The sequence below is a fragment of the Burkholderia territorii genome (assembly GCF_902833055.1).
Lineage (GTDB): Bacteria > Pseudomonadota > Gammaproteobacteria > Burkholderiales > Burkholderiaceae > Burkholderia > Burkholderia territorii.
Genome location: NZ_CADFEJ010000005.1, coordinates 113,282 through 227,390, shown reverse-complemented (window position 1 = coordinate 227,390; position 114,109 = coordinate 113,282). Strand labels below are relative to the sequence as shown.

102 protein-coding genes (2 of these 102 cut by a window edge) are annotated in these 114,109 nt (G+C 67.2%); 61 read left to right on the top strand and 41 right to left on the bottom strand.

The genetic code is table 11. The features are described from left to right. From HW466_RS13060 to HW466_RS13045, 4 genes are all read left to right on the top strand, one after another. A protein-coding gene (locus HW466_RS13060; protein ID WP_060135684.1) for a hypothetical protein crosses the window boundary here: on the top strand, positions 1-276 show its final stretch. Its footprint begins 288 nt before the window's first position; the window shows 276 of its 564 coding nt (coding positions 289-564); its start codon lies beyond the left edge, outside the window; the stop codon is at positions 274-276. 106 nt (positions 277-382) lie between these two features. Continuing rightward, the gene (locus tag HW466_RS13055) at positions 383-2,419 is read left to right on the top strand and encodes a two-partner secretion domain-containing protein (RefSeq protein WP_151003446.1); all 2,037 of its coding nucleotides are present in this window, start codon (positions 383-385) and stop codon (positions 2,417-2,419) included. A 208-nt stretch (positions 2,420-2,627) separates the two neighbouring features. Further along, positions 2,628-4,361, top strand: coding sequence for a ShlB/FhaC/HecB family hemolysin secretion/activation protein (locus HW466_RS13050; protein ID WP_151003454.1), 1,734 nt, complete (start codon positions 2,628-2,630; stop codon positions 4,359-4,361). 52 nt (positions 4,362-4,413) lie between these two features. Further along, complete coding sequence (locus tag HW466_RS13045) at positions 4,414-5,262, top strand: peptidylprolyl isomerase (RefSeq protein ID WP_059505313.1); 849 nt, start codon at positions 4,414-4,416, stop codon at positions 5,260-5,262. A gap of 126 nt (positions 5,263-5,388) precedes the next feature. On the opposite strand, the gene HW466_RS31890 is transcribed toward HW466_RS13045, so the two are convergent. Both HW466_RS31890 and deoC read right to left on the bottom strand, forming a co-directional pair. After that, a complete protein-coding gene (locus HW466_RS31890) occupies positions 5,389-5,760 on the bottom strand; it encodes a hypothetical protein (protein WP_239005997.1) in 372 nt (123 codons plus the stop codon). A gap of 18 nt (positions 5,761-5,778) precedes the next feature. Next, positions 5,779-6,459 carry a deoxyribose-phosphate aldolase gene (gene deoC / locus HW466_RS13035; RefSeq protein WP_151003444.1) on the bottom strand — a complete coding sequence of 227 codons (681 nt, stop codon included), beginning with the start codon at positions 6,457-6,459 and terminating at the stop codon, positions 5,779-5,781. Between the two features lie 146 nt (positions 6,460-6,605). On the opposite strand from deoC, the gene deoR reads away from it, so the two are divergent. Next, a complete protein-coding gene (gene deoR / locus HW466_RS13030; protein WP_059505309.1) occupies positions 6,606-7,376 on the top strand; it encodes a DNA-binding transcriptional repressor DeoR in 771 nt (256 codons plus the stop codon). Positions 7,377-7,417: 41 nt separating this feature from the next. Here the strand turns inward: deoR and fucP are convergent, their stop codons facing one another. Then, complete coding sequence (fucP, locus tag HW466_RS13025; RefSeq protein WP_151003442.1) at positions 7,418-8,791, bottom strand: L-fucose:H+ symporter permease; 1,374 nt, start codon at positions 8,789-8,791, stop codon at positions 7,418-7,420. A 43-nt stretch (positions 8,792-8,834) separates the two neighbouring features. After that, positions 8,835-9,761 carry a ribokinase gene (gene rbsK / locus HW466_RS13020; protein WP_059505305.1) on the bottom strand — a complete coding sequence of 309 codons (927 nt, stop codon included), beginning with the start codon at positions 9,759-9,761 and terminating at the stop codon, positions 8,835-8,837. Positions 9,762-10,065: 304 nt separating this feature from the next. Between rbsK and HW466_RS13015 the strand changes: the two genes are divergently transcribed. After that, positions 10,066-11,229, top strand: coding sequence for an aldose epimerase family protein (locus tag HW466_RS13015; protein WP_151003440.1), 1,164 nt, complete (start codon positions 10,066-10,068; stop codon positions 11,227-11,229). Between the two features lie 27 nt (positions 11,230-11,256). On the opposite strand, the gene HW466_RS13010 is transcribed toward HW466_RS13015, so the two are convergent. Then, on the bottom strand, positions 11,257-12,228 hold the full coding sequence (locus HW466_RS13010; RefSeq protein WP_059505258.1) for an AraC family transcriptional regulator: 972 nt from the start codon (positions 12,226-12,228) through the stop codon (positions 11,257-11,259). Between the two features lie 94 nt (positions 12,229-12,322). Between HW466_RS13010 and HW466_RS13005 the strand changes: the two genes are divergently transcribed. After that, positions 12,323-13,156, top strand: a complete 834-nt coding sequence (locus HW466_RS13005) for an oxidoreductase (protein ID WP_151003438.1) — start codon at positions 12,323-12,325, stop codon at positions 13,154-13,156. Between the two features lie 333 nt (positions 13,157-13,489). After that, the gene (locus HW466_RS13000) at positions 13,490-14,326 is read left to right on the top strand and encodes an alpha/beta fold hydrolase (RefSeq protein ID WP_059505254.1); all 837 of its coding nucleotides are present in this window, start codon (positions 13,490-13,492) and stop codon (positions 14,324-14,326) included. 156 nt (positions 14,327-14,482) lie between these two features. Here the strand turns inward: HW466_RS13000 and HW466_RS12995 are convergent, their stop codons facing one another. After that, on the bottom strand, positions 14,483-15,889 hold the full coding sequence (locus HW466_RS12995) for a 3-deoxy-D-arabino-heptulosonate 7-phosphate synthase (protein WP_174905573.1): 1,407 nt from the start codon (positions 15,887-15,889) through the stop codon (positions 14,483-14,485). A gap of 145 nt (positions 15,890-16,034) precedes the next feature. Beyond that, positions 16,035-16,796: a 2-keto-4-pentenoate hydratase gene (locus HW466_RS12990; protein ID WP_151006285.1), complete on the bottom strand. Its 762-nt coding sequence runs from the start codon at positions 16,794-16,796 to the stop codon at positions 16,035-16,037. Positions 16,797-17,061: 265 nt separating this feature from the next. On the opposite strand from HW466_RS12990, the gene HW466_RS12985 reads away from it, so the two are divergent. From HW466_RS12985 to HW466_RS12970, 4 genes are all read left to right on the top strand, one after another. Next, positions 17,062-17,541: a universal stress protein gene (locus tag HW466_RS12985; protein ID WP_151006286.1), complete on the top strand. Its 480-nt coding sequence runs from the start codon at positions 17,062-17,064 to the stop codon at positions 17,539-17,541. A gap of 15 nt (positions 17,542-17,556) precedes the next feature. After that, positions 17,557-17,748 carry a DUF2964 family protein gene (locus HW466_RS12980; RefSeq protein ID WP_059452270.1) on the top strand — a complete coding sequence of 64 codons (192 nt, stop codon included), beginning with the start codon at positions 17,557-17,559 and terminating at the stop codon, positions 17,746-17,748. A gap of 617 nt (positions 17,749-18,365) precedes the next feature. Beyond that, entirely contained in the window at positions 18,366-20,102 is a 1,737-nt protein-coding gene (locus tag HW466_RS12975; protein WP_174905572.1) for a site-specific integrase, read from the top strand. Between the two features lie 124 nt (positions 20,103-20,226). Further along, on the top strand, positions 20,227-21,138 hold the full coding sequence (locus HW466_RS12970; protein ID WP_151006474.1) for a hypothetical protein: 912 nt from the start codon (positions 20,227-20,229) through the stop codon (positions 21,136-21,138). A 39-nt stretch (positions 21,139-21,177) separates the two neighbouring features. Here the strand turns inward: HW466_RS12970 and HW466_RS12965 are convergent, their stop codons facing one another. Then, entirely contained in the window at positions 21,178-22,326 is a 1,149-nt protein-coding gene (locus tag HW466_RS12965) for a branched-chain amino acid ABC transporter substrate-binding protein (RefSeq protein WP_151006475.1), read from the bottom strand. Positions 22,327-22,362: 36 nt separating this feature from the next. Beyond that, the gene (locus HW466_RS12960) at positions 22,363-23,592 is read right to left on the bottom strand and encodes an NAD(P)/FAD-dependent oxidoreductase (protein ID WP_174905571.1); all 1,230 of its coding nucleotides are present in this window, start codon (positions 23,590-23,592) and stop codon (positions 22,363-22,365) included. 231 nt (positions 23,593-23,823) lie between these two features. On the opposite strand from HW466_RS12960, the gene HW466_RS12955 reads away from it, so the two are divergent. Together HW466_RS12955 and HW466_RS12950 are read left to right on the top strand one after the other, a co-directional pair. Continuing rightward, a complete protein-coding gene (locus tag HW466_RS12955; RefSeq protein ID WP_151004951.1) occupies positions 23,824-25,236 on the top strand; it encodes an aminotransferase-like domain-containing protein in 1,413 nt (470 codons plus the stop codon). Positions 25,237-25,688: 452 nt separating this feature from the next. Then, positions 25,689-27,113, top strand: coding sequence for an aminotransferase-like domain-containing protein (locus tag HW466_RS12950; protein WP_151004953.1), 1,425 nt, complete (start codon positions 25,689-25,691; stop codon positions 27,111-27,113). 105 nt (positions 27,114-27,218) lie between these two features. On the opposite strand, the gene acnB is transcribed toward HW466_RS12950, so the two are convergent. The 3 genes from acnB to HW466_RS12935 all read right to left on the bottom strand — a co-directional run bounded on the left by acnB (position 27,219) and on the right by HW466_RS12935 (position 31,205). After that, positions 27,219-29,804 carry a bifunctional aconitate hydratase 2/2-methylisocitrate dehydratase gene (gene acnB, locus HW466_RS12945; protein ID WP_059452280.1) on the bottom strand — a complete coding sequence of 862 codons (2,586 nt, stop codon included), beginning with the start codon at positions 29,802-29,804 and terminating at the stop codon, positions 27,219-27,221. Between the two features lie 435 nt (positions 29,805-30,239). After that, a complete protein-coding gene (locus tag HW466_RS32400; RefSeq protein WP_170296677.1) occupies positions 30,240-30,440 on the bottom strand; it encodes a WCX domain-containing protein in 201 nt (66 codons plus the stop codon). A 21-nt stretch (positions 30,441-30,461) separates the two neighbouring features. Beyond that, on the bottom strand, positions 30,462-31,205 hold the full coding sequence (locus HW466_RS12935; RefSeq protein ID WP_151004957.1) for a helix-turn-helix transcriptional regulator: 744 nt from the start codon (positions 31,203-31,205) through the stop codon (positions 30,462-30,464). A gap of 166 nt (positions 31,206-31,371) precedes the next feature. On the opposite strand from HW466_RS12935, the gene HW466_RS12930 reads away from it, so the two are divergent. Next, entirely contained in the window at positions 31,372-32,034 is a 663-nt protein-coding gene (locus tag HW466_RS12930) for a glutathione S-transferase family protein (RefSeq protein WP_151004959.1), read from the top strand. Positions 32,035-32,113: 79 nt separating this feature from the next. Here the strand turns inward: HW466_RS12930 and moaD are convergent, their stop codons facing one another. The 5 genes from moaD to fdhD form a co-directional block, all read right to left on the bottom strand. Continuing rightward, positions 32,114-32,371: a molybdopterin converting factor subunit 1 gene (moaD, locus tag HW466_RS12925; RefSeq protein ID WP_059452283.1), complete on the bottom strand. Its 258-nt coding sequence runs from the start codon at positions 32,369-32,371 to the stop codon at positions 32,114-32,116. Positions 32,372-32,432: 61 nt separating this feature from the next. Further along, entirely contained in the window at positions 32,433-32,996 is a 564-nt protein-coding gene (locus HW466_RS12920) for a molybdenum cofactor biosynthesis protein MoaE (protein WP_059542243.1), read from the bottom strand. 46 nt (positions 32,997-33,042) lie between these two features. Then, entirely contained in the window at positions 33,043-34,146 is a 1,104-nt protein-coding gene (gene moaA / locus HW466_RS12915; RefSeq protein ID WP_151004961.1) for a GTP 3',8-cyclase MoaA, read from the bottom strand. 202 nt (positions 34,147-34,348) lie between these two features. Further along, entirely contained in the window at positions 34,349-35,563 is a 1,215-nt protein-coding gene (locus tag HW466_RS12910; protein ID WP_174905570.1) for a molybdopterin molybdotransferase MoeA, read from the bottom strand. Beyond that, entirely contained in the window at positions 35,560-36,432 is an 873-nt protein-coding gene (fdhD, locus tag HW466_RS12905) for a formate dehydrogenase accessory sulfurtransferase FdhD (protein ID WP_059945393.1), read from the bottom strand. The genes HW466_RS12910 and fdhD overlap by 4 nt, the downstream gene beginning before the upstream one ends. A gap of 399 nt (positions 36,433-36,831) precedes the next feature. On the opposite strand from fdhD, the gene HW466_RS12900 reads away from it, so the two are divergent. The 4 genes from HW466_RS12900 (at position 36,832) to HW466_RS12885 (ending at position 40,845) form a co-directional block, all read left to right on the top strand. Then, positions 36,832-38,232: a cytochrome ubiquinol oxidase subunit I gene (locus HW466_RS12900; protein WP_151004098.1), complete on the top strand. Its 1,401-nt coding sequence runs from the start codon at positions 36,832-36,834 to the stop codon at positions 38,230-38,232. A 3-nt stretch (positions 38,233-38,235) separates the two neighbouring features. After that, entirely contained in the window at positions 38,236-39,243 is a 1,008-nt protein-coding gene (gene cydB, locus HW466_RS12895) for a cytochrome d ubiquinol oxidase subunit II (protein ID WP_151004100.1), read from the top strand. A 175-nt stretch (positions 39,244-39,418) separates the two neighbouring features. After that, positions 39,419-40,339: a bestrophin family protein gene (locus tag HW466_RS12890; RefSeq protein ID WP_151004102.1), complete on the top strand. Its 921-nt coding sequence runs from the start codon at positions 39,419-39,421 to the stop codon at positions 40,337-40,339. Positions 40,340-40,431: 92 nt separating this feature from the next. Continuing rightward, positions 40,432-40,845 carry a VOC family protein gene (locus HW466_RS12885; RefSeq protein WP_059795183.1) on the top strand — a complete coding sequence of 138 codons (414 nt, stop codon included), beginning with the start codon at positions 40,432-40,434 and terminating at the stop codon, positions 40,843-40,845. A gap of 9 nt (positions 40,846-40,854) precedes the next feature. Here the strand turns inward: HW466_RS12885 and HW466_RS32270 are convergent, their stop codons facing one another. Continuing rightward, positions 40,855-41,151, bottom strand: coding sequence for a hypothetical protein (locus HW466_RS32270; RefSeq protein ID WP_420908219.1), 297 nt, complete (start codon positions 41,149-41,151; stop codon positions 40,855-40,857). Here HW466_RS32270 and HW466_RS12875 point away from each other — a divergent pair. The 4 genes from HW466_RS12875 to HW466_RS12860 are packed head-to-tail and all read left to right on the top strand — an operon-like array spanning position 41,130 to position 51,270. Next, entirely contained in the window at positions 41,130-42,953 is a 1,824-nt protein-coding gene (locus HW466_RS12875) for an AAA family ATPase (protein ID WP_151004104.1), read from the top strand. The genes HW466_RS32270 and HW466_RS12875 overlap by 22 nt on opposite strands. 3 nt (positions 42,954-42,956) lie before the next feature. Continuing rightward, positions 42,957-43,601, top strand: a complete 645-nt coding sequence (locus HW466_RS12870) for a 4Fe-4S single cluster domain-containing protein (RefSeq protein WP_059542231.1) — start codon at positions 42,957-42,959, stop codon at positions 43,599-43,601. Positions 43,602-43,618: 17 nt separating this feature from the next. Beyond that, positions 43,619-49,927 (top strand): AAA domain-containing protein, encoded by a 6,309-nt coding sequence (locus HW466_RS12865; RefSeq protein ID WP_151004114.1) that lies wholly within the window; start codon positions 43,619-43,621, stop codon positions 49,925-49,927. After that, the gene (locus tag HW466_RS12860; protein WP_151004106.1) at positions 49,924-51,270 is read left to right on the top strand and encodes a hypothetical protein; all 1,347 of its coding nucleotides are present in this window, start codon (positions 49,924-49,926) and stop codon (positions 51,268-51,270) included. Before HW466_RS12865 ends, HW466_RS12860 begins: the two co-directional genes overlap by 4 nt. A gap of 67 nt (positions 51,271-51,337) precedes the next feature. On the opposite strand, the gene HW466_RS12855 is transcribed toward HW466_RS12860, so the two are convergent. The 3 genes from HW466_RS12855 to HW466_RS12845 form a co-directional block, all read right to left on the bottom strand. Then, entirely contained in the window at positions 51,338-52,141 is an 804-nt protein-coding gene (locus tag HW466_RS12855) for a lysozyme inhibitor LprI family protein (protein ID WP_230943640.1), read from the bottom strand. A gap of 281 nt (positions 52,142-52,422) precedes the next feature. Continuing rightward, positions 52,423-53,436 carry a tryptophan--tRNA ligase gene (gene trpS / locus HW466_RS12850; RefSeq protein WP_151004108.1) on the bottom strand — a complete coding sequence of 338 codons (1,014 nt, stop codon included), beginning with the start codon at positions 53,434-53,436 and terminating at the stop codon, positions 52,423-52,425. Positions 53,437-53,642: 206 nt separating this feature from the next. Next, positions 53,643-53,798, bottom strand: coding sequence for a hypothetical protein (locus tag HW466_RS12845; protein WP_170296649.1), 156 nt, complete (start codon positions 53,796-53,798; stop codon positions 53,643-53,645). Positions 53,799-53,860: 62 nt separating this feature from the next. Between HW466_RS12845 and HW466_RS12840 the strand changes: the two genes are divergently transcribed. The 5 genes from HW466_RS12840 to argE all read left to right on the top strand — a co-directional run bounded on the left by HW466_RS12840 (position 53,861) and on the right by argE (position 58,253). Further along, complete coding sequence (locus HW466_RS12840) at positions 53,861-54,346, top strand: hypothetical protein (protein ID WP_151004110.1); 486 nt, start codon at positions 53,861-53,863, stop codon at positions 54,344-54,346. Positions 54,347-54,488: 142 nt separating this feature from the next. Beyond that, positions 54,489-55,835: a flavin-containing monooxygenase gene (locus HW466_RS12835; protein ID WP_059979477.1), complete on the top strand. Its 1,347-nt coding sequence runs from the start codon at positions 54,489-54,491 to the stop codon at positions 55,833-55,835. A 138-nt stretch (positions 55,836-55,973) separates the two neighbouring features. Then, positions 55,974-56,423, top strand: a complete 450-nt coding sequence (locus HW466_RS12830; RefSeq protein WP_059505214.1) for a RidA family protein — start codon at positions 55,974-55,976, stop codon at positions 56,421-56,423. Further along, on the top strand, positions 56,420-57,097 hold the full coding sequence (locus HW466_RS12825; protein WP_059768931.1) for a DUF1028 domain-containing protein: 678 nt from the start codon (positions 56,420-56,422) through the stop codon (positions 57,095-57,097). Before HW466_RS12830 ends, HW466_RS12825 begins: the two co-directional genes overlap by 4 nt. Next, a complete protein-coding gene (gene argE, locus HW466_RS12820) occupies positions 57,090-58,253 on the top strand; it encodes an acetylornithine deacetylase (protein ID WP_151005192.1) in 1,164 nt (387 codons plus the stop codon). The genes HW466_RS12825 and argE overlap by 8 nt, the downstream gene beginning before the upstream one ends. A 66-nt stretch (positions 58,254-58,319) precedes the next feature. Here argE and HW466_RS12815 read toward each other — a convergent pair whose 3' ends face one another. Beyond that, positions 58,320-59,243, bottom strand: coding sequence for a LysR substrate-binding domain-containing protein (locus HW466_RS12815; protein WP_059505387.1), 924 nt, complete (start codon positions 59,241-59,243; stop codon positions 58,320-58,322). A 389-nt stretch (positions 59,244-59,632) separates the two neighbouring features. On the opposite strand from HW466_RS12815, the gene HW466_RS12810 reads away from it, so the two are divergent. Then, a complete protein-coding gene (locus HW466_RS12810; RefSeq protein WP_059542220.1) occupies positions 59,633-61,054 on the top strand; it encodes a purine-cytosine permease family protein in 1,422 nt (473 codons plus the stop codon). A 102-nt stretch (positions 61,055-61,156) separates the two neighbouring features. Here HW466_RS12810 and HW466_RS12805 read toward each other — a convergent pair whose 3' ends face one another. The 5 genes from HW466_RS12805 to HW466_RS12785 form a co-directional block, all read right to left on the bottom strand. Beyond that, positions 61,157-63,436, bottom strand: coding sequence for an FdhF/YdeP family oxidoreductase (locus HW466_RS12805; RefSeq protein WP_060021758.1), 2,280 nt, complete (start codon positions 63,434-63,436; stop codon positions 61,157-61,159). Positions 63,437-63,559: 123 nt separating this feature from the next. Then, positions 63,560-66,391, bottom strand: a complete 2,832-nt coding sequence (locus HW466_RS12800; RefSeq protein ID WP_151005186.1) for an ATP-dependent Clp protease ATP-binding subunit — start codon at positions 66,389-66,391, stop codon at positions 63,560-63,562. Between the two features lie 604 nt (positions 66,392-66,995). Continuing rightward, positions 66,996-67,265, bottom strand: a complete 270-nt coding sequence (locus HW466_RS12795) for a hypothetical protein (protein ID WP_059505202.1) — start codon at positions 67,263-67,265, stop codon at positions 66,996-66,998. A 97-nt stretch (positions 67,266-67,362) separates the two neighbouring features. Then, positions 67,363-68,178 (bottom strand): family 1 encapsulin nanocompartment shell protein, encoded by an 816-nt coding sequence (locus HW466_RS12790; RefSeq protein WP_059452300.1) that lies wholly within the window; start codon positions 68,176-68,178, stop codon positions 67,363-67,365. After that, positions 68,171-69,244 (bottom strand): Dyp-type peroxidase, encoded by a 1,074-nt coding sequence (locus HW466_RS12785; RefSeq protein ID WP_059809701.1) that lies wholly within the window; start codon positions 69,242-69,244, stop codon positions 68,171-68,173. The genes HW466_RS12790 and HW466_RS12785 overlap by 8 nt, the downstream gene beginning before the upstream one ends. A gap of 414 nt (positions 69,245-69,658) precedes the next feature. Between HW466_RS12785 and HW466_RS12780 the strand changes: the two genes are divergently transcribed. The 5 genes from HW466_RS12780 (at position 69,659) to HW466_RS12760 (ending at position 74,093) form a co-directional block, all read left to right on the top strand. Beyond that, a complete protein-coding gene (locus HW466_RS12780; RefSeq protein WP_151006408.1) occupies positions 69,659-70,030 on the top strand; it encodes a helix-turn-helix domain-containing protein in 372 nt (123 codons plus the stop codon). Further along, positions 70,027-70,479: a phosphate-starvation-inducible protein PsiE gene (locus HW466_RS12775; protein ID WP_151006406.1), complete on the top strand. Its 453-nt coding sequence runs from the start codon at positions 70,027-70,029 to the stop codon at positions 70,477-70,479. The genes HW466_RS12780 and HW466_RS12775 overlap by 4 nt, the downstream gene beginning before the upstream one ends. 370 nt (positions 70,480-70,849) lie before the next feature. Further along, entirely contained in the window at positions 70,850-72,385 is a 1,536-nt protein-coding gene (locus HW466_RS12770; protein ID WP_174905569.1) for an FAD-dependent oxidoreductase, read from the top strand. Positions 72,386-72,524: 139 nt separating this feature from the next. After that, entirely contained in the window at positions 72,525-73,730 is a 1,206-nt protein-coding gene (locus HW466_RS12765; RefSeq protein ID WP_059452304.1) for a zinc-dependent alcohol dehydrogenase, read from the top strand. A 30-nt stretch (positions 73,731-73,760) separates the two neighbouring features. Continuing rightward, a complete protein-coding gene (locus HW466_RS12760; RefSeq protein ID WP_059452305.1) occupies positions 73,761-74,093 on the top strand; it encodes a four-helix bundle copper-binding protein in 333 nt (110 codons plus the stop codon). A 4-nt stretch (positions 74,094-74,097) separates the two neighbouring features. Here HW466_RS12760 and HW466_RS12755 read toward each other — a convergent pair whose 3' ends face one another. Then, positions 74,098-75,687, bottom strand: coding sequence for a PAS domain-containing hybrid sensor histidine kinase/response regulator (locus tag HW466_RS12755; RefSeq protein ID WP_174905568.1), 1,590 nt, complete (start codon positions 75,685-75,687; stop codon positions 74,098-74,100). 304 nt (positions 75,688-75,991) lie between these two features. Here HW466_RS12755 and HW466_RS12750 point away from each other — a divergent pair, with 304 nt between their 5' ends. From HW466_RS12750 to HW466_RS12700, 11 genes are all read left to right on the top strand, one after another. Continuing rightward, a complete protein-coding gene (locus HW466_RS12750; RefSeq protein WP_059768914.1) occupies positions 75,992-76,357 on the top strand; it encodes a hypothetical protein in 366 nt (121 codons plus the stop codon). Between the two features lie 298 nt (positions 76,358-76,655). Further along, positions 76,656-77,525 (top strand): BON domain-containing protein, encoded by an 870-nt coding sequence (locus HW466_RS12745; RefSeq protein ID WP_151006600.1) that lies wholly within the window; start codon positions 76,656-76,658, stop codon positions 77,523-77,525. A 48-nt stretch (positions 77,526-77,573) separates the two neighbouring features. Next, a complete protein-coding gene (locus HW466_RS12740) occupies positions 77,574-80,408 on the top strand; it encodes an ABC transporter transmembrane domain-containing protein (RefSeq protein ID WP_174905567.1) in 2,835 nt (944 codons plus the stop codon). Then, positions 80,350-80,877, top strand: coding sequence for a hypothetical protein (locus HW466_RS12735; protein WP_059505188.1), 528 nt, complete (start codon positions 80,350-80,352; stop codon positions 80,875-80,877). The genes HW466_RS12740 and HW466_RS12735 overlap by 59 nt, the downstream gene beginning before the upstream one ends. A gap of 179 nt (positions 80,878-81,056) precedes the next feature. Further along, positions 81,057-81,806: an SDR family oxidoreductase gene (locus tag HW466_RS12730; RefSeq protein WP_059542314.1), complete on the top strand. Its 750-nt coding sequence runs from the start codon at positions 81,057-81,059 to the stop codon at positions 81,804-81,806. Beyond that, positions 81,797-82,408 carry a D-glycero-alpha-D-manno-heptose-1,7-bisphosphate 7-phosphatase gene (locus HW466_RS12725; protein WP_059452311.1) on the top strand — a complete coding sequence of 204 codons (612 nt, stop codon included), beginning with the start codon at positions 81,797-81,799 and terminating at the stop codon, positions 82,406-82,408. Before HW466_RS12730 ends, HW466_RS12725 begins: the two co-directional genes overlap by 10 nt. Continuing rightward, entirely contained in the window at positions 82,405-83,607 is a 1,203-nt protein-coding gene (locus HW466_RS12720) for a glycosyltransferase family 9 protein (RefSeq protein WP_059542316.1), read from the top strand. The genes HW466_RS12725 and HW466_RS12720 overlap by 4 nt, the downstream gene beginning before the upstream one ends. Positions 83,608-83,610: 3 nt before the next feature. Next, positions 83,611-85,356 (top strand): carbamoyltransferase family protein, encoded by a 1,746-nt coding sequence (locus HW466_RS12715; protein WP_060347033.1) that lies wholly within the window; start codon positions 83,611-83,613, stop codon positions 85,354-85,356. After that, positions 85,353-86,354, top strand: coding sequence for a glycosyltransferase family 2 protein (locus HW466_RS12710; RefSeq protein ID WP_060347032.1), 1,002 nt, complete (start codon positions 85,353-85,355; stop codon positions 86,352-86,354). The genes HW466_RS12715 and HW466_RS12710 overlap by 4 nt, the downstream gene beginning before the upstream one ends. After that, positions 86,351-87,427, top strand: a complete 1,077-nt coding sequence (locus HW466_RS12705; protein ID WP_059505184.1) for a glycosyltransferase family 9 protein — start codon at positions 86,351-86,353, stop codon at positions 87,425-87,427. Before HW466_RS12710 ends, HW466_RS12705 begins: the two co-directional genes overlap by 4 nt. Continuing rightward, positions 87,417-88,367 carry a glycosyltransferase gene (locus HW466_RS12700; protein WP_059848805.1) on the top strand — a complete coding sequence of 317 codons (951 nt, stop codon included), beginning with the start codon at positions 87,417-87,419 and terminating at the stop codon, positions 88,365-88,367. Before HW466_RS12705 ends, HW466_RS12700 begins: the two co-directional genes overlap by 11 nt. Before the next feature lie 26 nt (positions 88,368-88,393). Here HW466_RS12700 and HW466_RS12695 read toward each other — a convergent pair whose 3' ends face one another. Further along, positions 88,394-89,464 (bottom strand): sigma-54 interaction domain-containing protein, encoded by a 1,071-nt coding sequence (locus HW466_RS12695; protein ID WP_151006139.1) that lies wholly within the window; start codon positions 89,462-89,464, stop codon positions 88,394-88,396. A 346-nt stretch (positions 89,465-89,810) separates the two neighbouring features. On the opposite strand from HW466_RS12695, the gene HW466_RS12690 reads away from it, so the two are divergent. Beyond that, positions 89,811-91,178 (top strand): sigma-54-dependent transcriptional regulator, encoded by a 1,368-nt coding sequence (locus HW466_RS12690; protein ID WP_059505180.1) that lies wholly within the window; start codon positions 89,811-89,813, stop codon positions 91,176-91,178. Positions 91,179-91,195: 17 nt separating this feature from the next. Here HW466_RS12690 and HW466_RS12685 read toward each other — a convergent pair whose 3' ends face one another. Both HW466_RS12685 and HW466_RS12680 read right to left on the bottom strand, forming a co-directional pair. Beyond that, positions 91,196-92,119, bottom strand: coding sequence for a glycosyltransferase family 2 protein (locus HW466_RS12685; RefSeq protein ID WP_174905566.1), 924 nt, complete (start codon positions 92,117-92,119; stop codon positions 91,196-91,198). Beyond that, positions 92,098-92,805, bottom strand: coding sequence for a PIG-L deacetylase family protein (locus HW466_RS12680; RefSeq protein WP_174905565.1), 708 nt, complete (start codon positions 92,803-92,805; stop codon positions 92,098-92,100). The genes HW466_RS12685 and HW466_RS12680 overlap by 22 nt, the downstream gene beginning before the upstream one ends. Before the next feature lie 100 nt (positions 92,806-92,905). Between HW466_RS12680 and HW466_RS12675 the strand changes: the two genes are divergently transcribed. Continuing rightward, positions 92,906-95,212, top strand: coding sequence for a hybrid sensor histidine kinase/response regulator (locus HW466_RS12675; protein ID WP_174905564.1), 2,307 nt, complete (start codon positions 92,906-92,908; stop codon positions 95,210-95,212). Between the two features lie 75 nt (positions 95,213-95,287). On the opposite strand, the gene HW466_RS12670 is transcribed toward HW466_RS12675, so the two are convergent. Together HW466_RS12670 and HW466_RS12665 are read right to left on the bottom strand one after the other, a co-directional pair. Continuing rightward, positions 95,288-96,331 carry a UDP-glucuronic acid decarboxylase family protein gene (locus tag HW466_RS12670; protein ID WP_059452501.1) on the bottom strand — a complete coding sequence of 348 codons (1,044 nt, stop codon included), beginning with the start codon at positions 96,329-96,331 and terminating at the stop codon, positions 95,288-95,290. Then, positions 96,331-97,647, bottom strand: coding sequence for a glycosyltransferase family 4 protein (locus HW466_RS12665; protein ID WP_059505173.1), 1,317 nt, complete (start codon positions 97,645-97,647; stop codon positions 96,331-96,333). Before HW466_RS12665 ends, HW466_RS12670 begins: the two co-directional genes overlap by 1 nt. Before the next feature lie 242 nt (positions 97,648-97,889). Between HW466_RS12665 and HW466_RS12660 the strand changes: the two genes are divergently transcribed. From HW466_RS12660 to HW466_RS12630, 7 genes are all read left to right on the top strand, one after another. Further along, positions 97,890-98,294: a BON domain-containing protein gene (locus tag HW466_RS12660; RefSeq protein WP_059452322.1), complete on the top strand. Its 405-nt coding sequence runs from the start codon at positions 97,890-97,892 to the stop codon at positions 98,292-98,294. Between the two features lie 27 nt (positions 98,295-98,321). Beyond that, on the top strand, positions 98,322-99,350 hold the full coding sequence (locus HW466_RS12655) for an SDR family oxidoreductase (protein ID WP_059452323.1): 1,029 nt from the start codon (positions 98,322-98,324) through the stop codon (positions 99,348-99,350). Between the two features lie 55 nt (positions 99,351-99,405). After that, complete coding sequence (locus tag HW466_RS12650; RefSeq protein ID WP_059452324.1) at positions 99,406-99,705, top strand: DUF2795 domain-containing protein; 300 nt, start codon at positions 99,406-99,408, stop codon at positions 99,703-99,705. A gap of 62 nt (positions 99,706-99,767) precedes the next feature. After that, positions 99,768-100,334, top strand: a complete 567-nt coding sequence (locus HW466_RS12645; protein ID WP_174905563.1) for a hypothetical protein — start codon at positions 99,768-99,770, stop codon at positions 100,332-100,334. 108 nt (positions 100,335-100,442) lie between these two features. Next, a complete protein-coding gene (locus HW466_RS12640) occupies positions 100,443-101,300 on the top strand; it encodes an SDR family oxidoreductase (protein WP_151006281.1) in 858 nt (285 codons plus the stop codon). A gap of 28 nt (positions 101,301-101,328) precedes the next feature. Continuing rightward, entirely contained in the window at positions 101,329-101,940 is a 612-nt protein-coding gene (locus tag HW466_RS12635) for a DUF4142 domain-containing protein (RefSeq protein WP_151006282.1), read from the top strand. A 59-nt stretch (positions 101,941-101,999) separates the two neighbouring features. After that, on the top strand, positions 102,000-102,611 hold the full coding sequence (locus HW466_RS12630) for a DUF892 family protein (RefSeq protein ID WP_059505162.1): 612 nt from the start codon (positions 102,000-102,002) through the stop codon (positions 102,609-102,611). 189 nt (positions 102,612-102,800) lie between these two features. Here HW466_RS12630 and HW466_RS12625 read toward each other — a convergent pair whose 3' ends face one another. The 3 genes from HW466_RS12625 to HW466_RS12615 form a co-directional block, all read right to left on the bottom strand. Continuing rightward, entirely contained in the window at positions 102,801-103,250 is a 450-nt protein-coding gene (locus HW466_RS12625; RefSeq protein ID WP_151006284.1) for a GNAT family N-acetyltransferase, read from the bottom strand. Positions 103,251-103,402: 152 nt separating this feature from the next. Next, positions 103,403-104,719 carry an NRAMP family divalent metal transporter gene (locus HW466_RS12620; RefSeq protein WP_174905562.1) on the bottom strand — a complete coding sequence of 439 codons (1,317 nt, stop codon included), beginning with the start codon at positions 104,717-104,719 and terminating at the stop codon, positions 103,403-103,405. Next, positions 104,716-105,363 (bottom strand): UdgX family uracil-DNA binding protein, encoded by a 648-nt coding sequence (locus HW466_RS12615; protein ID WP_059505156.1) that lies wholly within the window; start codon positions 105,361-105,363, stop codon positions 104,716-104,718. Before HW466_RS12615 ends, HW466_RS12620 begins: the two co-directional genes overlap by 4 nt. A gap of 521 nt (positions 105,364-105,884) precedes the next feature. On the opposite strand from HW466_RS12615, the gene HW466_RS12610 reads away from it, so the two are divergent. Then, a complete protein-coding gene (locus HW466_RS12610; protein ID WP_059848812.1) occupies positions 105,885-106,811 on the top strand; it encodes a LysR family transcriptional regulator in 927 nt (308 codons plus the stop codon). Between the two features lie 43 nt (positions 106,812-106,854). Continuing rightward, the gene (dctA, locus tag HW466_RS12605; protein WP_151005821.1) at positions 106,855-108,171 is read left to right on the top strand and encodes a C4-dicarboxylate transporter DctA; all 1,317 of its coding nucleotides are present in this window, start codon (positions 106,855-106,857) and stop codon (positions 108,169-108,171) included. 24 nt (positions 108,172-108,195) lie between these two features. Here dctA and HW466_RS12600 read toward each other — a convergent pair whose 3' ends face one another. The 5 genes from HW466_RS12600 to HW466_RS12580 form a co-directional block, all read right to left on the bottom strand. Next, positions 108,196-108,978: a substrate-binding domain-containing protein gene (locus tag HW466_RS12600; protein ID WP_059452503.1), complete on the bottom strand. Its 783-nt coding sequence runs from the start codon at positions 108,976-108,978 to the stop codon at positions 108,196-108,198. Between the two features lie 51 nt (positions 108,979-109,029). Then, positions 109,030-110,325, bottom strand: a complete 1,296-nt coding sequence (gene tcuC / locus HW466_RS12595; RefSeq protein ID WP_151005819.1) for an MFS transporter — start codon at positions 110,323-110,325, stop codon at positions 109,030-109,032. A gap of 225 nt (positions 110,326-110,550) precedes the next feature. Then, the gene (locus HW466_RS12590; RefSeq protein ID WP_059768889.1) at positions 110,551-111,033 is read right to left on the bottom strand and encodes a PRC-barrel domain-containing protein; all 483 of its coding nucleotides are present in this window, start codon (positions 111,031-111,033) and stop codon (positions 110,551-110,553) included. A gap of 91 nt (positions 111,034-111,124) precedes the next feature. Next, positions 111,125-111,556, bottom strand: coding sequence for a CBS domain-containing protein (locus HW466_RS12585; RefSeq protein ID WP_151005817.1), 432 nt, complete (start codon positions 111,554-111,556; stop codon positions 111,125-111,127). Positions 111,557-111,675: 119 nt separating this feature from the next. Continuing rightward, positions 111,676-111,930, bottom strand: coding sequence for a hypothetical protein (locus HW466_RS12580; protein ID WP_059505152.1), 255 nt, complete (start codon positions 111,928-111,930; stop codon positions 111,676-111,678). A 153-nt stretch (positions 111,931-112,083) separates the two neighbouring features. Between HW466_RS12580 and HW466_RS12575 the strand changes: the two genes are divergently transcribed. From HW466_RS12575 to rpoN, 5 genes are all read left to right on the top strand, one after another. After that, positions 112,084-112,386 carry a hypothetical protein gene (locus tag HW466_RS12575; RefSeq protein ID WP_059452504.1) on the top strand — a complete coding sequence of 101 codons (303 nt, stop codon included), beginning with the start codon at positions 112,084-112,086 and terminating at the stop codon, positions 112,384-112,386. A 202-nt stretch (positions 112,387-112,588) separates the two neighbouring features. Next, positions 112,589-112,858, top strand: a complete 270-nt coding sequence (locus HW466_RS12570; RefSeq protein WP_060339201.1) for a hypothetical protein — start codon at positions 112,589-112,591, stop codon at positions 112,856-112,858. Continuing rightward, positions 112,855-113,166: a hypothetical protein gene (locus tag HW466_RS12565; RefSeq protein ID WP_059505150.1), complete on the top strand. Its 312-nt coding sequence runs from the start codon at positions 112,855-112,857 to the stop codon at positions 113,164-113,166. Before HW466_RS12570 ends, HW466_RS12565 begins: the two co-directional genes overlap by 4 nt. A 50-nt stretch (positions 113,167-113,216) precedes the next feature. Further along, positions 113,217-113,528 carry a hypothetical protein gene (locus tag HW466_RS12560; RefSeq protein ID WP_059452338.1) on the top strand — a complete coding sequence of 104 codons (312 nt, stop codon included), beginning with the start codon at positions 113,217-113,219 and terminating at the stop codon, positions 113,526-113,528. Between the two features lie 200 nt (positions 113,529-113,728). After that, positions 113,729-114,109, top strand: partial view of an RNA polymerase factor sigma-54 gene (rpoN, locus tag HW466_RS12555; RefSeq protein ID WP_151006831.1) — the beginning only. It continues 1,053 nt past the right edge of the window; only the first 381 of its 1,434 coding nucleotides appear in the window; it begins with the start codon at positions 113,729-113,731; its stop codon lies off the right edge, out of view.

Sequence of the window (114,109 nt, the reverse complement as noted above, 5' to 3'; positions counted from 1 at the left end):
TTCTATCGCGCCGGAAATTGTCCGGAGGGTGTCGAGTTCAATGCTGGTGGGATGTGGTCTAGCACGATAATGATAAATGGCCTGGTCCGAACGTGGTCAGACGATTCGGCTGCTCAACGGTTAATGCGACTGTTCGCCTCGGCAATGAAGAAGCAATTTCAGGAAAAAATCAATGGCTATTGGATTGGTGCCGAGGCGTATCAGTTTTTGAAAAATGGCGGTAGGTTGACCCAGAGCGCGGATGCGCCTTCCGAATTCGATTTAAAGCTCGAATAGTTTGTATTGACGGAATTCTTGGATCAAAGCCCGATCTCAATTCTGGTTCGCGACTGTCGCTAACGGCTCATGAAGGACGCTTTCTAATAACAATGTCGAGGGGAGAATGAAAAGAGGGATTGTCGAGAAAGCATTTGGTTTGGCATGGGCCAGCACGACGTGTTGCGCATTCGCGGCGGGCATAGTCCCGGACGGTGGGACCAGAACCTCGGTGTCAACCGGCGCAACGGGCCGTCAAACGGTCAATATTGCCCCTACCATCGGCGGCGTCTCGAACAACACCTACTCGTCCTTCAACGTCTCGAAAGCGGGCGCCGACCTGAACAACGTCGGCATCAACGCACGCACGATCGTCAACCAGGTCACGAGCACGAACCCGTCGCTGATTCAGGGCAACATCAACGTGCTGGGTCCGCGCGCGAACGTGATCCTGGCCAATCCGAACGGGGTCACGGTCGACGGTGGCAGCTTCACAAATACGGGTCACGTCGTTCTGTCGACGGGGCAGGTGGGCTTCACCGACCTCACGCTTGCGCCCGGTGTTGTACAGCGCAACGTCGTCCTGACGACCAATCGCGGTGCCATCACGATCGGTCCCGGCGGGTTATCGGGCACGCTGGTCAACCTCGACCTGATCGCCAAACAGCTGAGCATCAACGGACCGGTCACTAACGATTTCACGAGCTCGACGAGCGGCATCCGCGCGATCGCCGGCGATAGTACCGCGACGTACGACACGAGTTTCTCTCCATCGGACAACGGCCACGACTGGCTGATCGGCACGACATCGCCAGGCACCAAAAGCAACGCCGTCGCCGTCGACATCACGGCGGCCGGCGGGCTGACGGCCGGCCGCGTTCAGCTGATCGTTACCGACCAAGGCGCGGGCGTGCACAGCCTCGGCAAGATCTACGCGAACGCCGGCGACGTGGTAGTCACGGCAAACGGGGACATCGCAATTTCCGACGGTTCGCTAAAGGCAGAGCGCGACGTCGCACTGACGACACCCGGTACCGTGTCGCTGCAGGGCGCACAGGTAACGGCTGCGAACAACGTGAACGTTCAGGCCGGCAGCATCGCGCTGTCCGACGACGCTACCGGCCCAACGACCGTGAGCGCCGGCAACACGCTCAACCTGACGAGCAGCGGCGCGATTACCAACACCGGCAGCCTGATTCAGGCCGGCACGACGGCGAGCGACGGCACCACGACCGGCGGGGACGTGATCCTCACCGCAGCAGGCGACATCACGAACCGCTCCAGCGCGAACAACCTCGGCATCATGTTCGCGGCCAACGGCCAGACGAAGCTTACGGCGGGCGGCAACATCATCAACGACAACGCCCGCATTCTGTCGAACGGCGCCGTAAGCCTCACTGCCGCCGGTGACGTGCAGAACATCATCGACCATACCGGCGGCACGAACGGCGGCCAACCCACCGCGTATTCCGACCGCGGCGGCAGCTTCCTGTTCTTCACGCATACGACGAGCGGATTCAATGTTGACTACGGCATGGTCAGCAACCCGGATCAGCTCGCCTATGTCGCCGCCGTGCACGGCCCGGTGACGATCACGAGCCGCAACTTCACGAATGCCGGCGGGATCGTTCAATCGAACGACGGGGACGTCAATATCGCCGCGCAGAGCACCTTCATGAACGCCGCTGTCTTCACTGGCCAGGCGAGCTATACGCGCAGCTGCTGGATCTTCTGCCACGCCGACGCATCGAGCAACGTCACGCCGTACGGCGGCACAATCCAGGCAGGCGGCAACATCGGCATCAAGGCCGGCTCGGTCGCCCGTAACATCGGCGGCAATGTCTTCGCGACCGGCGACATCAAGGTCGACGCGCCGATCACATACGCGCAAGGCGTGACCGGCTACTCAGCGATCAACCAGCATCGCGGCTTCAAGGCGTTCTTCGGCAGTACGTGGGCGCAGATCATCGCGATGGATGTCGGCGGCAGCTTCACCGCGAACGGGAGCGTGACGCTCACAGGCGACGGCGTCATCGATGGCGGATCATTCAGTGCCGGCAAGGGCGTCACCGCGGCCGGTGGCATCACGACGGTACGCGCGCCGTCGCGCACGCCGGTCCAGATCGATCAGCATCTGGGCCTGACGACGTGGTGGTGGCGGTAGACGGGATGAACTACCAAACAAAAGATCGACTCGGGGTCGCTGTCATCGTGTTTCTCGCCGTCGTGGCCATCGTAGCCGCTGCTAAGAGCGAGACCGCTGGCATGACAGCATCAACGCTCGGGCACCTGCACGCACAACAACGATGAAATCACGCGCATTCCCCCGATTGAAGCTGCCGCTGCTTGTCGCGAGCCTCGCTGCATTCCACATGCCGGCGCACGCACAGACTCCGCCCCCCGCCGGTCGGCCGGTGCAGGATCCGGCGCAACTGATCATCGAGCAGCAACGCGAGCAAGCGCGCCAGCGTCAACTCGAACAGCCACCAGCTTCGATCACGGTCGCGCCGACACCGGAGGCGACCCTCGACATTCCGGTCGATACGCCGGTCGATGCCATCGTCGAAGCAGGGCCGACCTTTACGGTCAAGCAGATCGTCATGCAGGCACCCGACGGCAAGCCGTTCCAATCACCTCGCGGCATCTCGGCCGAGGAGCTCGACGCGATTGTCGAACCGTTCGTGAACCACGAGCTCGGCTCGCATCGCATCAACGTCTTGCTGAAGCGCATCACGGACGTGTTCGTCGCACACGGTCTCGTGACGACGCGTGCGCTGCTCGGCCCGCAGAACCTTGCCACCGGCACGCTGAAGATCACGATTCAACTCGGCACGATCGAAGCGTTCACGGTCAACGGCAAGCCGATCCACCGGCTCAAGGCGGGCGAAGCATCGGCGGGCGGCGGTTGGCTGACGGATGCCGGCTACGAAAATGCGTTTCCGGCGGCGACCGGCGAGCCGTTGCGCCTGTCGGATATCGATCAGGGCGTCGCGCAGATCAACCGTCTGCGCCGCAACCAGGCGACGGTCCAGATCCTGCCGGGCCAGAATCCTGGCGAATCGATCGTCGACATCGGTAACAAGTCGGGCGATCGGCTGTACTACACGTTGGGCGTCGACAACTACGGCAGTTCGGCGACCGGCGTGACACGTTATCGCGCGGGCATCGAGGCCGACAACCTGCTCGGCCTGCAGGAATCGCTGAGCGTGAACTTCCTCGACAGCCTCGATAGCAACGCGATCGTCGGCTCGTTCGCCGTGCCGTTCGGCCGTCATACATTCAGCTATACGATTTCCGATTCGGAATACCAGCAGGTGATCGGCACGACCGCACTCGAATACGGTCGCACGCTGTCGCACATCTTCGGCTGGAATTATCTTGTGGGCCGCAGCGTCAGCGATATCACCAGTGTGGACGCCACGGTGTCCTGGCGTCGTACCGATCGCGAGGTCAACGGCATCGATCTGGATCCGCAACGGGTTGCCGTATTGCGACTTGGCGGCAACTGGCTGCACAAGTTCGTAATGAACGACGCGCAGGGCAATTTCACGCTGAACGGCGGGGTGTCGCAGGGCCTGCCATGGTTCGGCGCGAACCATGATCCGCACGGCATCACGCGCGACGAAGCGCACAGCCAGTTCACAAAGGTGGATGCGACTGCTGCGTTCACGCTGCCGTTGCCGAAGATCGGGCACGCGCTGCTTGCGTATCGGGGCGTGCTCGGCGGGCAATATACGAACATGGCGCTGTTCGGATCCGAACAGCTATACCTCGGCGGGATGGATACCGTGCGCGGCTTTCGCTCGGGCGAGATTGCTGGTGATCGCGGCTTCTACTCGCGCAACGAACTGGCCTGGGTGAATGCGCCGGCGTGGAAGGACGGTCGAGTCGAGCCGTACGTGTTCGTCGATGCGGGTAAGGCCGGCCTTGTCTCGATACCGGGTTTCCCGACACTGGCCGGGGCGGGCGCAGGGCTGCGTGCACAATGGCAGTGGCACAAGCAGTACCTGTCAGGCGAGGTCCTGGTCGGGCGTGCGTTGACGCAGCCCGCTGCGCTTGGGCCGAAGGCAACGTTGGTATTGGCGACGGTCAACTGGAACTATTGACCGGCCCTGGACGATCCCAAGGGCTTGTGCGCTCATTTATTGGAAATGCGAAATGATGACGAAAACCAACCTGAGGTACACGCTGTCCACATTAACCCTCACTGCGGCATTGACGGGTTCGGCATTCGCGCAGACGTCGGCTGCATCACAGCCGACCGGCTCCGTTGCGACGGTCAACGGTACCGCGATCACACAAGCGGAAGTCGACGCAGTGCTGCGCGCGTCGCGGCAACCGGATACGCCGCAGGTGCGACAGGCGATCAAGAATCAGCTGATTGCGCGCGTGCTGATCCAGCAGGCAGCAGAGAAGGCAAACTACGGCAGCAAGCCGGAAGTGCAGGCAGCGATGCAGGTCGCCAAGGCGAATGCCGAGACGCAGCTGTATCTGAAGGACAACGTGAAGCCGGATCCGGTAACGGATGCGCAGGTCAAGTCTCGTTACGACGAGATCGTCGCGTCGCTCGGCAAGGACGAATACAAGCCGCGCCTGATCGTCGTCAGGGATGCGGCAACGGCCGCGACCGTACTGAGCGAACTGAAGGCGGGCAAATCGTTTGACGGACTCGCACGTCAATACAGCATCGCGCCGAGTCGGGACACGGGCGGAGAACTGCCGTGGGTGAGCTTCAAGGTGCCGGCGACGGAGGGCAAGACATCGGGTTTGCCGGTTGCGGTCGCGCAGGCGCTTGAAAAGCTGCCTGTCGGCGCCATCACACCCGAGTCGATTCCGATTGGCGGCGCACGCGCGATCGTCAAGCTGGATGCGAAGCGGCCGACGCAGGTGCCGACGTTCAACCAGGCGCAGGCGACGATCCGTCAGCAGCTCGGCGCGCTTGCGCTGGAAAAGGCAAGTGCGCAGTTTGTCGGTGGGCTGTTGAAGAACGCGACCATCCAGCAGTAGCGACCTCGGGGCACGGCAGCAGCATCGACTCGCATCAACAAGGATTTCGATGGTCTCGTCCGGAGCGAGCTTGGCGCTACCGGGCTCGCAAAGCATTGCCGAGCGGCCCCGGAATTTCCCGATCAGTCAGTGCTGACCAGAAGTACGAAAGTGCCGGAGCCGCAGGCAGAAAATCGACGAAATGGCGTGATGCGTGCGTATTGCAATGTCCCAAATGGTCAGCGCTGTTTGCGGCACGCCTATGCTTGGAGCACCGCCAGATCCCGCGGCAGCGTCCGCGTGACCATCGCAAGCAACTGCGGTGCTGCCGTCGGCCGCGGCGATCTGGATCATCATCAAATCCACGAACACGCCGCGTTGCGCCCGCGTGGTGCCTGGCGCAACATTGGCCAACGCATCGGCGAGCAGCCACGTTCGCGCGTACAGCGACACACCCGTGGTACCGGCACCGACGTTCCTGTCCGGGCTGCAGCCGCAGGACGAAGTGACGATCGACATCGAGCCGGCCGCGATCGCTCAGTACGCCGCGTCGCTGCCGCCCTGGTCGGTCACGATCGCCACTCCCGAGCTCGTGCCGAGCCGCGTCGCGCCGGCTTCGAGCATCGCGAGCGCGGTCGCACGGTCGCGCACGCCGCCCGATGCCTTCACGCCGAGCACGGGGCCGACCGTGCGGCGCATCAGCGCGACGTCCTGCAATTTCGCGCCACCGTGACCGAAGCCGGTCGACGTCTTCACGAACGCGACGCCGAGGTCGCGGCACATCTCGCACACGCGCACCTTCTCGTCGTCGGTCAGCAATCCCGTTTCGAGGATCACCTTGAGCGGGACCGCCGCGCACGCGCGGTGCACCGCGTCGATATCGGCCTTGACGTCGTCGGCGCGGCCGCTCTTCAATGCGCCGAGGTTGATCACCATGTCGATCTCGCGCGCACCCGCCGCGATCGCGGCCGACGCCTCGAACGCCTTCGCGGCGGACAATCCCGCGCCGAGCGGGAAGCCGACCACCGCACAGACGAGCACGCCGGTGCCGGCCAGCTCGAGCGCGGCAAGCGGCACGTTCGCCGAGTTCACGCAGACCGAGTAGAAGCGATGTTCGGCCGCCTGGCGGCAGAGTTCGCGGATCTGCGCGTCGCTGGCGTCGGGCGCGAGCAGCGTGTGATCGATGGTTTGGGCGAGCTGGGCGTTGGAAAGCGGCATGTGTCGGGACTCCACGAATCGTGTGCCGAAAAGGTACACGGAAAGTTGATGTTTTCACATCGGTTTGTTACAAATACGACATTCCGGCCGGGCCTGCGAGCCCGGCACGACGAGCGACGCACGGCACGGGCAGGCAGGATACGGGCATGGAAACGAAGAAGGGCGAACGGATCAAGACGCTGATGAACGTGCTGCAAGGGCAGAACGCGATTCATCTGAAGGAAGTCGCCGAACTGTTCGGCGTGTCGGAAATGACGATCCGCCGCGATCTCGCGGACAACCCGCACGGCCTCAGCCTGATCGGCGGCTACGTGACGCGCCATTTCGCCGCGCAGCGCAGCGACATCGGCGAATACCTGATCAGCGCCGAAAACAATCGGCAAACCGAGGAGAAGCGCCGCATCGGCAAGCTCGCCGCGCAGTTCGTGAAGACGGGCGACACGATCTTCGTCGATTGCGGCTCGACCACGCCGTTCATCATCGACTTCATTCCCGACGACCTCGAATTCACCGCCGTCTGCAATTCGCTGAACGTGTTCGCGAAGCTGCAGCAGAAACCGCATTGCAGCGTGATCCTGTGCGGCGGCGTGTATCACCGCAAGAACATGGTGTTCGAGTCGGTCGCGGAGACGGGCATCCTCGACACGGTGCGCGTGTCGAAGGCGTTCATCTCGGCGGCCGGCGTCAGCGACCGATGCGGCGTCACCTGCTTCAACTTCCACGAGGTCGACGCGAAGAAGAAGGTGATGGCGCGTGCGCAGAACCGCTTCCTGCTCGTCGATCACACGAAGTTCGACGAAGTGCGCGCCGCCTACTTCGCCGACCTGACCGACTTCAACTACGTGATCTCCGACGGGCAGTTGAGCCGCCGGTACGAGACGGCGATCCGCGAACACGGCATCGCACTCGTGACCTGATGCGCAATGGCGGCGCCGCTGGTCGATCTCGCGTCGCACCGTCAGGCGCCTGACGTGTTGCGCGTGTCGGCGTAGCGCGCGGATGCGCCGCCGTCGGCTGCCGTGGCGGGCATCGCCGCCGGCAGGTGGCGCAGGCAGTAGAACCCGTAGTGGACGATCACGACGAAGCACGCGAGCGGCACGACGAACGCGAGCTGCATGTTGCCGCCGGTGTGATCGGAGATCAGCCCCTGGATCAGCGGCACGACCGCGCCGCCGACGATGCTCATCACGAGGATCGAGCCGCCGTATTCGGTGTCCTTGCCGAGGCCGTCGATCGTCAGGCCGTAGATCGTCGGCCAGCACGGCCCCAGGAACACGCTCACGCACACTGCCGCGTAGACGGCGCTGATGTCGTGCACGCCGATCGTATACGCGAGCAGCGCGATGCACAGCACGCCGTACACGATCAGCACCTTGGCCGGGCCGACGCGCTTCATCACGAGCGTCGCGATCAGCTTGCCGACGAAGAACGCGAAGAAGGTCGCGAGCAGGTAGCGCGATGCACCGCGCTCGTTCAGGCCGCCGATCTGCATCGCGAGCCGGATCGTGAAGCTCCATACGCCGACCTGCGCGCCCACGTACAGGAACTGCGCGACGACGCCCGCGACGAAGCGCCGGTTGCCGGCGAGGCGCGCGAGCGTGCCGCGCGCGTCGACCCGGTGCGTAGCCGCGTTCGAGCCGTTGCCCTTGCAGGCCGGGTAGGGCGTCAGCGCGAATACGACGAATACGGCCACGAGCACGACGATCAGCCACTTGTACGGTTCGAGTGTCGCCTGGATCATCGCGAGCTGATGCAGGTGCGCGTCGGCCGCGGACATCGCCGCGAGCTGCGCGTGCGATGCGTCGCCTTCCTTGAAGATCAGGAAGCTGCCCATGTAGACGCCCGCCATCGCGCCGAACGGATAGAACGTCTGCGAGATGTTCAGGCGGCGCGTGCTGGTGTCGCGCGGGCCCATCAGCGTCGAATACGAGTTCGATGCCGTCTCGAGGAACGACAGACCCGCCGCGATCACGAACAGCGCGACGAGGAACATCCCGTACTTCGCCATCGACGCGGCCGGGAAGAACAGCAGGCAGCCGGTCGTGTAGAGCAGCAGGCCGATGAGGATAGTCGTCTTGTAGCTGAACTTCTTCACGACGGTCGCGGCGGGAATCGCGAGGAAGAAGTAGCCGAGATAGAACGCGGACTGCACGAATGCCGATTCGAAATCCGACAGGAAGAACGATTTCTTGAATTGCGCGATCAGCACGTCGTTCAGGTTGGCCGCGGTGCCCCACAGCGCGAACAGGCAGCACAGCAGCGTGAACGCGAAGAGGGGCGTGCGGTTCAGGTAGTAGCCGTCGGGCGTGTGTTCGATTCTGGCTCGGCTCATGGGTGTCTCCTTCCCGGATGGTCTCGTCGATGGACGGCGCCGTTCAGCGGGTGGCGTCGCGCAGGAAGCGTTCGAAGGTCGCGGCGTCGGCGTACGACTGCTGCGTGCCGAGGCCCGTGACCGAATGGGCGGCGTAGGCCGACGCGTAACGCATCGCGTCGATCGCATCGCCCGTTGCCGCGTAGCAGCGTGCGAAGCAGCCGATGTACGCGTCGCCGGCGCCCGTGGTGTCGCGCGCGTCGACCTGCACGCCGGCCACGTGCCGGGCGCCGTTGCGCGATACCAGCAGCGAGCCGTCGCTGCCGAGCGTGACGAGCACCTGCTTCAGCCCGCGTGCGACCAGCGATTCGGCAGCACGTGTCGCGCTGTCGCGCGAATCGACCGGCATGCCCGATACGATCGCGAGTTCGGTCTCGTTCGGCACGAAGAATTCGACGGAACGGATCCGCTCGAAATCGAGGCCGGCGACCGCGGGCGCGGGGTTCAGCAGCACCGGAATGCCGTGTCGTGCGCCGAAGTCGATTGCGTGATAGACGGTGTCGAGCTCGATCTCGAGCTGCAGCACGATCAGCGCGCATTCGACGAGCTTCGGCGCGGCCGCGTCGATGTCGGCGGGGCGCAGGTGTCGGTTCGCGCCCTTGACGATCAGGATGCTGTTGCTCGAATCGGGCTCGACGAAGATCGGCGCGACACCGCTCGGCACGCCGGCGACCTTGCGCACGTGCGTCGTGTCGATGCCTTCGCGCTCGAAGTTGCGGATCGTGTTGTCGGCGAACACGTCGTCGCCGACCTTCGTGACCATCACGACACGCGCGCCGAGGCGCGCGGCCGCGACGGCCTGGTTTGCGCCCTTGCCGCCGCAGCCGAGCGCGAAGCTCGGTGCCTCGAGCGTTTCGCCGCGGGCGGGCATGCGCGTGACGTAGGTCACGAGGTCGACCATGTTGCTGCCGATGACGGCGATTGTCTCCATCTGTGTCTCTTCCCTGGAATGGGCGGCCTGTTTGCGCGATGAGCGGTGGCCGTCACGAGTGAGAATAAAATCACAATAAATGTGAGAATGCAATCTTATGATGTGAGACGGCTCACTATGTGGGAGTGGTGGCCGAACATGCTGCGCGAATCACCGTCGGGCAGTGCTGGTATCGACGCTCCTCACGTGGACGCTGACCACCGCGATCGTCGTCGTGATCGTGATGACGCCGGCGTGTCGCTGCACGCCGCGCAGGCATGCAAATTGCGCGGCGCTACGCACGAAGACGCTCCGGAGGTTTCTCATGAACCGAATCTTGCCGCGGCGCCCGCTGCTCGCACTTGGTGTGTTCGCAACTTTCGCCCTTGGCGCGAGTGCCGCATCGGCGGCCCCTGACGTATCGATCGGCCGCGCGGACTACGGCACCACCGCGGCCGGACAAGCGGTAAGCCAGTACACGCTCGCCAATGCGCACGGCGTGACGCTGAAGATCATCACGTACGGCGGCATCGTGACCGCGCTCGACGTGCCGGACCGCGCGGGCAAGGTTGCCGACGTGGTTCTCGGCTTCGATTCGCTGCGCGACTACGAAGCGCACAACGGCAACATCCATTTCGGCGCGCTGATCGGCCGCTATGCAAACCGCATCGCGCGCGGCCGCTTCACGCTCGACGGCAAGACGTGGACGCTGCCCGTCAACGATCCGCCGAATACGCTGCACGGCGGCCCCGCCAGCTTCGACGCGAAGGTCTGGACGGTGACCGGCACGCACGGCGACGGGAGCGGTTCGAGCGTGACGCTGCGTTACGTCAGCCCCGACGGCGAGAACGGTTTCCCCGGCACGTTGACGGTGGACGTGACCTACACGCTGACACGCGACAACCTGGTTCGCATCGACTATCGCGCGACGACGGACAAGGACACCGTCGTCAACCTGACCAATCACAGCTATTTCAATCTGGCCGGACAGGACGGCGGCAGTGTCGAGCGGCAGCTGATCCAGATCGCCGCGTCGCGCTTCACGCCGACCGATGCGACGTCGATTCCGACCGGCGAGCTCGCGAGCGTGACGGGCACGCCGATGGACCTGCGCGAATTGACGCCGATCGGCGCACATTTGCGCGACGGGTATGCGCAGCTCGTGCTCGCGCACGGCTACGATCAGAACTGGGTGCTCGACCAGGGCGGGCAGCCGGCCCCCGCGTTTGCCGCGCGTGCATACGACCCGGCGTCGGGGCGCTTCATCGAGGTGTACACCACGCAGCCGGGGCTGCAGTTCTATACGTCGAACGGTTTGAACGGCAGCGTCGCGGGCAAGGGCGGTACGGTTTACCGGCAGACCGACGCGTTCGCGCTGGAAGCCGAGCATTTTCCCGATTCGCCGAATCATCCGTCGTTCCCGACGACGGTGCTCAAGCCGGGCCAGACGTTGCACGAAGTGACCGTGTGGAAGGTAGGCGCGCGGTGACGCGCCCGTGAAGCGGCCAGCGGCGTGTCAATGCGACGACACGTACACCGCATCGTCGAACGCCGCCGGAATCGCGAACTGCGCGCGCATGCGCCTGGCCTCCTGCGCGGGCGTCGCGCCGAACAGCCGCTTGAATTCCCGGCTGAACTGCGACGCGCTCGTATAGCCGACCGCATGGCCGGCCGCCTCCGCGGTCAGATCCTGGCGCACCATCAACAGGCGCGCCTGGTGCAGCCGCGTCGACTTCAGGTACTGCATCGGCGACACCTGCGTGACCGCCTTGAAGTGGCTATGGAAGCTCGGCACGCTCATGCCGGCCTCGGCGGCCAGTTGCGTCACGTCGAGCGCCTGCGCGTAATCGGCGTGGATCAGGCGCAACGCACGACCGATCCGGCCGAACTGCCCGCGCATCGCCAGCGCGTTTCTCATCGCGCTGCCTTGCGCGCCGGTGAGCACGCGGAAATACAGTTCGCGCAGCAGCCCGGGGCCGAGCACCGCCGCTTCGAGCGGCCGGTACATCGCCTCGACGAAGCGCAGCACGGTCGCGTGCATCGCGTCGTCCATTTGCGTCGACATCATGCTTCTCGGCGCCTGCACGGGTTCGGGGATCCCCTCGCGATCGATCTGCGCGGCCAGTTCGGCGGCCATCGGGAAATCGAGGTGCAGATACAGCGCGAGCAGCGGACGCTCCGCCGTTGCATCGGTTTCCATGCTGAACGGTACGGGCACCGATACGGCCAGGTAATGATCTTCGTCGTACAGGTAGCGTTCGCCCCCGAAATAGCCGCGCTTGCTGCCCTGGCACACGATCACGATGCCCGGGTCGTACAGCACGGGCGTGCGGGATAGCGCACGGTTCGAACGCAGGATGCGCACGCTGGGCAGTGCGGTCAGGTTGTAGCCCTCGTTCGGCGCCAACGCATGCAGCAACGCGATCAGCCGTTGGCGGCCGCGCGCGGCGGGCAACGGAGGGCAGGACGACGCGGGTGCGGTGCTCATAGTTTCAGGCAAGAAATTCAGCGTAATCGGACTTATTCGGAGTGGTTCGCAAGACTAGTATGCATGCTTCGATCGACATTCGGGAGAAGCTCACATGGCATCCGGCAACATCATGCTCATCACCGGCGTCAGCAGCGGCTTCGGCCGGGCGCTCGCGCAAGCGGCGCTGGCCGCCGGACATACGGTGGTCGGCACCGTGAGAAGCGAAGCGGCGAAACAGGCGTTCGACGCGCTGTCCCCGCATGCGGCCATCGGGCGCGTGCTCGACGTGACCGACTTCGCGCGCATCGACGGCGTGGTCGCGGAAATCGAGGCGAGCGTCGGGCCCGTCGACGTGCTGGTGAACAACGCGGGCTACGGGCACGAAGGCATCATGGAGGAGTCGCCGCTGTCGGAGATGCGTCGACAGTTCGACGTGAACGTATTCGGCGCCGTCGCGATGATGAAGGCCGTCGTGCCGTTCATGCGGAAGCGCCGGCGCGGCCGGATCCTCAACATCACGTCGATGGGCGGCCACATCACGATGCCGGGCATCGCCTATTACTGCGGCAGCAAGTTCGCGCTCGAAGGCATTTCCGAGACGCTCGGCAAGGAGCTCGCGCCGTTCGGCATCGCGGTGACGGCGGTGGCGCCAGGCTCGTTCCGCACCGACTGGGCCGGCCGTTCGATGACGCGCACACCGCGTTCGATCGCCGATTACGACGCGCTGTTCGACCCGATCCGCCAGGCGCGCGAGGAGAAGAGCGGCCGGCAGCCTGGCGATCCCGCGAAGGCTGCGCGCGCGATGCTCGCGATCATCGAGGCGGACCATCCGCCTGCCCATTTGCTGCTCGGCAGCGATGCGCTCCGGCTGGTGCGCGCCAAATGGTCGGCGCTGGAAGACGAAATCCGCACATGGGAGGAGCTGACCGTATCGACGGACGGATGACGCGCGATCGCTCGTGCGCGACGAGCGGTACGGCGGGTTGCGTTGCATGTCTGGCCTGGCGGCGCGGGCGCACCGCTTCGACGGTGTGCCCGTGCGGACCGGCGACGAACGCGGCAAGTGGTCGCGTGATGTTGCAGCACGTCGCGGTTGCTTGGGGGAACCACGCTCCACGCATGCAATTTGGCTTCATGACATAGTCGCGGTTTTCCGCTACAACACTGGAGTGCCGCGTCGACCGGCGCGGTGTGCCGCCGCGCCGCGGTTCGTCACCGACACCCGCCCGGGTGGACGGCCGGCACGCGACGTTCACCTACCCCAAAGGAGCCTGCAGCCATGCCGTACATCACCACGAAGGACAATGTCGACATCTTCTACAAGGACTGGGGCCCGAAGGATGCGCGCCCGATCATGTTCCACCATGGCTGGCCGCTGTCTTCCGACGACTGGGATGCCCAGATGCTGTTCTTCGTCCAGAAGGGCTATCGCGTGGTTGCGCACGATCGTCGCGGCCACGGCCGGTCCACGCAGGTTTCCGACGGCCACGACATGGATCACTACGCGGCGGACGCGTTCGCGGTGGTGGAAGCGCTCGACCTGCGCAACGCGGTTCACGTCGGCCACTCGACCGGCGGCGGCGAAGTCGCGCGCTACGTGGCTCGCCACGGCGAACCGGCAGGGCGCGTCGCGAAGGCGGTGCTGGTCAGCGCGGTGCCGCCGCTGATGCTGAAGACGGACGCGAACCCGGAAGGTCTGCCGCTCGAGGTGTTCGACGGCTTCCGCAAGGCGCTCGCCGACAACCGCGCGCAGTTCTTCCTGGACGTGCCGTCCGGCCCGTTCTATGGCTTCAACCGGCCGGGCGCGGTGGTGCATCAGGGCGTGATCCAGAACTGGTGGCGCCAGGGCATGATCGGCGGCGCGAAGGCGCACTACGACGGCATCAAGGCGTTCTCTGAAACGGACCAGACCGAAGACCTGCGGTCGATCTCGGTGCCGACGCTGGTGCTGCACGGCGAAGACGACCAGATCGTGCCGATCGCGGATTCGGCGCTGAAGTCGGTCAAGCTGCTGAAGAACGGCACGCTGAAGACGTATCCGGGCTATTCGCACGGGATGCTGACGGTCAATGCCGACGTGCTGAACGCCGATCTGCTGGCCTTCATCGAGTCGTAACGCCATCGGCGCATGCCCGCTTTCGCGGGCTGCGCCGTGCGGGCCGGTCACGCGGGGCGCCGCGTCGACTTGCGTGCGCGCGGCCCCGTCTTGCCGCCGCGTCGCGGCGTGCGTGCGATCGCGCGTGCAGCCGCAGCGCGCCGCACGCATCATGGATCACACGTCGTTTGCGGCGCTGTCGTCGACATCGCCTTCGATCGCGGCCATCAGATCGTCGACGCCCACCATCAACGCCCGAACCTGCCGCAGCGATTCGTACTGATGCAGCACGGCGCGCCATGACGGCTGCTCCAGCAGCGCTTGCCAGACTGCGCCGAGGCCGTGCGGATCGGCATCCGCATGCTGTGCCAGCGCGCTCGCATATTCGAGGCTCGCCGGCGCCGACAGCAACTGCATCCGGCTTGCCGCGCCCAGCAGGCGCGGCGCGGGATCCGCCGCTGCATCGCAGCAGTAGAGCACTTCGCGCTGCAGTGCCGCGTCGTCGGTCGTCAGCGCGTGCAGCGATGCCCCGTGCAGGCGTACCGCGCCTTCGCGCGTGTCGAACGTGTAGACGGTGTCCGGATCGGCTTGCGCGAGCAGGCTCAGGCCGCGCAGCAGGCGCGGCAGGTCGGTGGTCGCGGCATCCGCCGACGCTTTCGCTTCGACGAGAAACAGCACGTGCCAGGCGGCCGACGCATCGTCGCCGCGCGCGCGCTCGAGCAACACGGCATCCCATTCGGTTTTCGCGCGGTCGTGCCTGGCCGGTATCGACGCCGGCACGCGCATCGACGTGACCACGCGATACGTGCGGTGCGCGTCGTGCGCTTCGAGTTGCGCGGCCAGCGCATCGAGCGCCCGCGCGGCCAGCGCTTCGACGGCCGCGCCTCGCTGCTGCGACGTGGCGCCTTGCGCGACGGCGAGCGCGCTGCCTTCGAGCGGGCCCTGGCGGCTCCACAGCGCGCGGTATTGCCGGACGTCGGGATCCGGCGACAATGCGTCGAGACGCTGAAGCCGGGCGAGTGCGGCGCTGTCCTTCAGTTTGGCGATGTCTTGCTCGAACGCGGTGTCGGTCGCCATCTCCGGTTGCGCGAGCAAGTGCCGCAGCGCGGCATCGAGATCGACCCACGATGCGCCGGCCGCGGCCGCATGCAGCCGTGCGAGCGGCTCGCGTTGCCATGCCTGCGCATGTCGTTCGAGCCGGGCCGGGTGTGCGATCGTGTTGACGGCCGAACGCAGCGTGCGCCGATCCTGCTCGGCATGCGCGGCGAGCGACGCGTATTCGCGCACGGCCGCGACACCATGTCGAAGCACCGCCGCCTGGAACGCAGGGTCGCCGGATCGGGTGTCGATCGCGTCGCCGATCATCCGCGCGAGCGCGTCGATGAAACGGCGTTGCAATGCCGGAGCGGGCGTGAGGCCGTCGGCCTGCATCCGGCGCGCTTCCTCGATCACGATGGCGATGACGGTGGCCGGGCTCGCGGCGTCGGTCAGCGACGATGCGCGCACGAACGGCGGCAGCCGGTAGCGGCGATCGACGGTTCGCAGGACTTCGTCCAGCAGGGCAGGCAACGGTGTCGGCGGCATGGCGAATGGCGGGAGGGGCACGCGCTTCGTGCGCGACGGACGATGTGCAACGGTATCACGCAGTACCGGAAGCCGGGCCGGGCCGCGCCTGCGCCGTGATGCGCGCGCAGGCCTCGGCCGCCGTCAGCCGTCGGCCGTCAACTCGTCAGGCCGTCAGCATGACCGACAAACTGCCGAGTTCGCCGAAGCGCACCGTCAGCACATCGCCGAGCGGCACTTCGATTGCGCCCGCATACGAGCCGGTCGTCACGATCTGGCCGGCACGGGCGCCATCGCCGCGCGACGCGAGGAAATTGGCGAGCCACACGAGCGGCTTGAGCGGATCGCCGTCCGGATGACGGCCGTCGATCGTGCGATTCAGCGCGCCCTCGAACGACAGCGCGAGCGTCTCGAGCGGCACGTTCAAAGCGTCGGGTACGGCAGGGCCCACGCACAATCCCTGGTTGAACTGCCCGTCGGCGAGCAGTTCGAACTTCGACGCGCGCGCGGGCTCCGCATAGCGGCAGCCCAGCACCTCGAGCACGATGCGCACTTCGCGGATCGCGCCGCGCACGTCGTTCTCGTCGTAGGGTTGCGCGCGGGCGGGCAGGTCGCGATCGAGCACGAACGCGATCTCCGGCTCGATCCGCACGATCGGCCCGCCGACGACGCGGTACGGCGCGTCGGCTTCGCGGATGGTCGACGCGAAGATCGGCGCGACGATCACGCGGTCGGGCGGCGGCAGCGCGCACTTCCATCCGCCGATGGCTTCGCCGAGCAGGTCGGCGACGCGATGCTGGATCGCCAGCGCGGTATCGACGCTCTCGGGGCGCAGTGCGTCGGGCAGCAGCGGGCCGGGCACGCCGGCATGGCGGGCGGCGACGAGATGCTGGGCGGCGCCGTCCACGCGTTCGGTAGTCGTTGTCATGTCGGTTGAGCGAGTTGAAAGTGAGCCGGCAAAAAAGGGCCGGACGAGGGTCGCAACGTCGATGATAGCGCCTTCGGCGGCATGACCGCCCGGTCGCGCGGCGTGGCCGCCCGGTGGCGCGCCGATTCCGGCGCGTGGCGCTTTGCCGCACGTCGCGTTTTTGGCGGACCTTGATCGCCGTCAAGCTTCGACGCGGCCGTCCGTCGATGATTGGGGACATGGCCGCACGCGACCGCGCGCGGCAACTCACCCCAGCGAGGTTCGCATGTACAAGAAGATCATGGTGGCCGTCGACGGCAGCAGTTCGTCGAAACAGGCGCTTGCCGAGGCAGTGAAGGTGGCACTGGCGGGCGACGCGCACGTCAGCGTCGTGTACGTCGTCGACAAATCGGTGCTGTTCACGTACGCGGGCCGTTTCGATCCGCATGCGCTTATCGAGGAAATCCGCGACGACGGGCGCAAGGTGCTGCGTGAAGCCGAACAGGCGATCGCGCGGGCCGGCGCGAAGGGCGAGGCCGAACTTGTCGAAACCGAGAGCATCGGCGAGGACGTCGCGGAGCGCCTGCAGCGTTACGTGAAGGAGTGCGGGATCGACCTCGCGGTGGTCGGCACGCACGGGCGGCGCGGCATCCGGCGCGTGCTGCTCGGGAGCGTCGCCGAGCGCTTCGTGCGTGGCTCGAAGTGCCCGGTGCTGCTGATTCGCGGCGACGATGCCGGCGAGCCGGCGTCCGCCGCGGCGGCCTGACGCGGCGGGCGTGCGATGGTACGTCGTCAATACCGGATCGTCGTCGCGGCGATCGCCGTGTTCGTGTCGCTCGCGGGGATGATGGCCGTGGTGACCGGGCTGCTGTTCGACGAAACGATCGCGCTGCGCGGCGGCGCGGCCGCGTTGATCGTCGGCGTGGCCTGCTTCGTCGTGATGCTCAACCCGGGGCCGAAGGGCGAGGGATGACGCACGGCGCTAGCCCGGCTTCATGCAAGACCGGCACCGCCGCCGCACCGCCGGTCCGTCGTTCCGCATCGCTCCGTCCGTGAGGTCCGGCGCATTCGCGCCGTCCTGCCCGGCCGGCATCTCCCGTCTCATCGATTCCGCATCAGGCAGCGCACGCTTCGATTGAATGACCCGAGCGTGCGCGAGTACGCCGCTGCTCATCTCATCGCGGTGATCGAGTTCGGTCCTCTCGGCTTTCCTTCGCTGGCATGCCCGCGTCGTTCCGGACTGACACGGCAGCCGGTCGCGCGCATGAGACAGCGAGCCGTGCGCGATAGCATCGCACCGCGAAAACGCGTGAGGTCGCGACAATGCGACTCTCATGCGCAAACATGTGATCGAGTGTTGCCCTGCAAGCCATCAAATCAGTTTCGAAGTCTTTCTAGAAGGGAGCCACGCGGCGATTCCGGATGGCGATTACCGGTTGATTCAATGGCACTCGATCCAGGTGAATCCCGAGCTTCTTTCGGCTACGAGTGCCCGCGCCGAACGAACACATGACGTGAAGGCCGGGTGCCGCGCAACCTGCAGCACGCCGGGCGTTTTCGAGCGCCCGCGGTTCTGTCAAACTGGCACCCATGACATCGCGCCTTGCCTTACCGCCTTCCTCCGAATCCCCGCCCGCGCCCGCGGGCTTTCCCGACGCCGACGAACTGGCCGCGCTGCGCGCGTGGTACGCGGGCATGACCGTGCGTCAGGCGGTCGAACGCTATCTGCCCGATCGGCTCGGCGAAGGGCGGTCGGCGCGCGGCGTGATCGGCGCGATTCGTCGCCGTCTCGTGCGTGTCGCGCGGCAGGTCGGGCGGCCCGAGCTCGCGGAGCAACTGGGTCATGCCGATAGCGAGCGCATCCGGATGGCGAAGGCCGCGACCGATGCGATCGGCCTGCTGCGCCATGCGCGCGCGCCGGTGCCGCAGATCAGCGACGACGTCGGCTTGTGGCTGCCCGCCCGCGCAGTCGTCGCGCTGCGTGCGCACGGGATCGCGACGCTGGCCGACCTGACCGTGCGGATTCCTCGGCGGCGGCAATGGTGGCGCGCGATCGCGGGGCTCGGCGTGGCGAGGGCGCGGCGCATCGAGGCGTTCTTTTCCGCGCATCCCGACCTGACCGAGCGGGCGCGCGCATTGATCGCGGCGACGCCGCGCAGTGCCATCGTGCCGTGGGAGCAGCTGAAGCTGCCGCACGAAGTCGACGGCTCGAACGGCACGTTCCGCGCGCCGCGCGCAACCAGCACGCTCGACGCGGACAACGATTACGCGGCCGTGCACGCGTGGCTGTCGCTGCACGAATCGGCTGCCACGCGCCGCGCATACCGGAAGGAGGCCGAGCGGTTGATCCTGTGGGCGATCGTCGAGCGCGGGCGCGCGCTGTCGTCGCTCACCACGGAGGATGCGGTCGCGTATCGCGCGTTCCTGCGCAACCCGACGCCGCACGAACGCTGGATCGGCCCGGTGCGGCCGCGCGGCGCGCCGGACTGGCGGCCGTTTTCGGGCGGATTGTCCGCGCGGTCGGCCGCGTACACGCTGTCCGTTCTCGGCGCGCTGTTCCGCTGGCTGATCGAGCAGCGCTATCTGCTCGCGAATCCGTTCGCGGGCGTCAAGGTGCGCGACACGCGCGGCGCGAGCGCGCTGGATACGTCGCATGCTTTCACCGAAGGCGAGTGGCTGCTCGTGCGCACGGTCGCGGACGGCCTCGAGTTTCGCAAGGACACATCGTCCGGCGCGCGGCAGGGCGCGTGGACGCCGGCGGCCGCGCAACGGCTGCGCTTCATCCTCGATTTCGGGTATGCGACCGGGCTGCGCGCGAGCGAGCTGGTCGGCGCGACGCTCGGCGACATCGAAACAGACGCGCACGGCGATGCGTGGTTGAAGGTGATCGGCAAGGGCAGCAAGGCCGCGCGCGTCGCGCTGCCGCCGCTCGCGCGCACGGCGCTCGATCGGCATCTGGTCGCGCGCCGGCTGCCGGTGACGCCGGTGCGCTGGCGGCCGGATACGCCGCTGGTGCCGAGCCTTGCGGAAGACGGCGCGGCCGGGATCACGAGCGTGCGGCTGTGGAAGGTGATGCAGCGTTTCTTCGCGCAGGCGGCCGCGCTCGTCGACGCCGACAACCCGTCGCTCGCGCAGAAGCTGCGCCAGGCGAGCCCGCACTGGATGCGTCATACGCATGCGACGCACGCGCTCGCGCGCGGCGCGGAGCTCACGACGGTGCGTGACAACTTGCGGCACGCGTCGATCTCAACGACGTCGATTTATCTGCATGGCGACGACGTGAAGCGGGCGCGGCAGATGTCGAGCGCGTTCTCGGCTGACAAATGACAAATGACAAATGAATCCGCGCGTGCCCGATTGAACGGAACGACCGCGTATCGATGACGGTCAGAGCGAGTATTCCGTATGGCAACAGGCACGCGCCGATCGTGCCCCCGGCTGGAGTACAAGAATGGAGACATCCGAACATCCGCAAGCACCGCGATACGCACGCCGCGCGTGGCATGCGCTCGTCGCGGCCGTATGCGTCGGCTGGAGCGCGCTGTCGTTCGGCGCGGACGGCGCGGCGGCATTGCTGGACCGCTATCACAGCCTCGGCGAGCAACTGAAGAACAATCCGTTCCATCGCCCGCTGTACCTCGAATCCTCCGAGGCGTCTTCATCGCTGAAGGGCGACATCTACGCGGTCGTCGACTATCCGTTTTCGGTCGTGAACGGCAAGCTCAACGATCCCGCGCAGGGCCCCGCGAACTGGTGCGCGGTGCTGATCCTGCACCTGAACACGAAGTATTGTCACGCGTCGGCCGGCAGCGACGGTCCGGTGCTCGACGTGAACCTCGGCCGCAAGATCGAGCAGAAGCTGTCTGATACTTATCGCGTGCAGTTCCGCTACCGGGTCGCCGCCGCGACGCCCGACTATTTCCAGGTCGACCTGACCGCCGACAGCGGCCCGATGGGCACCAAGGACTACCGGATCGCGCTGGAAGCCGTGCCTGTCGGCGCGTCGCGCACGTTCCTGCATCTGACGTATTCGTACGGCTTCGGCGCCGTCGGCCGCATGGCGATGAAGACCTACCTCGCGACGGTCGGCAGCGACAAGGTCGGGTTCACGGCAGCCAGCGGCGCGTCGGCGGCGCAGCCGCAGTACGTCGGCGGCGTGCGCGGATTGCTGGAGCGCAACACGATGCGCTACTACCTCGCGATCGACGCGTATCTCGCGACGCTCGACAAGCCGCTCGACCAGCGCCTGGCGCGCTGGTTCGACGCGACCGAGCAATATCCGAAGCAGCTGCACGAAGTCGAGCGCGGCGCGTATCTGCAGATGAAAGCGCAGGAAGTGCAGCGGCAACAGGCGGCGCGGTGACGCCGGCTGTTGCCGGGTTGACGGGCGGCCGGGCGCCGATCAGTTCGACGCGCCGCCGACCGTGCGAATGCTGCGCCACTGCCCTTGTTCGACGCGAAACAGCGTGTAGGGCGGCTTGATCAGGTCGCCGCGTTCGTCGAACGAAATTTTCCCCGTCACGCCCGTGACCGAGACGCCCGGCAGGCTCGCGACGATCTTGCCGCGGTCGACCGAATCGGCCTTGTGCACCGCCGCGATCATCGCGAGCGCCGCGTCGTACGCGAACGGCGCATACAGCTCGACGTCCTGGTTGAAGCGCGCCTTGTAGCGCTGCGCGAACGCGATGGCGGACGGCAGCTTGTCGAGCGCCGGGCCCGGCTCGAGATCCTGCGTACCTTCACCCGCGTTGCCCGCGATCTTCAGGAACGCATTGCTTTTCAGCGCGCCGGCGCCGAACAGCTGCGCGCGGATGCCGAGCGAGCGCATCTGCTTGACGAGCATCGCGCCCTGTTCGTCGAGGCCGCCGAAGAACAGCAGGTCGATGTTGTTGCTCTTCATCGTCGTCAGGATGCCGCGGAAATCCACGGCCTTGTCGTTCGTGTATTCGCGGCCGACGATGCTGCCGTGTGCGTCCTTCACGCCTTTCTCGAATGCGTCGGCGAGCCCCTGGCCGAATGCGGTGCGATCGTCGATGATGCCGATCCGCTTCGCCTTGAGCTGCTCGACCGCGAAGCGGCCGGCGACCACGCCGCCGACGCCGTCGTGTCCCATCGTGCGGAACACGTTCCTGAAGCCCTGCATCGTCAGTTGCGGATTGGTCGAGCCGGGCGTGATCATCGCGACGTTTGCCTGCTTGTAGACGGCCGACGCGGGGATGCTGCAGCCCGAATTGTAGTGGCCGATCACGCCGACCACGCCGTCGTCGACGAGCTTCTGCCCGACCTGGATCGCGATGCGCGGATCGGCCTGGTCGTCCTGCACGTCGAGTACGAAACGCACCGGCTTGCCGCCGATGACCGGATGTTTCGCGTTCTCCTCGTCGAGCGCGAGCTGGGCGCCGTATTGAAGATCCTTGCCGACGCGCGCGACCGGCCCTGTGAGCGGGCCGGCGAAGCCGATCTTGACGGTTTCCGGGTCCGCGCCGTATGCGGAAGCGGCCGTGCCGAGCGAACAGACGGCCAGCCATGCCAGCCAGTTGCGACGATTCATGATGCCTCCTTGCAGTGGTGGAAATCGTGGCGCGCGTCAGAATCGCGCGGCCCGGTATGGCGCGAGATCCAGCGGCGGCGCGCGTTGCGCGACGAGATCGGCGACGATCCGCCCGGTGATGCCGGCGAGCGTGACGCCGAGATGCTGATGGCCGAAAGCATGGATCACGCGATCGCTGCGCCGCGCGCGGCCGATCACCGGCACGCCGTCCGGCAGGGTGGGCCGAAAGCCGAGCCAGCTGCGCGTCGGTGCGCCGAGCGACGGCAACGCTTCGCGTGCGGAACGCGTGAGCAGCGCGACGAGCGAGCGGTTCATGCGGGCGTCGAAGCCGCCGAGTTCGACGGTGCCGGCCGCGCGCAATCCTTCGTCGAGCGGCGTCATGTAGAACCCGCGCTCGGCCCAGCCGACCGGCCGCGTGACGATCTGCTCGTGCGCGGCGAACTGCACGTGATAGCCGCGCTCGGTATCGAGCGGCACGGTGTCGCCGCACGCGGCGGCGAGCGCCCGCGAGCGGGCGCCGGCGGCGATCACCACATGATCGAACAAGCGCACCGCATCGCCCGCATGCAGGTTCACGCCGTTGCCGGCGGGCTCGATCCGGTCGACCCGCGTGCGTTCGAGTGTCGCGCCGCCGGTTGCCAGGTGGGCGAACAGTTCGCCAAGAAAGCCGCACGGGTCGGAGAAATGCCAGCTGCCGTGGAATAGCACGCCGCGCGTGAAGATCGGCGCGAGCGCGGGCTCGAGCCGACGGATTGCGTCCGCGTCGAGCGTGTCGAACGGAACACCGAGCCGGCGCCGCAGCGCGAGCGACGGCTGCGCGGCGTCGAACGACGCCTGCCGTGCATACAGGTACAGGCATTCGCGCGGGCGCACGAATGCCGCGAGACGCGTGGAAGCCAGCAGCGGCGCATAGCCGTCGGCGGCGCGCGACAGCAGTGCGGCCAGCGCGCCCGCGCTGCGCGCGTGGTGCGCCGGCGCCGACGCGACGAGGAATCGCGCGAGCCAAGGCGCGCCGCGCAGCAGGTACGGCCAGCGAATGCGCAGCGGGCTGTCGGCGGCGAACAGGAAGTGCGGCATGTCGCGGAACACCGACGGGCCGCTCACCGGCACGCAGCCATACGGCGCGAACGTCGCGGCGTTGCCGAACGACGCACCGCGGCCCACGCCGGCCGGATCGAAAAGCGTGACGCGGTGCCCGTCGCGCTGCAGCCATGCCGCAGCGCCGAGCCCGATGAAGCCTGCACCCACGATGGCGATATCCGCCATGACGCCTCTCCTTTGCCGCAACTGATTCACACAAAGATGGGATCTAGAATCACACAGTAATTTTTTGTGTGCAATCAAAAACGGATTGTGTGGCGATAGCGTTTACCCGATCACAATCGGTTGATCCGACTGATCTTTCGGCAGACGTTTGACCGCGAGGGGATGTCGGATACAATCGCTGGGCAGGTTTAGGTGGCAGACAAACGCTTTTTGTGTGGATGCGGACGATACATGGCAGCAGACAAACTTTCCGATGAGCGCGCCAGCAGTGCGCCGGTGCAGGCGAAGCGGCCGACGTACGTCGAGGTATCGAGTTCGATCGAGGCGGAAATCCGCAACGGCATGTACCCGCCGGGCAGCCGTCTGCCGCCGCAGCGCCAGCTCGCGGCCGAGCTCGGCATCAACGTGTCGACCGTGTCGCGTGCGTACAAGGAACTGCAACTGCGCGGGCTCGTGATCGGCAGCAAGCGGCGCGGTTCGCTCGTCACCGGCGGCGCGATGCCGAGCATCGAGCCGGCCCGTGCGTTGCTCGCGGCGGGCAACGAGGTGATCGACCTGACGGTGAACCGGCCGGCGACCGGCGAATTCCTGGCGAGTCTCGCGCAGACGTTCGGCACGTTGCCGGCCGATCCGCGTTTCGCGTCGCTGCAGGAATACCAGCCGCCGCAGGGCCCCGACTGGGCGCGCGCGGCGGGCGCGCAGTGGCTTGCCGCGCCGGGTTTCACGCCGTCGCGCGACCAGGTGGTCGTCACGAGCGGCGCACAGCATGGGCTCTACGCGGTACTGAACAGCCTGATCGGCACCGACGGTGTGATCGTCGCCGACCGGCTCACGTATTACGGGCTGAAGGCGCTCGCGCCGGTGTTCCAGTTCGAGATCGTCAGTGCCCCGGCCGACGACGACGGCCTGCTGCCCGACGAGATAGAGCGCATCTGCCAGCGCATGCCCGTCAAGGCGATCTTCGTCGTGCCGAATCTGCAGAACCCGACCGTGACGACGATGAGCCTCGCGCGTCGGATGGCGCTCGTCGACGTCGCGCGCCGCCATCACGTGACGATCATCGAGGACGACGTGTACGGGCCGCTCGTGCGCGACCGGCTGCCGGCGATCGCAGGGCTGTGCCCCGAGCTCACGTTCCATATCGGCGCGACATCGAAGATCCTCGCGCCCGGGCTGCGCCTCGGCTACCTGAGCTGCCCGCGCGACAGCGTCGCCCTGTGCGCGGAAGCGGTGCGCACCACCGCGTGGATGCCCGCGCCGACGTCGATGCTGATCGCGACGGTGTGGATCGAGAACGGCACGGCCGAGCGGATCATGAGCGCGCAGTTGGCGGAGATCCGCGCGCGAGTCGACCTTGCGCGGGAACTGCTGCCGGCCGGTCAACTGAAGTCCGATCCCGCGTGCATGTTCGTGTGGCTGCGGCTCCCGCCGCCGTGGCGTGCCGATGACTTCGCCGCGAACGCGAAAGCGCGTGGCGTGATCGTGATGCCGTCTTCGACGTTCGCGGTCGATCGCGCGGAAATCGAGCACGGCGTGCGCATCAATCTCGCGTGCCCGACGACGCGCGACGAACTCGTGAATGGATTGCGGATTCTGGCCGGCACGCTGAAGGACCGGCCGCGCGCGCTGTTCGGTTCGATCTGACGCGCGCCACTTGCGCCGCCACCCTCGCGGTGGCGCTTCGTCCCGGGTCGCGTCGACCGTCCCGGGGCCGGGCATGACCGGCTACGCCGAACGATGCTGCCCATCTCGTCGTATTGCTCTCCAATCCTCACGTCCCGGACCAGATTCGTAAGACGTACAGTTCGCCCGAAGTCGCGAATTCGCGCCGAACTGTACTCTTGTCCGCGCATCCGATGTGTGTACTCCGCATCAACTGTTCTGCTCTTAAGCTTCCACCATCAAGTGCACAGTGCCGCAAGCCCAGGCATCACGGGCCTCCCGGCACATCTTCAAAAGCGAGCCACTGCGATGGAAAAGGCAAAACCGGAGGGAGCAATCAGGGATCACGACAGCCCGGCGGGCGGGCAGCACACGCGCGTCGCGGGCGCGCATGGAGCGGCGGCGCGCCTGCGCAAGCCGGCGGGGCGCACGCGATGAAGCTCTACGAAAAACTCGCGGACGACATCGAACGCCTGATCCGCCAGGGCGTGTACCGGCACGGTGACCGGATTCCGTCGGTGCGGCAGGCGAGCCAGCAGCACCGGATCAGCATCACGACCGTGCTGCACGCGTATCTGCTGCTCGAAAGCCGCGGGTTGCTGGAAAGCCGCCCGCAGTCGGGCTACTTCGTGAACCTGCGGCGCGACGACAACCATGCGCCGGTGCGCGAGCTGCGGCCGTCGAAGCCGATCGCGATTTCGTCGTCGGTCGACATGAGCCGGCTCGTGCTGTCGACGTTGCGCTCGATCGGCACCGATGACGCCGTGCCGCTCGGCTCGCCGTATCCGGACCCGAGCCTGTTTCCGTTCGAGAAGCTGAACCGTTACGCCTATGCGGCCGGCCGGGACAAGTCGCTGTCGGGCGTGACCGACGGGTTGCCGCCCGGCCATCCGCGCCTGATCCGGCAGATCGCGCGGCGCTACCTGGAAAACGGGATGTCCGTCGACCCGAACGAGATCATCGTGACCGTCGGCGCGACGGAGGCGATCAACCTGTGCCTGCAGGCCGTCGCGAAACCGGGTGACACGATCGCGGTGGAGTCGCCGACGTTCTACGCGATGCTGCACGCGATCGAGCGGATGGGCATGAAGGCGATCGAGGTCGCGACGCATCCGGAATACGGGATCGATATCGCCGCGTTGGCTGCGATCGAGAAATCGCAGCCGATCGCCGCGTGCATGGTGATGCCGAACTTCCAGAACCCGCTGGGCTTCCAGATGCCCGACGAGCGCAAGCGCGAGCTGGTGGAATTCGCGACCCGCGTCGACATGCCGATCATCGAGAACGGTGTGTACAACGAACTGTATTTCGGCGAGTCGCATCCGACCACGCTGAAGTCCTGCGACCGCAACGGGATCGTGCTGCATTGCGCGTCGTTTTCGAAGAGCCTGACGGCGGCTTACCGGATCGGCTGGGCGTTGCCGGGCCGGTATCGCGATCAGGTCGAGAAACTGAAGTTCCTGAACACGCTGGCCACGCCGTCGCTGCCGCAGCTCGCGATTGCCGAGTTTCTCGAACGCGACGGCTACGAGCATCACTTGCGACGCTTGCGCAAGGCGTATGCGCAGCAGGCGAACCTGATGCGCGCGATGGTGTCGCGCTTCTTCCCGGAAGGCTCCCGCATCTCGAGCCCCGCCGGCGGCTACGTGCTGTGGGTCGAGCTGCCGTCGCAGGTCGATGCGATGCGGCTGTATCAGCTCGCGCTGGAGCAGGGGATCACGATCGGCCCCGGCTACATGTTCTCGATCACCGACAACTACCGGAACTTCATCAGGCTGAACTACAGCAGCCCGTGGTCGCCGGAAATCGAACAGGCGGTGATCGCGGTCGGGAAGCTCGCGGCCTCGTGCATGCGGTGAAGCGACGGCCGGCAGCTTCAAAAAAAAGGCGCCGCGGGCATTCAGCCCGCGGCGCCTACGCGCGTCGCCACGACGGGCATCGCCCGCCGCAGCTCGACCGCATGCTTAGATCTGCACGGTGTCGGCGACTTCCTTGAAGTCTTCGATCTGGTCGAAGTTCATGTACTTGTAGATCTTGTCGCCGTTCGCGGTGAGCACGCCCATGTCGGCCATGTACTCTTCCTTGGTCGGGATCTTGCCCAGACGCGAGCAGATTGCCGCCAGTTCCGCCGAGCCGAGGTACACGTTCGTGTTCTTGCCCAGGCGGTTCGGGAAGTTACGGGTCGACGTCGACATCACCGTCGCGCCTTCGCGCACCTGTGCCTGGTTGCCCATGCACAGCGAGCAGCCCGGCATTTCGGTGCGGGCGCCGGCCGTGCCGAACACGCCGTAGTGACCTTCTTCCGTCAGCTGCTTCTGGTCCATCTTGGTCGGCGGCGCGACCCACAGCTTGACCGGGATGTCGCGCTTGCCTTCGAGCAGCTTCGACGCGGCGCGGAAGTGACCGATGTTGGTCATGCACGAGCCGATGAACACTTCGTCGATCTTCGCGCCGGCGACGTCGGACAGCGTCTTCACGTCGTCCGGATCGTTCGGGCATGCGACGATCGGCTCGTGGATGTCGGCCAGGTCGATCTCGATGACGGCCGCGTATTCGGCGTCGGCATCCGGCGACAGCAGTTGCGGGTCGGCCAGCCACTGCTCCATCGCCGCGATACGGCGCTGCAGGCTGCGCGGATCCTGATAGCCCTGCGCGATCATCCACTTCAGCAGCGTGATGTTGCTGTTCAGGTACTCGATGATCGGTTCCTTGTTCAGGCGCACCGTGCAACCGGCTGCCGAACGCTCGGCCGACGCATCCGACAGTTCGAACGCTTGCTCGACCTTCAGGTCCGGCAGGCCTTCGATTTCGAGAATGCGGCCCGAGAAGATGTTCTTCTTGCCTTGCTTGGCGACCGTCAGCATGCCCTGCTTGATCGCGTACAGCGGAATCGCGTTGACGAGGTCGCGCAGCGTGACGCCCGGCTGCATCTTGCCCTTGAAGCGGACCAGCACCGATTCCGGCATGTCGAGCGGCATCGTGCCGGTGGCGGCCGCGAACGCGACCAGGCCCGAACCTGCCGGGAAGCTGATGCCGATCGGGAAGCGCGTGTGCGAGTCGCCGCCGGTGCCGACGGTGTCGGGCAGCAGCATGCGGTTCAGCCACGAGTGGATCACGCCGTCGCCCGGACGCAGTGCGATACCGCCACGGGTGCTGATGAAGTTCGGCAGCGTCTGGTGCGTCTTCACGTCGACCGGCTTCGGATAAGCGGCGGTGTGGCAGAACGACTGCATCACGAGGTCGGCCGAGAAGCCGAGGCAAGCCAGATCCTTCAGTTCGTCGCGGGTCATCGGGCCGGTGGTGTCCTGCGAGCCGACCGAGGTCATCTTCGGTTCGCAGTACGTGCCCGGGCGCACGCCCTGGCCTTCCGGCAGACCGCATGCGCGGCCGACCATCTTCTGCGCGAGCGAGAAGCCCTTGCCGCTGTCGGCCGGCTGGTGCGGCAGACGGAACAGCGTCGACGGTGCGAGGCCGAGCGCTTCACGCGCCTTCGCGGTCAGGCCGCGGCCGATGATCAGCGGAATGCGGCCGCCGGCGCGCACTTCGTCGAACAGCACGTCGGACTTGACCTGGAACTCGGCGATCACCTTGCCGTCCTTCAGCGCCTTGCCTTCGTACGGGCGCAGTTCGACGACGTCGCCCATGTTCATCTGCGATACGTCGAGTTCGATCGGCAGTGCGCCGGCATCTTCCATCGTGTTGTAGAAGATCGGCGCGATCTTGCCGCCGAGGCACACGCCGCCGAAGCGCTTGTTCGGCACGAACGGGATGTCTTCGCCGGTAAACCACAGCACCGAGTTGGTGGCCGACTTGCGCGACGAACCGGTGCCGACCACGTCGCCCACGTACGCGACGAGGTGACCCTTTTCCTTCAGCGATTCGATGAACTTGACCGGGCCGCGCTTGCCGTCTTCTTCCGGCGTGATGCCGGGGCGCGCGTTCTTCAGCATCGCCAGCGCGTGCAGCGGGATGTCGGGGCGGGTGGTGGCGTCGGGCGCCGGCGACAGGTCGTCGGTGTTGGTTTCGCCCGGCACCTTGAACACGGTGATGGTCAGGCTTTCCGGCACTTCCGGACGGCTCGTGAACCATTCGGCGTCGGCCCAGCTCTGCAGCACGGCCTTCGCGTGCGCGTTGCCCTTGTCGGCGAGTTCCTTCACGTCATGGAACTGGTCGAACATCAGCAGGGTTTTCTTCAGTGCGTCGGCGGCGACGGCCGCGACTGCGTCGTCCGACAGCAGCTCGATCAGCGGCTGGATGTTGTAGCCGCCCAGCATCGTGCCGAGCAGTTCGGTCGCGCGTTCGCGCGAGATCAGCGGGCACGCCGTCTCGCCCTTCGCGACGGCGGCCAGGAAGCCGGCCTTCACGCGCGCGGCTTCGTCGACGCCGGCCGGGACGCGGTGGGTGATCAGGTCGAGCAGCGTCTGCTCTTCGCCTGCGGGCGGGTTCGTCAGCAGTTCCACCAGTTCGGCGGTTTGCTGAGCCGTCAGCGGCAGGGGAGGAATACCGAGCGCGGCGCGGGCGGCCACGTGAGCACGAAAGTTTTCAAGCATGGGGGGACCTGCTGAGATTGCGTTTCAGGGGAAGGGCTTTCCAGGCACGCCGAGGCTGCTGTTCCGGACACTGCTTCACTGCTTGAGCGGGATTCTAATCGCAATATGGTCACGCGTCAAATGTCTTATGTCTTATATAAGAGTTGACCGTCGGGCGACGGCAGGCGTGTGGTGCGGCGGCGTCTCGTATGGACGACAGCGGCGGATTCGGTGGGGGATCGGTGCAGAGACTGGCCGCCGGCCGGCTGCGGGGCGGGGCGCCGGGAAGCGAACGGCAGGTCGAAGATGCGGCGTTGGCTCGGCGGAGATTGTTTCACTATGTGGAAGGATCGTCCGCCACGAAGGCGTGTCTTGCGAACATGGCGAATGCGAGCAGCGGCCCGCCGATCACGCCGCGAATGTTGGCGGCGCGTCGTCGCTCTTCGGCGGCGCGGGTCAGTACAGTGCCTGCGTCGCTGCCACCTCGTCGGTCAATCGAGCCACGAGCTCCCGCGGCCCGAGCACTTTCAGCTCCGCACCATATCCCAGCAGCTTCCGCGCACCGTGCTCGATCGATTCGATCGGCATCAGGAATTCCTTCCATCCCGACGGAATCGAGGGACTGCCAGCGCTCTCCGCGACGGGGGCGACCTTCACGCGTGCATTGACCAGCCAGCTCTATCCGCGCGCGGATACCGCGACGTGCGCGTGCAACCTGTAAAGCTCGGCCTCATGCCGGCTCATCGACTCGCGCCAGTGCCGCGCCAGGTCGAACCGCGCGGGCCGCCTGAATCGCCGGCGCGATGCCGCGAGTTCCCGAATGTTCGCGAGCCGGAAAGTCAGCGCATCGCGCTTGCCGGCGACCTTCGCCACCACGTACCACGCGCCACCCTTGAGCACCAGGCCGAGCGGATCGAGTACGCGGCGCGACACACCGCGCCAGCTCTCGTACGTCACCTCGATGCGCTGCGACTGCCACACGGCATCGGCGACTTCCCGCAGAAACGTCGGCGTTTCCTGCGCGCGATACCAATCGACGGTATCGACATGCAGCCGGCTCGCGACCCGATCGGCATGCTCGCGCGAGTTCGGCGGCAGGCTGGCGATCATCTTGAGCCGCGCGGACGCGGCCATCGCGTCGAGCCCGAGTTCTCCCGCCGGCCCCGGCAGACCGGCCAGCATCAGCGCATGCGCTTCCTGCTCGGTCAGGCCCGTCAGATCTGTGTGCCAGCCATCCTGCAACTGAAAGCCGCCGTTGCGCCCGCGATCGCCCCAGATCGGCACGCCGGCCGCCGACAACCGGTCGATATCGCGCAGGATCGTGCGCTCCGACACTTCGAGCGCGGCGGCCAGCGCCGGCGCGGTCATGCGGCCGCGCGCCTGCAGCATCATCATGATCGACAACAGCCGGCTCGCTTTCATGCGCAGCACCTCATCGGAAATACATGACAGAGGATGTCATGTTATCGGATCCATGATTCGACACGCCCGCCGTCGGCTCGCGCAACGGAGCCGCGGGTGGGCTTGCCGGCAGGCGGCCGGTGTTCGCGTGAAAGCTGCGGGCCAAAACCATCGAGGAGAGCGACACATGAAAATCATCACCGGGCCGCTGAGCATGTTCGGCGCGAAAGTCGAGATCGCGGCGCACGAGAAGGGCATCGCCTTCGAGCGCGTGCTGGTGCCGTTCAGCCAGCAGCGCGGTTACGATCCGAAGCATCCGGACGTCTTGCGCATCAATCCGAAGCGGCAGGTGCCGGTGCTGATCGACGGCGACCTGGAGATCTTCGATTCCACGCAGATCTTCGAGTATCTCGAAGACCTGAAGCCCGATCCCGCGCTATGGCCGGCGCAGCCGAAAGCGCGTGCGACGGCACGTCAGCTCGAGCACTGCAGCGATGAAATCTATTTTCCGCACGTGATCCGGCTGATGGGCCTCGAAGAGACGCCCGATCATCCGGTGGCGCAGGCCGCGCGCGACGAAGCGCGGCAATACTATCGACGCATGGAGCGCGTGCTGACGGATCGGGAATTCCTCGCCGAAACCTATTCGTACGCAGACATCGCGTTCTACATGGCGCAGTTGTTCGGCGCGCGCAAGGGCGCGCCGATGACGGCGGAGACGCCGAACCTGCTCGCGTGGCGCGAACGGATGACCGCGCGTCCGGCCGTGCGGAAAGTGGCCGGTGCGATGGCGGGTTATCTCGCTTCCATCGACCATCCGGTTCCGGATTTTCTGCGCGGGCTTCTTTAGTCGACCCGGTGCGCATCGAGCGTCGACGATCTGGCGGTTGCCAGTTGCCGGTTGCCGGTTGCCGCTCGATGTGAACGATTCAGCCGCCCGTCACCGGCGGAAAGAACGCCACCTCGCTATCCTCCCGCACGACGAAGTCGCCGGTCACCATCTCGAGATTCACGGCCGCGCGCACGGGCCGGTCCATCCGCAGCGCTTCGCCACTGCGCGCGTCGCGCGCGGCGAGCGTGCCGCGCAGCGCGTCGACGGTGAGCTCATGCGCATCGATCTCGACGATTTCCTCGTCGGCATGGAGTTGTTCGCGAATGCTCGCGAAATATTTGATCGTCAGTTTCATTACGGAATCCAGAGCGAAATAGATCGGATCGATGGAATCGGAATGGCGCGGGATGACGCGTTCATCCCCAGCGACGCATCGCCTGATCGTCATGCGCCTTCGGCTCGACCCAGCCGGCCACGCCGTCGTGCCGGATCTCCTTCTTCCAGAACGGCGCATGCGTCTTCAGGAAATCCATGATGAATTCGCACGCGTCGAACGCGGCCGCGCGATGCGCGGCGGCCACCACGACGATCACGACCGCGTGGCCGAGCGGGATGCGCCCGACGCGATGCACGATTCTGGCCGCCTCGAGCCGCCAGCGTGCGCCGGCTTCCTCGACGATGCTCCACAGTGCCTGCTCGGTCATCGTCGGATAGTGCTCGACTTCCAGCGCGATCACATCGTCGACGTCGCCTTCGTTGCGAACGACGCCGACGAAATTCACGACCGCGCCGACATTCGGATTGCGAATGATCGGCGCGATTTCGGCACCCGCGTCGATAGCCGTGTACTGCACGCGCACCTCGAAGCCGGCTGCGATCGCCGGTGGCGGCTCGGCATGCGCGTCGGCGGGTCCGCAATGTCCGCCGTCATGCGACGGCGCGTCGGATGAAGCGGCACGGGATTCGGTGAAACGAGTCATGACGGTTCTCCAGTAGGCGGTGCACTCCGCTTCGCGCGGCTGCCCGTCAGCCGCCGACGAGCGACATGCGCACGGTCGGATAGGTCTTGCCGGACGGCCGCGCCGCAAGCGTGGCCCGTCGTTCGGAATAGCGGTCGTCGCGCCGTGTCCATCGCGTGCGTACGGCATCGGCGAGGCGGTCGATCGATGCGGCGTCACCGAGCCACGGCCGCAGGTCGGTGCCCTGCGTCGCGAACAGGCACGTATAGAGCCGGCCGTCGGCGGACACGCGGGCGCGCGAGCACGTGCCGCAGAACGGATGCGACACGCTCGCGATGAAGCCGACCTCGCCCGCACCGTCGATGTGCCGGCAGCGGATCGCGGTGGCGTCGTGTCCCGGTTCGCCGACCAGCACGAGCGGATAGCGCGCATCGATGAGCTCGCGCATCCGCGCGGCCGGCACGACCTTGTCGCCGGACCACGCGCTCGCGCCGCCGACGTCCATGTATTCGATGAAGCGCACGGTCACGCCGCTATGACGAAAGTGGCGCACGAGCGGCAGGACCTGGTCGTCGTTCGCACCGCGTTCGATCACGGCGTTGACCTTCACGGGGGCGAGGCCGGCCGCCTGCGCGGCCTCGATGCCGGCCAGCACGCGCGCCACCGGCACGTCGGTGTCGGTCATCCGGCGGAACACGGTGTCGTCGAGCGCGTCGAGACTCACGGTTACGCGCGACAAGCCCGCGTCGCGCAATGTGCGTGCCTTGGTGGCGAGCAACGAACCGTTGGTCGTCAGCGCGATTTCGACGGGCTTGCCGCCGACCGTCGTCAGTATCGCGAGCCGTTCGATCAGCGCTTCGAGGTTGCGGCGCAGCAGCGGCTCGCCGCCGGTGAGGCGGATCTTTTCGACGCCGAGCGAGACGAACGCGCGCGCGATCTTCTCCAGTTGCGCGAACGACAGCCGCTCGGACGACGGCATGAATGCATAGTCGGGACCGAACGTGTCGCGCGGCATGCAGTAGCCGCAGCGGAAATTGCACTGGTCGATGACGGACAGCCGCAGATCGCGCAACGGCCGCGCGAGCGTGTCGAGCGGGCGGGAGAGGGCGCCGGGCGATGCGGCGGCCGGCGCGGAAGCGATGGCATTCACGATGGGTTCGTCTGCCTGCAGGAAGTGAGCGGAACGGCGTCGCCGGCCGGCCGAGCGCATGCGGATATGTCGGCGCACCGGCCGTGACGAGCCTCATCGCGAGGATAGTCCGCCGGATTCCGTCGGCAGAGACACAATCGCGGCCGAAATGCAGGAATACAGTTCGTCATCCTGCCTGCGCGAAAGGCGGGCATGACGAGCGGGTGCACGCTTACATTTGCGCTCATGCGAGCCAGTGCGCGAAGTCGTAATACGGCATGGCGTCGCCGCGTGCGATGCGCCGGCCTGCCGGCAGCCGCGCGAGCCCGCTCGCGTGCACGAGCGATTGCAGCATGCCGGCGCCTTGCTGGCGCAGCGTGTCGAGCACGGGCGCGCCGTTGGCGGCGATGGTGCGGCGCACGCGCACGAAGCGTTCGCGCTGCGCGTCCGGCTCGACGTCGATGTCGATCGGCAGCGACGGCACGGCCGGAAGGCAATCGTCTCGCCCCTGCAAACGGCGGATCAGCGGTGCGACGAACAGTGCGAACGCGATCATCGCCGCGCCCGGATTGCCGGGCAGCAACACGACGGGCCGTTCGTCGAGCCGCGCGAGCGCGACGGGCTTGCCCGGTTTCATCCGCACGCCCGACACCTCGAACGATGCGCCGAGCGCGGTCAGTGCCGGGCGCAGCAGATCCTTGTCGCCGACGGACGCACCGCCGACGCAGACGACCAGATCGCAGCGCGTGGCCAATTCGCGCAGTGCCGCACCGACGGCGCCCGGCGTGTCGGCGGCGTGTTCGGCCGCGGCGACACAGGCACCGGTTCCCGATACGAGGGCCGCGAGCATCGGCGCGTTGCTGTTGTAGATCTGCTGGGGCGCACGCGGTTCGCCGCACGGGACGAGCTCGTCGCCGGTCGTCAGGATCCCGATCCGCAACGGCGGCCGCACATCGATGCGCGCGCAACCCTGTGCGGCGGCGACGCCGACGTGCATCGCGCCGAGCCGCACGCCGGCCGGCATCAGCAGGTCGCCCGCGCGCACTTCCTCGCCGCGGCGGCGGATATGCGACCCGCTGCGCGGCGATGCATCGAACGCGACGAGACCGCCCACCTCGCGCGCGTGCTCCTGCATCACGACGGTGTCGGCGCCCGGCGGAATCAGGCTGCCGGTGAAGATCCGCGCTGCCGTGCGCGGTGCCAGCGGCGACGGCACGTCGCCCGCGTAGCAGTGCTGCGCGACGCGCAGCGGCTCGCCGTATTCGAGGTCGGCGTGGCGGATTGCATAGCCGTCCATCGCGCTCTGGTCGGCGGGCGGCTGGTCGAGCACGGCGATGAGCGGTGCGGCGAGCACGTGGCCGGCCGCCTGCGCGACCGGCATGGAAAGGGCCGCATGCGGCGGCGCGAACGCGCCGGCGAACTGCCGTTGGGCGGTATCGAAATCGGTCAGGGGTTTCATCGAGCGGTGAGCGCATGCGATTGCGCACGCGTTGGTTCGGGTAGCGGGAGCGGATCGGGTGACACGTATTCGACGACGCCGTCGTTGCGGCAGAAGCCGAGCAACCGCACGCCGGCTTCGCGTGCAACGTCGATCGCGAGCGACGTCGGCGCCGAGATCGTCGCGATCATCGGCATGCCGACGCGTGCGGCCTTGCGCACGAGCTCGTAGCTCGCGCGGCTCGACAGGAACACGAAGCCCGCGGCGAGGTCGGCGCGGCGCCGCGCGAGCCGGCCGATCAGCTTGTCGAGCGCATTGTGGCGGCCGACGTCCTCGAAGACTTCCAGCACGGCGCCGTCGCGATCGCACCAGGCGGCAGCGTGGATGCCGCCGGTCGCATGCATCAGCGGCTGCCGCGCCGGCAACGCGCGGGCGGCGCGCGCGACGGCGTCGGTGCCGATGCCGGCCGCCGCACCGGCAGACGCGATGCGCGGCGGATGCAGGTCGAGCTGCGCGATGCTTTCGATTCCGCAGACGCCGCAGCCGGTGCGGCCGGCCAGCGCGCGCCGATGCGCCTTCATTGCCATGAATGCCTGCTGCGACACCGTGAGCCGCACTTCGGCGCTGCCGGGCCGGCATTCGCTTTCGATGTCGAAAACGTCCGACGCGCGCTCGACGATCCCTTCGCTCAGCGCGAAGCCGAGGCCGAACGCGTCGAGGTCGATCGGCGTCGCCATCATGACCGAGTGCGCGATGCCGTTGAACACGAGTGCAACCGGCGTTTCGTCGACGACGCGATCGACGGTGTCCCGCGCTTCGCCGGCACGATGACGCGTCACGCGACACGCGCGGCTGCCGGACGGAGCGTCGGGGCGGTCGCTGGGCTGCATGCGTATTTCTCCTTGGGGGATCGGCCGGCGCGTGTCACGCGACGGGAACGGATTCTGCGGGGGCGGTGTTGCGCGGGTTCGCCACGGGAAGGTCACGGACCGATGGTACGGGCGTTCGGTGGCGCCATGGATGTACAGCGTCGCCATGCGGAAAGCAGTACAGCTGCGGGCTGCGTGGCCGTTGAACGGTTTTTCCGTACACACATCTCCGGCCCCGGGGAAAGCACAGTTTCAGCGCACGTTTGCGCGATTGCGAGTATCGTCGCAATCGCGATATCGTCATTCACGCTTCGTTGCCGTGCACCGCGATCCGTCCATGTCCGCACGTGCCGCCGCGAAGCCGTCGCGCGATTTCCTGCTTCGAGCTGACGTCCTCACAACCACGAGCAAATTACGGTCATGGAAATCTTCGATGCGTTCCATCTCGCCCGATTGCAATTCGCGTTCACGGTGTCGTTCCACATCGTGTTTCCGGCGATCAGCATCGGCATGGCGAGCTTCCTGGCGGTGCTGGAATGGCGCTATCTCGTCACCGGCGATGCCGCGTACAAATCCATGTTCCAGTTCTGGTCGAAGATCTTCGCGATCGGCTTCGGGATGGGTGTCGTCTCCGGCGTCGTGATGGCGTACGAGTTCGGCACGAACTGGTCGGGCTTCTCGCGCGTCGCCGGCAACATCACCGGCCCGCTGCTCACTTACGAAGTCCTGACGGCCTTCTTCCTCGAAGCCGGCTTTCTCGGCGTGATGCTGTTCGGCTGGCAGCGCGTCAGCCCGCGCGCGCATTTCTTCGCGACGCTGATGGTCGCGGTCGGCACGCTGATCTCGACGTTCTGGATCCTCGCATCGAACAGCTTCATGCAGACGCCGCAGGGCTACAAGATCGAGAATGGCCTCGTCGTGCCGGTCGACTGGTTCAAGGTCGTCTTCAACCCGTCGTTCCCGTTTCGCCTCGCGCACATGACGATCGCCGCGTTCATCGTCGCGGGCTTCATCGTCGCCGCGTGCGGTGCGTGGCACCTGCTGAAGGGGCGTCGCGACGAGCCGGTGAAGCGCAGCTTCTCGATGGCGCTGTGGATGCTGCTGCTGCTCGCACCGATCCAGATCCTCGTCGGCGACGCGCACGGGCTGAACACGCGTGAATACCAGCCGGCGAAGATCGCTGCGATCGAGGGGCTGTGGGAAACCGAGAAGGGCGGCACCGCGCTGAACCTGGTCGGCCTGCCGGACATGCAGGCCGAGACGACGCGCTATGCGATCCAGGTGCCGCACCTCGGCAGCCTGATCCTCACGCACAGCTGGGATGGCGAGATTCGCGGGCTGAAGGAATTCCCGGCGCAGGATCGCCCGTATTCGCCGATCATCTTCTGGACGTTCCGGATCATGGCCGGCCTCGGGATGCTGATGCTGCTTACCGCGCTGCTCGGTCTGCTGCTGAGAAAGGGCGGGCGCCTGTATGAAACGCGCTGGTTCCAGTGGTTCGTCGTGTGCATGGGACCGTCGGGCATCGTCGCGCTGCTCGCCGGCTGGATCACGACCGAGGTCGGGCGGCAACCGTGGACTGTATACGGCGTGCTGCGCACCGTCGATTCGGTTGCGCCGCTCAGCGCGCAGCAGGTCGGCGTATCGCTGCTGATCTTCGTGGTCGTGTATCTCCTGGTGTTCGGAACGGGTATCTACTACATGATGAAACTGATGAAGCGCGGGCCGGCCGCGCACGCCGGATACATCGAGCTGCACCGGCATCCGGGGCTGCGCAAGAGCGCGCTGTCCACGCCGCTGAACGTCACCGAAGCGGAGTAAGTCATGCACATCGATCTTCCTGTCGTGTGGGCCGCGATCATCGGCCTCGGCGTGTTCCTCTACGTGATGCTCGACGGCTTCGACCTCGGCATCGGCCTGCTGTTTCCGTTCTTCGACGCGAAGGCCGAACGCGAAGTCATGCTCAATACCGTCGCGCCGGTATGGGACGGCAACGAGACCTTTCTCGTGCTCGGCGGAGCGGGCCTGTACGGCGCGTTTCCGGTCGTTTACTCGACGCTGCTGCCGGCGAACTACCTGCCGCTGATCCTGATGGTGATCGGACTGATCTTTCGCGGCGCCGCGTTCGAATTGCGTGCGAAGGCGAATCGCACGCAGCATCTGTGGGATCTCGCGTTCATCGGCGGCTCCGCGCTGGCCGCGTTCTGCCAGGGGATCACGCTCGGTTCGCTGCTGCAGGGCATCCGGATCGTGAACAACCAGTTCGCGGGCGGGCCGTTCGACTGGCTGTCGCCGTTCAGCCTGTTCTGCGGGATCGGCGTGCTCGTCACCTATGCGACGCTCGGCTGCGGCTGGCTGATCCTGAAGGTCGACGGCGAGCTGCAGCGCAAGATGCGCATGCTGATGAAGCCGCTCGCGGGCGTGCTGCTCGCGGTCATGGGCGTGGTCAGCCTGTGGACCGTGATCGGGCTGCCGGCCGTCGCGCATCGCTGGTTCGGCAGCGGCGACCTCGGCTGGTTCCTGCCGGTGCCGATCCTCGTCGTCGCCTGCGTGTGGGGCATTTTCCACACGGTGAAGCGCGAGCACGAGGCGACGCCGTTCCTGCTGACGCTCGCGCTCGTGTTCCTCGGCTACACCGGGCTCGTGATCAGCATCTGGCCGAATATCGTGCCGCCGTCGCTGACGATCTGGGATGCATCGTCGAGCCATTCGAGCCAGCTGTTCGCGCTGGTCGGCACCGTGATCGTGCTGCCGATCATTCTCGTGTACAACGCGATGCAGTACCGCGTGTTCCGCGGCAAGGTGCGCGAGGGCGACGCCGGCTATCATTGACCGCCACGCCGGGCGACGGGCCAGCGCGTGCGCGCGCGTATCATCACGCGCGCACGCCGCGAATGGCGTCGCGCGGCGTCGTATCGAGCCGACAGCGGCCCGCCAAGCGCGGGCCGTTGCACGTCGGGCGGCGGCGATCCGCATCGCATATTTCTTCGGCAGTCGGGACAACACCATGATCGTCAGACCACGACAAAACTGGCTCAGGATGCTGTTCGTCTGGAACGGCTCCGTGCTGCAGTCGATCATTCCGCAACTCGTGTTCATGGCGATCGTCAGCACGCTGGCGGTCTTCACGAACGGGCGCATCTTCGGCGAGAAGATTCCGCTGAACACCGCGCCGTTCACGCTGTTCGGGCTCGCGCTCGCGATCTTCCTCGCATTTCGCAACAACGCGAGCTTCGAGCGCTTCAAGGAGGCACGGCTTCTGTGGGGCAACCTGCTGATCTCGGCGCGCACCGTCACGTCGCAGCTGCGGCGCTACCTGCCCGACAGCGTGAGCGACGCCGAGCGCAACCGGCTCGCGGATCTGCTGATCGCGTTCACGTATGCGCTGAAACATCAGTTGCGGCATACCGATCCGGCGCAGGATCTGGCACGCATCCTCGGCGCCGAGCGCGCGGCCGCGTTCGCGCACAAGTGCTATCAGCCCGTCGCGATTCTCGATGATCTGCGTGGAGCGATCGTGCGTGCGCTGGGCCGCACGCCCGGCAGCGAAGCGACGTGCTGGATGTTCGATGCGCAACTGGCCGAGCTGGGCAAGGCTGTGGGCGGCTGCGAGCGCATCCTGTCGACGCCGATCCCGTTCTCGTACAGCGTGCTGCTGCATCGCACGGTCTATGCATACTGCGTGCTGCTGCCGTTCGGTCTCGTCGATTCGACGGAATTCTTCACGCCGCTGATTTGCGTATTCATCTCGTACACGCTGATCGCGCTCGAAGCGATCGCGAACGAAGTGGCCGAGCCGTTCGGTCTTGCGCCGAATGCGCTCGCGCTCGATGCGATGGCGCGTACGATCGAGCGGTCGGTGCTGGAACTCGGGGATCGGCCGATGCCGGAGGAGTTCGTGCCGGCGTCGACCTATCAGATCACGTAGCGACGGGGGCGGTAGTGTGGTCGTCGGTAAGGTTGCTCGGCCGGACCGGGGCGGGTTGTGTAGACTCGTGCTCGTTCAATGGAGCCAACACCATGCAACTGCTTGACCACGTGTCCATCGGCGTTCCGGATATCGACCAGGCCCGCCCTTTCTACGACGGTGTCATGGCCGCGCTGGGCGCGACCCGGGTTTATGACCGCGGCACCGCGCTCGGTTACGGCGAACGTTGCAATGCCGACGACACCGCGTCCACCTTCCTGGCGATTTATCTGGATCCCGCCGAAGTCGGGGAGAGCAAGCGGCACTGGTGTTTCAAGGCCGCTTCTCGCGCGCAGGTGCATGCGTTTTTCGAGGCAGCGCTGTCGGCGGGCGGGCGACCCGATGGCGACCCCGGCTTGAGGCCGCAGTATCACGCAGACTACTACGCCGCCTTCGTCATCGATCCGGCCGGCAACCGGATCGAGGCCGTATGCCACGCTGCGCCGTCGGCACACGAGCGGCCGTGACGGCGCCGCTCAACCGCAATACGTCGATCCAATCGCCCCCTTCACGCCCGCGAGCGTCGCTCCTGCCACTTCCCGCGCAGGCGGCGTGCCGCGCTTCGGGAGCGCCATCACTTCAGCCTTGCCGCCTTCGATGAAACGAGGCACATAATCATTTGACCGGGGGAAATCATCCGCTATTCGGATGCGTCCGGATATGTTTCGGATATTGACATTCATTCGGGATATGCCGATCGACAGGCTATGGTAACGTTTTGCTTTCGTTTTTTTGCGCTTGCCGTTACGACATGCCTGCATACGTGAAGCCAAGATGGTTACGTGATCTGCTGCGTTTCCTTCCTTTGAAGAGCCAGTTCGTGCTATCGGGAAATGTGCGCGACTTGCAAGCCGGTGAGATTGCACCTGAAATCGTGACGGCGCAGTCGCTGGTCAATACGTTGGGCGACAATCTGCGGGAAGCAGGCTACGCGCAGTTGATTGTCTGGAATCCGGTTTCGGGTTTTACGGTGCCGGAAAGCCGGTTGCCGCCGACGGAACCTGCCGACGACACCTTGCGGCGCCTTGGCCTGACACCGGTCGACGGTACGGCGCCCGGCGGCATCGATGTGCTGACCGCGTGCCTCGATCGCCTTGCCGCGCTGCCGGGCCCGCCGGTTGCACTCGTCGTCGATTTTGCTTCGCGACTCGCGATTCGCGCGGAGGCGCTGAATCCCGCCGAGCATGCACTTTTCACGCGGGCGCTGGTATTGGCGCATACGGCTGCGGCTCGCCCTGCGGGAGAATTGCGACGTCCGTTTTTCAATACCGTGATTTGGATCGTCGACAAGGAGGGCGATTTGCCCGACTGGTTGCTGGTCGACAATCCGCGTATTCGGCACATTCCTGTATCGAAACCCGATAGTGCCGCCCGTCGCGCATTGGCGGGCGCGCTACTGCGCGGCGTACCCGGCGCCCCGGCCGCTACGCCGGACAGCCTTGCACAGGCGGAAGCCGCGTTTGTCGATGGTTCCGAGGGATTGCTGCTCGCGGACATGAACGCGATCGCCACGCTAGCTCGAGTCGAACAGGTTCCCATCGAGAAAATCGCCGATGCCGTGCGGCGCTACAAGGTTGGCGTCACCGAAGATCCGTGGCTGCAGATTGATCGAGACAAAATTCGTCGGGCAGACACGTTTGTGCGGCAACGGGTCAAGGGACAGGTGCACGCGGTCACGCACATGCTCGACCTCGTCAAGCGGGCCATGACGGGCGTGGGTTCTGGCCGCAAGGGAAACCGGCCGCGCGGCGTTGCATTCCTCGCCGGCCCGACCGGCGTCGGGAAAACCGAACTCGCCAAAACCATCACGAGTTTGCTGTTCGGTGACGAAAGCGCCTACATTCGTTTCGACATGTCGGAATTCAGTGCCGAGCATGCCGATCAGCGACTGATCGGCGCGCCCCCGGGTTATGTTGGCTACGATGTCGGTGGCGAATTGACGAATGCGATTCGCGAACGTCCGTTCAGTGTCGTGCTCTTCGATGAAATCGAAAAGGCGCATCCCCGCATTCTCGACAAGTTCCTGCAGATTCTCGACGACGGCGTATTGACTTCGGGGCGCGGCGATCGCGTCTATTTTTCCGAAGCGTTGATTGTTTTTACGTCGAACCTCGGCATCTATCGTCAGGACGAATCGGGTGCGCGTGTCGCGAATGTCCAGCCCGGCGACGATTTTGCAGCGATTCAAAGCAAGGTGCTCGGGGAAATCCAGCGGCATTTCAAGTTGGTCCTGAACCGGCCCGAGATTCTCAACCGCATCGGCGAGAACATCATCGTCTTCGACTTCATCCGCGAGGACATCGCGACGGATATCTTCGATCAGATGGTCGGAGCCGTGCTTGGCGATATCGCGTCCCAGGAAATTGCCATCGAACTGGATGCGCGATCCAAGGATGCGCTGCGGGCGAGATGCCTCGGGGACCTATCCAACGGCGGCCGCGGCATTCGCAACCAGATCGAGGCGCATTTGCTCAATCCGCTGGCACGTGGCTTGTTCGATCAGGATGCGAAACCCGGCGATCGGTTCGTCATCTCGGGCATTGATGCGGGCGCGTTTCAGTTGCAAAAGCAATAGCCCATGGACATCCGTATTTCGCGCCTTCACTTTCCCGTGACGACACTCGGACCGGGGCAGCGGATCGGAATCTGGTTTCAGGGTTGCTCGATCCGATGCCCCGGGTGCATTTCAATGGATACCTGGGCGAATGCGGGAGGCGAAACCACCGTCGATGCCGTATTGGCGCAGGTTCGGACCTGGTTGCCCGACGCGACCGGCATGACGATTTCTGGCGGTGAACCGTTCGATCAGCCTGAAGCGCTGATCGACCTCTTGCATGGCCTGCGCAAATTATCGACCTGCGACATTCTCGTCTACAGTGGCCATCCGATCGAGTCATTGACTGATACCTTGGCACGAGCCGACGGCCTGATCGATGTACTGATCTCCGATGCATTTGACATCGATGCGCCACAGACACGGCCGTTGCGTGGCAGCGACAATCAGCGGTTACATTGCCTGACGGCACTCGGCCGTGCCGGATTTTCCCATTATGAATCGACGTTGACCAAGCGTGGCAAAGCACTCGACGTCATGTTCGATGAGGACGGCAGTGTCTGGTTTGCGGGGATACCGGACCGTGACGATTTTCAACGCTTGAGAGACCTATTGATCGATCAGGGACATCAAGTCCGGATCAGCGCCGACAAGGCGAAAAACAGATAAGACAGGAAATGTCAGCCATGATGCGTTTTTGTCCGAATTGCCAGACCGAGCGGTCGGTTGATGAGTGGTTTTGTGCCGGCACGGTCGGCAGCGCTCCTTGCAACTGGGATTTGTCGAGTGTACCGATCCGAGCCGCCGGTTGGCGTCCCCAGGATGTGGTCACGGCCGAGGCCCTCAGCCAGGAGGCGGCAGCGGTTGCGTCCCGTGCCGCTGCACGAACGTCATTCGCATGCATGAACGGCCATCCGATGAACGACGGCGACCTGATGTGCCTCGAATGTGGCGCGGATCCAGCCTTGCACTCGGGCCCGCGGGCGCTGGATACCGCACACCCGGATCCGGACGGCGGCACGACGGAGGACACGACGCCGAGCGAAGAAACGCGGATCGATGGCTGGCGATTATTGCACCAGATTTCCAGTACGGACGGTGTGCGTGAACGCTACGCGGCGCAGCAGGACGAAACGGGTCGACAGGCGGTTCTGACGCTGTACCGGCCCGGGGCGGAGCCGGATCCGGCCGTCTACGACGTCATTCGCCGGTTGCCGCGCGAGCATGTGCCGGAAATCATTGCGACCGGGCGCTGGGATCAACGCGCGTATGAAGTGGCCGAAGAATTGAGCGGTGGGACGCTGGCGGATCTGGGCATCGCGGTGCGCGATGTTGCAACGATCCGGCGCGTGGTCGACGAGCTCGGGCGGATCCTGCACGCATTTTCGGAAGTAGGGCTGCGGCATCGCGATCTGCGGCCTGGAACGCTGCTTGTGCGCAGCCGTGAACCACTGGATCTGGTCATCAGCGGCTTCGGTTCGGCACGGTTGTCCGAGTTCGACCTCGACATCGTTTCGCCGCTCGAAACGACGCGCTACATGGCGCCGGAGGCTATCGCCGGCGGTGTTGCCGCAGCGTCCGACTGGTGGAGCCTCGGCATGATCCTGCTGGAGCAGCTTACCGATGGCCGCTGCTTCGAGGACATCAATCCGCGTGCCTTTCTGATTCATGTGCTGGCCAATGGCGTCGCGCTGCCGGACGACCTGGAGCCGTCACTTCATTTGCTGCTGCGTGGCTTGTTGGCGCGTGACCGGCATCAACGCTGGCAGTGGCCCCAGGTCAAAGCCTGGCTGGACGGCAACCCGGTAGAGGCGCCGTCGGCGATGACGGTCGACTCCGATGGCGGCGAAGGTGCGAGCATCGCGTTGGCGGGGCGGCAATATCGCAGGCCGGCTGTCTTCGCACTGGCCGCGGCGGAGCGCGAGAATTGGGAGGCGGCACGCGATCACCTGAATCGCGGCGTCATCATCACGTGGGCCGAACAGGCAGGAGTCGGCGCGAAGACGCTCGCCGGCCTGCGACAGGTGGTCCAACTCGACGGCGTCGATGACGATTGTCGCTTGATGATCGCGCTCAAGCTGTTGAATGCCGAAATGCCGCTTATTCTGCGTGGCGATATCGTCACGCCCGGCTGGCTGTTGCAAAACCCGCTGGAGGGCTACGACCTGATAACCGGGCCTGTACCCGCGTTCCTGGAACGGATCGGGGCGGAAAGCTGGCTGTCGCGCTTGCGTTCGCGAGCCGGGGAAGTGCGGCACCGGGCAGACCAGCTTGGCATCGAACTCAACGAGGACATGCTCCGTATCGCGCTGCTTTCCACGTCGCGCGCGCTGTTGGCGGCGCAGTGGGAAGAGCGGCGTTTGTTGCTGCCGGACTCGAGTCACCACGGTTTGTTGTCGCTATCGGAGCGCCGCGTCCATAGCGAGGAAGATCTCATTGTCCTGTTGAGCGCGGCGATTTCCCAGTTCCGATCGGTTGACGAGATTCTCGAGCAGGCGGCAGCCATCGCGGAACGAGAACAGATTCTGATATTCGATCGCCAGGCGGCCCGCGCCGCCCTGGCGCTGCCGCGCGCCGAGCTGTTCCGGGCCGTCGACGATCGGATCGCCGGATTCGCGCGGACCGGTAACCCGACGATCGACGACTGGGCGGAGCAGTTCCGGCTGGAGCGTCGCCTGCCGCTGCATGAGGTTGTCGTGCTGTTGTCCGTCCCCGCGGAACAGTGGCTCGAGCCGCAGAAGCAGCAGTACGTGTCGCAGATTCTCGATTTCTTCGAGAAAAAAGTGGCCACCACGGTGTTGCGTGGTCCGCTGGTCAGGATGACCATCGGGAAGACGACGGGGAGAGTCGATCTTCACGAACTGAATGGCGAGCGGTTCGCCAGCGCCGCGCTGCTTGACCATCTACTCCAGCGCAACGTCCAGACGGTGTCGGTGGACCCGGCCGTGTTTGGCGCTGGCGGGACGATCGAAGGCAGGTTGCACGCGCTGTACCGGCAGACTTCGCTGTATAAGCGGGACACTGGCATCGACGGCCTCTATCTGGGTTTCCCGTTCCTGCTTTACAAGGATCATCGCAGCACCACGCGCCCTCGCATCGCGCCCATCCTGTTGTGGCCGGTCAGGCTGTTGATGGAACTTGGCACGCGCGGGCAGGTTGCAATGGCCTTCGACGGCGAGCGTGAAGAGGTTCGCCTGAATCCGGCGCTCGAGGGCCTGCTGGGGCGCGACGCCGTGAAGGCATGGCGCGTCGCGGCCGACGAGGTGCTCGGGCGCTCGGCGCTGAAGGCCGCCGACGTCGTCGACGCGTTCGGCTTGCTGGCCGATGTGGACAGTCGAAAGCTTGGTGCGCTGCCGCCGCCGACCCTCGATGTGTCGGTCGGCGCAATGCGCATCGCCTGTGCCGGTGTGCTGTTTCACGTCGATTTCGCCGGTCAGGCCATTGGCGAGGATCTTCGTCAACTCAAGCAGCTCTCGCCGTCCGGTACCGCGCTCGAGTCGATGCTCAGGCTCAAGGACAAATCGGCGTACGACGGATCGGACGCGACCCCGGCCGAACTCGACCGATTCCTGACCGTTGCGAGCGATCCTTCGCAGGAAACGGCCATTCTGCAGGCGCGCCGCGGGCCCGGATTGCTGGTTGAAGGGCCGCCCGGTACCGGAAAGAGCCAGACGATCGTCAACATGGTTGCCGACGCGATCGGACGGGGCCGGAGCCTGCTGATTGTTTGCCAGAAGCATGCTGCGCTGGAAGTCGTTCGCAAGCGCCTCGTCGCGGAAGGGCTGGGTGATCGTATCGTGATGGTCAATGACGTCAACAAGGATCGGGAGCCGACGATCCGGGCAGTCCGCGAGCAACTGGATGCGATTTTTCGCGGTACCGCGTCCGATCGCGGCTCGATGCGCCAGCGTGAACGCATGGCCGCACGCATCGAAGCGCTCGAGGGTGAACTGGATCGTCATCACGAGGCGCTTCATCGCGTAGACGAATCGACCGGCCTCAGCTATCGGGCACTGCTCGGGGAATTGATTCAGCTCGAGGCGGGCACCGCACCCGTCGACATGCCGCGATTGCGTACGAGGCTCGGCACACTCGATATTGCCGCACTGACAACGCTGGAGGAGCACTGCGCACCGCTGGCACGCTACTGGCTGCCGTCCAGGTTCGAAGGCAGCGCACTGGCGCAGTTGAAGTCATTCGCGACCGACGCCGCCACAATCGCAGCATTCAATACGACCTTCGGGAATTTCCGTGACGCGGAGCGCGTGCGGATCGAAACGCTTGCCGCGCATCCCGCGCGATTCGATGTCGACGATCCGGCCCCGTATCGAGCTTGGCTCGATGCAAACGCCAGTCGTCTGGTCGCGCTGGACGATACGCAACGTAAACGGTTGGCGCAGTGGTTGCCGTTGTTTCGACCGGCTGATCAAGCAGACGCGGAAGGTCACCGGTACCACCAGGCGCTTGGAGACCTGCATCGCGATCTGTTGGCGATCGGAAGCGGTGACTTCGATGCCGTCCTGTCGGAGGCTGTTGCGCGTCTGCCCGATCGCGAACTCGGCAAACTCGAGACTCAGGCGGCGTTGGCGACTCGCGCCCCGTCTTTGTTGAGCAGACTGAATCCCGCGACTTATTTGCGGCGCGGTCGCTTGATGAAGTTCGTCTCCAGTTGCGGCGCGCCCGGGACGGACGAGACGCTGCGCAAGCTGCTGGGGGCGGCGCGGCTGGAAAAGGTTTGGCGTCCACTCCGGGACACGTTGAATACGATCGGCAGGGCATTGCATCTCGAGGTGGTCGAACCCACCTGCGGACCCGCACTCGTCGAGATCTGTCATGCGCGATTGCGTCAACTCGAGGAAATCCGCGAGCTCGCGCAACATCTTGCGATTGCCCCGCGCGGTGACGAGTTCGACTCGGCCGTGATGTCCGGAGACCGCGCGCCGGTCGAACAGTTGCTCGATGGTTTCGAGACCGCATTCGTACGCCACAATGCGCGTTCGCATAGTCTTCAGGCACTGATGCCGCTCGAGGAATGGTTTTCGGACGAACTGCTGGCTGCCTGTCGGCAGGCGATTGCCGACAACGTCAGTTATCAGGCGCCGTTGAACCGAATCGGCGATGCCTTGCCGACATTGGTGGCCTATCAGCAGTTCCGCACCCGGGCACGACATGTCACTGCCGAGGCGCTCGACGTGTTTGCCATCATGCGTGATCACGAGGACGCGTTGACGCGTGTGTTGCCCGAACACCTTGACGAAACGGTGCGACGCTCGATCAACCGTGAGGCACGACTCGGATGGAAGCGCCGCATGGAGCACGACACGCCCGAGTTACTGCTCGATCAGAGTGAAACCGCCGCGAAAATCGAGGCACTCGCGGCTGCCGACGAGGAAATGCGTCGCTTGAATCGAGAATTGCTGCGCAATGGCATCGATCGGGGCAAGCTCGGCTCCGTGCGCGATTGGGAAGACGTAACGCGCCTGACTGGCCGACGCTCGCGGCGCCTGCGCGAATTCATCGAGCTGGGGACCGGGCTCGGGTTGATGGCGCTGCGACCGATTTGGCTGATGAATCCCGATGTTGCGAGTCGCGTGCTGCCGCTGAAATCGGGGCTATTCGATTCCGTCGTCTACGACGAGGCATCTCAGATGCCCGTCGAGTTCGCCATTCCGACGCTGTTCCGGGGCAACGTGTCCATCGTGAGCGGCGATGAGAAGCAAATGCCGCCGACGGCATTCTTTTCCAGTCGAGCCGATAGCGACGAGACGGAAATATTCGATGGCGAGCTACCAGACGAAGCAGCGACGGACGACGAGCGCGAGCGTTTCGAAGACACCTGGAATCGGCGCGAGATCAAGGACTGCCCTGACCTGCTGCAACTTGCGCGCAGCGCGCTGCCTGTCTCGACGCTGCAAATCCACTATCGCTCGGCCTATCGCGAATTGATCGGCTATTCGAACGCCGCGTTCTATGAGAACAATCTCAGTGTGCCGGTCCGCCATCCGGATGCGACGGTGCGCCAGGCCAAGCCGCTCGAACTCATCCAGGTGAATGGACTTTACGAACAGCAGACCAACAGCGACGAGGCGGACCGCGTAGTGGCCTATCTGGCGCAACTATGGCAACAGCCGTACGCACTGCGGCCGTCCGTGGGGGTGGTCACGTTCAACCGTAAGCAGGCCGACCTGATCCAGGAGCGACTGGAACAACGAGCGGAAGACGACGATGCATTTCGAGAGCACTATCGTGAAGAGCTGGAACGGACCGATCGCGGTGAGGACATGGCGGTATTCGTCAAGAACGTCGAGAATGTTCAGGGCGACGAACGAGACATCATCGTCTTTTCCACGACTTTTGGACGGAATGGTCAGGGAACCTTCCGGCGCCTGTTTGGCGTGCTCGGCCAGAGCGGTGGCGAGCGACGCCTGAATGTGGCCGTTACGCGTGCTCGGCACAAGGTCGTGCTGATCACGTCGATGCCTATTCGCGAGATTTCCGACATGCTGAGCACGCAACGCAAGCCGGCGATTCCGCGCGATTATCTTCAGGGCTATATGGAATATGCACGTGCGATGTCAAACGGCGAACTGTCCGCCGGCCGCGCATTGCTTGGTCGAATGAGCAGTGAGCGGGCGCATGCGAAGTTGGGGCAGGCCGCCGCGATCGACGGATTCGCCGAGGATGTTCTTGCCTATCTGCATGGGCTTGGGCTGTCACCTGTCCCTGCTCAGGAGGGGGATGCGTTCGGGCTCGATTTCGCAATCGCAGACCCGAGAACCGGCCTGTATTCGATCGGCATCGAGTGCGATGCACCGCGCCATCCCTTGCTCGAGCACGCGCGGGCCCGGGAAATCTGGCGCCCGTCAGTTCTGGGGCGAGCCATTCCGAAACTGCACCGGGTTTCGTCGCAGGCGTGGTACCACGAACCGGAAGCAGAGAAGGCGCGCTTGAAAGCCGCGGTGGAGCTTGCCTTGAGCCAGGAGGTGGTGGCATGAGCGGACCAAAGGTCGTCCGAATCGTGACGCGCGAGGAGATCGTCGCGATCTGCGAAGGACATTTGCAGCGCCTCGACCAGACCATTGCCATGTGGGTTGCAGAGGGCACACATATCGGCATGTTGTCGGACGAAGAGATCGCGGCGACCCGTGCACGCCGCGCCGCGCTGGCGGCATTGATTGCGGCTGACGCATTCATGGATTTACAGAAGAAGGTGCCCGACGAGATCGCTTTCCTGAAGGCGGATCTCGCTCGACGTCAACTGGAGGCGGTGGGTCGGGCTGAACAGGCGGCGAAACGGCGCAGGCAGGGCCGGCACGGCGCCATGACGTTGCTTGCCGCGCTCGATGGGAAAGGCATCGAGATTCCGATCGAGCTTCGTAGTCAACTTGATCGTTTGCGTTCGGGTGCTGTGCTCGAGCATGCCGATGTGTTGCTGGCGCAAGGGTATGCGCTGCTGACACCGAATGTGGAGCGTACGCTTGACGAAGCGCAACGGACACTGGCGAATCGCCTGATGCCGGCCGAAACTTCGGCCGACTTGCAGGCGTGGAAAGCGGCGCAGTCGACTGCGTCTCGCGATCCGGCGCTTGACCGTCTCGATCGGCAGATCGGGGAAGCGCGAGTGTTCCTGGAGGCGCGGGAAGTCGCTGGTTTCTCGTCGAGGCTGGACGGGCTCGATGACGAGACGAACGACGCGCGGCGAAATCTGTTGCTCGACAGCCTGATCCTAGATCTGTCGAATGCGATCGAGACGGCTCGCGCACGTCGGGCGGCCATCACGGTACTGAAGGAATTGACGGCCGAGATGAGTGCGTACGACACGGCGGCGACAGTGGCGTTCGTCGATCGCGCTCGGCAGTGCGACACCACGACGTTGCCGGATGTCGTCGCCGAATTGACCCGAACCGGTCAGGACTTGATCGCGCAGATGCGACAGGAACGAGCAGCGATGGCTCGGCGCAACGCGATCCTGGGCGGCCTGGCGCGATTGGGCTACGACGTGCACGAGGGCATGACGACCGCGTGGGCGAAGGACGGTCGCGTCGTCGTCAAGAAGCCGTCGCTACCGGGTTATGGTGTCGAAGTCGGCGGTCAGGCCCAAGCGGGTCGTCTGCAGGTTCGGGCGGTGTCTCTCGTCGCCAGTCGCGACGTCGCCCGCGACAAGGACGTCGAGACGCTTTGGTGCGGCGACTTCGATCGACTGCAAGCGCTGCTTGCGCAACATGGCGACGATCTGCTGATCGAACGTGCGATGGGGGTCGGCGAGGTGCCGCTCAAGGTCGTTGCCGAGACGGACGACATGTCGGGCACGGAAGCGGGCCAGCGGACCATGGGGTGAGCGGCGGCAGGCGACGGCACGCCAGACGTCCGGGTATCGCGCGCGATTCGTTCGCGCACGCGCAAAGCTAGTTTCCTTCCACGGAAAGCGGGGGCCGGGAGCCGAGCGAGCCGACGAACTGGCCAATCCGCTCACCGTACGCGCGGCGTAGACAGTCGAGATCCTTGCCGCATTGATGTCGTGCGGTGATCCAGTCCGATTCGGATTGCCGCAGGGCTTCCTTGTCGGAGATGTTTTGCAGTGCGGTTGAATACAGCTGAGCCAGCCTTCTGTCCATCGCTGCCAGACCAGGGTCGTGGCAGATGGCCTGTTCGTCGTCGTAGGTGGCTTGCAAACAATCGAAGCTGGTAACGAAAGTTCGCGTCGGGACGACGCGATTGGCAAAGGCGTCGGAAGTGTCGTTGGGATGGGCGGATATTTCGGATGATGTGCCTGTTGGGCCTGACATATCGGGTATCGATCGAGGTGACGCGTGGATTCCGGCGGGCGGCGAGTCTTCGTGCTCGGGTTGAGTGATATTCGCAGGTGTTATGCCCCGTTCGTTTCCGGCCTTGGCGCTTGTTTCAGTCTGCGGCTGCAGCGAACGAATCGGCGCGCTTCCTGGATCCAGGATGCGATTGGCCGTCAGGCCGACCAGAAACAGCCCGATGCCGCTCAACAGGATTTTGCAGGAAAGGCCGAAATTCCTGAGATCCGGTTCGTTATTTTTGTATCCGGTCTTGAACCGTCGGTCGACCTTGCGTGTGTCGATAAAGCCGCCGATGCCGATCAGTGATGCGAGCACGCCTATTCCGATCAGACTGTTCCCTAGCATTGCCATATGTTTCCCCGCGGTGGATCGTTCAATGTCGTTGTTATTCGATGTGGTCATCAGAATTCGAACCGAGCGTAACACTTGAGCAGATCGCTCGCCGGCGGATGTTGAAACGCGCAACGGGATTTGCCGGTGCGCGTCCGGCCAAGATGGATGCGAAATCTCCAGGGCGCGGCCCTTCCACTCTGACGCCGGAGGAGTGGCATCCTGGCTTCCCCTTGGAAAGACCGTGACGGACTGTTGCAGACTAAGATCAGGGTTGTCGACTATTTTCTCCGGGCACGATGCTGCGGTCATTGAAGTCCGGTGAAGACGGCCGTGCCGTGCGATGCGACGGCTCACTCGAAATACGTCAGACCCATCGCGCCTTTCACCTCGGCCAGCGTCGCCCCCGCCACCTCTCGCGCATGCATCGTGCCGCGCTTGAGGATCGCCATCACCTCCGCCTTGTCCGCCTCGAATTCGCGACGACGCGCACGAATCGGCTCGATCAGCGCCTGCAGCCGCTCGTTCAGCATGCGCTTCACGACGCTGTCGCCGAGGCCGCCACGGCGATAGTGCGCCTTCAGTTCGTCGACCTTCTGCACGTCGGGTTCGAACGCGTCGAGGAACGTGAACACGACGTTGCCTTCGACCTGGCCGGGATCGCTCACGCGCAGGTGGTTCGGATCGGTGTACATGTTCTTGACGGCCTGCGCGATCTCGTCGGGCGTCGAGCCGAGCGTGATCGCGTTGCCGAGCGACTTGCTCATCTTCGCCTTGCCGTCGATGCCGGGCAGCCGCGTGACCGCCGACAGCACGGCCTCGCATTCGACCAGCACCGGCTTGTCGACCGTCGCGTTGAAGCGGCGCACGAGTTCGTTGGTCTGTTCGATCATCGGCAACTGATCGTCGCCGACCGGCACGTGCGTCGCCTTGAACGCGGTGATGTCGGCCGCCTGGCTCACGGGATAGGTCAGGAAGCCGGCCGGGATGTCGCGTTCGAAGCCGCGCAGGCGGATCTCTTCCTTGATGGTCGGATTGCGCTCGAGGCGCGCGACCGTCACGAGGTTGAGCAGGTATTGCGACAGCTCGGCCAACTCGGGCACTTGCGACTGGACGACGATCGTCGAGATGGCCGGATCGATGCCGACGGCCAGGTAGTCGAGCGCGACTTCGATCACGTTTTCGGTGACACGCTGGCGGCGGCCCATGTTGTCGGTCAGCGCCTGCGTGTCGGCGAGCAGCAGGAACTGCGTTGCCTCGTGCTGCATCTGCACGCGCGCGCGCAGCGAGCCGATGTAATGGCCGAGATGGAGCGGGCCGGTCGTGCGGTCGCCGGTGAGGATGGTCGGTCGGGTCGGGTGCGTCATGGTGTGGATGGGCTCCGGGTTATCGAAGCCGCCAGCCATGACGTGAGCGCAGAAACGACAATGCCGCCATGGCTGGCGGCATCACGTTCGGGACATGCAAACAGAAACGGGCCGCCTGGGTCAGGCGCGCCACCAGTGGTGCAGGATCGGCGAGGCAGGTTGGGTTTGCATGGCGCGAGTATAGCGCAGCGGCGTCGAGCCGTGCGTCAGCGCACGACCGATTCCAGCGCAAGGCGCGCGACTTCGGCTGACGGCCATAGCAGGTACAGCAGGGCGGCCATCAGCAGCAGCGCGCAGACGCGCATCACCGGCGTGCGGTCGATCTCGCTCAGGGTGCGAATGTGCTGCTTCAGTTTCTTCATGATTGCAGGCGCAATGTGCGCCACTTCAACGGTTGCTGCAACGGGGCCGGGTGGGCGCCGGGATGCTGCTGGATTCAGCGAGAGGCGGCTGGGCCGGGATCCGGCGCAGCCTGCGATTCACGCAGAAGGATCGAAAAAGGGAACGATCGATCGGCCTGAGCACGCATCGCGCAGGCCTAGGCGACGCGTATCGTATCAGTTCGACTGCGCGCACATGGTCAAGAATTGTCCGGGGAACACTCGAGCGGCCAGCCCAAGCATTTGCAGGCGCGTTCCCCGATCAGCGCCAAATCGGCGCGACGACGGCGGCAGTCGGGCTGTGGACGAAGGCCGCCGAGCGCGAACATTGGAACGCGATGTTCGATCCGGTGAATGCGTGCGCTCAAGGCGAAGCCGTCGCTCGTGCTTCCGAGCATGCGGTTCAGGTTGCCGAAGGGCGGATGAAACCCGGCATTCCGACGCCCTGCGATCCGACGGGGAAGTATTACGTCAGCGGCGAGTGGCGAGTCGCCCGCGTCCGGCGAGGCGCTGTATGCCCGGACCGCTAGCCACCCCCGCCCCCAGCATTTTTCTCGTCAACAACCACAAAAAACATCATTTCGCCCACGCTGACCTGTAAGCAGAATGTCTCCATTCCTCCTCGCGCGACGACACCCGCATCGCAGCGAGCCGCACTTCAAGGAGACAGCCGTGGCAGTGGAAACAACCTCAATCGATACGCTGGTCGTCGGGGCCGGTCAGGCCGGCGTGGCCATGAGCGAGCACCTGGGCAAGCTGGGCGTGCCGCATCTCGTGCTGGAGCGCGACCGCATCGCCGAGCGCTGGCGCACCGGGCGCTGGGATTCGCTGGTCGCGAACGGCCCCGCGTGGCACGACCGTTTTCCGGGGCTCGAATTCGACGGCCTCGATCCCGATGCGTTCGCATCGAAGGACCAGGTCGCCGACTACTTCGAAGCCTATGCGCGCAAGTTCAACGCGCCGATCCGCACCGGCGTCGAAGTGAAGAACGTCGTGCGCAACACGGGCAAGCCGGGCTTCATCGTCGACACTTCGGACGGCACGATCGAGGCAACTCGCGTGGTCGTCGCAACGGGCCCGTTCCAGCGCCCGGTCATCCCGCCGATCGCGCCGGACGACGCCGGCCTCGTGCAAATCCACTCGGCCGATTATCGCAACCCCGCGCAATTGCCGGACGGTGCGGTGCTGGTGGTCGGCGCCGGTTCGTCGGGCGTGCAGATCGCCGACGAACTGCAGCGCGCGGGCCGGCAGGTCTACCTGTCGGTCGGCCCGCATGACCGTCCGCCGCGCGCGTATCGGGGCCGCGACTTCTGCTGGTGGCTCGGCGTGCTCGGCGAATGGGACAAGGAAGTCGCGACGCCCGGACGCGAACACGTGACGATCGCGGTGAGCGGTGCGCGCGGCGGTCATACGGTCGATTTCCGCGCACTCGCGCACCAGGGCGTGACGCTCGTCGGGTTGACGAAGTCGTTCGACGGGGGCGTCGCCGTGTTCGAACCCGATCTCGCCGTCAATCTCGCACGCGGCGACGAGAACTACCTCTCTCTGCTCGACGCGGCCGACGCGTATGCGATCCGCAACGGCCTCGACCTGCCCGAAGAACCCGAAGCGCGCCGCATCCTGCCGGATCCCGATTGCGTCACGCGGCCGATCCTCACGCTCGACCTGGCCGCCGCAGGCGTCACGTCGATCGTCTGGGCGACGGGCTATGCGGTCGACTACGGCTGGCTGAACGTCGACGCGTTCGGCGCGAACGGCAAGCCGCAGCATCAACGCGGCGTGTCGAAGGAGCCGGGCATCTATTTCCTCGGCCTGCCGTGGCTGTCGCGACGCGGCTCCAGCTTTATCTGGGGTGTGTGGCACGACGCGAAACACATCGCCGACCACATCGTCACGCAGCGCAAGTACCTCGACTATCACGACGCGTCGCAGCGCCGCCTTCAAGCGCGCACATGGCACGGCGACGCATCGCGCACGGAGCCGGCGGATGCCCGTCCGCTCGTCGATGCGATCGACTGACGCGCGTTCGCGTCACGATCCGCGCCACGCGCGAAACCGGGACGCGATGATCCGGCTACCCCGCTACAACCTGAACTCGCCCGCGCCGCGACTGCTCGCGGCGCGGCCGGCGAACACACCGACGATCGAAGGACCTCGATGAGCCAGCCTACCCATACCCGTATCCGCATGTTCAACACGAAGGATACCTACCCGAACCAGACGCTCGACAACGACCTGTGTCAGGCCGTGCGCGCCGGCAATACCGTCTATGTGCGCGGCCAGGTCGGCACCGATTTCGACGGCAACCTGATCGGCCTCGGCGATCCGCGTGCGCAGGCCGAGCAGGCGATGAAGAACGTGAAGCAGCTGCTGGAGGAAGCCGGCAGCGACATCACGCACATCGTGAAGACGACGACCTACCTGATCGACCCGCGCTATCGCGAGCCCGTGTACCAGGAAGTCGGCAAGTGGCTGAAAGGCGTCTATCCGATTTCGACCGGGCTCGTCGTCTCGGCGCTCGGCCAGCCGCAGTGGCTGATGGAAATCGACGTGATCGCGGTGATCCCGGACAACTGGCAGCCGAATCGCGCACCGGAGGCGAGATGACTTTCTCCATCGTCGGACGCTGCCCGGAAACGGGACAGCTCGGGATCGCGATCAGCTCGTCGAGCATCGCGGTGGGCGCGCGCTGCCCGTGGGTGCGCGCGGGCGTCGGCGCGGTCGCGACGCAGAACGTCACGCTGCCGGCGCTCGGTCCGCAGATCCTCGATCTGATCGAGCACCGGCAGCTCGCGCCGGCCGCCGCGCTCGACCGAGCGCTTAGCGCGAATGGCTGGAGCCAGTACCGGCAGGTCACGGTGATCGACGGGCAGGGGCAGACCGCGTGCTTCACCGGCAAGGAAGCGCTCGGCACGCACCATGCGGTGCAGGGCGAGCAATGCGTGGCGGCCGGCAACCTGCTGGCCGCGCCGGGCGTGATCGACGCGATGGTACGTGCGTTCGAGCAGGCGCCCGGGCTGCTGGCCGACCGGCTGCTCGCCGCGATGCACGCGGCGATCGCGGCGGGCGGCGAGGCCGGGCCGGTGCATTCGGCCGCGCTGCAGGTGGCGGGCGACGTGACCTGGCCGATCGTCGACCTGCGCGTCGACTGGGCAGACGCCGATCCGATCGGGCAACTGGATGCGCTGTGGCACGCGTATCGCCCGCAGATGCAGGATTACCAGACACGTGCGCTGAACCCGACCGCCGCGCCGAGCTACGGAGTGCCGGGCGATGAGTGACATGTCGAGCCGCGCATTGCTCGAACGGTTGATCGGTTTCGCGACGGTCAGCCGCGATTCGAATCTCGCGATGATCGAATTCATCCGCGATTACCTCGACGGACACGGCGTCGCGAGCGAGCTGTTCTACAACGCGGAGCGCACGAAGGCGAGCCTGTACGCGACGATCGGGCCGCGCGATCGCGGCGGCATCGCGCTGTCGGGCCATACCGACGTGGTGCCGGTCGACGGTCAGGCATGGACGGTCGAGCCGTTCCGGATGACCGAGCGCGACGGCCGGCTGTACGGGCGCGGCACGGCCGACATGAAGGGCTTCATCGCGTCGGTGCTCGCGGCCGTGCCGGCGTTCGTCGCGCGGCCGTTGAGCGTGCCGGTGCATCTCGTGCTTTCGTATGACGAGGAAGTCGGCTGTCTCGGCGTGCGGCCGATGCTCGATGCGCTGGCCGCCCGCGAGCATCGCCCGCGCCTGTGCCTGATCGGCGAGCCGACCGACTTGAAGCCGGTGCTCGGGCACAAGGGCAAGCTCGCGATGCGCTGTCACGTGAAGGGGGCCGCGTGTCACTCGGCGTACGCGCCGCTGGGCGTCAACGCGATCGACTACGCGGCGAAGCTGATCGGCCGGCTCGGCGAGATCGGCGCGGCGCTCGCGCGGCCCGAGCATCACGACAGCCGCTTCGATCCGCCGTTCTCGACCGTGCAGGCCGGGCTGATCAAGGGCGGCCGCGCGCTGAACATCGTGCCGGCCGAATGCGAATTCGATTTCGAGGTGCGGGCGCTGCCGGCATTCGACGCGCACGACGTACCGAGAAAGCTGCAGGATTATGCGGAATCCGAACTGCTGCCGAAGATGCGGGCGGTGCAGCCCGATACCGATATCCGTCTGCACCCGCTCGGCGCGTATCCGGGGCTCGCGACGCCGCCGGACAGTGAAGCCGCGCGACTGCTCGCGATGCTGAGTGGCTCCGACGCATTCGGTACGGTCGCGTTCGGCACCGAGGGCGGGCTGTTCGGGCAGGCCGGTATTCCGACCGTCGTGTGCGGCCCGGGCAGCATGGACCAGGGGCACAAGCCCGACGAGTTCGTCACGCTCGACCAGCTGCACGGGTGCGACGCGATGCTGGGCCGTCTTGCGACTTACCTCGCTTCGGCGGGTTGATCCTGATCCGGCCGCGGGGACGCAAACCGCACGCGGCCGCTTTGCGGCGCGTGCGCAGCGGCGTGGTTATCGCGCCGATTCCGCGACGATCTGCGCAAGCCGCTCGCGGCAGAACTCGACGAACGACTGCGCCTGCTTCGTGAGCTGCCCGCGCTTGAGCCGTGCGCTCACCAGCCCGGACGGACTCACCGTTTCGCTCAGGGCGATCGTCACGACGCGCCGGCCGTCGTACGTGTATTCGGAGTGCGGCCGCGTGACGAGCAGCGAGAAGCCGAACCCCTGACCGACCATCCCGCGCACCATCTCGATCGAAGGCGAAGCGAACACGATGTTCGGCGTGAGCCCGAGCTCGTGAAACAGGCTGACGAAGTAGGTGCGGCTCGGCAGCACGTCGAGCAGGATCATCGGCTCGACGCTGAGATCGCGCAGCGATACGTGCGACTGGTCCGCGAACCGGTGGTTCTCCGGCAGCAGCACGTACGGCTGTTGCGCCGGCATCAGCGGCTCGGTTTCGATCGTGCCGTCGAGATCGTGGTCGTACAGGAACGCAAGATCGAAGGTGCCGGCCGTCAGGCCCTGCACGAGTTCCTGCTGGTCGCCGTCGCGCAGTCGGATGTTGACACCCGGAAAGCGCTCCCGAAAGCCCGCGATCAACTGCGGCAGATAGAGCGGCGCGACGGTCTCGAAACAGCCGATGTCGATCTGCCCGGTGATGACGTCGTTGTCGGCGAGCGCATTCTGTTCGAACTCGTGCGCGATGCGCAGCAGTTCCTGCGCCTTCCGGTAAAAACGCGTGCCGGAAGGCGTCAGCGACACGCCCTGCGCATGATGACGGATGAACAGCTTCACGCCGAAGCTTTCCTCGAGCCCCTTGATCGCGCTGGAGATCGACGGCTGCGCGATGAAGAGCTGGCGCGACGCCTCGGCGACGCTGCCCGATTCCACGGTCGTCACGAAATATTTCAGTTGCCGCAAAGTGTAGTGAGCCACGAGCACCTCTGATACCGGGCCCCGGGCGCATGCCGGCCCGGGGCGCGTTCTGTCCATTGTTTCGCGTAGCACCTTACCGGAAGAAGTGCCGCGCAGAAATTGCCGCTGCAGAGCTTTTTCGTATGTCTCGGAAATATTTTTAGTATTTTCCGGTCGCCGCATGCGTGGCGCACCATCGTCTCCAATCCGGATCGCGACAAAAGCGCGCATGCGCCGGCGGGAAAGCATCCGTCCCCGCACGCGTCGTGTGTCTGCGTGTCGGTCGACGACGTCGCGCGCATGCACGGCGAACTCGCCAGCGCATCCGGACCCGATTGCAGGCGCGCGCCCCGTCGCGCGCCGGCTGAAACGGCACGCGCGCATCGGCGCGCACGACAGGAGACTTCGCCATGACGACCGCGGACCGCAACGCGTCCCCCATGATAGAGAAACACACGATCGGCTACGTGCCGCCCGCAGAACGCCACGGCAAGGTGCGCGACCTGTTCACGCTCTGGTTCGGCGGCAACATCGCGCCGCTGCCGATCGTGACCGGCGCGCTCGGCGTGCAGCTCTTTCACCTGAACCTGATGTGGGCGATCGTCGCGATCGTGGTCGGCCAGGCGGTCGGCGGCGTGCTGATGGCGCTGCATTCGGCGCAGGGACCGCAGATGGGCATCCCGCAGATGATCCAGAGCCGTGCGCAGTTCGGCTCGTGGGGCGCGCTGCTGGTCACGGTGATCGCGGCGGTGATGTACGTCGGCTTCTTCGCGTCGAACATCGTGCTGGCCGGCAAGTCGGTGCACGGCATCGCGTCGTCGGTGCCGGTGCCCGTCGGCATCGTGATCGGCGCGGTGGGTTCCGGGCTGATCGGGATCGTCGGCTACCGGTTCATCCACATCCTGAACCGGATCGGTACCTGGGTGCTCGGCGCCGGCATTGTCGTCGGCTTCTGGATGATCCTGTCGCATGTGAACACGGCCGATTTCCTCACGCGCGGCGGCTTCGACTTCGCCGGGTGGCTTGCGACGGTGTCGCTGTCCGCGTTGTGGCAGATCGCGTTCGCGCCCTACGTGTCGGACTATTCGCGCTACCTGCCGGAGGACGTCGGCGTCGCGTCGACGTTCTGGGCGACCTATCTCGGCTGCACGGTCGGCTCGACGCTCGCGTTCATCTTCGGCGCGGTCGCGGTGCTCGCGGTACCGGCCGGCGCGGACACGATGGATGCGGTCAAGCAGGCGACCGGCCCGCTCGGCCCGCTGATGCTGGTGCTGTTCCTGCTGAGCGTGATCAGCCACAACGCGCTGAACCTGTACGGCGCGGTGCTGGCGGTCATCACGTCGGTGCAGACCTTCGCGTACAAATGGATTCCGACCGCGAAGACGCGCGCGGTGGTGTCGGTGGTGATCTTCGTTGCATGCTGCTACGCGGCGATCGGCGCGTCGACGAACTTCGTCGGCAATCTCGTCGATCTCGTGCTCGCGCTGCTCGTCGTGCTGGTGCCGTGGACGGCGATCAACCTGATCGACTTCTACGTGATCCACAAGGGCAAGTACGACATCCAGTCGATCTTCATGGCGGACGGCGGCGTGTACGGTCGCTTCAATCCGCAGGCGCTGCTCGCGTATGCGATCGGGATCGTCGTGCAGATTCCGTTCATGAACACGCCGATGTATGCGGGCCCGATTCCCGCCCATCTCGGCGGCGCCGACCTGTCGTGGCTCGTCGGGCTGCTGCTGACGTCGCCGCTGTACTACTGGCTCGCGACGCGCGACAGCGCGTACCGGCGCCGGCAGACGGATGCCGGGCTGCCGTCGTCGGCGGCGCGGTAAGCGGATCAACCGGCGCGATGAAAGTGCGGCCGGGAAAAGGGGAAGCAGGGAGGCGGGCAGGTTCGCAGCATCCCGTCAGTCGCGAACCTGCCCGCCTGCGCATCATGCGAGCGCCGAACGCGCGACCCGCACCGGCACCGACTTGTACGACGGCGTGCCGCTTTCCTTGTCGATGTAGTCGAGCGGCACGAGCACGTTCGCTTCCGGGTAATACGCGCCGACCGAACCCGGCGCGATGTCGTACTCGATCGCGGTGATCTTCTCGAGCCGCAGCGTGCGGCCGGAGGCGGTGATCGTCTCGATGTCGACGAGGTCGCCGTGTTCGAGCCCGTACTTCGCGAGGTCGGCGGCGTTCATGAACAGCACGTCGCGCCGGCCGAACACGCCGCGATAGCGGTCGTCGAGCCCGTAGATCGTCGTGTTGTACTGGTCGTGGCTGCGCAGCGTGATCAGCCTCAGCACGCGCTCGGCGCCGAGCACGTCGGCGTCTTCCTTCACGCCCTTGTACACCGAGAACATCGCCTTGCCGGTCGGCGTGGGCCATACGCGCTCGGTGGGCGGCAACGGCAAGCGGAACCCGCCCGGTGTGCGAATGCGCTCGTTGAAGGCCTCGAAGCCGGGCACCGTGCGATCGATCAGGTCGCGGATGCGGTCGTAGTCGGCGATCAGGTCGAGCCATGCAACCTTGCTGTCCGGCAGCGTCGCATGCGCGATCCCCGCGACGATCGCGGGCTCCGAGCGCAACTGGTCGGACGCCGGCTTGAGCTTGCCGGCCGACGCATGGACCATCGACATCGAATCCTCGACGGTGATCGACTGGCGCCCGCTCGCCTGCATGTCGAGCTCGGTGCGGCCGAGCACGGGCAGGATGTAGGTTTCCTTCGCGACCAGCAGATGCGAGCGGTTCAGCTTCGTGCCGAGATGCACGGCGAGATCGAGCTTCGCCATCGCGGGAAACGACAGCTCGGGATCGGGCAGCGCGACGGCGAAGTTGCCGCCGAGGCACAGCAGCGCCTTCGCCTGGCCGTCGATCATCGCCTGCATGGCCTGCACCGCATCGTGCCCGTGATGCGCGGGCGGCTTGAAGCCGCATACGTCCTCGATCCGCTGCAGGAACTCGGCCGAAGGCTTTTCGGTGATGCCGACCGTGCGGTTGCCCTGCACGTTGGAGTGGCCGCGCAGCGGGCATATGCCCGCGCCGGGCTTGCCGAAGTTGCCGCGCATCAGCAGCAGGTCGGCGATCAGGCGCACGGTCGCGGTGCCCTTGTTGTGCTGCGTGACGCCCATCCCGTACGTGACGATCGTCGCGTTCGACTTCGCATAGGCGAGGGCGACCTGCTCGAGCTGTTCCTGGCTCAGGCCGCTCGCGCGTTCGATGTCGTCCCACGACGTCGCTTCGAGATCGGCCGAGAACGCATCGAAGCCCTGGGTGTGCTGCGCGATGAAGTCGCGGTCGAGCACGTTGCCTTGTTCGGCTTCGAGCTTCAGCAGCGCCTTCATGATGCCCTTCAGCGCGGCCGCGTCGCCGCCGGCGTCGACCTGGTAGTACGTCGACGCGATGCGCGTCGAGCCGAACGACGCCATCTCGATCATGTCCTGAGGATCCGCGAAGCGTTCGAGCGCGCGCTCGCGCAGCGGATTGAACACGATGATCGGCACGTTGCGGCGCGAGCACTCGTGCAGCGTGCCCATCATTCGCGGGTGGTTCGTACCGGGGTTGTGACCGATCGAGATGATCAGCTCGCAGTGGTCGAAATCCTCCAGCGACACCGTGCCCTTGCCGATCCCGATCGACTGCGGCAGCCCGACGCTCGTCGGCTCGTGGCACATGTTCGAGCAGTCGGGGAAGTTGTTGGTGCCGAGCTCGCGCGCGAAGAGCTGATACAGGAACGCGGCTTCGTTCGACGCGCGGCCCGACGTATAGAACTCGACCTGCTCGGGCGGCAGCGCGCGCAGCACCTCGCCGATGCGCGCGAATGCGTCGTCCCATTCGACCGCGCGGAACGTGTCGGTCGCGCGATCGTAGACGAGCGGGTGCGTGAGCCGGCCCATGTTCTCCAGCTCGTAGTCGGACATGCGCAGCAACGACGACACCGTGTTCGCCGCGAAGAATTCGGGCGTCACGCGCTTGGTCGTCGCTTCCCACGTGACGGCCTTCGCGCCGTTCTCGCAGAACTGGAACGTCGACTTGTGCTCCTTGTCGGGCCATGCGCAGCCGGGACAGTCGAAACCGTCGGGCTGGTTGGTCCGCATCAGCACGATCGGCGCCTCGATGGTTTCCATCTGCGTGCGCACGGCCTCGGCTGTCGCGCGAAGCGCGCCCCAACCGCCGGCGGGCCCGTCGTACTTCCTGATGCCTGGCACTTCGCGTCGATTTGTCATGTGAATCTCCATGAGCCGGGCCCGCTGCGGGGTGGCTCGGGTTGCGCCGCGTCGCGGCGTGCGGCGGCTCCGTCCGGCGGACGGAGCCGGTCGTGCGGGCCCGTGCATCCGGGCCCGTCGGGATCAGTGCGCGTCCTTCTTCGTAACGGACGATTTCTTGCCTGATGCTTTCGCGGCCGGTGGCGGCGTATCGGCCTTCGCTTCGGTATCCTTGGCTTCGGATGCTGCGTTCGCGGCCTTGCCGTTCGGTCTGGCCTTGCCGTCGGCGTTCTGCTTCGTATCCGACGATTCGGGCGGCGCCAGCTTGGTGAACTTCACTTCGTCGCCGGCCTTGTCGTAGTCGACCGCGACGCGATCGCCGGACTGCAGCTTGTCCGCGAGGATTTCCTTCGCGAGCTTCGTCTCGATCATCTGCCGCACCTGGCGTTTCAGTTCGCGTGCGCCGAACTCCGGCTGGTACCCGGCTTCGGTCAGGTGCTCGACGACAGACTCGCCCATCACGAGCATGATGTCCTGCGCGGCGGCGGTGCGTACCACGCGGTCGAGCTGGATCTGCACGATCGCGCGGATGTTCTCCTTCGACAACGCGTGGAAGACGATCACCTCGTCGATCCGGTTCAGGAACTCGGGCCGGAAATGCCCCTTCAGCACCTGCATCAACTGCTCGCGGATCGCCTTGTCGGTCTTGCGCGCGGCTTCCGGCTGCGTGAGGTTGTCCATGATGATCGCGGCGCCGAGGTTGCTGGTCGCGATGATGATCGTGTTGCTGAAGTCGACCACGCGGCCCTTGCCGTCGGTCAGGCGGCCATCGTCGAACACCTGCAGCAGCACGTTGTAGACGTCCGGATGCGCCTTCTCGATCTCGTCGAGCAGGATCACGCTGTATGGGCGGCGCCGCACGCGCTCGGTGAGCTGGCCGCCTTCGTCGTAGCCGACGTAGCCGGGCGGCGCGCCGATCAGCCGCGCGACCGCGTGCCGCTCCATGTACTCGGACATGTCGATGCGGATGATCGCCTGTTCGTCGCCGAACACGGTCTCGGCCAGCGCCTTCGCGAGCTCGGTCTTGCCGACGCCGGTCGGCCCGAGGAACAGGAACGTCGCGATCGGGCGGTGCGTCTGGCCGAGTCCGGCGCGCGAGAGCCGCACCGCGTCGCTGACGGCGACCACGGCGTCGTTCTGGCCGACCACGCGCTCGCGCAATTGCTCTTCCATCTTCAGCAGCTTCTGGCGCTCTTCCTGCGTGAGCTCGGATACCGGAATGCCGGTCAGCCGCGACACGACTTCGGCGACCGATTCGACGGTCACTTCGAGCGTTTCGGAGCCGGTCTTGCGCTGCCACGCTTCCATCCTTTCGTCGAGCGACTTCTGCTTCTCGCTGATCTGCTCCTCGAACTGCTTCGCTTCGTCGAAGCGCTTGCGCGATGTCGCGTAGTCCTGTTCGCGCTTCAGTTGGGCAATCTGTGCCTCGCCTTCCTGGATGTCGACGGGGCGCGACGTCGCGCCGATCCGCACGCGCGCGGCGGCCTGGTCTATCAGGTCGATCGCCTTGTCGGGGAGGAAGCGCGCCGTGATGTAGCGGTCGGCGAATTCCGCGGCTGCCACGAACGCGTCGTCGGCGAACGTGACCTGGTGGTGCGCCTCGAGGCTGTCGCGCAGCCCGCGCAGGATCACGATCGTCTGCTCGACGCTCGGCTCCGGCACGAACACCGGCTGGAAGCGCCGTTCGAGCGCCGCGTCCTTCTCGATGTGCTTCTGGTATTCGTTCAGCGTGGTCGCGCCGATCAGGCTCAGCTCGCCGCGCGCGAGCGCCGGCTTCAGCACGTTCGCGATGTCGAGCCCGCCTTCGCCGCCGCCCTGGCCCGCGCCGACGATCGTATGCAGCTCGTCGATGAACAGGATCAGTTCGTCATGCTTCGCAGTCACTTCGTCGATCAGCTGCTTCGCCCGCTCCTCGAATTCGCCGCGATACTTGGCACCGGCCACCATCGAGTTGATGTTCACTTCGACGAGCCGCTTGCCGCGCAGCACTTCCGGCACGTCGCCGTTTACGATCCGCTGCGCGAGGCCTTCGACGATCGCGGTCTTGCCGACGCCGGGTTCGCCGATCAGCACCGGGTTGTTCTTCTTGCGGCGCGCGAGCACCTCGATCGTGCTCTCGATTTCCTGCGCGCGGCCGAGCACCGGGTCGAGCTTGCCCTGGCGTGCGATTGCTGTCAGGTCGCGGCCGAACTTGTCGAGATTCGGCGTGCCGGTCGGCGCGTCGACGCGGCCGTCTTCCGCGCCCTTGCCGACGACCTTCACGACTTTCTGGCGCATCGCTTCGGGCGTCACGCCGTATTTCTTCAGCAGCGTGCCGGCGATGCTGTCGGGCACCGACGCGAGACCGATCAGCAGGTGCTCGGGGCCGATGTACGAGTGGCCGAGATCGCGCGACGCCTGGAATGCGTACTGCACGGCCTTCTTCACGCGCGGCGAGATCGTGAGCTTGTCGAGCGACGCATCGGCGGAGGCGGTGCCGGTGTGCGCATGTTCGTCGATATACGACCGGATGTCCTGCGGCGACAGCTTCAGTTCCTTCAGCAACGCGGCGCACACGTCGGTGTCCGCGAGCGCGTAGAGCAGGTGTTCGGTGTCGAGTTCGCTACGACGCAGCTCGTGAGCCTTCTCCGCCGCGCGCTGCAGCAGTTCGAGCGTTTGCTCGCTGAACGCGTCGGTCGGGTCGACCGATTCGCGCGGAATCTCGGCCGCAAGCGACGGCTCGTGGCCGGACTCGCCGAACAGCGACGACGCGCCGCCGCCCAGCAGCGAGTCGAACGGATTCAGCATGCTCTGATGCCGCATCAGCTGACGGAAGTGGTAGTCGCAGATCGAGATCGTCCTGCGCTCGCCGTCCTGCATCACGGTGGCGCGCGCGACGGCCGGCCGGGCGTGACAGATATCGCAAAGTGCGGGCATGGTGGTCTGGCTCCTGGCAATGAACGTGAATCGAAACGGAAGTCCCGATGCGCGACGGCGTCGGGTTTTGCCTGCCACACGACGCGACCGGCGGCGCGCGTGCCGCGCCGGCGCCTTCGCGCAGCCGCGTCGGCACGGCGGCCGGTCGCGTTCGACACCGGCAACACCGCTGCGTCGCGCAGCCAGCGGCATCACTTCGACTGCGTTCAAAATAGCGAATCGGCCCAGGGCCTCCAAGACACAGTTGCGCGCCGCCCCGGCCGCGAATTGCACCCTCGCATTCGTGCATTCGGCGGACGCAAGGAGTACAGACGAGCGCGCATGCGGGCGCGCTGTCCGCGACACGCAAACGTGGCGGCGTGCGCTGCGCACGAAGAGCGGTGCGACATCGGCGCGCAGGGCGCCGGCGGGAGGCGAACGGGAGGGTGCGCGCGCGGCGTGGCGCGGCGCGCGTGTGTCGGTGCGGTTGCCCGGCATGGCGACGCGCGAGCGGGCGCCGCGCCGGGCCGCTCGCGCCACGCATCCGTCGCGTGGTGCGAGGCCGGTGGCGAAGCCAGGCGGTTGCACGGCGCGGGCCGGACGGCTCGACCGTGGCGAATCGGCGTCAGTCGGAGAGCGTCATCGCAAGCCGCTGACGTGCGATCTGTTTCACATGGGTCGATAGCGCCGCATCTTGCAGGCCGTTCGCCCAGACCGAGAACGAATCCTCGATCAGGTTGCGGGTGTCGGGCGGCAGTTCGGCCAGCATCAGCGCCACCACGGTAAACAGGACGGCGGTGTCGCCGGTGTGGCGGCTCGCGTTTGCGTCGATGGACTGCTTCAGACTGTCGACCGACGCTTGCAGCGCCTGTAGTGCGTCATTCGATTCGCTCATTTCACGCTCCATGCAAGATGGTTCGGTGGCGACGAACGTGCGGCCGGCAACGCGGCCGGTGCGCGCGATGCCCGGCGGACACCGCGCGCGCGGGACGTCAGGTCGCCGCGTTGGCCTGCGGCGCCACGGCCACCGATGCCTCGCTCGTCAGCATCAGGAACGTGAACGTTTCGCGCAGGTACAGGCGAACGACCTTGTCGGTGTGGCTGGTGTAGCCGATCGACACGTCTTCGCCGAGGTGCAGTTCATAGTCGCCGCCGCGGGTGGACAGCACGCAGCCGCCGCTGATGGCCGGCGCCCAGATGATCTCGCCGCTGACGATGCGCTTGATGTGGCCGAGGACCGGATAGCCCTGGTCGCGCGCTTCGCTCAGCGCCGTGTAGGCGTCGGAGCCGAGCACGACCGAGTACGGGCCGTCGACGCCCGCGAGCCGCAGCGCTTCCAGCGCGTCGCTGATCGCGTCGGGATACGCGCCGACGTCGGCCGGCAGCGTGAGCTTGCGGTTCGACGTGCCTTCGCGGATGCCGACGATGCCCGCGGCCGGATAGCCGTCGAAGATCGCGCCGTCTTCGGCGAATGCGAGCCGTTGCGCGGCGTCCTTCGCCGGCTGCCAGTCGGCGTCGCGCGCGCCGCGCTCGACGCTGTCGATCGCATCGCGGCTCAATTCGAACGGCACCGTCAGCTCGACGATCGTGCGCACTTCGCGCAGCCGTGCGCTCACCAGCTCGCGCGGCGCGGCAACCTCGCGCAGATGCCCGGTGCCGACGGCCGACAGCGCGGGGCCGGCAGGGCCCTCGACGTCGACCACGCGGCGTCCGGCCACCGAGCGCTTGAAGGTGCGTGCCACTTCCTCCTCGATCTGTTCCCAGGCGGAGGCGGAAATCGGCGCGAGTTCGCGGTGCAGGTTATTCATGGACTTTGGCTCCTTTCAGCGATCCGATGTTCAGCGAGCCGTCACGGCGCGACTCGGGTGAGGCAGGTGCCGGCGGCGCGGTGGCAGGGGCGGCGGCCGGTGCCGCGCGATCGGCGAGCGCTTCGAGCAGGTCGGCCGACGGCACGAAGAACAGCGAGCCGGTGACCGCGCGGCTGTAGTCGAGCAGCCGGTCGTAGTTGCCGGGCGGGCGGCCGACGAACATGTTCTCGAGCATCTGTTCGATCGGCGCCGGCGAGCGTGCGTAGCCGATGAAATAGGTGCCGAATTCGCCGTAGCCGGGGCGCCCGAACGGCATGTTGTCGCGCAGGATCTTCACTTCCTTGCCGTCTTCGTCGAGCGTGGTCAGCGAGCTGTGCGAGCACGACGGTTTCACGTCCGGCGGGAGCTCGATGTCGGACAGCTTGGTGCGCCCGATGATGCGCTCCTGCGTCTCGACCGCGAGCGCGTTCCAGCCCGCCATGTCGTGCAGGTACTTCTGCACGATCACGTAGCTGCCGCCCGCGAACGCCGGGTCTTCGTCGCCGATCACCGTGAACTCGACCGCCTCGCGGCCTTCCGGATTCTCTGTGCCGTCGACGAAGCCGATCATCGCGCGCTGGTCGAAATTGCGGAAGCCGTGCACTTCGTCGACCACCGTGACGGCATCGCCCAGCGCGCCGAGCAATTGCGTGGCGAGCTCGAAGCACAGGTCCATTGCCTCGGCGCGGATGTGCAGCAGGATGTCGCCCGGCGTCGCGACCGCGACACGCTGGCCGGCGCCGAATTCGCGGAACGGATGCAGCGACGCGGGACGCGGGTCGCCGAACAGCGCATCCCATGCGTCGGCGCCGAAGCCGCACACGCACGACAGGTTGCCGCCCGGCACACGCTTGCCGACCGAGCGCACGAGCGCGGCGATGTCGCCGCACCACGCGCGGATCGTGTCGGCGCGATCCGCGCCCGGGTTGACGGTTGCGACGAGGAAGATCGCGCTGCGCGTGATCGGGCTGTGAACGGCCTGGGAGAGCGGGGGAAGGGTTTGCATCGCGGCCTGCCGGTCAGTCATGTCGGGACGGACGGGCCGCGAATGCCGCGGCGCGCGAAGACGAACGGTTGAACTCGGTCATGCGACTGTTCTCTTTGTGACATGCGGATGAAGGACGTCGCGCGGGTATCGCGCAACGGGCCGCGGCGGCGGCCTGCCACCCGGGCGCAAGGCGGAGGCAGGCACGGTGGCCGCGCGTTCGCCCGGGCGTGAGTTCGCCGCACCGCGTAACGTCGTCGAGCATGCAATCTAGCAGCTTCGGCGGGTCTTTGGAACACGTATCGGCAATCTGTCATTCGAATGCATTGATCGTGGTCCGATTTTGCGTAGCGGGCGTGCAGCTGTACTCCTGGCATGCGTGGCGCTGTGCTCTTGAGCGGGCGCGGCGCGTGCAGTAGATTGGATTCGCTCCGCTCACCGACGAGGCCCGTAATGATGAACCTGCTGGAAGCGATGCGTATTTTCGTCGCAGTGGTCGAGCATGGCGGGGTGTCCGGCGCGGCGTCCGAGCTCGAGCTGGGCGACGCGCAGGTCGACGCGCGGCTCGATTGCCTCGAACGATATCTCGGCTGCAGATTGCTGCTGGACCGCGCAGGCGGCGACATCGCATGTACCGATGCCGGCGTCGCGTTTCGCGCGTGCTGCGTGCGGACGCTGTCCGCGGTTGCGCAGGCTGCCTCCCGGATCGATGCGCGCGCAACCGTTGCGGATTCGCCGGCCGAAGGCCGCCCGTCGCCCGACTCCATTCGCCGTGTCGATGGAGTGTCGATTGCGGCCGCTACGCCATTGCATGGGGCATCGCGTTGAATACGTCCACTGTTTCCGCCGCCACGGCCGCCGAGCGCATCCGCCGCCGCTTCGGGCACTTCCTTCATGCGGCCGAGCTGGCCGGGCTGATCGTGATCGGCCTCGCGACCGCGTTCGCGATGACGCAGGAGGCGTGGAAGGTCGTGCTCGCCGGTGAGGTGTCGCTGACCGATCTTCTGCTGATGTTCCTGTATCTCGAAGTGCTCGCGATGGACGTGCGTTACCTTCGGCTCGGCCGGCTGCCGGTGCGTTTCCCGCTGTTCATTGCGATGACGTCGCTCGCGCGCGACCTGATCTTGCGCGGCGCCACGGACAGCCCGGAGCGAATGCTGATGACCACATTCGGGATCGTGCTGCTCGCCGTGGGCGTACTGATCCTCAGCTTCGGTCAGCATCGTTTTCCGGCCGACGTCGACGATGTCGAGGAGGATGCGCGCATGCATCGGTAACACCGCGCGCATCCATCGACTGGCAGCGCTCGCGTGGACCGCTCATGCTCGCGGTAGTCGCCCGTGTCGACGCGCGATCGCCGGAGAGCGAGGGATTGCACATCGATATGACGATGTCGTCGCCGAATACGCGCAGCCGGCAAACATGCCGGGCCGCATGCCTCACACGGCATGCGGATTGCTCCCGCTGCGGGCCGCTCTCGCGCGCGTCTTGCGCGTGTTGCGCCGCAACGTCGATGATGCTCCCCGCCGGTCGTGCACCGCGCCCGAAGCTTTGTCCGCGTTTGCGTGCGCTGCGGGGTCGTTCGCGCCTGCCCTTTCCAGGAAGGGCGCCGATAATGGGATCGTTACGTCAGCCGGGAGTCGCACCATGTCCGGAAGCGCCGCATCGTCTTCACGCCCCGATCTTTCACAGGGCATTTCACTCGACGACATCGCCGACGGCGCGATGATCGAGGGCCAGGTTGGCGACGCGACCGTGCTGCTGGTGCGCCGCGCCGACGCGCTGTTTGCCGTGGGCGCGCAATGCCCGCACTACGGCGCGCCGCTGGCGCACGGGCTATTGGTCGGCGACACGATTCGCTGTCCGTGGCATCACGCGACATTCTGCTTGCGCACCGGCGCGTTGTTGCGCGCGCCGGCGCTCGACGGCCTGCCGAGCTGGCGCGTCGAGCGTCGCGACGGCCGCGCGGTCGTGCTCGGCGCGCAGCCTGCCGCGTCGCCGCCTGTATTGACGTCGGCCGGATTGCCTGAATCGGTGGTGATCGTCGGCGGTGGCGCGGCCGCGATCGCGGCGGCCGTGACGCTGCGGCAGGAAGGCTACCCGCACGCGATCACGCTGCTGAGCGCGGACAGCGAGCCGCCGTACGATCGACCGAATCTGTCGAAGGATTATCTGGCCGGCACGGCCGAAGCCAACTGGCTGCCGCTGCGCGGCGCGTCGTTCTATACCGACCAGCGCATCGACGTGCGCTGCGGCACGCGCGTCGTGCGGCTCGATCCGGCGCAACGCGCGGTCGAACTCGCGGACGGCAGCCGCGTCGGCTACGGCGCGCTGCTGCTCGCCACCGGCGCCGAGCCGAACCGCCTCACCATACCGGGCGCCGACCTTCCGCACGTATGCATGCTGCGCTCGCGCGCCGATTGCGATGCGCTGATCGGCAAGCTGAAGAACGCGCGGCGCTGCGTCGTGGTCGGCGCGAGCTTCATCGGCCTCGAGGCGGCCGCCGCACTGCGCACGCGCGGGCTCGACGTAGCGGTGGTCGCGCCCGATGCGCAGCCGATGGCGCGCGTGCTCGGCGAAGCGCTCGGTGAAACGATCCGCGCGCTGCACGAGTCGCGCGGCGTGACGTTCCATCTCGGCGCGACGCCCACGCAGATCGCGCCGGATCACGTCGTGCTGTCGAACGGCGACACGCTGCCCGCGGACGTCGTGCTGGTCGGCATCGGCGTGCATCCGAACGTCGCGCTTGCCGAGGATGCCGGGCTGGCAGTCGATCGCGGCGTGACGGTCGACCGTTTCCTGCGGACGAGTGCGCCGGACATCTACGCGGCCGGCGACATCGCGCGCTGGCCCGATCCGCTGACGGGCGAACGCATTCGCGTCGAGCACTGGGTCGTCGCGCAGCGGCAGGGCATCGCCGCGGCGAGCAACATGCTGGGCCGGCAACAGCCGTTCGATGCGGTGCCGTTCTTCTGGAGCCAGCACTACGACCTGACCGTGCGCTACGTCGGCCACGCGGCGCAATGGGATCGCGTCGAAATCGCCGGCGACCTGCGCGCGCATGACGGTTCCGTGACGTACTGGCGCGGCGACACGCGGCTCGCGGTCGCGACGGTCGGGCGCGATCTCGCGTGCCTGCACGCGGAAGCGGCACTCGAGCAGCAGGCCGCGACGCACGCATGAGCATGCCGGCGATGCTGCCCTGAACGATGCACGCCGCGCTGGCCGCGGCACGCCGGACCACACGCCGACAGGCGCGCGCCTTGCTCGAACAGCGCGACGGTATTCACACCGTTTCCGCTTTCGACAAGGAGGGCCTGACATGAAAGCAGTCGTATTTCACGGCATCGGCGACATTCGCATCGATACGGTACCCGATCCGGAAGTCGCCGACGTCACCGACGCCGTCGTGCGCCTGACGGCCAGCGCGATCTGCGGCACCGACCTGCACATGGTGCGCGGCACGCTCGGCGGGATGAAGCCGGGCACGATCCTCGGCCATGAGGGTGTCGGCATCGTCGAGACGGTTGGCCGCGACGTGCGCAACCTGAAGCGCGGCGATCGCGTGCTGATTCCGTCGACGATCGCGTGCGGCAGCTGCGTGTACTGCCGCGCGGGTTACACCGCGCAGTGCGACGTCGCGAACCCGGGCGGGCCGCGCGCGGGCACCGCGTTCTACGGCGGGCCGGCCGACACGGGCCCGTTCGACGGGCTGCAGGCCGAATATGCGCGCACGCCGCTCGCGAATGCGAGCCTGATCCGGCTGCCCGACGCGATCGACGACGACCGCGCGATCCTGATGTCCGACATTTTCCCGACCGGCTATTTCGGCGCGCAGCTCGCGGAAGTGAAGCCGGGCGATACGGTGGCCGTGTTCGGCGCCGGGCCGGTCGGCCAGTTCGCGATCGCGAGCGCGAAGCTGATGGGCGCCGGCCGCGTGATCGCGATCGACCGCATCGCGTCGCGGCTCGAGATGGCGTGCGCGCAAGGTGCCGAGACCATCGATTTCTCCGAGGAAGACCCCGTCGACACGGTGCTGCGGCTTACCGGCGGAATCGGCGTCGATCGCGTGATCGATGCGGTCGGCGTGGACGCGATGCGCGCGACGCACGGACCGGCCGCTGCCGATGGCGACGCGGCACGCGCATTCGATGCGGAAGTCGACGCCGTCGCACCGCGCCGCAAGCCCGACGGCCGCTACTGGGTACCGGGCGACGGACCGTCGCAAGTACTGCAATGGGCGGTGCGCGCGGTGGCGAAGGCCGGCACGGTCGCGGTGATCGGCGTGTATCCGCCGCAGGCCCGCGTGTTTCCGATCGGCGAGGCGATGAACCGGAACCTGACGATCAAGATGGGCAACTGCAACCACCGGACCATCACGCCGCAACTGATCGAGCTCGTGCGCAGCGGTGCGTTCGACCCGGCATCCGTGCTGACACGCTGCGAGCCGCTGACGAACGCGATCGACGCGTATCGCGCGTTCGACGTGCGCGAGCCGGGCTGGATGAAGGTGAAGCTGGAGCCGTGATGATTCGAACCCCGAACGAGGAGTGCCGTGATGAACGAGATGAACGATCGCTACGCCAACTGCATGGCCGCGTGCGATGCGTGCGCGCATGCGTGCGACGCGTGTATCGCGGGGTGCCTTGCGGAACCCGAAGCGCAGACCCTGACCGCCTGCATCGCGCTCGACATCGAGTGCGGGCAGCTCTGCCGCCTGGCATCGGGCGCAATGGCACGCGGCAGCGTGCTCGCGCCGCAGATATGCGCGCTGTGCTCGCACGCGTGCGAGCTGTGCGCGGCGGAGTGCCTGCAGCACGCACACGACCATTGCCGCCGCTGCGCGCTCGCATGCGATACGTGTGCCGCGATGTGCCGCGCGATGTCCTGAGCGATCAGCGCGTGTCCTGAACCTGGCGCGCGACGCGCTGCAGCAGCGCGTCGAGCACCGCCATCTCGACGGGCTTCACGAGGTGATCGTCGAAGCCCTCGCTCGCGGTGCGTGCCAGGTCGGCGGGGCTCGCATGGCCGGACAACGCGACGCAGGTCGTGCCGGCCAGTACCTCGATCGCGCGCAGTTCATGCAGCAGCGTGAAGCCGTCGACGTCGGGCATCGACAGGTCGATCAGCATCAGGTGCGGAACGACGTCGCGCGCGATCGCGAGCGCGTCGGCGGCGTTGTACGCGACGCGCGGCGCGTGCCCCTTGACCTGCAGCAGCACGCCCAGCGTGTCGGCGGAGTCGCGGTTGTCGTCGACGATGACGATACGCAGCGGCGCACCGGCCGGCGGCTCGGCGATGCGCGGCGCGGGCGCATCGGCCGGCGTCGCGCTCGCCGCATGCTCGACCGGCAGCCGCACCGTGAAGGTCGCGCCATGGCCGGGCCCGCGACTTTCGGCGGCGATCATCCCGCCGTGCAGCTCGACGAACGACCGGCAGATTGCGAGGCCGAGCCCGAAGCCGTCCGCGGGGCGCCGGCCCGGCACGCCTTCCTGTTCGAACAGGTCGAAGATCGATTCGAGCGCGCCCGGCGCGATGCCGACGCCGTGATCGGTAACGCGGATCGCGACCATCGACGATTCGGCGTGCGCGCTGACGTCGATGCGCGCCCCCTGCGGCGAGAATTTCGATGCGTTGTCGAGCAGGTTGTGCAGCACCTGCACGAGCCGCGCGGCGTCGCCGCGCACCACCAGCGGATCGGGCGGCAGGTCGACGCGGATGTGCTGCCCGCGCGCGGCGAGCTTTGGCTGAATGCTTTCCACGCCGCGGCAGACGAGGTCGCGCACCGTCACCGGCGCGTCGTCGAGTTCGACCTTGCCGGCGGTGATGCGCCCGACGTCGAGCAGGTCGTCGACCAGCCGCGTCAGCTGTCCGACCTGCCGGTGCACGGCGTCGCGGCATTGCGCGAGCGCGGGCGCCGGATCGGGCAGGCTCTGCAGCACGCCGACCGAATGGCGCAGCGGTGCCAGGTGGTTGCGCAATTCGTGCGCGAGCATCGCGATGAAGACGCTGAGCCGATGCGTCGACACCTCGAGCTCCGCGAGCCGCTTGTGCTCGGTCATGTCGCGCGTGATCTTGATGAAGCCCGCGAGTTGGCCCGTATGGTCATGCACGGCCGTGATCGTCACGCTCGCCCAGAACAGCGAGCCGTCCTTGCGCACGCGCCAGCCTTCGTCCTCGAAACGGCCATGCGCAGCGGCTTCCCGTAGCCCGAATGCGGGGCGCCCGGCCGCGATCGCGTCGGGCGGATAGAAACGCGAGAAATGGTGGCCGACGATGTCGGCCGTGCGATAGCCCTTGATGCGCTCGGCGCCGGCGTTCCACGTCGCGACGTTGCCGTGCGTGTCGAGCATGAACACCGCGTAGTCGGTGATCGCATCGACGACGGTCTCGAAACGAAATTCGGCGAAGCGGTGCCGCAGATCGCGCGCATCGTCGGATCCTAGCGGCGGGGGCAGGTTTGAAACGGTGTCGTCTGTCTTCATCGGAACGGCAAGTCGGATACGGGCGGAGAAAAGCCGCCCCGCCGCAGCCGGGGGAGCCGGCGGCGGCCATTCAAACCGGATTGGCACTTCCCAAAGCATACGGGAGGTCAATTCACCTGATCAATGGGCGCGCATGGCCCGTGCCGCGTGGCGCTCACGATGCGAAATCCCGCCGCCGACGACGAGACTGCCCGCGATGCGGCACGGCGATTGCATCGCCGTGCGGTTCGCACGACGCGACCGACCGGGCGCGAGAACCCGCCACGAGCGGCGCGCCGCGTCAAGGCTACCCGAGGACATCGACATGAACAGCACATTGAACCCCGACAACGAACCGGCCGGCCCGGACGACGAGAACGCGCGGCGCGGCCGCGATGGCCGCGCGCTGGGGCCGAGCGACTCGTCCGACAGCGGCAGCGACACCGCGGGCGCCCGGCGCCATCCATTCGACGTCGATTCGCCGCTCGACGAGCACGCGCTGGAGCGCGGCGATGCGACCCTCGATAGCGATACGGACCGCGCGGGCACGGGCGAGCGCGCGTCCGCGGACGGCGATTCCGGGCTTGAGGAAGGCGCCGATATCGAGCCGGATCGCACGGAACGGCTGAGCGAGCCCGGCAGCACCGACGACCCGGACGCACCGGCGCAACGCGGCAGCGGCGACGTATAGCGTGGCAGGACGCGCGGCTGCGCAAAAACTGCAATTGCGTTGCAGATAGGGAGGCCCGGCGACGGACGGGCGGCGACGGGTGACGGATCGGCGTCGGCCGCAGCCGGGTCGCAGGCGCGCGGCGCGCGCATCACGGAATCAACCGGGACGTCGACGCGGGCCTTTCGCCGTGCGGCGTGCTGCACCGGCTGGCAAGCCGGCACGCGACTTGCAACGACGACCCGGAACGAATTGACAGACGTGCGCCGCGACGCGACATGGGGCCATGCGCGGCACGGGCGCGATCAAGGAGGACACGATGCAACGACGATCTCCCGGACGGCGAGCCGAACGAAGCGGCCCGCCCGACTGGCCGGAGCGCGGCGCACGCGGGTACCGCGACACCGGCGAGCGCGACTTCCGCGGCGACGAATTCCGACGCCACGATGCCGACTATGAATCCGCGTACCGGCGCTTCGCGAGCGAGGACGTCGGACCGGAAGACTGGGGCAGCGAGTGGAGTGAACGTTCCGCGCGCTCGTCAGCCGAACGGCCCGGCGCGAGCGGCGACTGGCGCGATGCGCCGGGCGATATGCGCGATGCGGGATGGGAAGCCGAACGCGGCTACGGGAATCGCGGCCGTCGCGCGGAAGGTGGCGACGACCGTCGAGGCCGGTACGGCGGCGACCCGCGCGGGTTCAGCGGCCATCACCGGCTGGGCTGGTACGGCGGCGAGCGCGACGACGTTTCGCGCGACGCGCGCTGGACCGATGCGCCCGACCTGTCGCGCTTCGGCAGCGATGCGCAACGCGACGCAATGCGCCATCGTCGCGGCCCGAAAGGCTATACGCGCTCGGACGAGCGGATTCGCGAGGACGTGTGCGAGCGGCTCGCGCGCGCGCTCGACATCGACGTGAGCGACGTTTCAGTGCAGGTGCGTGACGGCCGCGTCGAACTCGACGGCACCGTGCCGTCGCGCTGGATGAAGCACGACATCGAGGACATTGCCGACAGCTGCATGTGCGTGCGCGATGTCGAAAACCGTGTGCGCGTACGCCGCGAGGAGGGCGAACACGACACGGGTATGGTGCTTCACCCGTCGCAACGGACGGTTACCCCGACGCAGCCGGCGTCGCGCGATCCCGAACCGGGTACCGGCGGGGGCCGCGATCGCGAACCGCGCCATTGACCGCCGATGCGGGGGAGCGATCCAGCCACCGCCACGGACATCGGGCGCATGACGACCGGCACCGGCGAGCGGCCGCTCGACGATCGCGACGATCGCGGGCCGGCCGGTAACGGGCGCCGTCGCGATCCCGGCCGCCGCCGCGACCGCGACGGCGCGCGCGGCCTGCGCGTTCGCATCGCGCTGGAGCTGTGGCGCGCGATCTGGCATTACCGCGCGCGCGTGCTGGCCGCGATCGTGCTGCTGGTGCTCGCGAAGGCGGCGGCCGTTGCGGTGCCGCTGCTGCTCAAGGAGATCGTCGACGGATTCGGCCGCGCCGCCGGCCAGGCGATCGCGCTGCCGGTCCTGCTGCTGTTCGCGTATGCGGTCGTGCGCTTCGCGGCGAATGCGCTGAACGAAGTGCGCGACATGACCTTCGTGCAGGTCACGCAGCACACGGTCGCGTCGTTTACGGTCCGCACGTTCGGCCACCTGCACCGGCTCGGCGCGCGTTTTCACTCGCAGCGCGAGACGGGCGCCGTCGTGCGCGACCTCGAGAAGGGCACGGCGGGGATCGGCTACCTGCTCGGCGTCGCGGTGTTTACCGTCGTGCCGACCGCGCTCGAGATCGGCTCGGTGCTGGTGATCGTGATCGGCAAGTACGGCGGCGGCTTCACCGCGATCATCCTCTGCACGTTCGCCGTCTATGCGGCATATACGGTCGTCTTGACACGGCGTCGCACCCGCTACCAGCGTCGCGTGAACGCGCTCGAGGCCGAATCGAACGCGCGCGTGGTCGACAGCCTGCTCAACGTCGATACCGTCAAGTACTTCGCGCGCGAGGACGTCGAGCGCGGCCGGCTCGAACGCGTGCTCGACGCGTGGCGCGAGGCCGGCGTCGACAACCAGTACGCGCTCTCGACGCTGCACATCGGCCAGAGCGCATGCATCGGCGCGGGCATCGCGGCGGTCATGCTGCTCGCCGGGCAGCATGTCGCACGCGGCACGATGACGATCGGCGATCTGGTGCTGATCAACGCGTACATCATCCAGATCAGCCTGCCGCTGAACGCGCTCGGCTTCGTGTTCCGCGAGGCGAACGACGCGATGACGAACGTCGAGCGACTGTTCGGGCTGCTCGACGCACGCGGCAAGCCGGGCGAGGAGAGCGACGCGCCCGGTGCGCAACCGCTCGTGGTGCGCGGCGGCGCGATCGAGTTCGAGCACGTCGACTTCGGCTACGAGCCGAGCCGACAGATCCTGTGGGACGTGTCGTTTCGCATCGAGCCGGGGCAGACGGTGGCGGTGGTCGGCGGCAGCGGCTCGGGCAAGTCGACGCTCGCGCGGCTGCTGTTCCGGCTGTACCAGCCCGATGCGGGGACGATCAGGATCGACGGCCAGGACCTGCGCCTCGTGACCGCGCGCAGCCTGCGCGATGCGCTCGGCATCGTGCCGCAGGACACGATCCTGTTCAACGACACGCTCGCCTACAACATCGGATACGGCAAGCGCGACGCGACGCGCGGCGAAGTGATCGCGGCCGCGCGCGGCGCGCAGCTCGACGCGTTCATCGAGCGGCTGCCCGATGCGTACGACACGCGCGTCGGCGAGCGCGGCGTGCGCCTGTCCGGTGGCGAGCGGCAGCGTGTCGCGATCGCGCGCGCGCTGCTCAAGGCGCCGCCGATCGTCGTGTTCGACGAGGCGACATCCGCGCTCGATACGCGCTCGGAGCGCGCGATCCAGCAGGAGCTGATGCGGGTCGCGCAGCACCGCACGAGTCTCATCATCGCGCACCGGTTGTCGACGATCGTCGACGCGGACCAGATTCTCGTGATGGAGCACGGCCGGCTCGTCGAGCAGGGCACGCACGACGAGCTGCTGGCCAGCGACGGCGTGTATGCGCAGATGTGGGCGCTGCAGGCGAAGCAGCGCGAACTGGAGCGCACCGAAGCGAAATTCGCGCGCCAGCCGGTGCGCATCAATCCGATGGTGGCGCAGGTGCTCGATTCGCTCGCCGACGCGGCCGCGAGCCGCGGCGTGCCGGTATTCCGCGAGCTGTCCGGCGAGGATCTGGTCGTCAAGGCCGATCCGGCCGCGCTGCGGCGCTTCGTGTGGGAGCTGTGCCGCGCGGGCATCGACGCGAGCGGCGGCGGCCACATCGAGGTGCGCACCGCGCGGCACGACCCCGACGCGCGGATCACGATCACGTGCGCGAGCGTCGAGGCACCGGAGCTGTCACTGGTCGATCTCGAGCGGATGCAAAGCACGATAGAGGACGCGGGCGGCTACGTCGTGCGCGAACGCGACGACGTCGGCGTGACGTTGCACCTGTCGCTACCGATGTACGCGGTGGCGCCGGCGTCGATGCAACCGGGCGCCGCCGCGTCGGATCGACCGGGGGGCGCCGTTGCGGCCGCGGACGCGAAACCGCTCGACGGCCTGCGCATCGCGTGCGTCGACGACCACGACGAGGCGCGCGAGGCGCTTGCCGCGCTGCTGAAGGTCGCCGGCGCGGACGTGCGCGTGTTCGCGTCCGGCCAGGCGCTGCTCGACGAGCTGTGGCGCGCGCGCCGCGCGGACTGGCCCGCGCTCCTGGTCTGCGACATCGACCTCGGCGACGACGAGGAAGACGGCTATGCGGTGATGCGGCACGTGCGCCAGCTCGATGCCGAGCGTGCGCGAGACGGCCGCCCGCCGGTCGAAGCGCTGGCGCTGTCGGGCCACGCCCGCGAGCATGACCGCACGCGCGCGGTCGAAGCAGGTTTCCATGCTTATCTGACCAAGCCCGCGGCAGCGGCCGACCTGATCGCGACGCTGCGCGCGCTCGCATTTTCCTCCGGAGACATCCATGCCGAACCTTCCGAACCCGGCGAAACCCGAAGCCCTGACCGAGCGTCGCGCGGGTAGCGCGTTCGCCGACCGCCAGGCCGCGGTCGCGGCCGTCGAGCTGCTGTTGCCGACGTTGTCGGCCGCGTTGCAGAGCGACTTCGTCGGCGACAGCGGCTGCCTGCACATCGTGATCATGGATCCGGCGCTGGGGCCCGGCGACGTGACGTTCGAGGACGCCATCCTGTACGAGTTCTCGCTGCCCGACCCGAAGGACTGGGACGCCGACTATCGTGCGTACGCACGCGCGAAGGCGCGGCTGTCATGGGAAACCGGTCGCGACGGCCACGTCGTGCAGGCGCTGGAGCCGTACCGGCTGCGCGCGGGCGACACGAATCTGTGGGGCGGTGTCGCGCAGCACGGGATCGTGGTCGGCGTGTCGGGCGCGCAGCCGTGGTTCGACGAGGCGTTCGCGGGCTGCATCGCGCACTGCCTGCGCGCGCTCGCGAAGCACCGCGCACAGGCGACGCCGGACGCACTCGCGATCTGAGCGCCGCGCGGCGCGCCGGTTTTTACAGCAGCTTATAAAAAAGCCCGGCGGATGTCGCGACGTCCCGATACGGCACGGGCATGCGCGGACGGGCACGGTTCTCGCTGTACATCCTGTATGACGCTTGTCGCGACAAGCGTTACCGCCACGATTCCATCGGACGCTAACAGGAGGTGCATGTGAACGCGACTCACGATCCCGCCCGACCGCCGCTTGCCGGCCGCACCGCACTCGTGACGGGCGGCGGCCGCGGCCTTGGCGCGGCCATCTGCGAGGAACTCGCGCAACACGGCGCGCATGTGATCGTCGCCGATCTCGACGGCGATCGTGCGGCGGCCGTCGCGCAACGCCTCGAGCGGCATGGCGGCCGCGCGGTCGGCCGGCCGCTCGACGTGCGCGACGAAGCCTCGGTGCTGCAGGTCGTGCACGACGCACGCGAAGCGCTCGGCGATCTCGACGTGATCGTCAACAACGCGGCGATCGACGTGACCGCGCCGATCGACGACGTCAGTGTCGCTGCCTGGCAGCAAGTGTTGATGACCAACCTGTTCGGCCCGTACCTGATGTGCCACGCGGCCGTGCCGATGATGAAGGCGCGCGGTAGCGGGCACATCGTCAACATCGCGTCCACCGCGTCGAAGCGCGCATGGCCGAATGCGTCGGCGTACCACGCGACGAAGTGGGGGCTGCTCGGCCTGTCGCATGCGCTGCATGCGGAGCTTCGGCCGGCCGGCGTAAGCGTGTGCGCGATCGTCGCGGGCGGCATGCGCACGCCGTTCCTGCTCGACCGTTTCCCCGACATCGACGAGGACACGCTGCAGCCGCCGGAGCACGTCGCGGCCGCCGTGCGCTTCGTGCTGACCCAGCCGCCGGGCACCGTCGTGCCGGAGCTGATGGTGCTGCCGATGAAGGAGACGTCATGGCCATGAGGCGCGAGCGACGGCTGCCCGGCGCGGTGCTGCTCGACAAGGACGGCACGCTGCTGCGCAACGTGCCGTACAACGTCGACCCCGCACGCATGCAGCTCGCCCCCGGCGCCGCGCGCGCACTGCGCACGCTCGGGGCGACCGGCATGCCGATCGCGGTCGTGTCGAACCAGCCGGGCGTCGCGCTCGGCCACTTTGCCGAATCGGAGCTTGGCGCGGTCCGCCAGCGTCTCGCCGAATTGTTCGAAGCGAACGGCGCGGCGCTGGCGGACTTTTTTTATTGTCCGCATCACCCGGCGGGCAGCGTGCCGCGCTACACGTGCGATTGCGTGTGCCGCAAGCCGCGCCCAGGGATGGTGCGCCGCGCGTTGGTCACGCTCGGTGCGGTCGCCGAATGGAGCTGGATGATCGGCGACATCCTCGACGACGTCGAAGCCGGTCGCGCCGCGCGCTGCGGCACGATACTCGTCGACTGCGGCAACGAGACCGAATGGCGGATCGATGCCGCGCGCACGCCGCACCACGTGGTCGACCGGCTCGATCTCGCCGCCGATATCGTCGTGCGCGAGGCCGTGCGTCGCCACGGCTCGTGGGTGCGGCGATGAGCGCCGCCTGGGATCGGGCACGCCGGATCCTGTGCGTGCGCCTCGACAACCTCGGCGACGTGCTGATGACGACGCCCGCGCTGCGCGCGCTGAAGGAAAGCGGCCACGGGCGGCGGCTCACGCTGCTGACGTCGCGCACCGGCGCCGCGCTGGCGCCACACCTGCCGATGGTCGACGACGTGTGGACGTATGACGCGCCATGGGTCAAGCATCCCGACGCGCGCGGCGATCCGGTCATCGATCTCGACATGATCGACCGGCTGCTGGCCGGACGCTTCGATGCGGCCGTGATCTTCACCGTGTACAGCCAGAGTCCGTTGCCCGCCGCGATGATGTGCTGGCTCGCGGGCATCCCGCTGCGGCTCGCGCATTGCCGCGAAAATCCGTACGAACTGCTGACCGATCGCGTACCCGAAACCGAGCCGGATTCGCACGTGCGCCACGAGGTCGCGCGCCAGCTTGCGCTGGTGCGCTCGGTCGGTGCGAAGACCGCCGACTGGCGGATGGCGTTCGAGCCGGGCGACGCGGCGCGGCGGGCGTTGCAACTGCGGCTGCGCGCCGCGTTGCAGCGGATCGGCGGCCCTCGCCGGGAGAACCCGTCGGCCGCGCGCTGGCTGGTCGTGCATCCGGGTGCGAGCGCGGCGTCGCGCCGCTGGCCGGCCGAGCGCTTCGGCGACGCGGCCGCGCGGCTCGCGCCGCTGTTCGACGGCATCGCGGTGACGGGCAGCGCCGCCGAGCGTGCGCTCGTCGATGCCGTATGCGAACGCGCGGGGCCGCGTGCCGTGCCGCTCGCCGGCGCGCTGCCGCTCGGCGAGCTCGGTGCGCTGATCGAGACGGCCGACCTGCTGCTGTCGAACAACAGCGGCCCGGTGCATCTCGCGGCCGCGCTCGGCACGCCGGTCGTCGACCTGTACGCGCTGACCAATCCACAGCACACGCCATGGCGTGTGCCGCACCGCGCGTTGAACGTCGACGTGCCGTGCCGCAACTGCTACCGCAGCGTATGCAATCAGCCCGGCCATCCGTGCCTGCTCGGCGTGAGCGTGGACGATGTCGTCGACGCGACGCATGCGCTGTTGCGCGGCAGCGCGCGCCATGCGCAGCGCGCTGCCGCGCGGGCCGCCGTGCACGGGGCCGAGCCGGTTGCGGCGAACGCGTCGAACGTGATTCCCTTCGCGCACGTCATCACGAGGAGCTGACGCATGCCCGCCCCGATCTATACGCTCGGCATCAACGCCGCCTTTCACGACAGCGCCGCGTGCCTCATGCGCGATGGCGAGGTGATCGCGGCGGCCGAGGACGAACGCTTCACGCACGTCAAGCACGCGAAGCGGCCGGTACCGTTCTCGACCTGGGAGCTGCCGTATCACGCGATCGATTACTGTCTCGCCGAAGCGGGCATCGTGCTGGCCGACGTCGACCACGTCGCGTATTCGTACGATCCGTGGCTCGAGCTCGATCGCCATGGCAGCGAGACCGCGCTGACATTGCCGCTTGCGCCGTCCGCGCATGGGCCGCGCGCCGACGGCGCGTCGCCGTGGCATCCGCTGTTCCTGTCGTCGATCGTGAATGCGCCGCGCCAGCTGGCCGGCGGTGCGCCGCACCACCTGGAGCGGCGGTTTCGCGGCGTCTCGCACGACGGGCCGTTCCGCTGGCACTTCATCGAGCATCATCTCGCGCACGAGGCCAGCGCGTTTCTCGCGGCGCCGTACGAGCACTGCGCGGTGATGACGATGGACGGGCGCGGCGAACGCGCGACGACGAGCTACGGCGTGTTCGACGGCCAGTCGTACCGGCGCCTCGGCCAGGTCAACCTCCCGCATTCGCTCGGCCTGCTGTACGAGCGCGTGACGCGCTACCTCGGCTTCCTGCATTCGTCCGACGAGTACAAGGTGATGGCGCTCGCGTCTTACGGCAAGCCGGTGTTCGCCGACGAGATGCGCAAGCTGGTGAGCTACAACGGCGGCGGCTACTACGAGATTGCCGACGGCGATCTCGCCGCACTGTTCGGCGCACCGCGCGAGCGCGGCGGACCGATCGAGCCGCATCATTGCGACATCGCGCACGCGCTTCAACTGGTGCTCGAGGAGACGGCGCTGCAAGCGGTCGAATGGCTCGCCGCGGAGACCGGCGAGCGGCAGCTCGCGATGGCGGGCGGCGTCGCGCTGAACTGCGTGATGAACGCGCGGATTCGCGATCGCGGCCCGTTCGACGACGTGTGGGTGCAACCGGCAGCCGGCGACGCGGGCACCGCGCTCGGGGCCGCGCTGTGGACCGACTTCCGGATGCGCGGGATGCGCGGCGACTGGCGGATGGATCATGCGTATCTCGGCCCGGCATACGGCGACGATGCGATCGAAGCGTTCCTCAAGGAAGCGCAACTGCCGTACCGGCGGCTCGCGGATGTCGCCGCGCAAACGGCCGCGCTGCTGGCGGCGAACCGCGTGATCGGCTGGTTCCAGGGGCGCATGGAGTTCGGGCCGCGCGCGCTCGGCGCGCGCTCGATCCTCGCGTCGCCGATCGATCCGGACATGCAACGCAAGCTGAACAAGATCAAGGATCGCGAGGATTTCCGGCCGGTCGCGCCGGTCGTGCTCGAAAGCAAGGCGCATCACTGGTTCAAGGGCGGCCGGCACACGCCGCTGCGCGCGCCGTTCATGCTGTTCGTGTACGACGTCGCGCCCGGCGCCGAAGCGACGATTCCGGCGGTGCGCCACATCGACGGCACCGCGCGCGTGCAGACCGTCGATGAAGCGCAACATCCGCTGCTGCATGCGCTGTTGACCGAGTTCGACGCGCTCACCGGCGTGCCGGTGCTCGTCAACACGTCGTTCAATACGCGAGGCGAGCCGATCGTCTGTTCGCCGCGCGATGCGATCGAGTGCTTCTGGACTTCACCGCTCGACGCGCTCGTGATCGGCTCGTTCCTGCTGGAGAAGCCGCGATGAACATGCGTGACGCGCAACTGCCGCCGGTCGTGTCGGTCGTGGTGCCGACGTACCGGCGGCCCGACCTGCTCGCACGCTGCCTGGACGCGCTGTGCGTGCAGGTCTTCGATCCGACGACCTACGAGATCGTCGTCGTCGACGACGATCCGGCCGGCAGTGCATGGGAGACCGTCGACGCGTGCCGCGCGCGCGTGAACGACGTGCCGGTGATCCGTTACATGACCGCGCCCGACACGCAGGGGCCGGCGGGCGCGCGCAACGTCGGCTGGCGTAGTGCGCGCGGCGCGCTGATCGCGTTCACCGACGACGACACGATTCCCGATCCGACCTGGCTGCGCCACGGCGCGGCCGCGCTGCTCGCCGAGCCGTCGGCGGCGGCCGCGGCCGGGCGCATCGACGTGCCGCTGCGCCCGCGTCCGACCGACTACGAGCGCGACGCGGCCGGCCTCGCGCATGCGGAATTCGCGACGGCAAACTGCTTCGTGCGGCGCGTGGCGCTCGAGCGCGTCGGCGGATTCGACGAGCGCTTCACGCGCGCATGGCGCGAAGACGCCGACCTGATGTTCGCACTGCGCGAGCATGCGGGACCGATCGTCGACGTCGACGCCGCGCGGATCGTGCATCCCGTGCGCCCCGCGCGCTGGGGCGCGAGCATCGGCCAGCAATCGAAGGTGTATTTCGACGCGCTGCTGTACAAGAAGCATCGCTCGACGTACCGGCGTCATATCCGGCCGATGCCGCCATGGAACTACTACGCGGCCGTGCTGTTCGTGCTCGGTGCGATCGGCTGCTTCGTGGCCGGCTGGCGCGACGCGGGCATCGCGTGCGCGGCGGCCTGGGCCGTCATCACGGCGGCATTTTGCGTGAAGCGGCTGCGCGGCACGCGGCTCACGCCGTCGCACGTCGCCGAGATGATCGTCACGTCGATCGCGATTCCGCCTGTGTCGCTCTATTGGCGCGTGCGCGGTGCGATTCATTTCCGGGTGTTCTTCCTATGAAGCTCGAATCCGTTTCGTCATCCCGTCCGGCCCGCATCGCGGTATTCCGCGCGCTGCAACTCGGCGACATGCTCTGCGCGGTGCCCGCATTGCGCGCGCTGCGGCGCGGCGAACCGGACGCGCGCATCACGCTGATCGGGCTGCCGTGGGCACGCGAGTTCGCGTCGCGCTTCTCGGACTACATCGACAACTTCATCGCGTTTCCCGGCGCACCGGGGCTCGGCGAGCAGCCGGACGCCGAGCCGGCAGCGCGCGAAGCGTTCGTCGCGGAATGCCGCGCGCGCGACTTCGATCTGGCGATCCAGCTGCACGGCAACGGCGCGCAGACCAACGCGATCGTCGCGTCGCTCGGCGCGGCGCGCACGGCCGGCTTCGTGCCGCCGGACGGCGGCACCACCGCGCTCGATTGCCCGGTCGTCTGGCGCGACGGCGAACCCGAGGTCACGCGCTACCTGTCGCTGACGCGCAAGCTCGGTTATCCGGACTGGGGCGATTACCTGGAATTTCCGCTCGGCGGCCTCGACTACGCACTATGGCACGTGCTGTGCGACGAACATGCGCTCGACCCGGGCCGCTACGTGATCGTTCATCCGGGCGCGCGCATGGCATCGCGCCGCTGGCCGATCGAGCGCTTCGCGAGTGCCGCACGGCAGCTCGCGGACGACGGCTGGCAGATCGTGCTGACCGGCACGCGCGCGGAACTCGCGCTGGCCGGCGCGTTCGTCGAACATCTCGCGCGGCCGTGCGTGAACCTGTGCGGACGCACGCCGCTCGGCGCGCTGGCCGCGTTGATCGGCCGTGCGCGGCTCCTGCTGTGCAATGACACGGGCGTGTCGCACGTCGCGGCGGCACTCGGCACGCCGAGCGTCGTCGTCGCATGCGGCAGCGACACGGCCCGCTGGGCGCCGCTCGACACCGAACGCCATCGCGTGCTCGCGAACTATCCGGCCTGCCGGCCGTGCATGTTCGACACGTGCCCGTACGGGCACGAGTGCGCGACGGCGATCGGCGTCGACGACGTGATGGAGCGGGCGGGGGAACTGCTCGCGGAGGAGAGACGTCATGTCACGTAAGCGGTTGCGCGTGCTCACCTGGCACGTGCATGGCAACTATCTGTATTACCTGTCGCAGGCGCCGCACGATTTCTACATCGTGACGAAGCCGCAGCATCCGCCCGGTTACGCGGGAAAGGTCGGGCACCTGCCGTGGGGCGACAACGTGCACGAGGTGCCCGTCGAGTGCGTGCGCGACACCGAGTTCGACTGCGTGCTGTATCAGCATCACGGTCACTACGCGCACGACCGGCTGCATCTGCTGAGCGATGCCCAGCGCGCATTGCCGGCGCTGTTCGTCGAACACGATCCGCCGCGCGAGCATCCGACCGACACGCTGCATCCAGTGCAGGACCCGAACGTGTTGCTGGTGCACGTGACGCCGTTCAACGCACTGATGTGGGACAACGGCATCACGCCGACGCGCGTGATCGAGCACGGCGTGCTGGTTCCCGAAGGCGTCGAATATCACGGCACGCTGCCCAAGGGCGTGACGGTCGTGAACAACATCGCGCGACGCGGGCGGCGTCTCGGCGCGGACCTGTTCGAGGTCGTGCGTCACAGCGTGCCGCTCGATCTGGTCGGGATGGGATCGACCGAGCTCGGCGGCATCGGCGAAGTGCCGAACCCGGCACTGCCGCAGTTTCTGTCTCACTACCGGTTCTTCTTCAATCCGATCCGCTACACCAGCCTCGGGCTCGCGGTGATCGAGGCGATGACCATCGGCCTGCCGATCGTTGCGCTCGCAACGACGGAGATGGCGCAGCTCGTCAGAAGCGGCCACAACGGGGTCGCCGATACGCGGCCTGCGGTGTTGATCGACGCGATGCGCATGCTGATCCGCGATCCGGATCTCGCGCGCGAGTGGGGCGCGGCGGCGAAGCGCGATGCATGCGAGCGGTTCGGGATCGAGCGGTTCGTGCGTGACTGGGATAGCGCGTTGAGCGACGTCACGTCGTGAGCGGGGCGGGCGCCGAGGCGCCGCGCTTACGGGTTCGTCGCGCTCGGCGGCGCGCCCGCGCCCGTGTTGCCGGCGGCACTTGCACCATTCGAACCGCCCGTGCCGTTCGACGTGCCCGTGCCGCTCGCGCCCGCCGTCACTGCATTGCGCTCGTGTTCGGGCAATAGCGCGAGGCGGTTGTACAGCGTCTTCAGGCTGATGCCGAGCGCCTTCGCGGTGCGCGGCTTGTCGCCGTTGAAATGGCGCAGCGACGCGACGATGAAGCGCTGTTGCGTATGCGCGAGCGTCGTGCCGATATGCAGCGTCATCGCGTTGTGCCGGACTTCCTCGCGCGGCTGTTGCCGGCGCGGCAACTGCAGTTCGATCTGTTCGTCCGCGAGGATGAACGCGCGCTCCAGCGCATTGCGCAGCTCGCGCACGTTGCCGGGCCACGTGTACGCGCGCAACGCCTTCATCGCCTGCATCGACAGACGCTTGCGCGTGCGGTGCCGTGCATTCAGCCGGTCGACGATCTGCAGCGCGATGTCGCCGACGTCGTCCTCGCGCTGTCGCAGCGCGGGCACGTGCAGCGCGATCGTCGCGATTCGGTAGAACAGATCCTCGCGCAGCCGGCCGCTGCGCACGGCCTCCACGGGGTCGTGATGGGTAGCGGCCACGATCCGCACGTCGAGCGGAATCGCTTCGTGCCCGCCGACGCGCATGATCGTGTTCGACTCGAGCGTGCGCAGCAATTTCACCTGCAATTCCGCCGGCATTTCAGCGATTTCGTCGAGAAACAGCGTGCCGCCGCGCGCGGCTTCGAACATGCCCACATGTTGTGCAACGGCGCCGGTGAAGCTGCCTTTTTCGTGACCGAACAAATGCGATTCCGCGATGTCCTTCGGAATCGCGCCGCAATTGACCGGCACGAACGGCCCGCGCCGGCGCGGGCTCATGTCGTGGATCAGCCGCGCGACGATGTCCTTGCCCGCGCCGCTTTCGCCGACTACCAGCACGCTCACGCGTGTCGTGGCGACGCGCGACACTTTCAGCAGCAGGTTCTGGATCGTTTGCGAGCGGCCGAACAGTCGCGTGCCGTCATCGTCGGATTTCGACATGAGTGATATTGCGTTGGGAAGGTTTGACCGAAATCGTCGAAGGCAGATGAAAAAATGACCGTTACGCGTCGTTTTTTCATGTGCCCATCATACCTTTTATACCGTTAGGTCCGGATTGAATCTCGCAATGCGACCGCCGCGCGGGGATAGATTTATTCGATGAGAGCCGTATGCGCGACGCGCTTCTTCTATACTGCTAAGCACTCGTTTGTCATGGCAGGACAGCTAGTCTGCTCATTCGTGTGCAGTGCGGATGTGCCGCCAGTGCCGGCGCCGCACCTCCGCATCGCATGCCCGACGCGGTTCGGCCAATCCCTGGCGCCGGACCGCACCACAAGGAGCTTCGATGCCTTATGTCCTGATCGTCGAAGACGATGCAGATACGCGCACGATGCTCGCGACGCTCGCACAGGCTCAGCAGCTTTCGTGCGATACGGCCGCGACGCTCGAAGAAGCGCGCACGCTCGTCTCGACGCATACCCCCGATCTCGTGCTCTGCGATCTCGTGCTGCCGGACGGCAACGGGATGGATCTGTTCGACGCATTGCCCAAGCGCGGGCATTGCGAAATGGTGCTGACCACCGGTCACGCGAGCCTCGAAACCGCGATCGACGCATTGCGGCGCGGCGCGACCGACTACCTGGTGAAGCCGCTCAACATGCAGCGGCTGAACAGCATCTTCGCGCGCGTGCCGCGCACCACCGCACTGCACGAGGAAATCGCCGAACTACGCTCGGAGCTGAAGCGTCTCGGCCGTTTCGGCCGCATGCTCGGCAGCTCGCCCGCGATGCAGGCCGTCTACGACGCGATCGGCCGTGTCGCGCGTACCGAAGCGTCGGTGCTGCTCACCGGCGAGTCGGGTACCGGCAAGGAACTCGCCGCGCAGACGGTCCACGATTTGAGCCTGCGCCGCCGCGGCCCGTTCCTCGCGGTGAACTGCGGCGCGATCGCGGCGAACCTCGTCGAGAGCGAGATGTTCGGCCACGACCGCGGCAGCTTCACCGGCGCGGAACGGCAGCACAAGGGCTTCTTCGAACGCGCGGACGGCGGCACGCTGTTTCTCGACGAAATCACCGAGATGCCGGTCGAGTCGCAGGTCAAGCTGCTGCGCGTGCTGGAAACCGGGCGGCTCACGCGGCTCGGCTCGACGCGCGAGATCGACGTCGACGTGCGCATCGTCGCGGCGACCAACCGCGATCCGGAAGCCGCGATGGCCGACGGCAAGCTGCGGCCCGACCTCTATCACCGCATCAACGTGTTCCCGATTCCGCTGCCGTCGCTGCGCGAGCGCGGCGACGACATCCCGATGCTCGCCGACGCATTCCTGCAGCGCTACAACGAAGAAAGCGGCCGCAACCTGCGCTTCGCGCCGGCCGCGCGCGAGGCGCTGAAGACTTATGCGTGGCCCGGCAATGTGCGCGAGCTGCGCAACTTCGTGCAGCGCGCGAGCATCTTCAGCGACGCGGACGTGATCGACACGCTGCCGCCGCCGATCATGGAGGAATTGTCGAGCATGGTCGACTCGCACGAGGATCGCGTGACGGTGCCGTTCGGCACGCCGCTGGAGGAAGTCGACCGCAAGCTGATCCTCGGCACGATCGCGCAATGCGGCGGCGTGAAGGCGCAGGCGGCGGAGGTGCTCGACGTCAGCCTGAAGACGATCTACAACCGGCTCGCGCAGCTGGAAGACGAAGTCGAAAAACCGGATTCCTGATGGCGTGGCGCACATGCTCATGCGCGCGCGCGTGCGCGGCGGCGCGCATCGTCGTCGAGGCGGCGCCGCATGCGCTCGACATGCGGCGGCAACGCGCGCCGCTCGCGCAGGATCCACGGCAGGCCCGCGCACGCGGACGCGATGCCGCGCTCGCGCCACAGGCGCGGCAACATGCGGATCGTATGCGCGAGCGCGGGGGCGGCCGGCCACCTGAGCCACGCGGTCCACACCGCGTTGCGTGCGGACACGCGCGCGCGCGTGCTCGCGTCGCGTTGCAGCGAAGGGTAATGATGAACCGTCAGATGCGGTGCATAGACGAGCCACGCGCCGGCGCGATACAGATCGAGCGCGAGCAGCGCTTCCTCGCCGCCGAGGAAGTAGCGCGGATGATAGCCGCCCGCGGCGAGGAACGCGTCGCGCCGGAACGCGGTCGCGCCGGCCAGCAGCCCGAGGATCGGCCGGCCGGGCAGCGCGACGCTCGCATCGAGCGGGCTGTTCGCCATCAGCGTACAGGTCGGGTCTTCGCGCTGGTCCGGCCCGACCAGCACGCGCGCGGTGACACCCGCGACATGCGGATACGCATCGAGCAGGTTCGCGGCTTCGGCGAGCGAGCCGGGCGCCCACCACGTGTCGTCGTCGCAGAACGCGACGTGACGCGTGCGTGCGACGGCCGCGCCGAGGTTGCGGCCCGATGCGCCGAGATTGTCCGGCGCCTGCACCAGCGTCGCATGCGCGAAGCGATTGCGCACGAGCGCCGCGGTTGCATCGTCCGATCCGTTGTCGACGACGACGATCGCCGGCCGGTCGGGGAGGCCCGAGAGCCGCTCGAGCGTGCGCGCGAGCTCGGCCGGGCGTCGCCAGGTCAGCACGACAGCGGTCACGCGCGCTTCGCGTGGCGGCAGCACCGCATGCGCGGGCGTTATGCGGACGGGCCGTCGCATTCGAGCCGCCAGTACGTTTCGGGTTCACGGAGATCGGCGCGCATATGAGGCTCGAACAGCGCAATCTGGCTCGCATACGCGTCGACGGCCGCGGCCTTCGCCGTGGAGCCGTCGGTGCGGTTGCCGGTCGGCATGTCGACCGGACGGGCGGCCCAGCCGTGTTCGCGCCAGGCGGTCACGCGCTCGGCCATCAGTCCGTCGATTCGACGATACGGCACGTCCTCGTAGAAGCGCCACACGCGCGACGTCTCGCCCGCGCGCGCGTCGTCGCGCAGCAGCGTCAGCATGGCCTGCTGCACCTGCAGATGATCGCGATGGAACAGGCCGGCCGGCGCGAGCACACCGAAACCCGGATGCGCGGCGATCGCCGCGGCCACGCGCGCGGCGATCGCCGTCGACGCGGCCGGCGTGCCGTACTGGTCGTCGAGGAAGTCGAGCCACACCGCGTGCGCGCCGAGCGTACCGAGCGCGCGGCGATCCTCGTCGCGGCGCGTGCGCATCGCTTCGTCCGCCGTGCGGAACCCCGCGCGCCGATCCCACGGCGGCGCGGCCGTCCCGTGGGCAGGTATCCCGGCGAACACCGTGACGACGACCGAGCCGGGCGACTGCGCGAGCAACTGCCCGCAACTGAAGACGGCGTCGTCGAGATGCGGCGAGACGACGAGCCAGCGTGTCGGAATGGTCATGGCCTGAAGGTCTCCAAAGTCAGCGTAAGCGCCCGAGCATGCAACGTGCCCGTTCGTTCATGCGCGGGCCGCCGCCGGCCTGCCGGCAGGAGCGTGTCCGATGATTGACGTTGCACGGCCGCAGGCCGCAAATTACGCCACCGCCGTGATGCTCGTCGCGATCGCGACCGTGCTGCAGGCGCTGGCGATCCGCTTCGGCGGCGTGAACCTGCCGCTCGCTTTGTACTACCCGCTGCTGGCCGGCGCCGCATGGGTGACGTCGTTCCTGTTCGGGATCGCGTCGACGGTGGTGAGCGGGCTGCTGGTGTGGACGCTGTTCCTGTCCGATCCAGGCGCCTATACCGAACCGCTGGCGGCGCGCCTCGTGCGGCTCGGCACGTTCATGCTGATCGGGGCGCTGGTGTGCGCGATGGCGGCGATGCTGCGTCACGCGCGACTCACGAACGAGCGCGCGCGTCGGCGCGAAGCCGCCACGCGGCGGCAGCTCGAAGCCGTGCTGGACGCGCTGCCGCAGGGCGTGATCTCGACCGATGCGCAAGGCCGCGTGACGTACCTGAATGCGGCGGCGGCCGAACTGGCCGGCTGCAGCCCCGACGAGGCGGCCGGGCGGCCGGTGCGCGACGTGCTGCGCGTGTTCGATCACGACGGCCGGCGTGTGCAGACGACGCCGCTCGACCGCGCGCTCGCCGGTGCGCATGCGTCGTCGGACCGGCACTGGCTGCATGGCGCGGACGGCGCCACGCCGGTGCCGATCGTCGAGGCGGCGTCGCCGATCGCCGATGCGCACGGCAACATCGGCGGCGCGGTCGTGCTGCTGCGCGACGACGGCGGGGCGCGCATGCTTGCCGACAAGTCGCGGCTGCAGCGCGCGGTCGTCGAGGCATCGCCGGACGCGATCGTCGGGCTCGACGATCAGGGCCGTATCGTCAGCTGGAACCCGGCCGCGCAGCGAATCTTCGGGTACGACGAGGACGAGGCGTGCGGGCGGCCGCTCGAAACGCTGATCGCGATGCGCTGGCTGGCGCGCAACCCGCTGGTCGACTCGTTCGACGCGATGCGTGAACCGGTCGGCCCGCTCGAGCTGCTGTGCGTGCGTCGCGACGGCCGGCGTTTTCGTGCAACGGTCTCCGCATGCCCGGTGAAAGGCGACGCGCGCAGCTGCGTCGCGTTGTCGCTGACGCTGCGCGAGACCGGCGCGCAGCGTCGCCGCGACCTGCGCACGCACCGCTCGCTGCAAGGCGCGCGCGACGCGCGCGACCAGGCCGATACGTCGAATCGCCTGAAGGACGAATTGCTCGCGACCGTATCGCACGAACTGCGCACGCCGTTGAACGTGATCTACGGCTGGATCGAGGTGTTGCGCAACTCGGGCGACGACGGGTTGCAGCAGCAGGCGATCGATGCGATCGACCGCAGCGCGCGTTCGCTCACGCGCATGGTCGGCGACATTCTCGACGCATCGTCGCTCGCGACCGGCAAGCTGCGGATCGACTCGATGCCAGTGGATGTGGTGCGGCTGTTCGCCGATGCGACGACCGCGTTCCAGACGGCCGCGTCGTCGGCCGGCATCGCGCTCGAATTCGACTGCGCCATGCCCGCATGCGTGGTGCCCGGCGATGCGGAGCGGCTGCGGCAGATGCTGTCGAACCTCGTGTCGAATGCACTGAAGTTCACGCCGACCGGCGGTGCCGTGACGGTCACGCTGTCGCGCGACACCGCGCACGCGACGCTGACCGTCGCCGACACCGGGCAGGGCATTGCGCCGGACTTCATCCCGTATGTGTTCGACATGTTCCGCCGCGCCGACGATTCGCCTGCCTCGTCGCGGCGCGGGCTCGGGCTCGGCCTGTCGATCGTGCGGCATATCGCGGAGCTGCATGGCGGCAAGGTCCGCGTCGAAAGCGCGGGCCGCAATCGCGGCACCACGTTCACCGTGACGTTGCCGGCCGGCTGGCAGCCGGTGGGCGCGATGGCATGGCGCGCGATGCAGGACGATGGCCAGCGCGGGCCGCTGATGCTCGACTCGCAGCGCATCCTGATCGTCGACGACGACGCGACCACGCGCACCAGCCTGACCGCCGCGCTGAGCACGCTCGGCGCGACCGTCGCGATCGCATCGTCGGGCCGCGACGCGCTCGCGGTTGTCGCGGACGTGAAGCCGACCGTCGTGCTCTCCGATCTCGCGATGTCCGACGGCGACGGCTACTGGTTGCTCGACGCGTTGCGCCGCGGCGCCGCGAACGGCGGCAGCCCGCCGGACTTGCGCGTGCTCGCCGTGACCGCGCACGCGGGCCTCGCGGACGAGCGACGCGCGCTCGAGGCCGGCTTCGACGGCTATCTGTGCAAGCCCGTCGACGTTCGTGAACTCGCACACAAGATCGCGCACGTGACGAAGCGCGACGGCTGATGCGCGCCGCGCATCGGCCGCCCGCGGCCGCATCGGTGGACGGCCGCGCGAATTCGCGTTACCAGGCCGCCGCGTTCAGGTCGTCGCCGGCCGGTTCTGCGTGCTGATCTGCGCGAGCATGTGCGACGCGATCTGCGTGCTGCGCACGAGGTCGCCCGGCGTGTGATGCACGACCTGCCGATGGATGAAATACCGCGCGGTATGCGCTAGCCCGCTCGCGAGCGACGTCGTCGCACGCCAGCCGAGGCGCCGGTACGCGGCGTCGAGGTCCGGCCGCCGCTGGCGCGGATCGTCGGACGGCAGCGGACGGAACTCGATCGCCACCGCCGCGCCGACGATCCTCACGACTTCGCGCGCGACGTCGATCATCGCGATCTCGTCGTCGCTGCCGAGGTTCACCGGCTCGCATGCGTCGCCCGGCTCGTCCATCAGCCGGACCAGCGCATCCACCATGTCGTCGACATAGCAGAACGAACGCGTCTGCCTGCCGTCGCCGTAGACGGTCAGCGGCTCGCCCGCCAGCGCCTGCGTGATGAAGTTGGACACGACGCGCCCGTCGGCCGGATGCATGCGTGGCCCGTATGTGTTGAAGATCCGCGCGATCCGGACGTCGACGCCGTACTGGCGGTGATAGTCCATGAACAGCGTCTCCGCGCAGCGCTTGCCTTCGTCGTAGCACGCGCGCACGCCGATCGGGTTCACGCGGCCGCAGTAGCGTTCGTCCTGCGGATGCACGTCGGGGTCGCCGTACACTTCGCTCGTCGACGCCTGCAGGATGCGCGCCTTCACGCGCTTCGCGAGGCCGAGCAGGTTGATCGCGCCGTGCACGCTGGTCTTGGTCGTCTGCACCGGGTCGCGCTGATAGTGCACGGGAGACGCCGGGCACGCGAGGTTGTAGATTTCGTCGACTTCGACGTACAGCGGGAATGTCACGTCGTGCCGCATCAGCTCGAAATTCGGCGCATCGAGCAGATGCGCGATGTTGTCCTTCGTCCCGGTGTAGAAATTGTCGACGCACAGCACGTCGTGTCCGGCCGTCACGAGGCGCTCGCACAGATGCGAACCGAGAAACCCGGCACCGCCGGTGACGAGCACCCGTTTGCGATCATAGCCCTTCATCATGCATTCTCCTTGCGGTGCGCGAGGACGCCCGGCGTGGTCGCGACGGGCGTTCGGCGGTTGCTGGCCGCCGCGCCGGCACGTTGCGGATGGGCGACGTCGCGGTAGATGTCGATGAGGCGGTCAGCCACGCCGCGCCATGTATAGAAGCGGTGCGCGCGCAGATAGCCGGCCCGCCCGAGCGCCTCGCAAAGGTCCGGCCGTGCGCGCAGCTGCACGAGCCGCTCGGCGAGCGCGGCCGGGTCGCGCGGCGGCACCAGGTAGCCGGTGACGCCGTCGTCCACCGTCGTGCGGATGCCGCCGACGTTGCTGCCGATCACCGGCGCGGCGCACGCCATCGCCTCAACGGGCGTGATGCCGAACGGCTCGTACCATGGCGTCGTCACGAATACGTCGGCCGCGCTGTAGTACAGGTGCAGCATGTCGCGCTCGCGCCGGCCCACGAACGTCACGCGTTCCGCGATGCCGGTGTCGTGCGCGAGCGCGGCGAGGCGTGCCAGTTCCGGATCGCGCGCCGGGTCCGGCGTCGCCTGGCTGCCGCCGACGATGTAGAGCCGCGTCGGCCGGGCCGGATCGCGCGGCATGCGCGCGAGCGCGTCGATCACGGTGTCGATTCCCTTGCGCGGCACGAGCCGCCCGAGCTGCAGCACGACGAATGCATCGTGCGGCCAGCCGAGCCGCGCCCGCGCGTCGACACGCGGCACCGGCCGGAATTCGCGCGCATCGAACCCGCAGGGCACGATCTCGATGCGCGCGGCATCGGCGCGGTAGTGCGTGGTCAGGTCGAGCGCATCCTGCGGACACTCGGCGATCAGCCGGTCCGCGCGGCGCGCGAGCGTGTCCTCGATCTCGAAGCGCTCGTCCGGGAATCCGTCGGCCGCGCCCTGATGCAGCCGGCGCACACGGCCGAGCGCATGGAACGTCATGACGAGCGGAATTCCGAGACGCTTCTTCACGCGCAGCGCGGCCTCGCCCGACATGAAGAAGTTCGCGTGCATCACGTCGACGGGGTCGGGCTCGCGCCGCATGCGCGCGACCATGTAGTCCGCGAACGCGCCCATGTACGGCAGCAGCCGTTCCTTCGGGATATCGGCGGGCGGCCCGACGGGCACGTGGATCACCCGCATGCGCGGGCCGATCTGCACGACTTCCGGCAGGTGCGGATTGTCGCAGCGCGTGTAGACGTCGACGTCGAGACCGCGCTCGGCCAACTGCTTCGCGACGTTCGCGACGTAGATGTTCTGCCCGCCCGCATCCACGCCGCCGATCACCCCCAGCGGCGACGCATGTTCACTGATCAACGCAATTCTTTGCATGGTGTTGCTCCCGAGGTCGGGGCCACGCCGGCGAGCCCCGTTGCGTCCCTCTGCGGCAATCGCCGTGCCCGGCACTTTGCGGGACGCACACCCCGCTCATGTGCCGAAAAAATTACAACGCGTTGGATGAAAGGGCGTCCGATCACCGTGCCGCGCGTACATGCGGCGTGCTGCGCGCGGCACGCGATTTGCGTCATCCGGATGTCCGCCGGCATGCCGGCATCACACGATAGGAGGTCACGATGAAGGTATTCCCGCTGCAAGCCCGCGCGCCGCGATTCCGCCGTCGTGCGGCGACGCGTCTCGGCATGGCGATCGCGATCGCCGCGGCCACTGCCTGTACCGTCGTCGCGCCGAACGCGTTTGCCGCCGGAGACGACGGCACCACATCGTCCATGTCGTCGTCGACCCATTCGAGCACCGGCACGAAGATCCGCGACGCGACCATCACGACCAAGGCGAAAGCCGAGCTGGTCGGCACGAGCGGCCTGTCGGCCGGCGACATTCACGTGAAGACGCGCCACGGCGTCGTGATGCTGACCGGCAGCGTGCCGGACGACCAGCAGCGCGCGCAGGCCGCAAATGTCGTCAAGCAGATCGACGGCGTGCAGGACGTGCGCAACCAGTTGACCATTCGCCCGAAATAATCGCGGCCCCGTAGAAGGAGTCCAGTGATGAACTGCATGCTCAAACCGGTCGGCGAGCAGACGATCGTGATCACGGGCGCCACCAGCGGCATCGGCCTCGTCACCGCGCGCAAGGCGGCACGGCGCGGGGCGAAGCTGGTGCTGTTCGCGCGCAACGAGGACGCGCTGAACACGCTGTGCGAGGAGATCCGCCAGCACGGCGGCCTCGCGGTGCCGGTGGCCGGCGACGTCGGCGTCCTCGAGGACGTGCAACGCGCGGCCGCCAAGGCGGCCGATACCTATGGTGGTTTCGATACGTGGGTCAACAACGCGGGCGTGTCGATCTTCGGTACGGCGGCGGCAGTGCCGCTCGAGGATCAGCGACGGCTGTTCGACACCAACTATTGGGGCGTCGTGCACGGCTCGCTCGTCGCGTCGGATCATTTCAGGCGCAAGAGCGACTTCCACGGCGGCGCGATCATCAACATGGGTAGCGAGGCGTCCGATGCGCCGGTGCCGCTGCAAAGCGCGTATGTGGCATCGAAGCACGCGGTGAAGGGTTTCACCGATTCGCTGCGGCTCGAGCTCGAGTCGGATCACTTGCCCGTGTCCGTCACGCTGATCAAGCCGGCCGCGATCGACACGATGTTCGTGATGCACGCGAAGAACTACATGAACGTCGAGGCGAAGCTGCCGCCGCCGATCTACGACCCCGAACTCGTCGCCGACGCGATTCTGTTCGCCGCCGCGCATCCGCGCCGCGCGCTGTTCGTCGGCGGCGCCGCGAAGCTGACGTCGGCCGGTGCGTACCACGCGCCGCGTCTGTTCGATCGCGTCGCGGCCACGCTGTTCTCGCGCGGCCAGCGCACGGTGCGCCCCGCGCGCCCGCGCGACGACAACGCGCTGTACGAGTCCCGCCACGCACTGCACGAGCGCGAAGGGATGGAAGGGCCCGTGCTGCGCGGTTGTGCGTACAACGCGGTGGTGCAGCAGCCGAAGGTGGCGGGAGCGGTCGCGCTGGGTGCCGCGGCACTGGTGGTCGCCGCGCTCGCGCGTGCACGGCGTGCGCCGACGTGATCGCGTGCCGTTCCTGCCATTCCGTTTCCCGGTTTCTCATCCGAAGGAGGTTTCCATGTCATCCCGACAACATACGGGCCACGAATACAGCCACTCGCGCGCGCACGAAGGCGAGCGCACGCAGCAGGACCACGACAAGGGCGGCCATCAGGGCGGCCACGGCAAGGCGCCGAGCCCGGTCGACGTGCAGAAGGCGCTGAAGGGGATGGACTATCCGGCGAGCAAGTCGGACGTCGTCCAGTGCGCGGAGCGCTCGCACGCCGACCCGCGCGTGCTCGACATGCTCAGGCAGATCCCCGAACGCGAATACGACACGCCGGCATCGGTATCGAAGGAGCTCGGGCGGCTGATGTGAGCGCCGCCCCGTCGCGTCGCGCACGCCGTCGCGTGCGCGGCACCTTATGAAGGAGCACGAACATGGCCATGATCGTCGCAGGACGCTTCACGACGTTCGATGAAGCGGAAGGTGGCGCGCGCCACCTTTACGAGCGCGCATTCGGCCCGGACGACGTGTCGATCTTCTTCCTGAATCCGGGCGGCCAGCACGCGCGGTTTCCGATCGGCGGCGACGTGTATGCCGATACGGCCGCGAAGCCGGGCGGTCGCGGTGCGATGGTCGGCGCGCTGCGCGGGCTGCTGATCGGCGCGATCGTCGGGCTGATCGTCTATGCGCTCGGCGTGCACTACTGGTTCGTGCCGGCCGCGGGCGCGCTCGCGGGCGCGTATCTCGGCGCATTCGGCGGCGCGCTGGGCCGGATGCGCGGCGAGCAGGCCGAAGGCAAGGGCACGCTCGCGCATTCCGAAACCGGCGTGATCCTGGCCGCGCGCGTGACGGCCACGACCGCGGCCGCCGCGGAAGACGTGCTGCGCGCGACCGGCGCGCAATCGATCGAGTGCGTCGAAGGCGACTGGCAGGACGGCGAATGGCGCGATTTCGATCCGGTGCGCCGGCCGGACGGCACCACGCAAGGCAACCCGCGCTGAGCAGGCCATTTCCGCACGAGCCTGCCATTCGGCGGGCCGGTGCGCGCCGCGCGCCAGGCGGCACGCGGCTTGCGATGCATTCGCGACACCCGACCAAGGAGGAAACCCATGACCGACACCAAAGCCCCGCCGCCCCAGACGCAGACGCGACAGCCGGGCCGCGAGCAGGAGATGCATCCGAAGCCGCACGACGAAGCGGCCGATTACGTCGGCAGCGGCAAGCTGGCCGGCAAGGTCGCGTTCGTGACGGGCGGCGACAGCGGGATCGGCCGCGCGGTGGCGATCGGCTTCGCGAAGGAGGGCGCGGATGTCGCGATCGTCTATCTGAACGAATCGGACGACGCGGCGCACACGAAGCGCCTGATCGAGCAGGCGGGCCGGCGTTGCGAGGCGATCGCGTGTGACGTCGGCGACCGGCGGCAGGCGCACGACGCCGTCGCACGCACGGTCGAGCGGCTGGGACGGCTCGACGTGCTCGTCAACAACGCCGGCGAACAGCATCCGCAGCCGGGCATCGAGGACGTGACCGAGGAACAGCTCGAGCGCACGTTCCGCACCAACGTGTACGGCATGGTGTTCTGCACGCAGGCCGCGCTGGCGCACATGAAGGCGGGCGGGCGCATCGTCAATACCGCATCGGTGACCGCGTATCACGGCAGCCCGAAGCTGCCCGACTACTCGGCGACCAAGGGGGCGATCGTCGCGTTCACGCGCTCGCTGTCGATCGAGCTGGCCGAGCGCGACATTCGCGTGAATGCCGTGGCCCCCGGCCCGATCTGGACGCCGTTGATTCCGTCCACCTTCACCGCCGAACAGGTATCGAAGTTCGGCACGAACGTGCCGCTCAAGCGGCCGGGGCAGCCGGACGAACTGATCGGCTGCTACGTGCTGCTCGCGTCCGAGGGCGCGAGTTACATGACGGGACAGACCTTGCATCCGAACGGCGGCTCGATCGTCGGCGGCTGACGGCTCTGTCCACACAAGGAGAAAGCGCATGAAACAACCCAACTGGACGATCGCGGCGCTTGCCGCGGGCGTGCTCGCCGTGTCGGGATTCGCGCAGGCACAGATGCCCAGCGAGCCGCCCGCATCGAATTCGCATGTGCCGGGCGGCGTGATCAACCCGTCGTCGGGCGGCGGCGCGAACGATGCCGGTATCGCGAAGGCCCCGCAGGGCGGCGATGCCGAGTTCGTCGACAAGGCCGCGCTCGCCGGCAAGGCCGAGGTGCAGGCCAGCCAGCTTGCGCTGAAGCAGGCGCAATCGGCGGACGTCCGCGCGTTCGCGAAGCGCATGGTCGCCGATCACGGCAAGGCGAATGCGAAGCTCAACGCGCTTGCGGCGCGCGCCGGCATGAAACCGCAGGTGGATCAAATCCAGGACCCGGACGTCGAGGCGCTGCGCGGCAAGCGCGGGCACGACTTCGACACCGCATATGTCGCGGCGGTCGGCCCGGACGCGCACAAGAAGGCGGTCGCGCTGTTCGAGGACGAGGCGCGCGACGGCAAGGACGCGCAACTGCGAGCGTTCGCGAAATCCACGCTGCCGACGCTCAAGCATCACCTGAGCATGGCGGAGGAACTCCAACGCAAGGTGGGCGCGCAGTAACGCGCGCCCGTTTCAACCCAAGGGCCGCGCGGGCGGCCCGTTTTTTCGGAGAGGCAGTCATGGCCCAACGGCAATCGAAGCACGAAGGCATCCTTGAACTGCTCTGCCAGGCATACGAGACCGAGCTTGGCGGCGCGAAGATCTACGAGGCCGCGCTCCAGTGCGCGACCGACGAGGACCTGCACAAGGAGTGGGAGAAGTACCACCGCGAGACGATGCATCATCAGGAGGTGCTGCGCAAGGTATTCGAAACGCTCGGCCTCGATCCGGATGCACAGTCGCCGGGCCGCGCCGCCGTGGCGGCAACCGGCAAGTCGCTCGTCCAGGTGATCGAGCAGGCGAAGAAGCAGGCCGATCCGGCGGTCGCGCAGGTCGTCGCGGCCGAATGCGTGGTGCTGGCGGAAACCAAGGATCACCTGAACTGGGAGCTGATCGGCTATGCCGCCGACCAGTTGCCCGACGGCGATGCGGCGAAGGCGCTGAAGGCCGCGCACGATGAAGTCGAGGCCGACGAGGACCATCACCTGTATCACACCCGCGGCTGGGCGCGCGAGATGTGGATCGATTCGATGGGCTTCAAGGCGGTGCTGCCGCCGCCGGAGGAAGTGAAGAAGGTCGAGTCGGCGGCCGATGCCGCGCGTGCCGAAAAGTCACGCGGCAAGATGATGTAACGATGGTTGTCGGGCAACCGGGCCGTGCTGTTCGCGCGGCCGCCCGGTTGTCCGATGTCGTTGATTCGCCGTGCCGGCGCCGGGGTTGCCCCGGGGCGAATGCCGAACGAATCTTCAATCGCATGAAGTTTTTCGCGATTGATGCTTCTCCAGGCTGCGCCTTCGGTTCGTTCGCAAGAACTTGAAGGCCTACGCCTTGGTGGCATACGGCTGGCGCACGTAGTAAATGTCCCATTCCGTTTCGTCCGTCTGCTCGAAGCCGTGCCGCTGATAGAAGCGGTTCGATTCGCTGCCTCGCAGTGCACCCAGGCGAATGGGCATCCGTTGCGCATCGGCATCTGCACAGATCTCTCGCAGCACTGCTGCCCCGATACCCTTTCTCTGATGTTCAGGCTCGATGTACAAGTGGTCCAAGTACAGATGGTCTTCTTGAGGGCGAATCAACACAAAGCCTACACGGATACCATCGGCCTCGATGAAGCGACAGAGTGCAGGATCAAAAGACGCGAGGAAACGCTCTCGTGCCCGCTTCGGGTCGAAGCGACCGACACGTTCCAAGCTCTCGCGCATCGCGGAAATTCGAATGGCCACCAAACGTTCGGCGTCAGACCGGGTGGTGGGAGCGAAAGTCAGGTTCATTGGGCGGCCGGTCATGTCGTGCACGTGGGGTGTCAAAGCATAGCAGCCTCGCTATCTACGGGACGATCCGCCGGGCAATACATGTGTAAGGAGCCTTGCGGGCAATGTGACCGGAGCCCGATACAACTGAACCGGAAGCACACCCATCGCGGTCAACTCAGCATGTCCATGGCCATTACGATCACCGATCCCGCCATCAGCACGACCGCCAGCCACCCGAACACCTTCGACGCGAGCCCGCTGCCGGGTCGCCCGGCCGCATCGCGCCGCTGCGACAACAGCATCACGAGCACGAGCATCGGCACCGCCGCGACGCCGTTGAGCACCGCGCTCCAGTAAAGCGCCTTGATCGGATCGACAGGACTGAAGCAGATCGCGATGCCGACCAGCACGCACGCCGCCAGCACCGCATAGAATGCCGGCGCGCGCCGCACCGGTTCGTTCAGGCCTTCCCGGAAGCGCCATGCCTCCGCGCAGCCGTACGCGGCGCTACCCGCGAACGCCGGAATCGCGAGCAGCCCGCAGCCGACGATGCCGAGCGCGAACACGACGAACGCCGCTTCGCCGGCGATCGGGCGCAACGCCTCGGCCGCCTGCGCGGTCGAGCCGATGTCGTGTCCGCCGTTCGCGAAGAACACGGCCGCGCCGATCACCATGATGCAGAACGATACCGCGTTGGTCACGATCATCCCGGTCCAGGTGTCGAACGTGATGCGTCGCTCGGTCTCCCGCCGCGCGCCGGGCGCGCATGCGATATCGCCGTTGCGGCGCTCGGCCTGGGTTTCCTCGACTTCGAGCGCGGCTTGCCAGACGAACAGGTACGGGCTCAGCGTCGTGCCGAGCACCGCGACCGCCGTCGTCGCATAGTCGTGGGTGAACGCAATGTGCGGAAGCACGATCGCGTGAAGCAGGCTGCGCCAGTCGACGTGCACGAAGCCGAGCTCCAGCACGTAGGCGAGCAGCCCGAGCGTCATCCATTTGAGCCAGCGCGCGTAGCGTTCGTAGGACAGGAAAACCTGCAGCATGAGCGACGCGATCCCGTAGACGGGCGCATACCAGTAGCTGCGGCCGCCGACGACGAGCGCGGTCGCATCGCCCATTGCGGCGAGATCGGCGCCGACGTTCACGACGTTGACGACTACGACCATCATGATCAGTGCCTTGGCGAGGCGGCTGGAGAACTGCTCGCGGATGCCCGCCACGAGGCCTTCGCGATTCGCGCGCCCGACGAATGCCGACGCGAGCTGTACGGCGACCATCATCGGCAGCGTGATCACGATCATCCACAGCATGTGGAAGCCGAACTGGCTGCCGGCCTGCGCATAGACGGCGACATTGCTCGGATCGGCGTCGGACGCACCCGCGAGCAGGCCGGGACCGAGCCGCCGGTACCACGGCTGCGCGGCGGGTGCGGTGGGTGCGGCGGTTGCGGGTTCGCGCGCCGCGTCGTCGCCGCGCAGGTCGCTCATTCGGCGTCTCCGCGGGCGCCGCGCGCGAGCCGCGACGCGGTGCGCAGCGCATCGACGAGCGTCCGGTACGCGTGCTCGCGCGAATCGGCGCCACGCGTGCGCAGCACGTAGGACGGGTGGTAGGTCGCGACGACGAGACTGCCGTCGGGCGAGCGCACCGGCTTGCGCGTGCGCTCGAGCGTTGCGTCGTTGTCCTGCAGTACCGCGCGCAGCGCCGTCGCGCCGAGCGCGACGATCACGCGCGGGTGCGTCGCGGCGAGTTCGCGTTCGAGCCAGTAGCGGCATGCGGCGACCTCGCGCTGCGCGGGCGTCTTGTGCAGCCGTCGCTTGCCGCGCGGCTCCCATTTGAAGTGCTTGACCGCGTTGGTCAGATAGACGGACTTGCGTTCGATCCCGGCCTCGTCGAGCGCGCGATCGAGCATGCGGCCCGCCGCGCCGACGAACGGGATGCCCGTGCGGTCTTCCTGGTCGCCCGGCTGCTCGCCGACCAGCATGATGCGCGCGTCGGCGGGCCCCGCGCCGGGCACCGGCTGCGTCGCATGTTCCCACAGTCCGCAGCGGCGGCAGGCATCGAGCGTCGCCGGTGCGTCGTCGTCGGGGGCGGCCGGGACGGCCGCGCGCTTCGCGGGCGCGGCGCGCGTCATGCGGCGCTTCCCGTACCGGCCCGCGCGGCGCCCGCATCGACGGGCGCACGACGGTGCGCGTGCCGGCGAACGGCAGGCGGGCCGAAAAACCGGCCGGGTCGGAACATCGGCAGTGCGCGCATTGACGGCTCCCTCATCGATGCAGTGCACTTCGTACAGCAACCGGCATGCCGCATGCAGTCGATCGGCGCGCGGGCCAAGTCGTGACACCGGGCGGTTGGCGGAGAGATTCCCGATGCGGTTCGATCTTGCGGCGGGCCGGACGCCGCCACGGTGCCGCCATGCCGCCGACACCGCCGCTGTGCGGAACCGGCGCATGGCCGCCGACGGGCGAGCGTGACCGCCCGGGGCGCTTACACGCAGCTTGTAAAACGGTATCGGCCGTGCCCTTGCCCCGCTCATTGGCCCGCCGCACGCGGCACGGCGGCGCCCCCCGGCTTCGCGGCCGGACATCTCCCGGCTGGGTGTGCTTGCCCGAATCGGGCACAATACGCGGCATTCGAGATGCGGAGACTTGGCCCGTGGGAATCAACTTCGATTTGACCGACTTGCAGGCGTTTCGCGCGGTGGTGGAGCTGGGAAGCTTCCGGAAGGCCGCCGAGGCGATCAGCATTTCGCAGCCCGCGTTGAGTCGCCGGATCGACAAGCTGGAGGAAGCGCTCGGCGTGCGTCTGTTCGAGCGCACGACGCGCAGCGTCACGCTCACGACGGTCGGCCGCGTGTTCGCGCCGAGCGCCGAGCAACTGCTGGACGATCTCGACGTCGCGCTGCTCGGCATCCGCGACGTCTCGTCGAGCCGCCTCGGGCACGTGACCATCGCGTGCGTGCCGTCGGTGGCCTACTACTTTCTGCCGAACGTGATCGCCAGCTACCATCGCCGCTTTCCGCGCATCAGGGTCAAGCTGCTGGATGCGAGCGCGAACGAGGTGCTGAGCGCCGTCATCAGCGGCGAGGCCGATTTCGGCGTGAGCTTCATGGGCAGCCAGGAATCCGAGGTCGAGTTCAAGCTGCTGCTGCAGGAGCGATTCGTTGCCGCGTGCCGGCGCGATCATCCGCTCGCGCGCAAGAAGCGCGTGACCTGGAGCGAGCTTTACGAATACGAATACGTGTCGGTGGACAAGACGTCCGGCAACCGCCTGTTGCTCGACCAGGCACTGACGAGCGTCGCGCCGCGCGCGCCGAGCGTGTGCGAGACGCGCCACGTGACGACCATGCTCGGGCTGGTCGAGGCGGGGCTCGGCGTCGCCGCGGTGCCGTCGATGGCGATGCCCGGACACGACCATCCGCTGCTCACCAGCGTGCCGCTCGTCGAACCGACGGTCAAGCGCAGGGTCGGCATCGTGAAACGGCGCGGACGCCAGCTGACGCCGGCCGCGGAGGAGTTTCACCGGGCGGTCGTCGAAGCAAGGCGTGGCGGCGGCACGCCGCGCAGCGATGCATCGGCATGATGCATGTGACGAAAACGACCGGGACATCGAGGAAGACTGCACCGTGAGGCTGGCAACACCGCTTCGTTCGCTGTACGTGCAAGTGCTGCTCGCGATGGCGCTCGGCATGAGCGTCGGCCACTTCTGGCCGTCGGCGGGCGCGGCGCTCAAGCCGCTCAGCGACGCGTTCGTCGGCCTCGTGCGGATGATGATCGCGCCGATCGTGTTCTGCACGATCGTCTCCGGCATCACGTCGCTCGCGAACGGGAAGGCCATCGGGCGCACGATCGTCCACGCGCTGGTGCTGTTCTATCTGCTGACCGCGGCCGCGCTCGCATTCGGGCTCGTCACCGCGTTCGTGATGCAGCCCGGCGCCGGCATGCACGTCGACGTGCGCCATCTCGACGCGAGCGTGCTGGCGCAATACGCGCAGCACGCGCAACCGCGCGGCCTCGTCGCGTTCGCGCTGAGCGTGATCCCGGATACGATGCTCGGCGCGTTCCAGCAGGGCGAGGTGCTGCCCGTGCTGCTGCTGTCGCTGCTGTTCGGGTTTTCGCTGAATGCGTATCCGCAGGCCGGGAGGCCCGTGCTGGCGCTGATCGACGGCGTCGCGCAGATCGTGTTTCGCGTGCTCGCGATGATCATGCGGCTCGCCCCGCTCGGCGCATTCGGCGCGATGGCGTTCACGGTCGGGCGCTTCGGCATCGGCTCGGTCGGCTCGCTCGCGTGGCTGATGGAGTCGTTCTACGTGGCGTGCGCGTTGTTCGTCGCGCTGGTGCTCGCGCCGCTCGCGCGGTTGCACGGCTTCGCGTTGTGGCGGCTGTTGCGCTACATCCGCGAGGAGTTGCTGATCGTCCTCGCGACTTCTTCCACGGAGCCGGTATTGCCGCGGCTGATCGTCAAGCTGGAGTCGCTCGGCTGCGACAAGGGCGTCGTCGGGCTCGTGCTGCCGGCCGGCTACTCGTTCAACCTGGACGGCACCGCGATCTATCTGACGCTCGCGGCCTTGTTTATCGCGCAGGCGTGCGACGTGACGCTTTCCGCGCCGCAGATCGCGGCGATGCTGGCCATCATGCTGCTGACGTCGAAGGGGGCGGCCGGTGTGTCCGGCAGCGGGCTGGTCGCGCTCGTCGCGACGCTCGCCGTGATGCCCGACCTGCCGGTCGCCGGCGTCGCGCTTCTGGTCGGCATCGATCGCTTCATGTCCGAGGCACGTGCGCTGACGAGCGTGATCAGCAACGCGTGCGCGGTGATCTTCGTTTCGATGCGCGAAGGCGCGTGCGATCGTGCGCGTCTTGCGCGGATGCTCGGCGCGAGCGCACCGGCTGGCCCGAACGGCGCCGATGAAGCCGACGCCGGGCCCGGCGGGAAGGCGGTCTGACGCGCACCTTCCCGTCGTTCGTGTTCAACGTGCGGTAACGGAATCCAGGCCGGTCGATTGCACATCCGGCTGCACGTCGGGCGACGCGAGATACTGAAGCAGCGCCTTCGCTTCTTCCGGATGCTGCGCGCCGACCGGGATGCCGGCCGCGAAGCGCGTGACGGACTGCAGCGACTCGGGGATCTTCCCGACGAAGGTGGCACCCTTCACGGGCAGCAGTTCGCTCACCTGCTGAAAGCCGATCTCGTAGTCGCCGTTCGCGACCACGGACGCAACCGGGATCCGCGGGACCATGGTCGCCTTCGATTTCACCTGATCCTCGATGCCGAGCTTCCTGAACAGCTCTCGCTCGATGTAGACGCCGCTCGCGCTGTCCGAGTAGGCGATCGACTTCGCATGCAGCAGAACCTGTTTGAGGCCTTCGGCCGTGCTGATATCGGGTTTCGCCGCGCCGTCGCGCACGACCATGCCGATGCGCGAATCGGCCAGCTCGACGCGCGATCCGGCGATCACCTTGCCTTGCCGGATCAGATCGTCGAGCGCATAGCCGACCATGATCACGGCGTCGGCCGGCTCGCCGCGCGCGAGGCGGTTCGGGATCGCTTCAGGCGATTTGCCCATCGACGGGCCGAGCGCGGTCTCGAGCGTGTTGCCCGTGCGGGACGCGAATCGCGGGCCGAGCAGCTTGTACGCGGCGGTGAAGCCGCCCGAGCTCATCACGTGCAGGTCGGCGGCCTGCACGTTCGCGGCGACCGCCGAAGTGGCGACGAGCGCGCTCGCGCAGAGTTTGAGGAACAGGTTTTTGATGGTCATGGTCTTGGCCGTTGTGAGTCGAAGCGGGTCGTTCGGCATCAGGCTTCAGTGTGCCGGCGTCAGCGTGGCCGTGTGCCGGCGATAGAGGGCGAACGTCGCGAGCAGCGCGCACACCGCGGCGATGCTCATCCAGTAGCCGGGCGCGGCCTTGTCGCCGGTCATGTGAATGAGCGCCGTCGAGATGGCCGGCGTAAAGCCGCCGAACACGGCCGTCGCGAGGCTGTACGCGAGCGAGAACCCGGCCACGCGCACCTCGACGGGCATCACTTCCGTCAGCGCGACGACCATCGCACCGTTGTAGATCCCGTACATGAACGACAGCCACAGAAGCACGAACAGCATGTTGATGAACGACGGCGCATGCGCGAGCAGCGACAGCGCGGGATACGCGGTGGCAATCGCGAGCAGCGTCATGCCGACGAGCAGCGGGCGGCGGCCGATGCGATCGGACAGGGCGCCGCCGATCGGCAGCCACACGAAGTTCGACACGCCGACGCACAGCGTCACGAGCAGGCTGTCGGCCGTGCTCAGGTGCAGCACCGTCTTGCCGAAGGTCGGCGCGTAGACCGTGATCAGATAGAAGCTCGTGGTGGTCATCGCGACGAGCATCATGCCGGCGACCACGACGCCCCAGTTGCGCGCCAGCGTCCCGAAGACTTCCTTCATGCCAGGACGATGCCGGCGCGCCTTGAATGCCTGCGTTTCCTCGAGCTTGCGGCGCAGCATGAAGATGAACGGCACGATCATGCAGCCGACGAAGAACGGCACGCGCCATCCCCACGATGCGATGGTCGACGCGCTCAGCCAGTGATTGAGCGCGAAGCCGAGGCCTGCCGCGACGACGATCGCGACCTGCTGGCTCGCGGACTGCCAGCTCGTATAGAAGCCCTTGCGGCCGGGCGTGGCCATCTCGGCGAGATAGACCGACACGCCGCCGAGCTCGGCGCCCGCTGAAAAGCCCTGCAGCAGGCGCCCGACCAGCACGAGCACGGGCGCGAGCAGGCCGATCGTCGCATAGCCCGGAACGAACGCGATCAGGATGGTGCCGCTCGCCATGATCGCCAGCGTGACAATCAGGCCCTTGCGGCGGCCGACGTCGTCGATGTACGCGCCCAGCACGATCGCGCCCAGCGGCCGCATCAGGAAGCCGGCGCCGAACACGGCGAAGGTCATCATCAGCGACGCGAACTCGCTCGCGGCGGGAAAGAACACGGCGGAAATCTGGGTGGCGTAGAAGCCGAACAGGAAGAAGTCGAACTGCTCGAGGAAGTTGCCGGCCGTCACGCGGAATACCGCGGCGGCCTTCGAACGTCCGGTCGGAAGGCTGGGCGAGGGGTGCATCTGGGTGTCTCCAGGGGAAATCGGGAAGAATGCGCCGGGGAGCGGTCTATTGTGGTTTCGGCAATGTTCGCCTGAAGACGGTCAAACGATAAGTGCGATTTTTGGAAGGATTGATGTCGTATGGTTATCAATCGGGCGGCGCGCTGCGCCGATCCGTCGAAAAGCCCAAAAAAAGCCCCGCATGCGCGGGGCTCGTTGCCTGTACTACCGGCACGTCACGAACGGTCAATGCGGGCCGCGCGTGCGCGGGTCGTTCAGTTCCTCGGTCGGATCGGTGAGCCCGAGCTCGTCGCCCGCGCTCCAGTACGGTGTGCTGCCGTAGAACTCGTGCAGCGGCTCGGCCCATTGCGGGTCGGCCATCGCCGGCCAGTGATCCTTGTCGAAGCCCGGCGCGTTGCGGATCCGCTCGGACGACACCGACAGCAGGAAACACTTGCGTTCGGTGTCGAGCGTGAGCGCGCTCCATGGAATCGCGAGCAGCTTGTCGCCGATGCCGAGCAGGCCGCCGCTCGACAGCACGGCGTAGGCGATGCGGCCCGAACGCACGTCGAGCATGATGTCCTTGATCTTGCCGACGTCGTCGCCATCGGTCGTATAGACCTTGTCGCCTTCCAGCGTGTCGGCCGCCATCACGTCGGGGCCCGGGCCGGCCGCCGTCGCGGCGCCCTTGCCGACGATGCGCGTCTGTCCTCGATCGGAAGTCTGCATGGTTGTCCTCCTGGTTGAGTGGAGCGCGGCCGTGCCCGGGATGGGCCCAGCGGGTCGCGCGGGGTGATCGGACGAGGCGAGGATCGCCCCGTCACGTGCGCTTCCGTTGCGACACGCCTTCGAGCGTGTTCGCGACGTCGTCGCGCGCGGGGCCGGCCGTGCGCGTCGCGATGTCCGCGAGCGACAGCATGCCGACCAGGCGCTTGTCGTGATCGACGACGGGCAGGCGGCGCAGCTGCGCGTCCGCCATGTAGTGCTGGATCTCGTCCAGCGAATCGTCCTCGAAACACCATTCGATCGGGCCCGACGCCACTTCGTGGATCCGCGTCTCCGGCGACTTGCCGGCCGAGATCGCGCGCACCGCGAGATCGCGGTCCGTGACCATGCCGATCAGCCGGTTGTTGTCGCACACGGGCAGCGCGCCGATGTCGTAGCGCTCCATCAGTTGCGCCGCATGACGGATCGAGTCGGTCGGCGCGATGCGCACGACGTCCTGCGACATGATTTCGTTGACGCGATGCATGAAGTTCTCCTTGCGGTTTGAAGCGGGGCCGTGCAATTCAGCAAGCGGCGTGCCGTTGGCGTGCCGTTGGCGCGCCGTCCGGCACGCGCGTTTCGTCCGTTTCGTCGAATCGCCGGCGGTCATTCGTCGCGGCGCTTGCCCGGGTCCTGCCAAGGGCCGTCGTCGTGCGTGCCCGGCGGCGTGTCCGGTTCGATGCGCGTGACGCCGCCGGTGGCCGGCGGGTCGCTCGCGGGAAACGTGTCCTCGAGCTGCTTGTCGATATGCCGTTCCGAATGACGCGTTTTCGTGCGGTCCTGGTCCTTCAGCGGCGGCGACGGGTCGGGATGCGGTTCGTGCGCCGGCGCGTCGCGGCCGGAACGGGTCGAATCCTTCATGGCGGGGCTCCGTGTCGGTGACGATGGGCCACTCACAGCGCAACGGCCGTGCCCGCTGCACCCGCACGGCACGCGACTTGCCGCAACGGTGTCGACCACGACGACACGCTGCGCCACGCGCGCGTGCACACGCACATCAAACGGGAGGGCACGATGACGATTCCGAAACGGCGGCCAGGAGTGCGCTATGAAGTCAACATTTGCGGCGGAGGATTCGAGTCGGTGAAGAGCCACTTCGTCACCTGGAAACAGGAGCCGCTGATTTACCGGCCGGAGCGCCGCATGTTCGAGGGCAAGGCGGACGTGCGGCCGCTCGACGAGACGTTCGGCTCGACCGAGCCCGCGCGCTTCGCGTTGCAGCGCGCGTGCGAGCCGGCCGATCCGTACGCGCTCGCCGCGCGGGTGCGCGACGACGATCACGAGCTGTGGCTCGTGATGGCCGCCTACGACGCGTAGCGCGATGGCCTTGAAAGAATTGCAGCGCGCGGTGTAGCGAAGACACGTCGCACGGCGCGGCGGCCGACGCGCATGCACGTCGACGCGCGGCAGGCGATGCGAGCGGCCGGCACGCGGCTTGCGGACTTCAGCGCATCGCGCACCGGGCGCCAAGCGCGCGGCGGCGCGATCCGATTCCACCAGAGGACAGCACAACGCCCATATGCCCATGATCCGAGACGCAACCCGAAACCCGGCCCGGTCGCTGCACCGGCCCGACCCGCCGATGCCCGACGTCGAACCGGATCCCGAACCGCCCGCGCCGGACGACCTGCCGCCCGGCACGCCCGAGCCGTATCACGATCCGGAAGGCGATCCGCCCGCGCGGCCGCCGCCGGAACGCGAGCCGCCGACGCGGGAGCCGCCGATCCACGTGCCGCCGACGGGCATACCGCCAGTGGCGTTCACTCGATCCACGGAGGGGCCACGATGAGCATCCGCGTGAAACCCGGCATGCTGCGCGACGTGGCCGAGACGCTCGGCCGCCATTTCGAGGCGCGCGCGATGCCGTTCCACGTCGAGGAGCAGCCGGCCGGCGCGCTCCATATCGGCTTTCGTGTCGACGGTCATCCGGCGTCGCTGACCGTCACCTTCGACACCGACGCGTTCGCGGCGCTCGAGCAGGCCGGCACCGAGCGGCAACGCGGCGCGCTGGCACGCGTCGCCGCCGAGTTCGACACGATGATGGCGCGCCGCGCGCCGACCGCGTATGCCGGCGATTTCCATTTCAACCGGCTCTGAGCCGTGTCGCCACGGCCGGCCCGGTGCCGTCGACTCAACGGAGGATTCCGATGAAACCGATCCAGTCGATGCGTGTGGGCGCCTGTGCGTTCGCCGCCGCGTGCGCGCTGGGCGCATGCACTCAACCGCAGGGCACCTACGGCACGCGCGGTGCGCCGCCGGCGCCGCCGGACGGTCATGGCGCGTCGCCGACCACGACGATGCCGGACGCGAATACGCGCTACGACACGCGCCCGTCGCCGCAGAACACGATGCCGGCGGGCGCGGCCGGCGGCGAGGCGCCCGACGTGCCGCCGCCGGGGCCGAACGGTGTGCAGGGCGGCCCGACGACGCCGGGCACGCCGCCGCCGATGCAGTACTGAGTGCGCGGGACGGCGCGCGTGCGCCGGCGCGAATGCCGTGCCCCTAACTTGCCGGCACTTGTAAAAAAGGCGCCACCGGGACGCGCCGCACAGGGGGTACGAACCCGCCAGAGCCCCGACAGACGGCGCTTTGCCGCCTTGGCATGGAAGCTGCGTAATTTCGTTCGAACGCAATTTCGCACACTGTCAGGAGGGCATCGATGTCCGTCACGCTTGCGCTCCAGATGCGACAGCATCTGGCACTCACGCCGAGGCTTCAGCAGTCGCTTCGCCTGCTGCAATTGTCTTCGCTCGAATTCCAGCAGGAATTGCGGCAGGCGCTCGACTCGAATCCATTTCTCGAAGATGGCCAGGGCGATGACGAAGTCGCCGCCGACGCGCCCGTACCCGCCGTCGAGGCGGCGGCGCCCGATCCGGCGCCCGAGCGCGACGACGTGCGTCCGCCCGACGGCGAGATGTCGTACACGGCCGCTCCGGCGCCGCGCGGCACGAGCCGCCAGGGTGACGACGCGAGCGACCTGTCGCCCGGCGAGTGGATGGCGGCCGAGCCGTCGCTCCACCAGCAATTGCACGACGCGCTA

Excerpts from the sequence above, each read along its gene's own strand:
- HW466_RS12675 (WP_174905564.1), top strand. The coding sequence starts at position 92,906 with ATGATTGACGTTGCACGGCCGCAGGCCGCAAATTACGCCACCGCCGTG.
- HW466_RS12690 (WP_059505180.1), top strand. The coding sequence starts at position 89,811 with ATGCCTTATGTCCTGATCGTCGAAGACGATGCAGATACGCGCACGATG.
- HW466_RS12795 (WP_059505202.1), bottom strand. The coding sequence starts at position 67,265 with ATGAGCGAATCGAATGACGCACTACAGGCGCTGCAAGCGTCGGTCGAC.
- HW466_RS13050 (WP_151003454.1), top strand. The coding sequence starts at position 2,628 with ATGCCGGCGCACGCACAGACTCCGCCCCCCGCCGGTCGGCCGGTGCAG.
- argE (WP_151005192.1), top strand. The coding sequence starts at position 57,090 with ATGAGTGACATGTCGAGCCGCGCATTGCTCGAACGGTTGATCGGTTTC.
- HW466_RS12615 (WP_059505156.1), bottom strand. The coding sequence starts at position 105,363 with ATGACGCGCGCCGCGCCCGCGAAGCGCGCGGCCGTCCCGGCCGCCCCC.
- HW466_RS12570 (WP_060339201.1), top strand. The coding sequence starts at position 112,589 with ATGCCCATGATCCGAGACGCAACCCGAAACCCGGCCCGGTCGCTGCAC.
- HW466_RS12800 (WP_151005186.1), bottom strand. The coding sequence starts at position 66,391 with ATGCCCGCACTTTGCGATATCTGTCACGCCCGGCCGGCCGTCGCGCGC.
- HW466_RS12640 (WP_151006281.1), top strand. The coding sequence starts at position 100,443 with ATGACCGACACCAAAGCCCCGCCGCCCCAGACGCAGACGCGACAGCCG.
- HW466_RS12990 (WP_151006285.1), bottom strand. The coding sequence starts at position 16,796 with ATGACAACGACTACCGAACGCGTGGACGGCGCCGCCCAGCATCTCGTC.
- HW466_RS12745 (WP_151006600.1), top strand. The coding sequence starts at position 76,656 with ATGCAACGACGATCTCCCGGACGGCGAGCCGAACGAAGCGGCCCGCCC.
- HW466_RS12910 (WP_174905570.1), bottom strand. The coding sequence starts at position 35,563 with ATGAAACCCCTGACCGATTTCGATACCGCCCAACGGCAGTTCGCCGGC.
- HW466_RS12560 (WP_059452338.1), top strand. The coding sequence starts at position 113,217 with ATGAAACCGATCCAGTCGATGCGTGTGGGCGCCTGTGCGTTCGCCGCC.
- HW466_RS13010 (WP_059505258.1), bottom strand. The coding sequence starts at position 12,228 with ATGAGCACCGCACCCGCGTCGTCCTGCCCTCCGTTGCCCGCCGCGCGC.
- HW466_RS12585 (WP_151005817.1), bottom strand. The coding sequence starts at position 111,556 with ATGCATCGCGTCAACGAAATCATGTCGCAGGACGTCGTGCGCATCGCG.
- moaD (WP_059452283.1), bottom strand. The coding sequence starts at position 32,371 with ATGAAACTGACGATCAAATATTTCGCGAGCATTCGCGAACAACTCCAT.
- HW466_RS12635 (WP_151006282.1), top strand. The coding sequence starts at position 101,329 with ATGAAACAACCCAACTGGACGATCGCGGCGCTTGCCGCGGGCGTGCTC.
- deoR (WP_059505309.1), top strand. The coding sequence starts at position 6,606 with ATGGAAACGAAGAAGGGCGAACGGATCAAGACGCTGATGAACGTGCTG.
- HW466_RS12975 (WP_174905572.1), top strand. The coding sequence starts at position 18,366 with ATGACATCGCGCCTTGCCTTACCGCCTTCCTCCGAATCCCCGCCCGCG.
- HW466_RS12670 (WP_059452501.1), bottom strand. The coding sequence starts at position 96,331 with ATGAAGGGCTATGATCGCAAACGGGTGCTCGTCACCGGCGGTGCCGGG.
- HW466_RS12970 (WP_151006474.1), top strand. The coding sequence starts at position 20,227 with ATGGAGACATCCGAACATCCGCAAGCACCGCGATACGCACGCCGCGCG.
- HW466_RS12710 (WP_060347032.1), top strand. The coding sequence starts at position 85,353 with ATGAACATGCGTGACGCGCAACTGCCGCCGGTCGTGTCGGTCGTGGTG.
- HW466_RS12720 (WP_059542316.1), top strand. The coding sequence starts at position 82,405 with ATGAGCGCCGCCTGGGATCGGGCACGCCGGATCCTGTGCGTGCGCCTC.
- HW466_RS12750 (WP_059768914.1), top strand. The coding sequence starts at position 75,992 with ATGAACAGCACATTGAACCCCGACAACGAACCGGCCGGCCCGGACGAC.
- HW466_RS12565 (WP_059505150.1), top strand. The coding sequence starts at position 112,855 with ATGAGCATCCGCGTGAAACCCGGCATGCTGCGCGACGTGGCCGAGACG.
- HW466_RS12900 (WP_151004098.1), top strand. The coding sequence starts at position 36,832 with ATGGAAATCTTCGATGCGTTCCATCTCGCCCGATTGCAATTCGCGTTC.
- HW466_RS12790 (WP_059452300.1), bottom strand. The coding sequence starts at position 68,178 with ATGAATAACCTGCACCGCGAACTCGCGCCGATTTCCGCCTCCGCCTGG.
- HW466_RS12960 (WP_174905571.1), bottom strand. The coding sequence starts at position 23,592 with ATGGCGGATATCGCCATCGTGGGTGCAGGCTTCATCGGGCTCGGCGCT.
- acnB (WP_059452280.1), bottom strand. The coding sequence starts at position 29,804 with ATGCTTGAAAACTTTCGTGCTCACGTGGCCGCCCGCGCCGCGCTCGGT.
- HW466_RS12980 (WP_059452270.1), top strand. The coding sequence starts at position 17,557 with ATGGTACGTCGTCAATACCGGATCGTCGTCGCGGCGATCGCCGTGTTC.
- HW466_RS12770 (WP_174905569.1), top strand. The coding sequence starts at position 70,850 with ATGTCCGGAAGCGCCGCATCGTCTTCACGCCCCGATCTTTCACAGGGC.
- HW466_RS12840 (WP_151004110.1), top strand. The coding sequence starts at position 53,861 with ATGCTGCTGGATTCAGCGAGAGGCGGCTGGGCCGGGATCCGGCGCAGC.
- HW466_RS12590 (WP_059768889.1), bottom strand. The coding sequence starts at position 111,033 with ATGCAGACTTCCGATCGAGGACAGACGCGCATCGTCGGCAAGGGCGCC.
- HW466_RS12580 (WP_059505152.1), bottom strand. The coding sequence starts at position 111,930 with ATGAAGGATTCGACCCGTTCCGGCCGCGACGCGCCGGCGCACGAACCG.
- HW466_RS12855 (WP_230943640.1), bottom strand. The coding sequence starts at position 52,141 with ATGACCACATCGAATAACAACGACATTGAACGATCCACCGCGGGGAAA.
- HW466_RS12630 (WP_059505162.1), top strand. The coding sequence starts at position 102,000 with ATGGCCCAACGGCAATCGAAGCACGAAGGCATCCTTGAACTGCTCTGC.
- HW466_RS12660 (WP_059452322.1), top strand. The coding sequence starts at position 97,890 with ATGAAGGTATTCCCGCTGCAAGCCCGCGCGCCGCGATTCCGCCGTCGT.
- HW466_RS12780 (WP_151006408.1), top strand. The coding sequence starts at position 69,659 with ATGAACCTGCTGGAAGCGATGCGTATTTTCGTCGCAGTGGTCGAGCAT.
- HW466_RS12740 (WP_174905567.1), top strand. The coding sequence starts at position 77,574 with ATGACGACCGGCACCGGCGAGCGGCCGCTCGACGATCGCGACGATCGC.
- HW466_RS12725 (WP_059452311.1), top strand. The coding sequence starts at position 81,797 with ATGGCCATGAGGCGCGAGCGACGGCTGCCCGGCGCGGTGCTGCTCGAC.
- HW466_RS13015 (WP_151003440.1), top strand. The coding sequence starts at position 10,066 with ATGAACCGAATCTTGCCGCGGCGCCCGCTGCTCGCACTTGGTGTGTTC.
- HW466_RS13000 (WP_059505254.1), top strand. The coding sequence starts at position 13,490 with ATGCCGTACATCACCACGAAGGACAATGTCGACATCTTCTACAAGGAC.
- HW466_RS12760 (WP_059452305.1), top strand. The coding sequence starts at position 73,761 with ATGAACGAGATGAACGATCGCTACGCCAACTGCATGGCCGCGTGCGAT.
- HW466_RS12765 (WP_059452304.1), top strand. The coding sequence starts at position 72,525 with ATGAAAGCAGTCGTATTTCACGGCATCGGCGACATTCGCATCGATACG.
- tcuC (WP_151005819.1), bottom strand. The coding sequence starts at position 110,325 with ATGCACCCCTCGCCCAGCCTTCCGACCGGACGTTCGAAGGCCGCCGCG.
- HW466_RS12700 (WP_059848805.1), top strand. The coding sequence starts at position 87,417 with ATGTCACGTAAGCGGTTGCGCGTGCTCACCTGGCACGTGCATGGCAAC.
- HW466_RS12715 (WP_060347033.1), top strand. The coding sequence starts at position 83,611 with ATGCCCGCCCCGATCTATACGCTCGGCATCAACGCCGCCTTTCACGAC.
- HW466_RS12870 (WP_059542231.1), top strand. The coding sequence starts at position 42,957 with ATGGACATCCGTATTTCGCGCCTTCACTTTCCCGTGACGACACTCGGA.
- HW466_RS13055 (WP_151003446.1), top strand. The coding sequence starts at position 383 with ATGAAAAGAGGGATTGTCGAGAAAGCATTTGGTTTGGCATGGGCCAGC.
- HW466_RS12985 (WP_151006286.1), top strand. The coding sequence starts at position 17,062 with ATGTACAAGAAGATCATGGTGGCCGTCGACGGCAGCAGTTCGTCGAAA.
- HW466_RS12950 (WP_151004953.1), top strand. The coding sequence starts at position 25,689 with ATGAAGCTCTACGAAAAACTCGCGGACGACATCGAACGCCTGATCCGC.
- HW466_RS12735 (WP_059505188.1), top strand. The coding sequence starts at position 80,350 with ATGCCGAACCTTCCGAACCCGGCGAAACCCGAAGCCCTGACCGAGCGT.
- fucP (WP_151003442.1), bottom strand. The coding sequence starts at position 8,791 with ATGAGCCGAGCCAGAATCGAACACACGCCCGACGGCTACTACCTGAAC.
- rbsK (WP_059505305.1), bottom strand. The coding sequence starts at position 9,761 with ATGGAGACAATCGCCGTCATCGGCAGCAACATGGTCGACCTCGTGACC.
- HW466_RS12655 (WP_059452323.1), top strand. The coding sequence starts at position 98,322 with ATGAACTGCATGCTCAAACCGGTCGGCGAGCAGACGATCGTGATCACG.
- HW466_RS12810 (WP_059542220.1), top strand. The coding sequence starts at position 59,633 with ATGACGACCGCGGACCGCAACGCGTCCCCCATGATAGAGAAACACACG.
- HW466_RS12930 (WP_151004959.1), top strand. The coding sequence starts at position 31,372 with ATGAAAATCATCACCGGGCCGCTGAGCATGTTCGGCGCGAAAGTCGAG.
- HW466_RS12995 (WP_174905573.1), bottom strand. The coding sequence starts at position 15,889 with ATGCCGCCGACACCGTTGCCTGCCCTGCTGGACGAAGTCCTGCGAACC.
- HW466_RS12920 (WP_059542243.1), bottom strand. The coding sequence starts at position 32,996 with ATGACTCGTTTCACCGAATCCCGTGCCGCTTCATCCGACGCGCCGTCG.
- HW466_RS12860 (WP_151004106.1), top strand. The coding sequence starts at position 49,924 with ATGAGCGGACCAAAGGTCGTCCGAATCGTGACGCGCGAGGAGATCGTC.
- HW466_RS13005 (WP_151003438.1), top strand. The coding sequence starts at position 12,323 with ATGGCATCCGGCAACATCATGCTCATCACCGGCGTCAGCAGCGGCTTC.
- HW466_RS12755 (WP_174905568.1), bottom strand. The coding sequence starts at position 75,687 with ATGAAGACAGACGACACCGTTTCAAACCTGCCCCCGCCGCTAGGATCC.
- HW466_RS12865 (WP_151004114.1), top strand. The coding sequence starts at position 43,619 with ATGATGCGTTTTTGTCCGAATTGCCAGACCGAGCGGTCGGTTGATGAG.
- HW466_RS12665 (WP_059505173.1), bottom strand. The coding sequence starts at position 97,647 with ATGCAAAGAATTGCGTTGATCAGTGAACATGCGTCGCCGCTGGGGGTG.
- fdhD (WP_059945393.1), bottom strand. The coding sequence starts at position 36,432 with ATGCAGCCCAGCGACCGCCCCGACGCTCCGTCCGGCAGCCGCGCGTGT.
- HW466_RS12685 (WP_174905566.1), bottom strand. The coding sequence starts at position 92,119 with ATGCGACGGCCCGTCCGCATAACGCCCGCGCATGCGGTGCTGCCGCCA.
- HW466_RS12845 (WP_170296649.1), bottom strand. The coding sequence starts at position 53,798 with ATGAAGAAACTGAAGCAGCACATTCGCACCCTGAGCGAGATCGACCGC.
- HW466_RS12955 (WP_151004951.1), top strand. The coding sequence starts at position 23,824 with ATGGCAGCAGACAAACTTTCCGATGAGCGCGCCAGCAGTGCGCCGGTG.
- HW466_RS12890 (WP_151004102.1), top strand. The coding sequence starts at position 39,419 with ATGATCGTCAGACCACGACAAAACTGGCTCAGGATGCTGTTCGTCTGG.
- HW466_RS12625 (WP_151006284.1), bottom strand. The coding sequence starts at position 103,250 with ATGAACCTGACTTTCGCTCCCACCACCCGGTCTGACGCCGAACGTTTG.
- trpS (WP_151004108.1), bottom strand. The coding sequence starts at position 53,436 with ATGACGCACCCGACCCGACCGACCATCCTCACCGGCGACCGCACGACC.
- HW466_RS12650 (WP_059452324.1), top strand. The coding sequence starts at position 99,406 with ATGTCATCCCGACAACATACGGGCCACGAATACAGCCACTCGCGCGCG.
- HW466_RS12830 (WP_059505214.1), top strand. The coding sequence starts at position 55,974 with ATGAGCCAGCCTACCCATACCCGTATCCGCATGTTCAACACGAAGGAT.
- HW466_RS12705 (WP_059505184.1), top strand. The coding sequence starts at position 86,351 with ATGAAGCTCGAATCCGTTTCGTCATCCCGTCCGGCCCGCATCGCGGTA.
- cydB (WP_151004100.1), top strand. The coding sequence starts at position 38,236 with ATGCACATCGATCTTCCTGTCGTGTGGGCCGCGATCATCGGCCTCGGC.
- HW466_RS12785 (WP_059809701.1), bottom strand. The coding sequence starts at position 69,244 with ATGACTGACCGGCAGGCCGCGATGCAAACCCTTCCCCCGCTCTCCCAG.
- HW466_RS12680 (WP_174905565.1), bottom strand. The coding sequence starts at position 92,805 with ATGACCATTCCGACACGCTGGCTCGTCGTCTCGCCGCATCTCGACGAC.
- HW466_RS12825 (WP_059768931.1), top strand. The coding sequence starts at position 56,420 with ATGACTTTCTCCATCGTCGGACGCTGCCCGGAAACGGGACAGCTCGGG.
- HW466_RS12575 (WP_059452504.1), top strand. The coding sequence starts at position 112,084 with ATGACGATTCCGAAACGGCGGCCAGGAGTGCGCTATGAAGTCAACATT.
- HW466_RS12805 (WP_060021758.1), bottom strand. The coding sequence starts at position 63,436 with ATGACAAATCGACGCGAAGTGCCAGGCATCAGGAAGTACGACGGGCCC.
- HW466_RS13045 (WP_059505313.1), top strand. The coding sequence starts at position 4,414 with ATGATGACGAAAACCAACCTGAGGTACACGCTGTCCACATTAACCCTC.
- HW466_RS31890 (WP_239005997.1), bottom strand. The coding sequence starts at position 5,760 with ATGTCGATCGTCACTTCGTCCTGCGGCTGCAGCCCGGACAGGAACGTC.
- HW466_RS12885 (WP_059795183.1), top strand. The coding sequence starts at position 40,432 with ATGCAACTGCTTGACCACGTGTCCATCGGCGTTCCGGATATCGACCAG.
- HW466_RS12645 (WP_174905563.1), top strand. The coding sequence starts at position 99,768 with ATGGCCATGATCGTCGCAGGACGCTTCACGACGTTCGATGAAGCGGAA.
- HW466_RS12935 (WP_151004957.1), bottom strand. The coding sequence starts at position 31,205 with ATGAAAGCGAGCCGGCTGTTGTCGATCATGATGATGCTGCAGGCGCGC.
- HW466_RS12965 (WP_151006475.1), bottom strand. The coding sequence starts at position 22,326 with ATGAATCGTCGCAACTGGCTGGCATGGCTGGCCGTCTGTTCGCTCGGC.
- HW466_RS12695 (WP_151006139.1), bottom strand. The coding sequence starts at position 89,464 with ATGTCGAAATCCGACGATGACGGCACGCGACTGTTCGGCCGCTCGCAA.
- HW466_RS12620 (WP_174905562.1), bottom strand. The coding sequence starts at position 104,719 with ATGAGCGACCTGCGCGGCGACGACGCGGCGCGCGAACCCGCAACCGCC.
- HW466_RS12875 (WP_151004104.1), top strand. The coding sequence starts at position 41,130 with ATGCCTGCATACGTGAAGCCAAGATGGTTACGTGATCTGCTGCGTTTC.
- deoC (WP_151003444.1), bottom strand. The coding sequence starts at position 6,459 with ATGCCGCTTTCCAACGCCCAGCTCGCCCAAACCATCGATCACACGCTG.